Origin of the sequence: Acinetobacter sp. YH12144 (assembly GCF_013418345.1) — a bacterium.
GTDB classification, from domain to species: Bacteria; Pseudomonadota; Gammaproteobacteria; order Pseudomonadales; family Moraxellaceae; genus Acinetobacter; species Acinetobacter amyesii.
This window is the reverse complement of the sequence record NZ_VPCD01000003.1, coordinates 1-115,343: the sequence shown is the minus strand read 5'-3', so window position 1 is coordinate 115,343 and position 115,343 is coordinate 1. Positions and strand designations below refer to the sequence as shown.

The 115,343-nt window shown below is 39.9% G+C and carries 107 protein-coding genes, 1 tRNA gene, 1 other RNA gene and 4 pseudogenes (1 of these 113 running past the window's edge); 53 read left to right on the top strand and 60 right to left on the bottom strand.

The genetic code is table 11. The features are described 5' to 3' along the window. Positions 1-133, bottom strand: the beginning of a protein-coding gene (locus FTU79_RS03325; RefSeq protein WP_180048915.1) for a M66 family metalloprotease. Its footprint begins 2,462 nt before the window's first position; 133 of the gene's 2,595 nt are visible here — the first part of the coding sequence; it begins with the start codon at positions 131-133; the stop codon falls past the left edge of the window. Positions 134-578: 445 nt separating this feature from the next. Here FTU79_RS03325 and FTU79_RS03320 point away from each other — a divergent pair, with 445 nt between their 5' ends. After that, positions 579-1,022 (top strand): hypothetical protein, encoded by a 444-nt coding sequence (locus tag FTU79_RS03320; protein ID WP_180007777.1) that lies wholly within the window; start codon positions 579-581, stop codon positions 1,020-1,022. Positions 1,023-1,111: 89 nt separating this feature from the next. Here the strand turns inward: FTU79_RS03320 and FTU79_RS03315 are convergent, their stop codons facing one another. Together FTU79_RS03315 and FTU79_RS03310 are read right to left on the bottom strand one after the other, a co-directional pair. Next, complete coding sequence (locus FTU79_RS03315; protein ID WP_078188709.1) at positions 1,112-1,855, bottom strand: histidine phosphatase family protein; 744 nt, start codon at positions 1,853-1,855, stop codon at positions 1,112-1,114. Between the two features lie 69 nt (positions 1,856-1,924). Next, positions 1,925-2,776, bottom strand: a complete 852-nt coding sequence (locus tag FTU79_RS03310) for a 3'(2'),5'-bisphosphate nucleotidase CysQ (protein ID WP_180007775.1) — start codon at positions 2,774-2,776, stop codon at positions 1,925-1,927. 13 nt (positions 2,777-2,789) lie between these two features. On the opposite strand from FTU79_RS03310, the gene FTU79_RS03305 reads away from it, so the two are divergent. The 4 genes from FTU79_RS03305 (at position 2,790) to FTU79_RS03290 (ending at position 5,839) form a co-directional block, all read left to right on the top strand. Further along, positions 2,790-3,491: an HAD-IA family hydrolase gene (locus FTU79_RS03305; protein WP_180048914.1), complete on the top strand. Its 702-nt coding sequence runs from the start codon at positions 2,790-2,792 to the stop codon at positions 3,489-3,491. After that, positions 3,484-3,924: an RNA-binding S4 domain-containing protein gene (locus FTU79_RS03300; RefSeq protein WP_180007773.1), complete on the top strand. Its 441-nt coding sequence runs from the start codon at positions 3,484-3,486 to the stop codon at positions 3,922-3,924. The genes FTU79_RS03305 and FTU79_RS03300 overlap by 8 nt, the downstream gene beginning before the upstream one ends. A gap of 146 nt (positions 3,925-4,070) precedes the next feature. Continuing rightward, entirely contained in the window at positions 4,071-5,114 is a 1,044-nt protein-coding gene (gene recA, locus FTU79_RS03295) for a recombinase RecA (RefSeq protein ID WP_078193524.1), read from the top strand. 80 nt (positions 5,115-5,194) lie between these two features. Beyond that, positions 5,195-5,839 carry a regulatory protein RecX gene (locus FTU79_RS03290; RefSeq protein ID WP_180048913.1) on the top strand — a complete coding sequence of 215 codons (645 nt, stop codon included), beginning with the start codon at positions 5,195-5,197 and terminating at the stop codon, positions 5,837-5,839. Positions 5,840-5,947: 108 nt separating this feature from the next. On the opposite strand, the gene ffs is transcribed toward FTU79_RS03290, so the two are convergent. Next, positions 5,948-6,044: signal recognition particle sRNA small type (gene ffs / locus FTU79_RS03285), an RNA gene on the bottom strand. A gap of 291 nt (positions 6,045-6,335) precedes the next feature. Here ffs and FTU79_RS03280 point away from each other — a divergent pair. Beyond that, positions 6,336-7,197 (top strand): annotated as a pseudogene (locus tag FTU79_RS03280) (YbgF trimerization domain-containing protein). A gap of 59 nt (positions 7,198-7,256) precedes the next feature. Here the strand turns inward: FTU79_RS03280 and lpxA are convergent. From lpxA to rimO, 12 genes are all read right to left on the bottom strand, one after another. Beyond that, complete coding sequence (gene lpxA, locus FTU79_RS03275) at positions 7,257-8,045, bottom strand: acyl-ACP--UDP-N-acetylglucosamine O-acyltransferase (protein ID WP_168377606.1); 789 nt, start codon at positions 8,043-8,045, stop codon at positions 7,257-7,259. After that, complete coding sequence (gene fabZ / locus FTU79_RS03270) at positions 8,042-8,527, bottom strand: 3-hydroxyacyl-ACP dehydratase FabZ (RefSeq protein ID WP_171263789.1); 486 nt, start codon at positions 8,525-8,527, stop codon at positions 8,042-8,044. The genes lpxA and fabZ overlap by 4 nt, the downstream gene beginning before the upstream one ends. 5 nt (positions 8,528-8,532) lie before the next feature. Continuing rightward, positions 8,533-9,603: a UDP-3-O-(3-hydroxymyristoyl)glucosamine N-acyltransferase gene (lpxD, locus tag FTU79_RS03265; protein ID WP_180048912.1), complete on the bottom strand. Its 1,071-nt coding sequence runs from the start codon at positions 9,601-9,603 to the stop codon at positions 8,533-8,535. Positions 9,604-9,606: 3 nt separating this feature from the next. Further along, a complete protein-coding gene (locus FTU79_RS03260) occupies positions 9,607-10,107 on the bottom strand; it encodes an OmpH family outer membrane protein (protein ID WP_180048911.1) in 501 nt (166 codons plus the stop codon). Positions 10,108-10,148: 41 nt separating this feature from the next. Then, positions 10,149-12,692, bottom strand: a complete 2,544-nt coding sequence (gene bamA / locus FTU79_RS03255; RefSeq protein ID WP_180048910.1) for an outer membrane protein assembly factor BamA — start codon at positions 12,690-12,692, stop codon at positions 10,149-10,151. A gap of 40 nt (positions 12,693-12,732) precedes the next feature. Then, a complete protein-coding gene (gene rseP / locus FTU79_RS03250; RefSeq protein WP_180007769.1) occupies positions 12,733-14,088 on the bottom strand; it encodes an RIP metalloprotease RseP in 1,356 nt (451 codons plus the stop codon). A gap of 3 nt (positions 14,089-14,091) precedes the next feature. Then, on the bottom strand, positions 14,092-15,288 hold the full coding sequence (gene ispC, locus FTU79_RS03245) for a 1-deoxy-D-xylulose-5-phosphate reductoisomerase (RefSeq protein WP_180027017.1): 1,197 nt from the start codon (positions 15,286-15,288) through the stop codon (positions 14,092-14,094). Next, positions 15,289-16,113: a CDP-archaeol synthase gene (locus FTU79_RS03240; protein WP_078193533.1), complete on the bottom strand. Its 825-nt coding sequence runs from the start codon at positions 16,111-16,113 to the stop codon at positions 15,289-15,291. Continuing rightward, positions 16,114-16,869, bottom strand: a complete 756-nt coding sequence (gene uppS / locus FTU79_RS03235; protein WP_078188723.1) for a polyprenyl diphosphate synthase — start codon at positions 16,867-16,869, stop codon at positions 16,114-16,116. Positions 16,870-16,875: 6 nt separating this feature from the next. Then, positions 16,876-17,430, bottom strand: a complete 555-nt coding sequence (frr, locus tag FTU79_RS03230) for a ribosome recycling factor (protein ID WP_078188724.1) — start codon at positions 17,428-17,430, stop codon at positions 16,876-16,878. A 79-nt stretch (positions 17,431-17,509) separates the two neighbouring features. Continuing rightward, entirely contained in the window at positions 17,510-18,238 is a 729-nt protein-coding gene (gene pyrH / locus FTU79_RS03225; RefSeq protein WP_078193535.1) for a UMP kinase, read from the bottom strand. 45 nt (positions 18,239-18,283) lie between these two features. Next, positions 18,284-19,627 carry a 30S ribosomal protein S12 methylthiotransferase RimO gene (gene rimO, locus FTU79_RS03220; RefSeq protein ID WP_180007767.1) on the bottom strand — a complete coding sequence of 448 codons (1,344 nt, stop codon included), beginning with the start codon at positions 19,625-19,627 and terminating at the stop codon, positions 18,284-18,286. Positions 19,628-19,979: 352 nt separating this feature from the next. On the opposite strand from rimO, the gene glnL reads away from it, so the two are divergent. Continuing rightward, positions 19,980-21,086, top strand: a complete 1,107-nt coding sequence (gene glnL, locus FTU79_RS03215) for a nitrogen regulation protein NR(II) (RefSeq protein ID WP_078188727.1) — start codon at positions 19,980-19,982, stop codon at positions 21,084-21,086. Continuing rightward, positions 21,076-22,551, top strand: coding sequence for a nitrogen regulation protein NR(I) (gene glnG, locus FTU79_RS03210; protein WP_180007766.1), 1,476 nt, complete (start codon positions 21,076-21,078; stop codon positions 22,549-22,551). Before glnL ends, glnG begins: the two co-directional genes overlap by 11 nt. A gap of 70 nt (positions 22,552-22,621) precedes the next feature. On the opposite strand, the gene FTU79_RS03205 is transcribed toward glnG, so the two are convergent. From FTU79_RS03205 to mnmG, 3 genes are all read right to left on the bottom strand, one after another. Beyond that, positions 22,622-22,948 (bottom strand): hypothetical protein, encoded by a 327-nt coding sequence (locus tag FTU79_RS03205; protein ID WP_078193710.1) that lies wholly within the window; start codon positions 22,946-22,948, stop codon positions 22,622-22,624. A 114-nt stretch (positions 22,949-23,062) separates the two neighbouring features. After that, complete coding sequence (gene mhpT / locus FTU79_RS03200) at positions 23,063-24,268, bottom strand: 3-(3-hydroxy-phenyl)propionate transporter MhpT (RefSeq protein WP_180007765.1); 1,206 nt, start codon at positions 24,266-24,268, stop codon at positions 23,063-23,065. 343 nt (positions 24,269-24,611) lie between these two features. After that, the gene (mnmG, locus tag FTU79_RS03195; RefSeq protein ID WP_180003879.1) at positions 24,612-26,492 is read right to left on the bottom strand and encodes a tRNA uridine-5-carboxymethylaminomethyl(34) synthesis enzyme MnmG; all 1,881 of its coding nucleotides are present in this window, start codon (positions 26,490-26,492) and stop codon (positions 24,612-24,614) included. Between the two features lie 252 nt (positions 26,493-26,744). On the opposite strand from mnmG, the gene FTU79_RS03190 reads away from it, so the two are divergent. The 8 genes from FTU79_RS03190 (at position 26,745) to purD (ending at position 34,761) form a co-directional block, all read left to right on the top strand. Then, positions 26,745-27,095 carry a hypothetical protein gene (locus FTU79_RS03190; RefSeq protein ID WP_078188731.1) on the top strand — a complete coding sequence of 117 codons (351 nt, stop codon included), beginning with the start codon at positions 26,745-26,747 and terminating at the stop codon, positions 27,093-27,095. Between the two features lie 147 nt (positions 27,096-27,242). Continuing rightward, positions 27,243-28,121: a bile acid:sodium symporter family protein gene (locus FTU79_RS03185; protein ID WP_180048909.1), complete on the top strand. Its 879-nt coding sequence runs from the start codon at positions 27,243-27,245 to the stop codon at positions 28,119-28,121. A gap of 74 nt (positions 28,122-28,195) precedes the next feature. After that, the gene (locus tag FTU79_RS03180) at positions 28,196-29,083 is read left to right on the top strand and encodes a bile acid:sodium symporter family protein (protein ID WP_180003877.1); all 888 of its coding nucleotides are present in this window, start codon (positions 28,196-28,198) and stop codon (positions 29,081-29,083) included. Between the two features lie 126 nt (positions 29,084-29,209). After that, complete coding sequence (prmA, locus tag FTU79_RS03175) at positions 29,210-30,112, top strand: 50S ribosomal protein L11 methyltransferase (RefSeq protein ID WP_180048908.1); 903 nt, start codon at positions 29,210-29,212, stop codon at positions 30,110-30,112. 18 nt (positions 30,113-30,130) lie between these two features. Further along, complete coding sequence (locus FTU79_RS03170; RefSeq protein WP_180048907.1) at positions 30,131-31,015, top strand: DUF3426 domain-containing protein; 885 nt, start codon at positions 30,131-30,133, stop codon at positions 31,013-31,015. Between the two features lie 392 nt (positions 31,016-31,407). Beyond that, positions 31,408-31,677 carry a DNA-binding transcriptional regulator Fis gene (gene fis / locus FTU79_RS03165; RefSeq protein WP_001086304.1) on the top strand — a complete coding sequence of 90 codons (270 nt, stop codon included), beginning with the start codon at positions 31,408-31,410 and terminating at the stop codon, positions 31,675-31,677. A gap of 95 nt (positions 31,678-31,772) precedes the next feature. Further along, complete coding sequence (purH, locus tag FTU79_RS03160; protein ID WP_180003874.1) at positions 31,773-33,347, top strand: bifunctional phosphoribosylaminoimidazolecarboxamide formyltransferase/IMP cyclohydrolase; 1,575 nt, start codon at positions 31,773-31,775, stop codon at positions 33,345-33,347. Positions 33,348-33,477: 130 nt separating this feature from the next. Then, the gene (gene purD, locus FTU79_RS03155; RefSeq protein WP_120365368.1) at positions 33,478-34,761 is read left to right on the top strand and encodes a phosphoribosylamine--glycine ligase; all 1,284 of its coding nucleotides are present in this window, start codon (positions 33,478-33,480) and stop codon (positions 34,759-34,761) included. Between the two features lie 56 nt (positions 34,762-34,817). On the opposite strand, the gene FTU79_RS03150 is transcribed toward purD, so the two are convergent. After that, positions 34,818-35,858 (bottom strand): hypothetical protein, encoded by a 1,041-nt coding sequence (locus FTU79_RS03150; RefSeq protein ID WP_180003869.1) that lies wholly within the window; start codon positions 35,856-35,858, stop codon positions 34,818-34,820. A gap of 67 nt (positions 35,859-35,925) precedes the next feature. On the opposite strand from FTU79_RS03150, the gene FTU79_RS03145 reads away from it, so the two are divergent. After that, positions 35,926-36,486, top strand: coding sequence for a GNAT family N-acetyltransferase (locus tag FTU79_RS03145; RefSeq protein WP_180048906.1), 561 nt, complete (start codon positions 35,926-35,928; stop codon positions 36,484-36,486). A 247-nt stretch (positions 36,487-36,733) separates the two neighbouring features. On the opposite strand, the pseudogene FTU79_RS03140 reads toward FTU79_RS03145, so the two are convergent. Then, positions 36,734-37,054: pseudogene (locus FTU79_RS03140) on the bottom strand (pyrimidine/purine nucleoside phosphorylase). Between the two features lie 656 nt (positions 37,055-37,710). On the opposite strand from FTU79_RS03140, the gene FTU79_RS03135 reads away from it, so the two are divergent. The 15 genes from FTU79_RS03135 to FTU79_RS03070 all read left to right on the top strand — a co-directional run bounded on the left by FTU79_RS03135 (position 37,711) and on the right by FTU79_RS03070 (position 56,335). Further along, positions 37,711-38,583, top strand: coding sequence for a MetQ/NlpA family ABC transporter substrate-binding protein (locus FTU79_RS03135; protein ID WP_180007758.1), 873 nt, complete (start codon positions 37,711-37,713; stop codon positions 38,581-38,583). A gap of 75 nt (positions 38,584-38,658) precedes the next feature. Further along, a complete protein-coding gene (locus FTU79_RS03130; protein ID WP_180048905.1) occupies positions 38,659-39,684 on the top strand; it encodes a methionine ABC transporter ATP-binding protein in 1,026 nt (341 codons plus the stop codon). Beyond that, complete coding sequence (locus FTU79_RS03125; RefSeq protein ID WP_180048904.1) at positions 39,681-40,376, top strand: methionine ABC transporter permease; 696 nt, start codon at positions 39,681-39,683, stop codon at positions 40,374-40,376. The genes FTU79_RS03130 and FTU79_RS03125 overlap by 4 nt, the downstream gene beginning before the upstream one ends. Before the next feature lie 219 nt (positions 40,377-40,595). After that, positions 40,596-41,222 carry a hypothetical protein gene (locus FTU79_RS03120; RefSeq protein WP_257224243.1) on the top strand — a complete coding sequence of 209 codons (627 nt, stop codon included), beginning with the start codon at positions 40,596-40,598 and terminating at the stop codon, positions 41,220-41,222. Positions 41,223-41,374: 152 nt separating this feature from the next. After that, positions 41,375-44,947 carry a DNA polymerase III subunit alpha gene (dnaE, locus tag FTU79_RS03115; RefSeq protein ID WP_180048903.1) on the top strand — a complete coding sequence of 1,191 codons (3,573 nt, stop codon included), beginning with the start codon at positions 41,375-41,377 and terminating at the stop codon, positions 44,945-44,947. Positions 44,948-44,998: 51 nt separating this feature from the next. Then, positions 44,999-45,841, top strand: a complete 843-nt coding sequence (locus FTU79_RS03110) for an RNA methyltransferase (RefSeq protein ID WP_078193553.1) — start codon at positions 44,999-45,001, stop codon at positions 45,839-45,841. After that, entirely contained in the window at positions 45,834-46,643 is an 810-nt protein-coding gene (gene cysE, locus FTU79_RS03105; protein ID WP_078188746.1) for a serine O-acetyltransferase, read from the top strand. The genes FTU79_RS03110 and cysE overlap by 8 nt, the downstream gene beginning before the upstream one ends. A gap of 105 nt (positions 46,644-46,748) precedes the next feature. Next, a complete protein-coding gene (locus FTU79_RS03100) occupies positions 46,749-47,663 on the top strand; it encodes an ABUW_2363 family tetratricopeptide repeat lipoprotein (RefSeq protein ID WP_180048902.1) in 915 nt (304 codons plus the stop codon). 167 nt (positions 47,664-47,830) lie between these two features. Next, positions 47,831-49,798 (top strand): esterase/lipase family protein, encoded by a 1,968-nt coding sequence (locus FTU79_RS03095; protein ID WP_373685643.1) that lies wholly within the window; start codon positions 47,831-47,833, stop codon positions 49,796-49,798. A 922-nt stretch (positions 49,799-50,720) separates the two neighbouring features. Further along, entirely contained in the window at positions 50,721-50,819 is a 99-nt protein-coding gene (locus FTU79_RS16515; RefSeq protein WP_257222568.1) for a hypothetical protein, read from the top strand. Between the two features lie 64 nt (positions 50,820-50,883). Next, positions 50,884-51,051 (top strand): diguanylate cyclase domain-containing protein, encoded by a 168-nt coding sequence (locus FTU79_RS16510; RefSeq protein WP_257224242.1) that lies wholly within the window; start codon positions 50,884-50,886, stop codon positions 51,049-51,051. Between the two features lie 286 nt (positions 51,052-51,337). Beyond that, the gene (gene mutS, locus FTU79_RS03085; protein WP_180048900.1) at positions 51,338-53,968 is read left to right on the top strand and encodes a DNA mismatch repair protein MutS; all 2,631 of its coding nucleotides are present in this window, start codon (positions 51,338-51,340) and stop codon (positions 53,966-53,968) included. 386 nt (positions 53,969-54,354) lie between these two features. Further along, positions 54,355-54,678 carry a ferredoxin FdxA gene (fdxA, locus tag FTU79_RS03080; RefSeq protein WP_004651686.1) on the top strand — a complete coding sequence of 108 codons (324 nt, stop codon included), beginning with the start codon at positions 54,355-54,357 and terminating at the stop codon, positions 54,676-54,678. A 137-nt stretch (positions 54,679-54,815) separates the two neighbouring features. Continuing rightward, a complete protein-coding gene (locus FTU79_RS03075) occupies positions 54,816-55,538 on the top strand; it encodes a D-Ala-D-Ala carboxypeptidase family metallohydrolase (protein WP_078188751.1) in 723 nt (240 codons plus the stop codon). Between the two features lie 131 nt (positions 55,539-55,669). After that, a complete protein-coding gene (locus FTU79_RS03070; protein ID WP_168377631.1) occupies positions 55,670-56,335 on the top strand; it encodes an O-methyltransferase in 666 nt (221 codons plus the stop codon). A gap of 166 nt (positions 56,336-56,501) precedes the next feature. Here the strand turns inward: FTU79_RS03070 and FTU79_RS03065 are convergent, their stop codons facing one another. The 8 genes from FTU79_RS03065 to FTU79_RS03030 all read right to left on the bottom strand — a co-directional run bounded on the left by FTU79_RS03065 (position 56,502) and on the right by FTU79_RS03030 (position 62,352). Next, positions 56,502-57,344 (bottom strand): universal stress protein, encoded by an 843-nt coding sequence (locus FTU79_RS03065; RefSeq protein ID WP_078188753.1) that lies wholly within the window; start codon positions 57,342-57,344, stop codon positions 56,502-56,504. A 130-nt stretch (positions 57,345-57,474) separates the two neighbouring features. After that, a complete protein-coding gene (locus tag FTU79_RS03060) occupies positions 57,475-58,092 on the bottom strand; it encodes a DapH/DapD/GlmU-related protein (RefSeq protein WP_180048899.1) in 618 nt (205 codons plus the stop codon). Beyond that, entirely contained in the window at positions 58,085-58,684 is a 600-nt protein-coding gene (locus FTU79_RS03055; RefSeq protein ID WP_180048898.1) for a YigZ family protein, read from the bottom strand. Before FTU79_RS03055 ends, FTU79_RS03060 begins: the two co-directional genes overlap by 8 nt. Before the next feature lie 269 nt (positions 58,685-58,953). Beyond that, the gene (gene lptB, locus FTU79_RS03050; protein WP_180040050.1) at positions 58,954-59,697 is read right to left on the bottom strand and encodes an LPS export ABC transporter ATP-binding protein; all 744 of its coding nucleotides are present in this window, start codon (positions 59,695-59,697) and stop codon (positions 58,954-58,956) included. Next, positions 59,697-60,263 (bottom strand): lipopolysaccharide transport periplasmic protein LptA, encoded by a 567-nt coding sequence (gene lptA / locus FTU79_RS03045; RefSeq protein ID WP_180048897.1) that lies wholly within the window; start codon positions 60,261-60,263, stop codon positions 59,697-59,699. Before lptA ends, lptB begins: the two co-directional genes overlap by 1 nt. Then, on the bottom strand, positions 60,253-60,795 hold the full coding sequence (gene lptC / locus FTU79_RS03040; protein ID WP_078188761.1) for an LPS export ABC transporter periplasmic protein LptC: 543 nt from the start codon (positions 60,793-60,795) through the stop codon (positions 60,253-60,255). The genes lptA and lptC overlap by 11 nt, the downstream gene beginning before the upstream one ends. Positions 60,796-60,830: 35 nt before the next feature. Further along, positions 60,831-61,370, bottom strand: a complete 540-nt coding sequence (locus tag FTU79_RS03035) for an HAD family hydrolase (protein ID WP_078188762.1) — start codon at positions 61,368-61,370, stop codon at positions 60,831-60,833. Positions 61,371-61,374: 4 nt separating this feature from the next. Beyond that, on the bottom strand, positions 61,375-62,352 hold the full coding sequence (locus FTU79_RS03030) for an SIS domain-containing protein (RefSeq protein ID WP_168377848.1): 978 nt from the start codon (positions 62,350-62,352) through the stop codon (positions 61,375-61,377). A gap of 355 nt (positions 62,353-62,707) precedes the next feature. Between FTU79_RS03030 and cysS the strand changes: the two genes are divergently transcribed. The 3 genes from cysS (at position 62,708) to FTU79_RS03015 (ending at position 66,993) form a co-directional block, all read left to right on the top strand. Then, positions 62,708-64,129, top strand: a complete 1,422-nt coding sequence (cysS, locus tag FTU79_RS03025; RefSeq protein ID WP_180048896.1) for a cysteine--tRNA ligase — start codon at positions 62,708-62,710, stop codon at positions 64,127-64,129. A 62-nt stretch (positions 64,130-64,191) separates the two neighbouring features. After that, a tRNA-Gly gene (locus FTU79_RS03020) sits at positions 64,192-64,267 on the top strand. A gap of 626 nt (positions 64,268-64,893) precedes the next feature. After that, the gene (locus FTU79_RS03015) at positions 64,894-66,993 is read left to right on the top strand and encodes a TonB-dependent siderophore receptor (protein WP_180048895.1); all 2,100 of its coding nucleotides are present in this window, start codon (positions 64,894-64,896) and stop codon (positions 66,991-66,993) included. Between the two features lie 87 nt (positions 66,994-67,080). Here the strand turns inward: FTU79_RS03015 and FTU79_RS03010 are convergent, their stop codons facing one another. Further along, positions 67,081-67,356 (bottom strand): hypothetical protein, encoded by a 276-nt coding sequence (locus FTU79_RS03010; protein ID WP_168377639.1) that lies wholly within the window; start codon positions 67,354-67,356, stop codon positions 67,081-67,083. 419 nt (positions 67,357-67,775) lie between these two features. On the opposite strand from FTU79_RS03010, the gene FTU79_RS03005 reads away from it, so the two are divergent. Beyond that, positions 67,776-68,483, top strand: coding sequence for a glutamine amidotransferase (locus FTU79_RS03005; protein WP_180048894.1), 708 nt, complete (start codon positions 67,776-67,778; stop codon positions 68,481-68,483). A 66-nt stretch (positions 68,484-68,549) separates the two neighbouring features. Next, positions 68,550-69,179 (top strand): LysE family transporter, encoded by a 630-nt coding sequence (locus tag FTU79_RS03000; RefSeq protein WP_111883787.1) that lies wholly within the window; start codon positions 68,550-68,552, stop codon positions 69,177-69,179. 81 nt (positions 69,180-69,260) lie between these two features. Here the strand turns inward: FTU79_RS03000 and FTU79_RS02995 are convergent, their stop codons facing one another. Next, positions 69,261-69,857, bottom strand: a complete 597-nt coding sequence (locus tag FTU79_RS02995) for a YceI family protein (protein WP_078188771.1) — start codon at positions 69,855-69,857, stop codon at positions 69,261-69,263. 294 nt (positions 69,858-70,151) lie between these two features. Here FTU79_RS02995 and FTU79_RS16505 point away from each other — a divergent pair, with 294 nt between their 5' ends. Next, complete coding sequence (locus FTU79_RS16505) at positions 70,152-70,667, top strand: nuclear transport factor 2 family protein (RefSeq protein WP_257224241.1); 516 nt, start codon at positions 70,152-70,154, stop codon at positions 70,665-70,667. A gap of 52 nt (positions 70,668-70,719) precedes the next feature. Here FTU79_RS16505 and FTU79_RS02985 read toward each other — a convergent pair whose 3' ends face one another. The 5 genes and pseudogenes from FTU79_RS02985 to FTU79_RS16715 form a co-directional block, all read right to left on the bottom strand. Then, positions 70,720-71,163 (bottom strand): GNAT family N-acetyltransferase, encoded by a 444-nt coding sequence (locus tag FTU79_RS02985; RefSeq protein ID WP_373685642.1) that lies wholly within the window; start codon positions 71,161-71,163, stop codon positions 70,720-70,722. A 205-nt stretch (positions 71,164-71,368) separates the two neighbouring features. Further along, positions 71,369-71,584, bottom strand: a complete 216-nt coding sequence (locus FTU79_RS02980) for a hypothetical protein (RefSeq protein WP_078188774.1) — start codon at positions 71,582-71,584, stop codon at positions 71,369-71,371. A 182-nt stretch (positions 71,585-71,766) separates the two neighbouring features. Beyond that, the gene (gene tkt / locus FTU79_RS02975) at positions 71,767-73,755 is read right to left on the bottom strand and encodes a transketolase (RefSeq protein ID WP_180048892.1); all 1,989 of its coding nucleotides are present in this window, start codon (positions 73,753-73,755) and stop codon (positions 71,767-71,769) included. Between the two features lie 463 nt (positions 73,756-74,218). Further along, positions 74,219-74,533: a pilin gene (locus FTU79_RS02970; protein WP_257235079.1), complete on the bottom strand. Its 315-nt coding sequence runs from the start codon at positions 74,531-74,533 to the stop codon at positions 74,219-74,221. A 14-nt stretch (positions 74,534-74,547) separates the two neighbouring features. Beyond that, positions 74,548-74,644 (bottom strand): annotated as a pseudogene (locus tag FTU79_RS16715) (prepilin-type N-terminal cleavage/methylation domain-containing protein); the annotation flags it as partial. A gap of 445 nt (positions 74,645-75,089) precedes the next feature. On the opposite strand from FTU79_RS16715, the gene metK reads away from it, so the two are divergent. The 5 genes from metK to FTU79_RS02945 all read left to right on the top strand — a co-directional run bounded on the left by metK (position 75,090) and on the right by FTU79_RS02945 (position 79,557). After that, positions 75,090-76,256 (top strand): methionine adenosyltransferase, encoded by a 1,167-nt coding sequence (gene metK / locus FTU79_RS02965; RefSeq protein ID WP_078188779.1) that lies wholly within the window; start codon positions 75,090-75,092, stop codon positions 76,254-76,256. A 169-nt stretch (positions 76,257-76,425) separates the two neighbouring features. Then, a complete protein-coding gene (locus FTU79_RS02960; RefSeq protein WP_180048891.1) occupies positions 76,426-76,866 on the top strand; it encodes an SMI1/KNR4 family protein in 441 nt (146 codons plus the stop codon). Between the two features lie 151 nt (positions 76,867-77,017). After that, the gene (locus FTU79_RS02955) at positions 77,018-77,362 is read left to right on the top strand and encodes a hypothetical protein (protein WP_078188782.1); all 345 of its coding nucleotides are present in this window, start codon (positions 77,018-77,020) and stop codon (positions 77,360-77,362) included. Positions 77,363-77,508: 146 nt separating this feature from the next. Continuing rightward, on the top strand, positions 77,509-78,210 hold the full coding sequence (locus FTU79_RS02950) for a VIT family protein (protein WP_180027050.1): 702 nt from the start codon (positions 77,509-77,511) through the stop codon (positions 78,208-78,210). 135 nt (positions 78,211-78,345) lie between these two features. Further along, positions 78,346-79,557, top strand: coding sequence for a YeeE/YedE family protein (locus tag FTU79_RS02945; protein WP_180048890.1), 1,212 nt, complete (start codon positions 78,346-78,348; stop codon positions 79,555-79,557). Between the two features lie 38 nt (positions 79,558-79,595). On the opposite strand, the gene FTU79_RS02940 is transcribed toward FTU79_RS02945, so the two are convergent. From FTU79_RS02940 to FTU79_RS02930, 3 genes are all read right to left on the bottom strand, one after another. Continuing rightward, positions 79,596-80,117, bottom strand: coding sequence for a hypothetical protein (locus FTU79_RS02940; RefSeq protein WP_180048889.1), 522 nt, complete (start codon positions 80,115-80,117; stop codon positions 79,596-79,598). A 65-nt stretch (positions 80,118-80,182) separates the two neighbouring features. Next, on the bottom strand, positions 80,183-80,962 hold the full coding sequence (locus FTU79_RS02935) for a TIGR03915 family putative DNA repair protein (protein WP_168377650.1): 780 nt from the start codon (positions 80,960-80,962) through the stop codon (positions 80,183-80,185). A gap of 9 nt (positions 80,963-80,971) precedes the next feature. Further along, complete coding sequence (locus tag FTU79_RS02930; protein WP_180048888.1) at positions 80,972-82,231, bottom strand: putative DNA modification/repair radical SAM protein; 1,260 nt, start codon at positions 82,229-82,231, stop codon at positions 80,972-80,974. Positions 82,232-82,446: 215 nt separating this feature from the next. Here FTU79_RS02930 and FTU79_RS02925 point away from each other — a divergent pair, with 215 nt between their 5' ends. Next, the gene (locus FTU79_RS02925) at positions 82,447-83,490 is read left to right on the top strand and encodes a nitronate monooxygenase family protein (RefSeq protein ID WP_180048887.1); all 1,044 of its coding nucleotides are present in this window, start codon (positions 82,447-82,449) and stop codon (positions 83,488-83,490) included. A 219-nt stretch (positions 83,491-83,709) separates the two neighbouring features. On the opposite strand, the gene dusB is transcribed toward FTU79_RS02925, so the two are convergent. After that, the gene (dusB, locus tag FTU79_RS02920; protein WP_257224246.1) at positions 83,710-84,729 is read right to left on the bottom strand and encodes a tRNA dihydrouridine synthase DusB; all 1,020 of its coding nucleotides are present in this window, start codon (positions 84,727-84,729) and stop codon (positions 83,710-83,712) included. 536 nt (positions 84,730-85,265) lie between these two features. Here dusB and FTU79_RS02915 point away from each other — a divergent pair. After that, entirely contained in the window at positions 85,266-85,565 is a 300-nt protein-coding gene (locus FTU79_RS02915) for a hypothetical protein (protein ID WP_257224240.1), read from the top strand. A gap of 315 nt (positions 85,566-85,880) precedes the next feature. Further along, on the top strand, positions 85,881-86,051 hold the full coding sequence (locus FTU79_RS02910) for a hypothetical protein (protein ID WP_171262568.1): 171 nt from the start codon (positions 85,881-85,883) through the stop codon (positions 86,049-86,051). Positions 86,052-86,142: 91 nt separating this feature from the next. On the opposite strand, the gene FTU79_RS02905 is transcribed toward FTU79_RS02910, so the two are convergent. Both FTU79_RS02905 and FTU79_RS02900 read right to left on the bottom strand, forming a co-directional pair. Then, positions 86,143-86,310, bottom strand: coding sequence for an acyl-CoA thioesterase (locus tag FTU79_RS02905; protein ID WP_373683444.1), 168 nt, complete (start codon positions 86,308-86,310; stop codon positions 86,143-86,145). A 161-nt stretch (positions 86,311-86,471) separates the two neighbouring features. Continuing rightward, positions 86,472-86,654 (bottom strand): hypothetical protein, encoded by a 183-nt coding sequence (locus FTU79_RS02900; protein WP_168377709.1) that lies wholly within the window; start codon positions 86,652-86,654, stop codon positions 86,472-86,474. A 277-nt stretch (positions 86,655-86,931) separates the two neighbouring features. Here FTU79_RS02900 and FTU79_RS02895 point away from each other — a divergent pair, with 277 nt between their 5' ends. The 3 genes from FTU79_RS02895 (at position 86,932) to FTU79_RS02885 (ending at position 89,113) form a co-directional block, all read left to right on the top strand. Next, a complete protein-coding gene (locus FTU79_RS02895; RefSeq protein ID WP_180048884.1) occupies positions 86,932-88,137 on the top strand; it encodes a DUF1615 family protein in 1,206 nt (401 codons plus the stop codon). Then, positions 88,104-88,733 (top strand): HAD-IB family hydrolase, encoded by a 630-nt coding sequence (locus FTU79_RS02890; RefSeq protein WP_180048883.1) that lies wholly within the window; start codon positions 88,104-88,106, stop codon positions 88,731-88,733. The genes FTU79_RS02895 and FTU79_RS02890 overlap by 34 nt, the downstream gene beginning before the upstream one ends. A 176-nt stretch (positions 88,734-88,909) precedes the next feature. After that, positions 88,910-89,113 carry a hypothetical protein gene (locus FTU79_RS02885; protein ID WP_078188800.1) on the top strand — a complete coding sequence of 68 codons (204 nt, stop codon included), beginning with the start codon at positions 88,910-88,912 and terminating at the stop codon, positions 89,111-89,113. 85 nt (positions 89,114-89,198) lie between these two features. Here FTU79_RS02885 and FTU79_RS02880 read toward each other — a convergent pair whose 3' ends face one another. Then, entirely contained in the window at positions 89,199-90,293 is a 1,095-nt protein-coding gene (locus tag FTU79_RS02880; RefSeq protein ID WP_180040084.1) for an acyl-CoA desaturase, read from the bottom strand. A gap of 12 nt (positions 90,294-90,305) precedes the next feature. Beyond that, a complete protein-coding gene (locus FTU79_RS02875) occupies positions 90,306-91,373 on the bottom strand; it encodes a ferredoxin reductase (RefSeq protein ID WP_180048882.1) in 1,068 nt (355 codons plus the stop codon). 168 nt (positions 91,374-91,541) lie between these two features. On the opposite strand from FTU79_RS02875, the gene fabR reads away from it, so the two are divergent. Next, positions 91,542-92,216 (top strand): HTH-type transcriptional repressor FabR, encoded by a 675-nt coding sequence (fabR, locus tag FTU79_RS02870; RefSeq protein WP_373684140.1) that lies wholly within the window; start codon positions 91,542-91,544, stop codon positions 92,214-92,216. Positions 92,217-92,278: 62 nt separating this feature from the next. Here the strand turns inward: fabR and FTU79_RS02865 are convergent, their stop codons facing one another. Together FTU79_RS02865 and FTU79_RS02860 are read right to left on the bottom strand one after the other, a co-directional pair. Then, positions 92,279-93,076 (bottom strand): alpha/beta fold hydrolase, encoded by a 798-nt coding sequence (locus tag FTU79_RS02865; RefSeq protein ID WP_180048880.1) that lies wholly within the window; start codon positions 93,074-93,076, stop codon positions 92,279-92,281. A gap of 106 nt (positions 93,077-93,182) precedes the next feature. After that, positions 93,183-93,446: a PAAR domain-containing protein gene (locus FTU79_RS02860; protein ID WP_078193592.1), complete on the bottom strand. Its 264-nt coding sequence runs from the start codon at positions 93,444-93,446 to the stop codon at positions 93,183-93,185. Positions 93,447-93,958: 512 nt separating this feature from the next. On the opposite strand from FTU79_RS02860, the gene FTU79_RS02855 reads away from it, so the two are divergent. Then, positions 93,959-94,396: a hypothetical protein gene (locus tag FTU79_RS02855; protein WP_180048879.1), complete on the top strand. Its 438-nt coding sequence runs from the start codon at positions 93,959-93,961 to the stop codon at positions 94,394-94,396. Between the two features lie 110 nt (positions 94,397-94,506). Here FTU79_RS02855 and rapA read toward each other — a convergent pair whose 3' ends face one another. The 6 genes and pseudogenes from rapA to FTU79_RS02830 form a co-directional block, all read right to left on the bottom strand. Next, complete coding sequence (rapA, locus tag FTU79_RS02850) at positions 94,507-97,344, bottom strand: RNA polymerase-associated protein RapA (RefSeq protein ID WP_180023849.1); 2,838 nt, start codon at positions 97,342-97,344, stop codon at positions 94,507-94,509. A 141-nt stretch (positions 97,345-97,485) separates the two neighbouring features. Beyond that, entirely contained in the window at positions 97,486-98,130 is a 645-nt protein-coding gene (locus tag FTU79_RS02845; RefSeq protein WP_180007926.1) for an RluA family pseudouridine synthase, read from the bottom strand. Between the two features lie 133 nt (positions 98,131-98,263). Further along, on the bottom strand, positions 98,264-98,968 hold the full coding sequence (locus tag FTU79_RS02840; RefSeq protein ID WP_180007925.1) for a phosphopantetheine-binding protein: 705 nt from the start codon (positions 98,966-98,968) through the stop codon (positions 98,264-98,266). 120 nt (positions 98,969-99,088) lie between these two features. After that, positions 99,089-99,419: pseudogene (locus tag FTU79_RS16495) on the bottom strand (IS3 family transposase); the annotation flags it as partial. Between the two features lie 338 nt (positions 99,420-99,757). Beyond that, positions 99,758-104,278, bottom strand: coding sequence for a translocation/assembly module TamB domain-containing protein (locus FTU79_RS02835; RefSeq protein ID WP_180048878.1), 4,521 nt, complete (start codon positions 104,276-104,278; stop codon positions 99,758-99,760). Between the two features lie 21 nt (positions 104,279-104,299). Then, positions 104,300-107,041 carry an autotransporter assembly complex family protein gene (locus FTU79_RS02830; protein ID WP_180048877.1) on the bottom strand — a complete coding sequence of 914 codons (2,742 nt, stop codon included), beginning with the start codon at positions 107,039-107,041 and terminating at the stop codon, positions 104,300-104,302. A 177-nt stretch (positions 107,042-107,218) separates the two neighbouring features. Here FTU79_RS02830 and FTU79_RS02825 point away from each other — a divergent pair, with 177 nt between their 5' ends. After that, positions 107,219-108,538 carry an MFS transporter gene (locus FTU79_RS02825; RefSeq protein WP_180040384.1) on the top strand — a complete coding sequence of 440 codons (1,320 nt, stop codon included), beginning with the start codon at positions 107,219-107,221 and terminating at the stop codon, positions 108,536-108,538. A gap of 3 nt (positions 108,539-108,541) precedes the next feature. Continuing rightward, positions 108,542-109,177, top strand: a complete 636-nt coding sequence (coq7, locus tag FTU79_RS02820) for a 2-polyprenyl-3-methyl-6-methoxy-1,4-benzoquinone monooxygenase (RefSeq protein WP_168377720.1) — start codon at positions 108,542-108,544, stop codon at positions 109,175-109,177. Between the two features lie 69 nt (positions 109,178-109,246). On the opposite strand, the gene FTU79_RS02815 is transcribed toward coq7, so the two are convergent. The 8 genes from FTU79_RS02815 to FTU79_RS02785 form a co-directional block, all read right to left on the bottom strand. After that, a complete protein-coding gene (locus FTU79_RS02815; protein ID WP_180048876.1) occupies positions 109,247-109,927 on the bottom strand; it encodes a hypothetical protein in 681 nt (226 codons plus the stop codon). A gap of 101 nt (positions 109,928-110,028) precedes the next feature. Beyond that, a complete protein-coding gene (locus FTU79_RS16490) occupies positions 110,029-110,277 on the bottom strand; it encodes a hypothetical protein (RefSeq protein ID WP_257224239.1) in 249 nt (82 codons plus the stop codon). A gap of 101 nt (positions 110,278-110,378) precedes the next feature. Continuing rightward, positions 110,379-110,582, bottom strand: coding sequence for a DedA family protein (locus FTU79_RS16485; protein WP_257224238.1), 204 nt, complete (start codon positions 110,580-110,582; stop codon positions 110,379-110,381). Positions 110,583-110,743: 161 nt separating this feature from the next. Next, complete coding sequence (locus FTU79_RS02805) at positions 110,744-111,193, bottom strand: 2-amino-4-hydroxy-6-hydroxymethyldihydropteridine diphosphokinase (protein ID WP_078193947.1); 450 nt, start codon at positions 111,191-111,193, stop codon at positions 110,744-110,746. Beyond that, on the bottom strand, positions 111,150-111,530 hold the full coding sequence (gene folB, locus FTU79_RS02800; protein ID WP_180004951.1) for a dihydroneopterin aldolase: 381 nt from the start codon (positions 111,528-111,530) through the stop codon (positions 111,150-111,152). The genes FTU79_RS02805 and folB overlap by 44 nt, the downstream gene beginning before the upstream one ends. 83 nt (positions 111,531-111,613) lie before the next feature. Continuing rightward, on the bottom strand, positions 111,614-112,912 hold the full coding sequence (locus FTU79_RS02795; protein ID WP_180027033.1) for an AarF/ABC1/UbiB kinase family protein: 1,299 nt from the start codon (positions 112,910-112,912) through the stop codon (positions 111,614-111,616). A 58-nt stretch (positions 112,913-112,970) separates the two neighbouring features. Further along, a complete protein-coding gene (locus FTU79_RS02790; RefSeq protein WP_180027057.1) occupies positions 112,971-113,699 on the bottom strand; it encodes a HesA/MoeB/ThiF family protein in 729 nt (242 codons plus the stop codon). A gap of 271 nt (positions 113,700-113,970) precedes the next feature. Beyond that, entirely contained in the window at positions 113,971-114,840 is an 870-nt protein-coding gene (locus tag FTU79_RS02785) for an IS982 family transposase (RefSeq protein ID WP_180048875.1), read from the bottom strand. Positions 114,841-115,343 lie beyond the last annotated feature (503 nt).

The window sequence follows — 115,343 nt, the reverse complement described above, 5'->3', positions numbered from 1 at the left end:
CATTGGCATCGTAGTCATAAAAACCAATGCTTGTTTCATCTACAATATCTTGGGGCGGTTCTGGATAATTTGCAGTTGATGCAGAGCCACCTGAACTATCACCACCGCCTCCGCCACCACAAGCAACTAGCATTAACGACACAATACAAATTGATAATTTGTTATATGAAAAACCTATCACACTTTGCACTACTATTCCCCAATTAGCCACAAAAAAATCCAATTAAGAGACCTACATAAAATATATAAATCAATTGGTTATAATAAATTCAATACTATTTCTTTTGTATAAATCATTCAATTGCCGCGTTTTGTCACTTATTAACAATTCAAATAGAATCTAAATACTTTGTATTGGCTGAATCACTATTGCTGTGACAGGTACTTCACTTTTCAACTAAATTTAAGGTGTAAGCCTTTAAATACAATCGTATATTCCCGACAAAAATTGTCAGGATATTTTTAGAAACTTTGTAAATAAAAATTTTTAGAAATGGTTTAATCCCATATATTTTTTATGGTATTTTAATTTTCATCCTAAGGCAGCCATTGCTGTACAAATGAAAAGAGGGATAAAAATGTCGATTAACCAATTTTTGCCATCATTAGAAAAATTTGCAGAAGCAGAACATCAATATATTGAATATTTTACATCGAAAGGTGAAAAAGACATTTTAGGTAAAGTCATTTCAAATATGAAATCGACCGCTGAGATTCAAGCCTCTCAAGGCGTAGACTCATGGTTAGCATATGGCGTGTATTTACCTGCTGTAGAACGCATCTTTGCGCTACATCAAGGGGAAACAGAAGCTGAATTTTTTGAACGCACACAATATCCAGTTGAAATCGTACAAGCGTATAGCATTAAGGATCATGACATTGCGACATTGATTGCTGCAGACAAATACAGTCGAATCCACCAACAGCACCTCCCAGTTAATACTAGCCGCTGGCCTTATAGTGACGACGGTTCAAGTATTGATTTAAATCAATACCCTGCACGAATTAAAGCCAATATTTAATCTTTTATTTAATGAAATACTGAAAACAGATATAAAAGGCATCCGCACATGGATGCCTTTTATAAATTTTTTATTATTAGCAAAATTTCTTAAAGTTGCTGCTCAGCCTGCTGAAATTCACGAATATTTAATTCATTTAGTTCACCACGCCAAATCCATTTCAGTTTTGACTCAAGGAATACATCTCCTTCAAACCAAACAAATAAACCCTCCATCATTTTCGGCCAGTCTTCGCGTGTCACGATATTTTTACCTGAAATAATGGCAAGAATTGCAGCCAAAATCGTATCATGACTCACCGCTAGACTCAGACCATAATCATTGGTTGGATGAGTGTTGTAAATCAACTCCAAAACATCTACCACCCCATGAATGGGCTGTTTCATACCCGGCAAAGCATTATTCACAAAACTATTGATAAAGCCCAAGGCACCTTGCTTTTGAAAATATGGTCCTGCTTTTTTAATATCCAGCACAAAACTTCCCGGCTCGACCAATAATCCTTGTTCAATGATCTCGATATGGTGGGTATTTGGCTCAATCGTGACGTTATCTGCACCTTGAATCATCAATGCTGCCGTATCCACACAGCGCTGAATTGGACTAGAAATACAGTGTTGAATAACACGATCGGTATTTTCAACCAAATAGCTGCCCCACGCTTCGGCTAAATCACGTCCTTGATGCGTAAGTTGTAAGTCATAACCGGCCAAACCCTGTCCTTGTACAACTTCACGAATGGAATGACGTGTAAACAATGTTACAGGCGTCTTTTCATCCGGCAATAAGTCTATTGCTTTCAGCATACTAGGAGGGAGCAAATCTAGGGCCATAATTGACAGTTCTTATATGCAGGAGATTTAACGGAGTGTGCAGACACTATAGCATGAACCCGATTTAGCTCAAGTTTTGTCAGGCATGTTTGCCAAAGCATTTAAGGCCAATTCTTTCATTTCGGCATTTTTAAATGCAATAAATCCACCATTTAATAAAGTCTTGCGCTGGTTATATAAAAAAGCGCGACCTTTAAAATCAACCAAACCACCACCAATACGCTCGATTAAACATTGTCCAGCGCTCGTATCCCATTCACAGGTAGGATGAAAACGCGGGTAAATATCCACTCGATCTTCTAACATCATACAAAACTTATATGCACTACCAGCATGGTATGCCTGATAAGGACTAAGTTTTTCTAAAGCGTCTAGATAGTGCTTATAAATCGGCTTATTTTTAGCACTTTGACTCAAGCCAACGTGTACGACATTCTCTACAGAGGTTTGAACATATTCATACCATGTGGTTGACTGGCTATCATATTTCAGCGGCAGTCCCTCAAAGGGACAAATATATACGCTGTATTCCCCAGGGATCGCCAATATGGCAAAGGTAGTATTAGCACCCTCAACCAGACTCAGATTAATGGTAAATTCAGGTCTTTTATGTAAAAACTCTTTGGTACCATCCAAAGGATCAAGCAGCCAAAATTTTTGCCATTGCATACGTTCAGACTTGTCACCTTCCTCTGACAATAAAGGCAAGCTAGAAACTTTAGATAATGCTTGGGTAATATAGCTATTTGCACGAAAGTCAGCTTGCGTTACAGGTGAATCATCACTTTTACGTTCCACATCAAAATCTGCACCTGAGCAATAACGCTGATATTCTTCTCGCAAAATTTCGCAAGCTTGTGTCACAATGGGAACCAACTGCAAAATCAGTGGGTCTTGCGGTGCTGTTGTTGTTTTAAACATAGAATACCTTTATATGCCAAATTACTCAGAAAAGCCGACGATCATTTTCGATATGGACGGTACTTTACTCGATCTTGCTTATGATGATTTCATTTGGAATGAGCTGCTGCCAATTCGTTATGCTGAACAGCATCAATGCTCACTCGAACAAAGCAAGCAAACGCTATTTAGTTTTTATCAACAGCATAATCATACCCTAAAATGGTACTCCTCTCGCTTTTGGACGTCACAAGTTGGCGTTGATGTTTTGGCAATGCAAATAGAACAAAAAGCCAAAGTGGCTAAACGCGAAGGCTGCATTAAGCTGCTTACCTATCTAAAAGAAAATGGCTATCCTATTTGGCTTGCGACCAATGCCGACTTTGCAGGCTTACAATTCAAACTCGAAGAAACCGGTCTTCGTGATTATTTTGATGTTATCGTCAGTTCAGAAACTCTCGGTCATGCCAAAGAGTTTATTGAGTTTTGGCAAATATTAGCAAGCAAACACCCCTTCGATGCAAAAAACTGTTACTTCATTGATGACACAGAAAAAGTGCTCAATGGTGCAAAACTTTTTGGGATTGAACAGCTCTATTCGATTCAGCAACCTTCATCTGCCAAAGCGCCTCGCGAGACTTGCAATTACCCAATGCTGTCCGCATTAACAGATTTAATCCCTATTTTAGAAGCTCAAACGACTGAGCAAGCCGAGGAACAGAAAAAATATGCGTAAATCAAATCTATCCGAAGATGCGGTTGGTATGCGTATAGACAAATGGTTGTGGGCTGCACGTTTTTTTAAAACACGCTCTATTGCCAAAAATGCTATTGAAGGCGGTAAAGTTCATCATAATGGCGAACGCGTTAAAGTCTCTCGTGAAGTTCGTGTAGGCATGGAATTAACCATTGCACAAGGCCTTGAGAAAAAAACCGTGGTGGTGAAAGCACTGTCGGATGTTCGTGGGCCTGCCCCAACCGCTCAGCTGCTTTATGATGAAACTGAGGTCAGTATTGCAAAACGGGAATTGCTCGCATCACAAAGAAAGTTGCATAATCTAGCTCGGCCAGATCATCGACCAAGTAAAAAAGATCGTCGAGATATTGGTAAATTTAAAAGAGAAAATGATCAACAGTTTGACCAGCAATGGTCTTATAATGATGATTAAGTTAAAAGCGTCACAACATGTCGCACCTGTTGTGATTTTCATAGAACAAAAGGATGATTTCTGTCACTATACCCTCGTGGAACAGATTTAAACTGAATACATCCACTTGAGTATATTGTTTCGTGACATCGTATTGAGGTTGTAAGATGGATGATAATAAAAGCAAGGCGTTAAATGCGGCCTTAAGCCAAATTGAAAAGCAGTTTGGTAAAAACACCGTTATGCGTCTTGGTGATAACACCGTACAGGCAGTTGAAGCTGTCTCTACAGGTTCTTTAACATTAGATATCGCACTAGGTATTGGTGGTTTGCCTAAAGGTCGTATCGTAGAAATCTACGGTCCTGAATCTTCTGGTAAAACGACTATGACATTACAAGCTATTGCACAATGTCAGAAAGCTGGCGGTACTTGTGCATTCATCGATGCTGAACATGCATTAGACCCTCAATACGCACGTAAACTTGGCGTAGATATTGATAACTTACTTGTTTCACAGCCAGACAATGGTGAACAAGCACTTGAAATTGCAGACATGCTGGTACGTTCAGGTGCCATTGACCTGATCGTTGTCGACTCGGTCGCTGCACTGACCCCTCGCGCCGAAATTGAAGGCGAAATGGGTGACTCACACATGGGCTTACAAGCTCGTCTGATGAGCCAAGCACTGCGTAAAATTACCGGTAATGCGAAACGTTCTAACTGTATGGTGATCTTCATTAACCAAATTCGTATGAAGATTGGTGTAATGTTTGGTAGCCCAGAAACCACAACTGGTGGTAATGCACTTAAATTCTATGCATCTGTACGTTTAGATATCCGCCGTATTGGTCAAGTGAAAGAAGGCGACGAAATCATTGGTTCAGAAACCAAAGTGAAAGTTGTGAAAAACAAAATGGCTCCTCCATTCCGTGAAGCGATTTTCCAAATTCTTTATGGTAAAGGCGTGAACCATTTAGGTGAGCTTGTTGACCTCGCAGTACAACAAGAAATTGTTCAAAAAGCAGGTGCTTGGTATTCATACCAAGGTGACAAGATTGGGCAAGGTAAAAACAATACCATTCGCCACTTAGAAGAACACCCTGAACTTGTGCAAACTATCGAAAAACTGATTCGTGAACAACTTCTGACTACGGGTACAGCACCTGTAGAAGACAAAGACGAAGAAGAACCAGACTTTTTAGATGCTTAATTACAGCATACTTTAATAGCAGACGAAACGCCCTACGGGGCGTTTTGTTTTGCACTCAAAATTTGTATTAAAATGACCCCATGACTAAAGACCATTTTCCACTCTTGCTTGATTATGAAGCACTGAAACAACAGTTTGCAGAAGCTGAAGAAACTACCTGCGTAAATCATGCTGCACAAACTGACATTTCACATGACAATACTTCGGTGATCGATCACACTGCGTTGCATTTTGACACCAATGGTAAAGATGTTCATGCTGAAAAAAAATCGGGACTGCGCGGCTCTCGTCTACGCTCGTACGCTTTTGCAGTACTCACACGTAAAGAATACTCAAAAGCGGATTTAATCGAAAAATTAGCACTGTATGCGGATAGTCGTGAAGAAGTCATACACTTGGTGGAAGAACTCGCACGTGAGAACTATCAAAGCGATCAACGTGTAGCAGAAATGCTGTTGTCGAGTCAAAAGCGTAAAGGTAAAGGTCCCAACCGTATAAAGCTCGCTTTAAAAAATAAAAAAGTAGACAGTGAATTAATTCAGGATGAATTAAAAGAAACAGATTGGGTCGCCGAAGCCTACCAGCTCAAGATCAAAAAATTTGGCAAAGCTGTTGAACGTGATCCAAAACAAAAAGCCAAACAAATACGTTTTTTACAATATCGAGGATTCGATCTCGATACGATTTTTAAAGTGATTGCACGTAAAGAATTTGATGCCGAATAACAAAGATATAGATCTAAATAAAGAATTAATAAAACTAAAATAAAGAAGAATCTAGGATTAAAAAAAATGAGAGGACGTTTAATTTATTATGATTGAAACTGGTGGCAACCCTACCAGCAAGACTTCGGCACATCATATTTCTACTACCGTTGCTACCTTCCGGTCCTGGCGGGGTTTGTAGAGTACAATTGCGAAGTAACCGGCAGGGCTACCATTGCAAGAACAGAGTATAGAGATTTTTGATAAACATGCAAGACTAAAACCAAGAATTCCTGAGTAGAAAACACTGTTTGATTATTTATAAATCAATATGATGGTCGATGATGTAGAAAACGTGAAACATCATCACTATATTTTTACTTTAATACACAACAAGATTGTAAAAGCTTATTGCAATTCAGAACTTTGGCGTTTTTAATGTGCTTATCGTTTTATCTAAAGCAGTCTGTAATAAAACTATTCAATACGGACATGCTTGCAACTACATGGAATTTTTATGATGTTTAAACAGCATGTATTGTGTGCCCTTACATTGACTTGCTCAGGTACGCTATTTGCCAATATTCCAATTGAATCTCGCGGTTTGAGTGGCGCAGATAATGGCACTGTGTATACAGCAAATAATACAGCCATTCAAACAGGTGCTGGCTCTACCCCTACGCCAACAAATTTAAATTGGCAGCTCATGCAGAAGAACCAACAGCTCGAAAATGAATTGCGTAGCTTACGCGGTAAAATGGAAGAGCAAGACAATATTATCGAACAATTAAAAAGTGAACTTACAAACCGCTATGCAGATTTAGATCAACGTTTAGAGCTACTCCAACAAAAAGTAGATCCGAGTGAAGACACAGAGGCTGCTGAGGATAACCAACAAGGTACTGCACCCAGTAGCAGCTAATATAGCCCCTACACCAGCTAAACAACCTACGACCCAAGCAACATTAAGCTCATCTGCAAAACAACCTGTAAATGCAGGTGGTGACTCACTTGAGCTTGAGAAAGCAGCTTATACCGTTGCTTTAGATGCATATAAACAAGGTGGTGCGAAAAAAGCCATTGCACCAATGAAAAACTTTATTAAGAATAATCCTAATAGCGTCTACATTAGCAATGCATATTTTTGGTTAGCTGAGTTCAACCTTGCTGTTGAACCGACCAACTACGCAGAAGCGAAAAAGAACTATAGTATCGTGGTAGATCAATACCCTGAGTCGACCCGCGCGCCTAGAGCGTTATATCAACTGTATAGCATTGCAAAAGACGTCGATCGAAATAGCAGTTTAGCAACGCAGCTCAAAACCAAGCTTACCCAAAAATATCCAAAATCTGAAGAAGCAGGCTTTGTTAAAAAATAGTCCTATTTTTAACGCAAAAAAAAGACACCTTATAAGGTGTCTTTTTTTATTCGCAGCATTTAGCGTACGATACCACGCTTAGACTGCTCAAGTGAGTCAATCAACAATTGCGCTTCTGCCACTTCAGGCAAAATTTCAGTACGAATACGCTCAATCGCTTCATTCGTCGTTAAACCATCTTTATAGATCAATTTAAAGGATTCACGTAAACCTTGAATCACATTTTTAGACCAACCTTTACGACGCATGCCTTCAATGTTCATGGCAAAAGCATGGGCTGGATTACCAGATACCATGACATAAGCAGGTACATCTTTCAAAATAAGCGATGCACCACCGATCATACTGTATGAATCGATTTTACAGAATTGATGAATACCAGAGTTACCACCTACGATGACATAATCACCAATGTGGACATGACCTGCAACGCCGACGTTATTAGCAAAGATATTATGATCACCTACCACACAGTCATGTGCAATATGTGTATTCACCATCAATAAATTATGACTACCAACTTTAGTTAGACCCTGATCTTGAACAGTACCACGGTGTAAACTACAGTGTTCACGAATCGAGTTATGATCCCCGATTTCTAACCAAGTTTCTTCACCAGCATATTTCAAGTCTTGGCAGACTTCACCAACACTGGCAAATTGAAAAATTTCGTTATGTTGACCAATACGGGTATAACCACCCACCACAACATGTGAATGCAGTTTAGTACCCGCTCCAATTGTGACTTGAGGACCAATAATACAATATGGTCCAATTTGCACATCCGGAGCAATTACTGCTGATGAGTCAATAATGGCGGTAGGATGAATTAATTCGTTATTGCTCATGCTGTCTCTGTTTTCTGATGCGAAACCATAATTTCCGCGGTTGCTGCGACTACGCCATCTACAGTGGCAACACAATTATATTTGTAAATGCCACGCTTTTGCATCACTAATTCTGATTTTAATACAAGTTGATCGCCTGCAACGACTTGTTTTTTAAATCGGACCTTTTCTGCACCAGCAAATAAGAACAACGAACCAGCTGAAGGTTTCTCATTATTCATAATGAAACCTAAGATACCCGATACTTGCGCCAATGCCTCAACAATCAGCACGCCCGGCATAATTGGGTATTCAGGGAAATGGCCTTGTAAAAATTCTTCGTTAATCGTTACATTTTTATAGCCTACAATCCCGTTGTCAGTCACTTCAACAACACGATCAACCAATAAAAACGGATAACGATGTGGCAAATATTCACGAATAGTCTGAATAGTCATTGGTAATTCAGGTTTTGTGAAAGCTGGGGTATTCGACTCTGTCATCATAATTATTTACGCAATTTAAATGTTGATTCAAGGGACTCAATTTGAGACTGCATATGATCAAGTCGTTTGACCAATTGGGTCAATGGCACATCTGCTAATTGTTTAAAGCGGATTGCTGCCTTTTTCCAAGAACCACTTTCAAGCATTGGCGTACCTGAAGAATAACTTCCAGCAACGGAAATACTTTTTGTGACCATTGACATACCGGTAATTGTCACATTATCTGCAATATTAATGTGACCTACGATACCAACAGCCCCTGCAAGCACACAATTTTTGCCAATAGTTGTACTACCCGCAATGCCACATTTCGCAGCCATTGCCGTATTTGCACCTACTTTGACGTTATGCGCGATTTGCACAAGGTTATCAATAATGACACCATCTTCCAAAATTGTGTCATCTAAAGCACCACGGTCGATACTACAATTTGAGCCAATACGCACATCATTCCCGATGCGTACAGAACCTAATTGAGCAATACGATGCCATTTCCCTTGATAAGGTGCAAAACCAAACCCTTCACCACCGATCACCGTATTTGCATGGATACGTACGCGATCACCTAACTTGGCTTCACCAGTAATTGTCACATGCGAATCGATAAAACAATCTTTACCAATTTCAACGCCATGATCAATCTTCACTTGTGATTCAATGCGCGTCCCTTCACCCACCACACTATTCGCACCAATTACCACATAATGCCCAATATAAGCAGTATCAGAAATGATTGCGGAAGGATGAATTTGGGCAGTACTTTCAATACCTGTTTCTACAGATTTCTTTTCAAAAACATGCGTCAGAATAGCGAAAGCCAGATACGGATTGGGTACAACAATGAAGTTTTGCTGTGAAGGGATTTGTGACTGCATGTCTGCAGTCACAATCAGCGCACCAGCCTGAGACTGTTGAGCTTCATTCAGATATTTATCTGCGCTTAAAAATGCAAGCTGATGCGGTTGAGCACTCTCTAGACTTGCCATTCCACTGAATTGCAAGTCTAGCTGACCAATACATTGACCTTGAACAAGTTGAGCAAGCTTTTCTAAACTGAATTTTTGAGAATTCATTGATTATTTAATTGCATTAACCTTTTGAATCATTTTATCAGTTAAATCAAACTTAGGGTCATACGCAAGTGCTGAATTTTTATTCAAAACAACATCTAACTTATTTTCTGTGCGCAATTGTTCTGCAACTTGCTTGATTCGAGTATCCATCGTGCGATTTAAGGACTGAATATTCCCTTGAACCGAAGCTTGAACTTTTTGCTGTAAATCAGTCAGCTCTTTGAGTTTAGTTTGATACTGTTGACCCATTTGCTGCTTTTGCGCAGCAGTCAACTTATCACCACCTTGCTGAGCTTTTTGTTGCATTGCTTCCAGCTCTTTAGCAAGTGATTCAATTTTAGTGGTTTGTGGTTTCAATTGCTGTTGAATTTGAGCATTTTGTTGTTTTATATAAGTGCTTTGATCCACCACCTTTTCTAAATCAACCACACCGTAACCTGCTGCATGTACCACAGCAGAACATGACATACCCAATACCGCCAAACCAGCAAATAATTTATTCATCTTATCAACCTGTAATTTTGTTATTCCCAGAAGGGTCGTACTTAGAACGTACGACCAATCTCGAATTGGATTTCTTTTGTTTCATCGCCAGCTTTGTCATTTAGTGGGAATGCATAACTCAGTGAAATTGGACCAATCATCGTGATCCAAGTAAAACCTGCACCAACGCTATAACGCATGTTATTCATATCAAAACCGTAGTTATCTTTACAGTATTGACGGTCTTCACTAGATTTAGGAACGTCACATTGGGTGTCAAATACTTGTGCGCCTTCAGCAAACAATACTGGACGAACTTGACGCGCCCAATCGCCTTTAAATGGCACAGGTAAAGCCAATTCAGTACCAAATTGAATTAAAGCATTACCACCGACTTCTTCTGGATCGTAGTCAACCTGATTTTGCGCATCATAATACACACCAGGATATTTCGGCCCTAGAGTACTGTTGTCATAGCCACGTACCGAACCAAAACCACCTGCATAGAAATTTTTGTAGAACGGTAAATCATTACCATAGCCTAACTTACCGTAACCACGTAACACAAAGTCTTTACCGAGTGGGAAATAAGCTTGTGCGTCGTAAGTGATTTTTTGGTATTCAACATCACTGCCCGGTAATGCAATTTCGGCATTGACGCGGTGTGACATACCCGATGTAGGGAATACCGGGCGATTCAAGGTGTTATATGACCAACCCAAGTTAAGGTTATAAGTTAAGAAATCACCTTTAAACGCACTATCGTATGATTCTTCAGGTACTGCGCAAGTGTTGTGAGTAACAATTTTATTACCTTCACTATCTAGTACAAAATCTCCATTCGCATCAGTTTTGTATACAGGCACAGTTAATTGTGAGTTACCAGACGCATCAGTAGGACAGAATGATGTGGTATCCGTCGCCTTCCCACCATTTGCTAGTAAATAATCACGCACATAAGTAGAAACATATGGGCCTGTAGTTACTTCGGTATTATCAATATTCAAGCCCATACTGATACTTTGGTTTTCATCGATCGGATAACCAAAGTTGATACCACCACCAAAACTGTCAGTGACGTAGTTGTTAACGTTATAGTCGTCATCTAACTTGGTTTTACGGTAGTACATATTATAACCACGACGTACACCATCAATAGTGAAATACGGGTCAGTTACACTGAGGTTGTAATAATCTTGAGTCTCTGAACGAGACAAATCGATAGAAACTGCATTACCTGTACCCAAGAAGTTGGTTTGACTCAAACCTGCTTGGAAAGTTACACCGCCACTTTGTGAGAAACCAACAGCTAAAGTACTTGTCCCCGAATGCTGCTCTTCAACATTTACATTTAAATCAATTTGATCTGGCGTACCCGGAATACGTGCAGGCTTAACATCAACGGTTTTAAAGAAACCAGTACGTTCTAAACGCACTTTAGACAAATCAATTTTTTCGTTACTTGCTAATGCGCCTTCCATTTGACGCATTTCACGACGTAGAACTTCATCAGCTGTTTTCGAGTTACCTGTGAAATTAATACGGCGAACAGTGACTTGCTGACCCGGATTCACATAGTAATTTAAATCAACCAATTTGGTGTCTTTATTGATTTCAGGAACAATGTTCACTTCTGCAAAGTAGTAACCTGCGTTACCATATTTACGAAGTAAAAGTTGTTTAACACCATTCACTTTTTCTTGTGAATATAAATCGCCATCTTTATAGAGTTTTAAAGCGTTTAAATCAGTTTGCGTATAAAGCGTATCACCTAAGAAATGGGTTTCACCAAACTTAAATTGTTCTCCTTCATCCACCGAAACTTCGATAAAGACATGCTTTTTATCTTCACTCAAATTCAGACTTGAATTAGTAATGTTGAAGTTGATGTAACCTTTGTTGAGATACATCGCACGTAAAGCTTCTAAACTCGCAGCCATCTTTTCACGTGCATAGCGGTCATTACGAGAAATGATCGAGTTCCAACCACTTTCTTTTAATGCAAAAATTTGTTTAATTTCACTTTCTTTAAAAACCGTATTACCAATGATATTGATATCAAATACTTTGGCAGATTGACCTTCTTCAAACTCGATTAAGACATTGACACGGTTATTCGGTTGAGCGGTTGTAATAACTTTAACATCAGCATCATAACGACCTTGCTGCATGTACTGTTGTTCTAATTCAGTCTCAACCGTTTGCAAAGATGATTTCTTTAAAACTTCACCTTCAGACAGACCCATTTTCTTTAAGCCTTCTTCCAAGGCTTCTTTAGGAATAAGTTTATTGCCTTTTAGCTCAACTTTAGAAATTACTGGGCGTTCAACCACTGTATATACAAGGGTATTACCGACTTGTGAAGACTTCACATCATCAAACAAACCCGATGCAAACATGCTACGAATTGAGTTTGAAATGATTTGATCATTGACACGATCACCAGCGGAGAATGGGATCATTCCGGCTACATTGTCAGGAGTTAAACGCACTAAGCCATCAACACGAATATCTTGTACTACAAAATCATCTGCTGCATATACTTGTTGTGCTACGGCCATAGCACTAACCAGTGCCAATGGCATAAATAAATGTTTGTGCTGCATGCCAGTCTTTTCCGCTGTTAATTTATTTCGTATAACGTTCTTATAAACGCATAATGTCATTGAATAGAGCCAGTAGCATCATGCTACCCAGCAATACCATACCAATTTTTAATCCAACCAATTGTATTTGTTCAGAAACAGGTTTACCACGAATTAATTCAATAAAATAGTAAATTAAATGACCGCCATCGAGCATAGGAATCGGTAGTAAATTTAAAATACCTAAACTCACACTCATCAGTGCCATAAATGAAATGAAGGTTTGCCACCCCATTTCGGCACTTTGTCCAGCCACTTTCGCAATGGTAATCGGACCAGATAAATTATCCAAACCCACCAAACCACGCACCATTTTTACAATAGAATTCAGGATCATACTAGATATCTGACCTGTTTTTTCTACCGCTTTTCCCATCGCCTCTACAGGCGTGTATTGAATGGTTTGTTTGTATTCGGCTGGAATATTGACTTTACCCGGATCGCTTTGTACACCTAAAAGCCCTGTGACTTTACCCATTTGGTCATGCTTACCTTGCGGCATCACGTTTAAATGCACAATTTTATTTTGTCGTAAAACATCAATTTTAAGTAACTTTTCTGGAGAAGCTTGTACAACTTGTACAACATCAAACCAGTCTTTCATTTTTACGCCATCAATCGAAACAATTCGATCACCCACTTGCATCCCTTGGCGAATCGCTGCGCCATCTTCACTGAGTTTTGAAACCACTGCAGGAATTTCAGGACGATATGGCGTAAAACCAAGAACATCGAGTGGTGACTGAGTTTGATCGCGTAAAAAACTCTGAATTGGTAAACTGAAGTTTTGAATTTGCCCTGCACGTTCAGCTTGAATTTGAATGTTGCCAGTTTCACCCACACGATCAACCAAGGCATAATTCAAGCGCTCCCAAGTGGATACTTGAGTACCATCTACGGCAGTAATTTTATCACCAGACTGCATTTGCGCAGCTGCTGCAGGCGTATTCGGTAAAATTTTACCTACGCGCGTATTCAGCTGTTCCTGTGCAGGTAAAAATAAAATCCAAAACAACACCACAGCAAAAGCCAAGTTGATGAGTGGCCCTGCAGCAACAATTGCAATACGTTTCCAAGGGTGTTGTCTGTTAAATGCTTTCGGTAAGTCTTCTGCTGCGACATCACCTTCACGTTCATCCAACATTTTGACATAACCACCCAGTGGCAATGCAGACAGTTGATATTGAATACCTGATTTCTTCGACGTCCACTTGAGCAGTGTTGGGCCAAAACCAATCGAATACACCAAAACCTTTACGCCCAGTTTACGTGCAACAAAATAATGCCCAAATTCATGAATCGCTATTAGCGGTCCAAGTAGCAATATTGCTGCAATAATCATAAACAAGGCATTCATGTCTTAACTTCCTGAATTCAATACTGCTTTTTCAGCAACCATACGTGCCGATTTATCTGCATGCAAAATAACATCAATATTATTTGCAGCTGAGTTTTCAACTTGCCCCAACACATGTTCCACAATTTGAGGGATTTGAGTAAAGCCAATTTTCTCATGCAAAAATGCTGCCACGGCGATTTCATTTGCTGCATTTAAAATCGTAGGAGCTAAGCCTCCAGCCTTCATGGCTTGACGTGCTAATTTTAGCGCTGGGAATCGCTGTATATCAGGCTGTTCAAAATTTAACTGAGAATGAATAAATAAATCTAATGGAGGCACATGTGTTTGAATACGCTTCGGCCATGCTAATGCATGAGCAATAGGCGTACACATATCAGGATTACCCATTTGCGCCAAAGTCGAACCATCTACATATTGAACCATTGAATGAATGATACTCTGTGGATGGACAACAACTGTTACAAATTGTTCTTCAACTGCAAAAAGATGACAGGCTTCGATCAATTCCAAGCCTTTATTCATCAGCGTTGCAGAATCAACAGAAATTTTTTGCCCCATCGACCAGTTTGGATGCTTACAGGCTTGAGCAGGCGTTACACTTTGTAATTGTTCTAAACTATGATGTAAAAATGGACCACCAGATGCGGTGAGTAAAATCTGTTTGACACCCAATTTTGGCTGACCATGACGCTCACCTTGTAGATAAGTTTCAGGCAAGCACTGGAAGATTGCATTATGTTCAGAATCGACCGGCAGTAACAAAGCATTATTTTCACGTGCGGTCTGAATCATGATGTCACCCGACATCACCAGCGCTTCTTTATTTGCAAGTAAGACACGTTTACCCGCTTTCGCAGCAGCCAATGTCGGTAGCAACCCTGCTGCACCCACAATAGCGGCCATGACCACATTAACTTGTGGATGTTCTGCTACTGCGATTAATCCGGCTTCATCATGCAAGATTTCAATATCAGTTAATTTTTCAGCTACGAGTAATTGGCGCAGTTCATCCACTTTATTGAATGGAACAACTGCGATTTTCGGTCGATATTGTTTGCATATTTCGACAAGTTCTACAATTCGGCTATGTGCAGTGACTGCAAAAACTGAATACTCTTCGGGGTGCTGTTGCAGAATCTTTAAAGTACTTTGACCAATGGATCCTGTTACACCCAATATACAAACAGATTGTGACATCTATAAATCTACGCCAATTAATTTTAAAACATACATACCTGCTGCAAAGATAGGTGCTGCAGCAAGCAACGAGTCGATACGGTCCAGCACACCACCATGTCCGGGAAGAATACGACCAGAATCTTTGATCCCTGCACGACGCTTGATCATCGATTCAAATAAATCACCAAGTACTGAACTAAATACTGTTATTACTGAAAGTATTAAAAATAAAATATGTTCAGCGATGCTTAAATCAAGATAAATAATTTCAACAACAATAACAATTAGCATTGCAGTGAATAGACCGCCATATAAACCTTCGATCGATTTATTTGGGCTCACATCTGGTGCAAGTTTTTTCTTACCAAATTTACGTCCCACGAAGTATGCACCACTGTCTGCACCCCATACCAACAGGAACAGATACATGAGCCACCACGGTGAGTTCATCCACACAGAAAAAATAGCAGTTACCGCAGCAGGAACTAAGACTAAACCAATACCACTCAGACTCGGGTTATACCAGTTATCGTAATCAGGATAAGACTTCACCCAATAGACACTTAAGATCCAAGTAAAGATCGAAGCCGCCCAAAGCAGTAATGCAACATCTGTAAAATGCAATGCTAGTGCTGAAAGAATAGCAGTGACTAGACCATAGCCCCAAGCGAAAGGTTTAATCACATTTTGTGTATTCCGCGGCATGAGTTTGAACCACTCATAACCCGCGACAGCTGATGCAATAATCATCAGCACAAGCATTGGGTATTTAGACTCGGTTGCAAACATGCAACTCAGTACAACTGAAACCAGTACCAATGCGGTTATTATCCGCTCTAACATTTATTTATTCTCAAACTGCTCTTGTTGAATCTGCTCTGAGGTCTTACCAAAACGACGTTCACGACCACCAAATACTGCTAGTGCGTCGTCAAATTCTTCAATGGTAAATTCAGGCCATAATGTCTGGGTAAAATAAAGTTCTGCATACGCAGCTTGCCAAAGCAAGAAGTTCGAGAGACGGAAATCACCACCTGTACGAATTAACAAATCTACCGGAGGTAGATCACTTAAACTGACATATTGACCAAAGACTTCAGCATCCACTGCTTCAAGATCTATTTTGTTAGTTAAAACATCTGCTGCGATTTGTTTTGCAGCCTGTGCCATATCCCACATACCACCGTAACTAATTGCAATAGTTAAAGTCATGCTGTCGAAATTAGCAGTCCTTTGTTCGGCTTGCAACATTAAGTCACGTAAGTTAGGAGATAAACGAGAACGATCACCAATAAAACGTAGGGAAATGTTAAATTTTTCCATGCGTGGCAACTGCTCATGAATGGTTTCTTCGAGAAGAGCCATTAACAAATCAACCTCAAACTGAGGACGATTCCAATTTTCACTCGAAAAAGCAAAAACGGTCAGTGCTTGGATATTTCTTTTACGACAATGTTCAACGATGGGATCTAGGATGTCCTTTCCAGAACGATGCCCTTCACCTTTTTGCATTTGATTCTTTTTGGCAAAACGATTGTTGCCATCCATAATGATGGCAACATGTTTTGGAAGACGGGAAGTTTCTTCAGATGAGGTCATTAAAACTTAGACCTTCATCAATTCAGCTTCTTTTGCAGCCAGACGTTTTTCAACTTCAGCAACGAATTTGTCTGTGATTTTTTGAATGTCATCACCCGCACGACGCTCATCATCTTCAGAAATTTCTTTTTCTTTCAACAATGCTTTGATATCACCTAAAACATCACGACGGATGTTACGGATCGCAACTTTTGCATTTTCAGCTTCGTTACGTGCAACTTTCTGCATGTCTTTACGTGTTTCTTCTGTTAATGCAGCCATTGGAACACGGATCGCATCAGCAGTAATCGGGTTTAAGCCCAAGTCAGATTCACGGATTGCTTTATCAATTGCAGCAACCATTGAACGTTCAAAAGGCTGAACAAGTAAAGTACGAGAGTCTTCTACACCCACGTTAGCTACTTGGTTTAATGGCACATCAGAGCCATAGTAAGGAACCATAACACCGTTTAAAATTGATGGGTGCGCGCGGCCTGTACGAACTTTGGCAAAACCATGCTCTAGAGAATCTAGAGATTTGTTCATACGGTCTTCTGCGTCTTTTTTAAGATCGTTAATCATGTGATCTTCCTTACTTAATTCGAAAAGATGTAAATTCTAAAATAGCTTGTAGTATAAAGAGCTTTAGGGCCCACGTACATTAGTTCGTAACGTGAGTACCCTCTTTTTCACCCATTACCACTGAAAGTAATGAACCTGATTTGTTCATATCAAATACTTGAAGTGGAACGTTGTGGTCACGGCACAAGCAAATCGCTGTCAAATCCATCACACCCAGTTTTTCATCTAAAACTTGGTCAAATGTTAATGCATCGTATTTCACTGCATCTTCATACTTGCTTGGATCTTTGTTGTATACGCCATCAACCTTCGTCGCTTTAAGGATAAGATTGGCTTCAATCTCGATACCGCGTAAGCAAGCTGCTGTATCTGTTGTAAAGAATGGGTTACCCGTACCTGCAACAAATACACAAACTTCGCCACGAGTTAAATGACGAATAGCATCACGGCTAGAATATGATTCAACTACAGCACCAATAGGTAAAGCTGACATTAGACGAGTTTTGATATTACGACGCACCAAAGCATCACGAAGTGCCAAACCGTTCATTACAGTGGCCAACATACCCATTTGATCACCTGTTACACGGCCAACCAAACCATCTTTTTGTAATTGGCTACCACGGTAAAGGTTACCACCGCCGACAACGATCCCCACTTGAACACCTAAACCAACAAGGTGCGCAATTGCGAGTGACATTTGATCGAGCACTTGTGCATCGATACCCATCTCTTTATTGCCCGCTAAAGCTTCACCTGAAAGCTTAAGCAGGATGCGACCAAAACGTGGTTTTTTAGAATCAAGCATCATCAACTCCGAATTATTTAATTTCAATTATTTTTAATGAATCGTTTAAGCAGACTTAACCGAGATTAGTTTTGCAAATAAGTCATATTCATCTGCATCTGTGATTTCTACTTCAAGTAAATCACCTGCTTTAATCACTGACTTATCGATATCTTCAACAAAAACATTACCGTCAATTTCAGGTGCATCTGCATAAGAACGCGCAACAGCAACTGGGAACTCTTCCTCAAGATCATCCACAAGTACTGTCATTTTTTGACCGATACGACTTTGCAATTTCGCAGCAGAGATTTCTTGCTGAACTTGCATGAAACGTTCATAACGCTCTTGTTTGATTTCTTCAGGCACATGATCTGGCAAATCATTTGCAGTCGCACCTTCAACTGGTGAGTAAGTAAAACAACCCACACGATCAAGCTGCGCTTCTTTTAACCAATCAAGCAACATTTGGAAGTCTTCTTCAGTTTCACCCGGGAAGCCCACAACAAATGTAGAACGAATCACAAGATCAGGACATTTCTCACGCCAAACTTTTAAACGCTCCAGTGTATTTTCACTGTGCGCAGGACGCTTCATGAGTTTTAGAATCTTAGGACTTGCGTGTTGGAATGGAATATCCAAATACGGCAAAATTTTGCCTTGTGCCATTAAGTCAATCACAGCGTCTACATGTGGATATGGATATACATAGTGCAGACGCACCCAGATACCCAATTGACCCAATGCTTCACACATGTCATAGAATTTGGTTTTAACGGGCTGACCGTTCCAGAAGTCCAATTTGTATTTGGTGTCTACGCCATAAGCCGATGTATCTTGAGAAATCACAAGGACTTCTTTTACGCCTGCTTTTTTCAGCGCTTGAGCTTCAGTCAATACTGAACCTACTGGACGAGAAACCAAATCACCACGCATGCTCGGAATAATGCAGAATGTGCAACGATGGTTACAACCTTCTGAAATCTTCAAATAAGCATAATGTTTTGGTGTTAATCGAATACCTTGTTCAGGTACTAGATCAATAAACGGATTGTGTTTCGGTGGCTCAGACACGTATTCGTGCACAGCTTCCATCACTTCTTGATATGCCGCAGCACCTGTCACTTTTAAGACATTTGGGTGCATTTGGCGAATTTTGTCTTCGTCTTTACCTAAACAACCAGTCACAATTACGCGACCGTTTGAACTCATCGCTTCACCAATGGCATCTAGCGACTCTTGTACTGCAGATTCAATAAAACCACAGGTATTTACAACTACTAAATCGGCACCATCATAATCTGATGCTACATCATAACCTTCAGTCTTTAACTGAGTTAAAATTCGTTCGGAATCTACCAATGCCTTAGGACAACCTAAAGAAACAAAACCGACTTTGGGGGATTTCATGAATCTGCGCTCCACTATAATCCGCGTATTGTATGTCTTTTCAAAACATAAAAACAGGTGAAAAGGTCACTCTTTATATCACGCACCAAAATAAAGCTATAAATTCATCCATATAATTTCATTTGCACCATTTTAATGCATTTTAGATTTACAGCCTGTTTTTAATCAGCTATACACTTTATTTAAAGTCTTAAATAAGCGCATTTATTCAAATAAGCATCAAAACTTAGCGTATTTCTGAAATAGTTGGCTTATATCTTGCATAACTTGCATCAATTCGAACCTTATTAGATTGAACGATTTGCTTTATGAAGATGCCATTGCGCCATTTTAAGACAGGAACCTCTCGCTAATGGATCAGACTATGACGATTGATTACCGGCTTTTAGTGGATAATTTAACCACTGCCATTTTATTGGTCGATAGCAACCTGAATATTTTTTATTTAAATTCATCTTGTGAAGCGCTTTTTGACATAAGCTTACTTCGTGCATCAGGTCAGCCTGTATTAAATTTACTTCATATGCCCGATGATGAATTCAATACGCATGATGCATTAATGAATACATTAACTTCTGGTCAACACTATACGCGCCGAGAAGCAACGATTAATGTCAACTTTAAAGACATTCATGTCGATTACACCGTGTCACAGCTCAACTCAGGTAAACCCTACCACCCTTTGCTATTGATTGAGCTCAATCAAATCGACCGGATGTTAAAAATCTCTAAAGAAGAAAACCTGATTCAACAACATCAAGTTGCACGACAACTGATTCGTGGCGTTGCCCATGAAATTAAAAATCCACTTGGTGGTATCCGTGGGGCGACACAACTTTTAGCGCGTAGCTTAAATGATCCGAAGTACAGTGAATTCACCGACATTATTATTAGTGAAGTGGATCGATTAAGAAATCTTGCTGACACCATGCTGGGTTCAAGACAATTGCCAAGTTACGAGCCAGTCAATGTGCATGAACCACTTGAACGTGTCCGTTCACTGATCGTCAACCAAACTAAAAAGAAAATTAAGATCACCCGTGATTACGACCTTTCTTTACCGGATGTTCTGGCAGATCGTGATCAATTGATTCAGGTCATGCTGAATATCAGCGTCAATGCCGTTCAGGCGATGACTGAAAATAAAGAGTTCTTTGTTGAGCATCAACCAGAACTGACCTTGCGCACACGTATTCAACGCTTAGTCACCATCAATGGTGTATTAAAACGTTCTGCGGTACGCATTGACATTGAGGACAATGGACCGGGTGTCCCACAAGAAATATTAGAATCCGTATTTTATCCTTTAGTGACAGGACGAGCGAAAGGCACAGGTCTCGGCCTGAGCATTGCACAAAATATTATGCATCAACATAACGGAATGATTGAATGCCAATCAGTTCCTGGAAAAACAGTATTTAGCCTATATTTACCTTGGGAGTCAGATCATGTCGCGTAATAAGATTTGGGTCATCGATGATGATCGCGCCATGCGTTGGGTGCTGGAAAAAACATTCAAAGAAGAAGGTTTTGATGTTACCAGTTTTGAAGAAGCACAATCCGCTTTAGATCAGTTAAGTGTCGATGCGCCAGATGTTATTTTGACAGACATCCGTATGCCGGGTATTGATGGACTGACCTTTTTAGGTAAAGTCAAAGGCAACTACCCTGACTTACCTGTGATCATTATGACTGCACATTCAGATTTAGAATCTGCTGTGTCGAGCTATCAAACGGGTGCTTTTGAATATCTACCAAAACCTTTTGATATTGATGAAGCCTTAGCACTTGTAAACCGTGCAATTTTGCATATTACCAAATTGCAACAACAAGAATCTGCTAAAACCGCTCAACCGATTCAATCTACAGAGATTATTGGTGAATCACCTGCTATGCAGGAAGTCTTCCGTGCTATTGGTCGTCTTTCTCAATCACACATTACTGTATTAATTAATGGTGAATCAGGCACGGGTAAAGAATTGGTTGCGCATGCGTTGCACAAACACTCACCACGTGGTAACAAACCTTTTATTGCGCTCAACATGGCGGCAATTCCAAAAGATTTGATCGAAACTGAATTATTTGGTCATGAAAAAGGCGCGTTCACCGGTGCCAATACGCAGCGTCAGGGTCGTTTCGAACAAGCCAATGGCGGGACTCTTTTCCTTGATGAAATTGGTGACATGCCATTTGAAACCCAAACACGTTTACTGCGTGTTTTAGCGGATGGCGAATTCTACCGCGTTGGTGGTCACATCCCAGTCAAGGTGGATGTCCGTATCGTTGCTGCAACACACCAAGACTTAGAAAAATTAGTACATGAAGGTCGCTTCCGTGAAGACTTGTACCACCGTCTAAACGTGATTCGTATTCATATTCCAAAACTTGCACATCGTAGTGAAGATATTCCGATGCTTGCACAGCACTTCCTAGCAAGTGCAGGCAAAGAGCTTGGGGTAAGCCCGAAAATTCTGCGTCCTGAAACGCAAGAATACATGCAAAAATTGCCGTGGCAAGGTAATGTGCGTCAGCTTGAAAATACCTGTCGCTGGCTCACCGTGATGATTACAGGACGTGAAGTTTATCCAGAAGATTTACCGTCTGAATTAAAACAGATTCCAATTCAAGGCACAGATGGCAACCCTGCTGCTCAAGGGATTGATCGTATTGGTGTGCATCATTGGGATGAATTACTTGGTCAATGGGCCGTACAAAAACTGAAAAACGGTGAGATGAAAATTCTCGACATTGCCACACCAATGTTTGAACGCACCCTCATCAATGCAGCACTACAGCAAACACGTGGCCGTAAGCGCCATGCAGCAGAACTTTTAGGTTGGGGTCGCAATACCTTAACCCGTAAACTTAAAGAACTCGGTATGGACAGTGCCGAAGATGATGTCGAAGAAGAATTAGAAAGTTAATTTTCTAATTTACATTAAAAAAGCCAGTCACTTGACTGGCTTTTTTATTTTGAGATTTTTTAGCAATATTTTATGCCGTAAAGCCGACATAACGTGAATAACCTTCCACCCCTAAATCAGACTTATAAATCAGAAACTCAGGGAAGCTCGAGGCGGTAATTTCAGTAAACATATGATATTGATCATCATTGGCATGCAAGTCATCGACTGTATGCTGCATAGTTTGCTCAAATTCATCGGTAATAAACTCAAAACCAATATCCATTGCAATAAACAGCACATGCTCACATGGCTGCACATACTGCTCTTCTGACCAATCAATCACTTGCTGCTGACAATGTGGACACTGAATGTTATCTGAAGGAGAAATATCAAGTTCGATCAATTGATAAGACATAGAAGTAAATTTATTCATGAATATTAGATTTATTCTAACAAAACTTAGTTTCAGCTAAAGATATTTATTCAATAAAAAAGGAGCCGTAGCTCCTTTAAATATAACTGATTTCGATTATTTCTTAAGAGATGACTTATAGGCCGACAATGCAGCCACTGCGATAGCCGACAAAGCAATACCCGGCGCACTTGCAATTAAAATACCTGTCGTTCCCAGTCCTAGTGCCAAAATCTTACCTGTGAGTAATGGACCCGTCATTGCACCCAAACGACCCCATGAAATCGCACTCCCCACACCTGTTACTTTCCCAGCTGGTGTATAGAAAATTGGAGAGATCCCGTACAAAATCGATTGACCGCCTGTAGAGAAAATTCCGCCCATGATGCCTGCTGCGATAAGTACAGGAATGGAATTTGTTGTAAACAGCACAAACAATGCCACAAACAAACCTGAATAGATAATCACTGCCATTTGCCATAATTTTAGCCGATCAAGCAAGTAGCCTAAACCCAGCGTACCAATCACTGCGCCCACTTGGAACATCAACATGATCATGAAAGCTTGTTGCTTTTCCAACCCTTGTTCCATAAGCAAGTTAGGCAACCAACTGATCAGAATATAGTTCACCATTAAGGTAAAGAAGAAGCTTAACCATAGCGGCAATGTATATTTATAACGCTGTTCAGCAAAAAGGATTTGCCCCATCGCTGGAACCGCTTCTTTGCTTTCTGCCTGAACTTTTTCAGTACGCTTATCTTTTAAGATAAGCGCCATGAATGGAATCAGGATTAAAGGCGTTAAACCACCAATTAAAAACAATGTATGCCAAGAGATATCTTTAAAAATAATACCCAAGCCAGCAACAAAGATTGCACCTACAGGTAAGCCGCAGTACATCAAACTATTTAAGCGCCCACGGTTAGCATCCGTCGCTTCATCACCCACCACCGAGATCATCGTTGGCATCGCAGCGCCCAAACCTAAACCTGTAAAGAATCGTGCGATATATAAAATTTCAATGCTTGGTGCAACTGCCGTGATAGACATAAATACACCGAAGATAAAAATCGACAGCATCAGGACTTTCTTCTGTCCCAAATAGTCAGCGACACGCCCCCCAAAGAACGCGCCAAATAACATACCAAACACACCTAAGCTAAATACATAGCCCATTTGCACTTGATCTAAGGAAAATGTCGCTGCGATTCCTTTTGCTGCGATACCGGGCGCTTGCAGGTCAAAACCTTCAAAAAATGCTACCCAGAAACACAAAAATACCGTTAGAAATTTTTGCATTTTTCCCGATTGTTGATTTGCCATAATCGAACTCCATTCATGTAGCGTAAACCCACTTGTACGCCATGCCCTGAAGTTTCGGCTTTATTGGGTAGAATAAATACCACTACAAAGGTCGGAATTCACACGACCAAAAGCCCACCATTAAGACCTAAAACTTTGTATATCAATAGTTTTTAGATCTTATTTTTTGTATTTATAATTCATTATCAATCACTTAAGTTTATGAAAGATTTTAATAATCAAACCATAGCTAAAACTAATGATGATCAAAATATTCATTTAATCCGATCAAATAGCAACAGCCAATAATTTATTGGCAATAAAAAACCCGCAACTGAGCGGGTTTTTTATTTAACTCAAAATCTTATGCAGATTTTTTCGCTTGGTTATTCTTACGAATCGTAATCATCACCAATTGAACAGCCGCAGGTGTTACACCTGGAATACGACTTGCTTGTGCCAATGTTTCAGGCAATACATTTTTCAGCTTCATGGTGATTTCACGTGAAAGACCAGAAACTACATCGTAATCAAAATCAGCAGGAATACGTGTATCTTCCAAACGTTTCATTTGCGCAACGTCTTCTTGCTGACGGTTAATATAACCCGCATATTTCACAGCAATTTCAATTTGCTCTCCAACAAATGCTGAAACTTCTGAACCAGTCAATTCAGCAATTTGCGCAAAGTTGATATTTGGACGTTTGAGCAAATCGATCGCATTGGTTTCTTTAGACAGGTCATCACCAGTCATTTCAACGAATTTTTTGCCTAGTGGATTGTTTGGCGCTGCCCAAAGGTGTTGTAAACGACCTTTCTCCGTTTCTACAGCTTCCATTTTTTGGCAGAACGAATCCCAACGCGCATCATCTACCAGACCCATTTCACGACCAATGGCAGTTAAACGCTGATCCGCATTGTCTTCACGCAACATCAAACGGTATTCCGCACGCGAAGTGAACATACGGTACGGTTCTTTAGTACCCAAAGTAATCAAGTCATCAACCAATACACCCATGTACGCTTCATCACGTTTTGGTGTCCATTGCTCTTGATCCCATGCACGACGTGCTGCGTTTAAGCCTGCAAGCAAACCTTGCGCACCCGCTTCTTCATAACCCGTTGTACCGTTAATTTGACCTGCAAAATACAAGTTATTAATCGATTTGGTTTCTAAAGAGAATTTCAATGATTGTGGGTTGAAATAGTCGTACTCAATCGCATAACCTGGACGCAAAATGTGCGCATTTTCCATACCACGAATCGAGCGAACCAATTCAAACTGAACATCGAATGGTAAAGAAGTTGAAATACCGTTTGGATAAAGCTCATGTGTGTCCAAACCTTCAGGTTCCAAGAACACTTGATGCGAATCTTTATCGGCAAATTTATGAATCTTATCTTCAATCGATGGGCAGTAACGTGGACCCACACCTTCAATCACACCGGTATACATTGGTGAACGGTCTAAGCCACCACGAATGATATCGTGAGTTTTCTCATTGGTATGTGTGATATAGCAATTGATTTGCTCAGGATGCATCGACGCATCACCCATGAACGACATAGTCGGAGATGGGAAATCACCCGGCTGTGGCGTCATCACAGAGAAATCAACTGATCGTGCATCGATACGTGGTGGTGTACCAGTTTTTAAACGACCTACAGGTAAGTTCAATTCACGAAGGCGCGCAGCCAATGAAATTGAAGGAGGATCGCCCGCACGACCACCTGAAGCATTATTTAGACCTACGTGGATCACACCACCTAGGAATGTACCTGTAGTCAATACAACAGTTTTCGCATCAAAACGAATACCCATCTGAGTAACCACACCTTTTACAGTGTCGCCCTCAACGATTAAGTCGTCAGCTGCTTGTTGGAAAATATCCAAGTTCGCTTGATTTTCTAAGGTTTCACGAATCGCAGCTTTATAACGAATACGGTCAGCCTGTGCGCGAGTCGCACGAACAGCCGCACCTTTACGTGAGTTTAAAATACGGAATTGAATACCGCCTTTGTCGGCAGCCAATGCCATTGCACCGCCTAGAGCATCAATTTCACGTACTAAATGTGATTTACCAATACCACCAATGGCTGGGTTACAGCTCATCTGCCCTAAAGTCTCAATATTATGAGTTAAGAGTAAAGTCTGTCGACCCATACGTGCCGCAGCAAGAGCTGCCTCAGTACCCGCGTGACCGCCGCCGATAACAATGACATCGTAAACTTTAGGATAATGCATAGTGGTAAGGAGATTAAAAAAGAATGACGGAAGATTATAGCAAAAATTCACCGATAAGTTGACTGATTAACTCGATTTTATTGTTATTGACTACCGTTTTATGCCTATATATTTCTTTATGAACATACATACTTTGCATATTCCATATAAAAATATACATTTCTCAAGCAAATGTTACTCGAAGATAGTTGTTTTATTCTGATGATTTTTTATTCTGTTATAGATCCCATGAGAATCATAAGGACTATAAGCATGAATAAGAATATTTTGCTATCCACGGTTTTATGCGGTTTATGTTTATCACCACTTGCTGCCTCAGCCAATGATAAAGTTGAGAAAGTGTATGATGCACAGCGATATCAACAAGTCTGTAAAGGTAAAAGCCAAGGCGCTCAAGTATCATTTGCCTATCGCGGTATTATCTGGAATGGTACCTGCGAACCACAATTTTTTAGCTCTTCCAAAAATGCAAATCTGCATGGCGAAGAAGCAGAATTATTAAGCACATGTAGTGCAGATGCAAAAGCCACTACTGCAACGATTAATGGACAAGAAATTAAAGGAAAATGTGCTTTAGGGTTCACTCCCCCTCGTCCTAAATAAACAGTTGTCAATGAAAATATCGACCAATTAACAGATCAAAAATAAAGCGGGTAAAACATCAGTTTTTACTCGCTTTTATTTATTGCTTATTTATTAAACTGAGATAAACTCAAAAATACTATAAGGATAAAAATATCAGGAAATTCCATGGATTCGGGATTATTTGCTTTTTTTCTACCCATTGCTTTAGCCATTATGATGATGGGTTTGGGGCTTGAACTTTCAGTCAAAGACTTTTTACGCGTTGGACGCTATCCAAAAGTTATTTTCATCGCTTTATTTACTCAGCTTATTCTACTGACCAGTATTGCTTTTTTCCTTTGTAAGTTACTTGAGTTACCCCCTTTGCTCGCGGTCGGGCTCATGTTGCTTGCGGCTTCACCCGGCGGCCCCACTGCTAACCTTTTTAGCTACCTATATAAAGGTGACGTTGCATTAAACATTAGCTTAACAGCCATCAACTCAGTTGTTTCGTGCTTTACACTGCCTTTTATCGTCAATCTATCCATTTTGCATTTTGTTGGTGAAAGTACCAGTATTGGTATGCCTATCGATAAGATCACCCATGTATTTCTGATTATTTTGATACCGGTATGTTTCGGTATGTTTATTCGTAACTCCTTTCCGACCATTGCATATCACATCAACAAACCGATGCGAATGTTATCTATTTTCTTATTAATTCTTATCTTTACACTCGCAGTTTTGCGCGAACAATCCAACATTATTACGTATTTTGCCAGCGTCGGCATTGCAACCTGTTTACTCTGTTTCAGTGGACTATTTTTGGGTTACTTAATTCCATTCCTCTCGGGTGTGCCTGAAAAACAGGCTCGTGCGTGTACCTTTGAGATTGGTATTCATAACACTAGTATCGCCCTAACCATCGCACTGAGTGTGCTTGAAAACACCACAGTGGCGATACCTGCCGGTGTTTATTCTATTTTTATGTATTTATTGGCGACCTTATTTGGTTTTATTTTGACACGCCGTGGCAGCCACCTAATTCAACAAGTGAAAACCTAAACTATTTTTCAAACGTAATCACCATAAGGACTTTGGTGAAAAACCATTAAATATGCTCAAGGAGAATAAGTACGATGGATTCTGGAATTATTACGGTTCTTTTGCCATTAGCACTGGCCTTTATTATGATCGGGCTTGGGCTAGAACTTACCCCCAAAGATTTCGCACGTGTCACCAAACATCCTAAAGCCGTGTTGATCGCATTATTTTGCCAACTCGTGTTGCTTGTCGGTATCGCCTTTCTACTATGTAAACTGTTAGCATTACCACCACTGCTTGCTGTCGGCTTGATGCTACTCGCAGCCTCACCTGGTGGTAGTACAGCGAACTTATTTAGCTATCTATTTAAAGGTGACTTGGCTTTAAATATTACCCTGACCGCCATCAACTCTGTCATTGCAGCATTAACCCTTCCATTGATCGTGAATTTTTCGATCATGCACTTCATGCAAGAAGGCCAACAAATCAGTCTGCAATTTGGAAAAATCCTCCAAGTTTTCGGCATCATTATCATCCCCGTCTGTATAGGTATGTTACTTCGTCACTATGCACCTAAACTAACTGAGAAACTGCATAAACCACTCCGTATCTTTGCTGTGGTCTTTCTCATCTTAATTATTATCGGTGCTATTTACTCTGAACGACATAATATTGCGGCTTATCTAACCCAAGTTGGCTTAGCTACGGTTCTATTCTGTATTTTCAGCTTATGTATCGGTTATTTTGTTCCGAGACTATTCGGCATCAATAGTGCTCAGGCACGTGCTTGTGCATTTGAAATCGGGATTCATAACAGTACTCTAGCCATGACCATCGCCTTAACAGTTATGGCCAGCTCTGCAGTAGCAATGCCTGCGGCGGTTTATTCAATCTTTATGTACATCTTTGCCGCTGTATTTGGCTTCCTAATTACACGTTTTGCACCGATCTCGACAACGACAACCGAAACGATTAAAAGTTAAGGCACTGAAAAGTTAAAAGGATGCCAAGTGCATCCTTTTATTTTTTGTCAATTTTGATAATCGCTAGCTGCAAGTTGCCGAGTTCCGTTACAATAGCTTTTTATAAAACTCATTTAGGTTATGTCCGTGAAGTGGTTACAAATTCATATTACTGTTGAAAAAGCTCAAGTTGATTACACTGAAACGCTGCTCAGTTCTTTAGGTGCAGTCAGTGTCACGCTAGATGATGCAGAGAATCAGGATTTACTTGAACCACTTCCAGGTGAAACACCACTTTGGAATAAAGTGATCGTTACTGGTATCTATGCACAAGAAGATGATGAAGAAATTGATGTTGCTGCATTAGAAACATTTATTAAAGCTCAACTTCCTGAAGCACCAATGCGTAGCGAATTCATTGAAGACCAAGAATGGGAACGCACATGGATGGATGCTTATGAGCCTATTCAAATTGGTGAAAAATACTGGATCGTACCAGAATGGATGGAAGCGCCAGAAGCAGATGCCGTTAACATCAAACTAGACCCAGGTCTTGCTTTTGGTACTGGTAACCATGCATCAACATTCTTATGCCTACAATGGTTAGGTAAAGTTGACCTTAAAGATAAAATCGTAATCGACTATGGTTGTGGTTCTGGTATTTTAGGTGTTGCAGCTTTACTTTTGGGTGCCAAAAAAGTTTATGCCACTGATATTGACCCACAAGCCGTTTTAGCAACACAACAAAATGCCGAATTGAATGGTGTGCTCAAAAATTTGTATGTTGGCCTACCTGAAGAGTTCAACCAAGAGCTTGCTGGACAAAAAGCCGATGTATTTGTTGCCAATATTCTTGCAGGCCCTCTAATGGCCTTGGCTGCAGAATTCTCAACTTTAATTAAATCTGAGGGAGAGTTCGCACTTGCAGGTGTAATTGAAGAGCAAGTTTCTGATGTTTCTAGTGTTTATTCTGAATTTTTTGATATATTAGACGTAGAAAAACGTGACGAAACATGGTGCCGAATTTCGGGTAAACGCCAACAGTATTAAAATTTAAAATGTGTACTTATGAGCGACAAATTAACTAACTGCCCAACTTGTTTTACAACATATAAAGTAACTGTTCCGCAGCTTACTGTCGCTCAGGGCATGGTTTGTTGCCCAAAGTGCTCTACATCTTTTAATGCACTGTCTCATTTGGTGGTAGATAAAGCGTTGTCTTTTTCTACCCCTGAGCCAGAAAATGCGCCGCAAAAAAATACCAATACTATTATTAATGTCAGCGAATTTAATAATACGCTTACGCCAGTGACTGTTGAAGAAACACCAACCCACCATTTATTAAAACTATTTGATCAAAAAGTCGAAAACTCTAATATCGATCTAAAAACTTATTTAAATAACTTAAATTATTTCAGCACCGAACCGATCGGCAACCTTCCTGCTGTAAATTGGGCAGAACAGGCTGAAAAAGATAAAAAACGTACACCACTGAATTATTTTATGTGGTTCTGTATTAATGCCTTCTTATTTGGTGCACTTATATTCCAGTTTTTCTGGTTCAATCCTCAATATTTAAAAAATAGTCCAGTGATGGGTGCTGCATTTACTGCGGTCTGTGATGTATTCAATTGTTCACGTCTAGAGGAACATTACAGTTTAATTAGTACCAAAAAAGTCAAAATTCGTAGCATTGGAAATAATGAAACACGTTTTACAGGTGAAATGATCAATTTTCATGACCGTAGCCTTGCCTTACCCAATATGAAAATTTCACTAAAAGAAAATGGTACTGAAATAGCAAACTATACGCTTTTACCTGAAGAATATTTGGACAAAAGTCTGCATGGCATCCAACGGATCCCAAAAAGTAGTCCTTTTAAATTCCAGTTTAGCTTACCGATTGCACGCAAAAGCTTCGATAATTATTCAATTGAGTTGATTCGCCCCTAATATTGGAAAAAACTATTAAAAAACTAAAAAAAACATAAAAAAAATGCAGTTTTCTTGCTCACTTTTTCCTAGACAATGGTATGATACGCGCCACGAAAGCTTTGTGCTGCAAACTCCTCGCTAATTTTTCACAACAAATACAATCCCAACCGTGCGCTTTAATATTTATTGCGTATTGAGTAGATTTTTTGTTTGTTTTTTAGGCTGTAACAATTATTAATCTATTGTTACGCTTATTTTTCGAACAATTTTGCGAGTTGTGTCAAGCTACAAGTAATGTACAAGTTTTAGAACTCCGCATTAGGAACTAAAACGGAGTTCATTCAAGTTTATAGACCACTTTTAACAAATCACTTTACCCAAGTGATATTTGATTTTTCGGATTAATTCGCATGAATAGCAAATCTCCTATTTTTACTGCACAATCTGATGTCGCTCTTCGTATTCACGTAGATCGCGCAGTTCGCCATTACTTTGCACAATTGCAAGGCGAGCAACCATCTCAGGTATACGATATGGTGCTGGCGGAAATGGAGAAGCCTCTTCTATCTGTAGTTCTTGAATATACACGTGGTAATCAAACCCGTGCTGCTGAGATTCTCGGCTTAAACCGTGGTACTTTACGTAAAAAGTTGAAAGCTCACGGTTTAATGAGTGAATAAATGATAAAATGCTTGCGGCTTCCGCAGGCATTTTTTTTAACCTGCATTTTGCTAATTTTGTTTTAATCTGTTCCTTGAAAACTGTGACGAAGATCATGACTATTAAACGCGCTTTAATCTCTGTGTCTGACAAGACTGGAATTGTTGAATTTGCACAAGAACTTGCTGCTCTAGGGGTAGAAATTTTATCTACTGGCGGAACATACAAATTGTTGAAAGACAATAATGTTGCCGTAGTTGAAGTTTCAGAGCACACAGGTTTCCCAGAGATGATGGACGGCCGTGTAAAAACGCTACATCCGAAAATTCATGGTGGTATCTTAGCTCGTCGCGGTCTAGACGAAGCTGTGATGGCTGAACACAACATCGATGCAATCGATCTTGTAGTTGTTAACCTTTATCCGTTTGCTGCAACTGTTGCAAAACCAAACTGTTCACTTGCTGATGCGATTGAAAACATCGATATCGGTGGTCCGACTATGGTTCGTGCTGCTGCGAAAAACCATGCTTCTGTTGGTATCGTGGTAAATGCTGCTGACTATGCAACTGTCGTTGCTGAGCTTAAAGCTGAAGGTTCACTTTCACATGCAACTCGTTTTGACCTTGCGGTTAAAGCATTTGAACATACTGCTCAATACGACGGTATGATCGCTTCTTACTTAGGCGCTCGCGTAGGTAAGGAAGAAGGTCAAGCAGATAAATTTGCGCGTACTTTCAATACTCAATTGAACAAAGTTCAAGACTTACGTTACGGTGAAAACCCGCATCAATCTGCTGCGTTCTATGTAGAAGACACAGCGACTGAAGCTTCAGTTTCAACTGCGAAACAGCTTCAAGGTAAAGAACTATCTTATAACAACATCGCAGACACTGACGCAGCACTTGAATGTGTTAAATCATTCGCTAAACCTGCTTGTGTAATCGTTAAACACGCAAACCCATGTGGCGTAGCAGTATCTTTAGACGGCATCCAAGCGGCTTATGACCTTGCTTATGCAACTGACCCTGAATCTGCATTCGGCGGCATCATTGCATTTAACCGCGAATTAGATGTTGCAACTGCGCAAGCCATTGTTGACCGTCAATTTGTTGAAGTGATCATTGCTCCAAGCGTTGCTGAAGGCGTGCTTGAAGTGACTGGCGCGAAGAAAAACGTACGTGTACTCGTATGCGGCGAGCTTCCTGCAATTACTGAACGTAAAGCTCAGTTAGATTACAAACGTGTGAATGGCGGTTTGTTGGTTCAAGACCAAGACTTAGGCATGATCACGAAAGATGACCTTAAAGTTGTGACTAAACGTGCGCCAACTGAAGCAGAAATTGATGACTTAATCTTTGCTTGGAAAGTTGCGAAATACGTTAAGTCTAACGCTATTGTTTATGCAAAAGGTCGTCAAACCATTGGTGTTGGCGCAGGTCAAATGAGCCGCGTTAACTCTGCTCGTATTGCTGCAATTAAAGCTGAACATGCTGGTTTAGTGGTTGAAGGTGCGGTAATGGCATCTGACGCATTCTTCCCATTCCGTGATGGCATTGATAACGCTGCGAAAGCGGGTATCAAATGCATTATCCAACCGGGTGGTTCTATGCGTGATGAAGAAACAATTGCTGCTGCTGATGAAGCGGGTATTGCAATGGTCTTCACTGGCATGCGTCATTTCCGCCACTAAGCACAGTGCTTAGAATGTAATGACAAAGTCATACATGTGGTTTAAAACAGATTTCTAATCTTGCATAAAGTCCTCTCCTATTTTTAGGCTGAGGACTTTATGTCATTTTCGATTCATGGAGTATGAACCGATGAATATTTTAGTTTTGGGTAATGGCGGTCGTGAACATGCATTAGCATGGAAAATCGCACAAGATGACAAAGTCGCAAAAGTATTTGTAGCACCGGGTAATGCGGGTTCTGCAACTGAAAATAAATGCGAAAATGTTGCACTTAACATTTTAGACAATGCTGCAATTATCGACTTTGCAAAAAACAATGCCGTTGATTTAATCGTGGTTGGCCCTGAAGCACCACTTGTAAATGGTGTGGTGGATGCTTGCCGTGAAGCAGGTGTAAAAATTTGGGGTCCAACTCAATTTGCAGCGCAGCTTGAAGGCTCTAAAGCATTTGCCAAACACTTCTTAAAACGCCACAACATTCCAACTGCTTTCTATGATGTATTCACAGAAGTAGATGCGGCTAAAGCATTTGTAGAAAAAAATGGTGCGCCGATTGTAATCAAGGCTGACGGTCTTGCAGCAGGTAAAGGCGTAATCGTTGCGATGACCAATCAAGAAGCATTTGATGCGATTGATGACATGCTGGCTGGCAACAAATTTGGTGATGCTGGCTCACGTGTAGTGATCGAAGAATTCCTTGCGGGTGAAGAAGCGTCTTTCATTTGTATGATTGATGGCGACAACATTTTGCCAATGGCAACGTCTCAAGATCACAAACGTATCTTTGAAGGTGACCAAGGTCCGAACACGGGCGGTATGGGTGCATACTCTCCCGCGCCTGTAGTGACTGCTGACGTATTTGAAAAAACCATGAATGAAGTGATGCGTCCTACCGTTGAAGGTATGAAAAAAGACGGTCACGTTTATACAGGTTTCTTATACGCAGGCTTAATGATTGATGAGCAAGGTCAACCTAAAGTGATCGAGTTCAACTGTCGTTTTGGCGACCCTGAAACTCAACCCATTATGATGCGTTTAAAATCATCTTTAGTTGACCTAGTTGAAGCAGGTATTGCGGGTAACTTACCTGCAGAAGCTGAATGGGATGAGCGTAAGACTGTAGGTATCGTACTTGCGTCTAAGGGCTACCCTGAAACTTCTAGCAATGGTGATGTAATTTCAGGTTTAGACACTGAAATGGCAGATGCAAAAGTATTCCATGCTGGTACTAAAGCACTTGAGAATGGTGATATTGTGACTGCTGGCGGTCGTGTGCTTTGTGTGACTGCGCTAGGCAACACCATTGGCGAAGCGCAAGCGAAAGCTTTAGAGCTGTGCCAAAAAGTAACGTTTGACGGCGTTCAATACCGTAAAGATATTGGTTACCGTGCAATTGCGCGTGAAAATGCTTAATCTATATTTAGATTAAATAAAAACCCCGATTCGTTCGGGGTTTTTATTTATAATTTTTATTTCATTTGAGCTACTAATTCTTTCCATTCATCAAAATTAGTATCTTGTGGATTACTCCAGTTTAATTCTTTCCCGACTTTTATTTTTCTAAGGCCTATATTTCTTCTACAAGTAGCTACCTCAAGCAACTCGGATAATATTTGCCACAATTCAAAAATTACTTCATATTCTGGACGCCTTCCAGTATGCACTAGTTTATTTCGAGATTTTCGGGCACTCTCTAATTTCTTATAATTTTGTCTTGAGATAATTTTGGCTAACCTTAAAAGTTTATGCTTAGTTGCTATATTTTTTAAAAACTTAGCTTCTTCCCATGTTGTATGTAAACATCTTACTTGTCTTGGATAGCTATCCTTACATTTAATATAAATTTTCTTCCATAAAATTTCTGTAATTTGCTCAACTACAATCCACAAATTATTAAGCGCATCATTATTGTTTTGATTAATTAAAGATGTATAACCATTTAATAGAAAGAATGGTGTAAAAGATGGAATTGACTTTATTATTTCCTGCCCAGCATTATAAGCGAGTCTTAGATCATTAAAATGTAAAACTCTAGGATGCATCAACGGTACATATCGTTCAGATATAGATGCCCAATTGCATCTTAATTGATTATGAAGCGATGGCAAATTAGAAAACAAACTTTGCTTTTCATATAATGTACCTACATCTAACTCATGAGGATGCAAGACCTCTGCATGGATCCCACCTAATAACAAGCAACACAAAATCTCATTTAATTTAGTAATACCATCAAAGCGTGTTGGAAAATTTTCGCTTTGAGGGATTGCAATTGCTCCGTCATAACTAATTAAAGCACCTAAACTATCATCACTTTCTAAAGAAAGAATTCCGATTACTTTTGATAGTTGCATTCCCTCATAATCATTGTTATTGATCTGATCTAATGAAAAATTAATCCTAGGTTGTTGTTCACTAATGATTGCTGAAAAAGGTTTTAGATGAACCATCCAAGCAGGATTACTACAAACTTGCGTTTCTTGATTCTGAATCTGTTGATCATCCAACATAATTTCATCCATGTTATATTAAATTTTAATGATTAATAGATAACATCTTATATCTTGGTCTAAGTATATGTCATCAGCTTCAATTACCACCCCTCGCCTCATCCTCCGCCAATGGCAAGACTCCGATACTGCTCCATTCATCCAAACGTGTGCAGACGACGACGTCATGCGCTATTTCCCTAACAAACTTGATGCGTCCGAAGCCACTGCATTTATGCAACGCCTACGCGATGCAATAGAAACACGTGGTTGGGGTTTATATGCCGTCGAGCTTAAAGCCACTGGCGAATTTATTGGCTTTATCGGCTTACACGTACACCCACCTGAGTTTGAAATAGCCGATGCACCAGAAATTGGTTGGCGCTTACTGCCGCAATATTGGCATCAAGGCTATGCCACCGAAGGGGCAAAAGCTGTACTTAAACATGCTTTTCGAAACTTAAGATTAGATAAAGTTATTTCCTTTACAGCAAGTTTGAACACACCATCAGAACATGTCATGCAACGCATTGGTATGCAAAAAATCCGTGAATTTAATCATCCACGTGTGGCTGCGGATCACCCATTAAACCGTCATGTACTCTATGAAATACAGCGTAGTGACTATTTACACATTCCATTTTGCTAATTGAATAATTATTCACAGCAAAACCAAAGCACATTAACTCTGCCAAACAGTGGTTATAGATGATGTTAAAAACCTTAATTTTAGTTACTACAGGATTTCGTATAAGACAGCAAAGTCATTCATTGAATCATATATAAAACCCCGCTAAGTACGGGGTTTAAGTAATAAAAATATCAATTGCTATAACTTCGAAATAAAAAATCATAAGGTGTAAAGCTAATACAACCGCAAATCTGTCTAAGCACGCTTAATCAAAATGGCATACATAATCAACGACATCAGTACATTGCACTTTAAAAATAGAATCTTGTGGAACAATAAAGCTTTCGCCATACGTATATTGAACAAACTCGCCCTGCTCCCCAATTTGCACGACGCACTGCCCCGATGTGATTTCAACACGTTCTTTCACATGCGCCTCAAACGTCATGGGTTGGTCTGATATCAAAAATACAGCGATAGTTTTTTGGCTATCATCTTCCATTTTTTAAACATGGCTCACCGATCTACCACCATAATGAACCGTAGGCTTTTTTACAAATGAGACGAAATCAAACTGATTTAACATAGCGTGCCGCACATAGCAATTTATTATGATCAATTATTAAGCAGTTTATCTTAAACGCTGTAGCGGATTCAATCTTCCTCAGATTTAGATCTAAGATTTTGAAAAACCATGAATCAGAGTTGAACTTCAAATATATCAATAAAGATTTCAATGCAAATTAGATTGAAGCACTTCGTTATTTTCACATATGAATGTTACAAATTTTGTGTATGACAGGACTTATTTCATTTTTATCATTTTTTCAGCAATACATTTTAAAATTTGTTATATAGACCTAAACTTATACAAATGACGTACTTAAATAGTTTAATTATAAATAATATATTGTTTTTACTTATTAAATTATTTAATTAAACATATTACATATACATTTTTGGTGCTAAGCATAACTTTTTAAATCACTATATTGAATAATAAAAAATTGATATGATGCCTAGCGAAATATAGAGATTTGCTTTATTAAATCTTTTGTTTACAGCAGCTTGCAATGGCTATCTTTTCCCATTTGGAAATAGACTCAGATCTAATTGTATAAGTCTGTGTAGCATTTTAAATTATTAAGCATCTATCAGCCTGTCTGATAAAAGACTTAAGTAAATCTCTCCATAATATGATTTGTGAATTTATTAATTTTATAAATTTACTCGGGTGAATATATGAAAAAGCTCCTAGGATTAGTTCTCGGTTTATCTGTGGGCCTTTCAGGCTGTGGTAAACAAGAAGCTCCTGCAACTGACGCCGCACAACAAAAAGACACTGCAGAAGTGCAAACTGTTACCATGGCTTCGACTGGTTCAGATGCTGATATTTGGCGCTATATTGCTACGCTTCCTGAAACCAAAGAAGCTGGCATTAAACTTGAAGTGAAAAACTTTACTGACTATGTGTCTATGAACACTGCTGTAGCGAACAAAGAAATTGATGTTAATGCATTCCAGTCATATGCCTATATGGTTGCGTTTAATGACAACAATAAAGATAAAATTGCACCGCTTTCGACAACTTATTTAGAACCAATGGGTATCTATTCAAGCAAAGTCAAAAAACTTGAAGAGTTCAAAACAGGTGCAACCATTGCGATTCCAAATGATGGCGCAAACGAATCACGTGCATTGTTACTACTTCAATCTGCTGGCTTAATCAAACTTAAAGCTGATTTTGACGATGTAAAAGGTACACCTGCTGACGTCACTGAAAATGCGAAGAAAATCGTAATCAAGCCAATCCAAATGGCGACTGCGGTTCGTGTTAAAGACGAAGTTGATGCGATTGTTTTGGGTAATACCCTTGCAATGGAAGGTGGTTTAAACGTACTGAAAGATGCGGTTTACTATGAGCCAATCGATCAAAGTACAAAAATGAACGTGAATATTCTTGCTGTTGCTGCTGACCGTCAAAATGACCCAGTTCTACAAAAAGTGGGCGCGCTTTATCACACTCCAGCTGTTAAAGCTTACATCGATGAACATTTTGGTGGTACTAAAATTGATGTAAACAAACCAACTAGCTACCTCACTGAAGCAAAATAGTAATATAATTTCTTCAAATAAACAGGCAAAGTTTACTTTGCCTGTTTTTTCATTTTTGAACCCTTTTTTGACGCTATGATCCAATTTAAAAATATCTCCAAGCATTTTGAGCTAAAAGGCCAAACCGTTACAGCACTGGATCAGATTAATCTGGACATTCCAGATGGCTGTATTTTCGGTCTAATTGGCTACAGTGGTGCAGGCAAAAGTACCTTAATCCGTTTAATTAATTTGCTAGAACGTCCTAGTGAAGGGCAAATTATTATTCATGATAAAGACTTTACTGCTTTAAATTCGGCAGAGCTGCGTCAAGAAAGAACCAATATTGGCATGATCTTCCAGCACTTCAATTTACTGCAAACCAAAACAGTTGCAGAAAATATTGAAATGCCGCTTAAACTTTTAGGTGTAGCTAAAGCTGAACGCCAAAAACGTTTAGAAGAGTTGCTCGAATTTATTGACCTAAAACATAAGAAAAATGCCTATCCAGATGAGCTCTCTGGTGGTCAAAAACAACGTGTCGGGATTGCCCGTGCGCTTGCCAATCATCCTAAAATTTTACTGTGTGATGAAGCAACATCTGCTCTCGATCCGCAAACCACCAAGTCGGTATTGGCGTTATTAAAGAAAATCAATCAAGAACAAGGCATTACCATTGTCATGGTTACCCATGAAATGGATGTGATTGAATCTGTTTGTGATTATGTTGCGGTGATGGAACAAGGGAAAATCATCGAACACGGCTCAACCTTAGAGATTTTTAGTCAGCCAAAACACAATACAACCAAAAACTTTATTCAAACTGTATTGCAGCAACAGCTTCCTGTTAATATTTTAAATAATCTAGAAAATCAAAACCATAACAGTATTTATTGTTTAAAATTTCTGGGCAGTTCGGCACAGGAAACCGTCATTCAAGCGGTAATTAAACAGTTTGATATTAGCCTGAATATTTTGTTTGCCAATATGACTGAAATTAATGGTGCGGTGATTGGACAAATGTTCGTTCAGCTATTAGGTGATGCAGCATTGATTCAACAAGCGGTGGCGTTCTTAGAACAACATGGCGTTGAAGTCACTCAAGCAGGAGTTCAGCAATGAGAGATTTAATTATTCAATGGCTGACTCAAATTACAGCACCCTTTTGGAAAAGTTCTTTGTCTATGGATCAGTTCGTCACTGCCCTACAAGAAACTTTTCACATGGTGTTCTTTGCCATGCTCTTCGGCTGTATTTGGGGTTTTATCCAGGCCGTGATTTTATATGTCTCACGTCCACAAGGCATTTTGCCTAACCGTGTCATCTACCATGGTTTGAACCCGATTGTGAATGCGCTGCGTTCATTGCCATTTATTATCCTCTTGATTGCGGTCATCCCTTTGACCAAAGTCATTGTGGGTACTTCAATTGGTACTTGGGCTGCAATTGTTCCTCTCACAATCTATGTTGGTCCTTACATTGGTCGTCTGATTGAAACTTCGTTGCTTGAAGTGAATGACGGCATCATTGAGTCTGCTCAAGCGATGGGCGCATCTCCGCTGCAAATCATTACTAAATTTGTCCTACCAGAGTCTCGTAGCTCTTTAATTTTAAACTTAACGACTGCAACCATTAGCTTAATTGGTGCAACAGCGATGGCAGGTGCAGTAGGTGCAGGCGGTATCGGTGACCTTGCTATTTCTTATGGTTATCAACGTTTTGATAGTAGCGTGGTGATCATGACCGTGATCGTCTTATTGATCTTGGTGCAAATTGTACAAAGTCTGGGGGACTGGTTATCAAAACTGCGCTAAGCCTGCATAATTCACATATTTAAGCTCTCTTCGGAGGGCTTTTTAATGTTTAAGATTTGGTTTTTTTAAAGCTGAAATTAAACCAAAATTTCTTTAATTTTAAATTATTTTGACGGCAAATTAGCAACACCATAAAATTTAAAATATGACCTTCAATATTACGTTTACAAAAACTTGAATGAGTACAAACTATCAAAAGAATAGAATTTTATATTCTCCATGCAAACAATACTGCTAACACAAATTTTCCGCTTAACTTTTTTCACAACAGGGATATTCATCACTTCAGCAGCATCTGCATCCATTGCTGATTATGACTATGTCACTAGTATTAAGGTAAATGATGTTGACTTAGCCTTACCCTTGCCTGCATCAAAAGCAAATGCATTAATCAGCAAAAATCCAGTAAAGCTTAAATATGAATATTCAGAATGTACCGGCAATACTGAATTTCATGTCACATCAAAAGGTAAATTTCTAAAATTTGAAATTTATGCAGAGGACAATCCTCAAGTTAAAAATGATTCATTCTATAAAAATAAAAACAGCTTCGCCCAACTTGGACAAACCAAAGGGGCTGTTTGGATGGAATGGGATAAATCCACTCAAATACGCGATAAAATTCAAATTGGGTCAAAACATCTGATAAGCCAATATGACTATCAACAATTTGTAAAAGACTTTACCAAAAGTGCAAAATTAGCCAATCCAAATGAAGTGGCTTATGTGATTTTACTCTCACCGACTCATGCAAAATGCGTGCTGAAAGAGCCGCATAACTATGATTTACCCTATATTGGCAATCTACTCTTCAACTTTAAAAATAGCAAATTGATAGCTTTTTAGTTAATCAAGGTATTGTTTGCTAAATGGTGATTATCATACAGCGTTTATTGATTAAACAGTGAATTTATAAATCTGTATAAAGCCATGCAATAAACGCAAGTTTGAACTCAGAGCATGCTAAAATCAGCAGCTGTTTTCGCAGGGACTCATCTATGCACTTTGTACATCTTGGTATTTTTACAGAATTTTCCATTACTGAATCTATTGTACGTATACCTGATCTTGTTAAAGCTGCAGCTGCAGATGAAATGCCCGCTCTGGCCATTACTGACCTTTCAAATCTACATGCTGCTGTAAAATTCTATAAAAAGTGCTTAGATAAAGGCATTAAACCGATTTTTGGTTCGACCCTTCGTTTGAATGATGCTGAGCACAAAGCTACTCTTCTAGCGATGACCAATAAAGGTTGGCGCAGTCTAACAGAGTTGGTTTCTGAAGGTTATATTTCAGGTCAACAGCTTGATATTCCTTGCGTAAAAAAAGATTGGATTTTAAATCAACATCAAGACTTGATTGTTTTACTGGGTATGCAAAGTGATGTCGGCAAAATGCTTTGCTCGTCCAACCCGCAAAAAGCTGAACCATTGTTAGCCGACTGGGTCGAAAAATTTGGCAATCGTGTTTACTTGGCTATTACCCGAACTGAACGCTCAGGTGAAGAAGACTTCATTCACGAAGCTGTAAAACTTGCGAAGAAATTTAACATAGGTGTTGTTGCACATAATGATGTGCACTTTGTGCGTAAAGAAGACTTCGAAGCGCATGAAGCACGTGTTTGTATTGCCGATGGATATGTCCTCGGTGATAGCCGTCGTCCTAAAAATTATAGCCCTGAACAGTATTTCAAAACTGCTGCGGAAATGACTGAGCTCTTTTCAGACATTCCAACAGCTATTGAAAACACCTATCACATTGCACGACGTTGTAATGTGTCATTACGCTTAGGCTTCCATGATCTTCCTGATTATCCAATCCCTGAAGGTCATACCATTGACACCTATTTTGAACATTTATCAAAAGAAGGTTTAGAAGAACGCTTAGCGCATTTATATCCTGTCGAACAGCGTGGTGACGACTGGCCAGAAATTCGTAAGCCTTATGATGAACGTTTGGCTTATGAAGTCGGGATCATCCTGACCATGCAATTCCCGGGTTACTTCCTGATTGTCATGGATTTCATTCAATGGTCTAAAGGTAATGGCGTGCCTGTTGGTCCAGGCCGTGGTTCGGGTGCAGGTTCCTTGGTTGCCTATAGTTTAAAAATTACTGACCTAGACCCACTACGTTATGACCTACTGTTCGAGCGTTTCTTAAACCCTGAACGTGTATCAATGCCCGACTTTGACGTCGATTTCTGTATTGCAGGTCGTGACCGTGTTATTGACTATGTTGCACGCACTTATGGTCGAGATGCGGTCTCTCAGATTGCAACTTTCGGTACCATGGCGGCAAAAGGTGCAATTCGTGACGTAGCCCGTGTCTTGGGTAAATCTTATGGTTTGGCTGACCGTATTTCTAAAATGATTCCGACCAAGCCTTTAGGTTTAAGTTTGGAAGAATCCATTGAGGCCGAACCACAACTCAAAGACATTGTCACCAATCCATCTAACCCAGATAACGACGATGCAGCCGAAATTTGGGAAATGGCACTCAAACTTGAAGGCATTACCCGTAACACAGGTAAACATGCCGGTGGTGTGGTTATTGCACCAACTAAGTTAACTGACTATTCGGCTGTCCTATGTGATGCAGATGGAACTAACCGTGTAGCCCAATTCGATAAAGACGATGTGGAAGCTGCAGGTCTAGTTAAATTCGACTTCTTGGGCTTACGCAACTTAACGGTAATTGAAGATGCCATTAAGCACATTAATGCCCGTCCAGATATCACTACACCTGTCGATATTTCCTTAATTCCTTTGGATGACAAACCTGCCTATGCTGTGTTCGCAGATGCAAATACCACAGCGGTCTTCCAGTTTGAATCCGTCGGCATGAAAAAAATGCTGAAAGAGGCACGTCCAAGTAAGTTCGAAGAAATTATTGCTTTCGTGTCTTTATATCGTCCTGGCCCGATGGATCTGATTCCTGACTTTATTTACCGTATGCATGGTGGCGAGTTTGAATACTTACATCCATTACTAGAAAGTGTCCTTGAACCGACATACGGCATTATGGTGTATCAGGAACAGGTAATGCAGGCAGCGCAGTTCTGTGCTGGCTATAGCTTGGGTGGTGCGGATTTACTTCGTCGTGCTATGGGTAAAAAGAAAGTCGAAGAAATGATTAAGCACCGTCAGATCTTTACTGAGGGTGCTGCAACCAAAGGTATTGATGCAGATACGGCCAACCATATCTTCGACTATATGGAAAAATTCGCAGGCTATGGTTTTAACAAATCCCATGCCGCTGCCTATGCCCTTGTTGCATATCAAACTGCTTGGTTAAAAGCACATTTCCCTGCTGAATTTATGTCAGCGGTAATGACTTCGGAAATGCAGAACACTGACAACGTAGTGTTCTTGATCGATGACTGTCGAATTAACGGTCTTGAAGTTTTACCTCCATCGGTCAATATGTCTTTGTACAACTTCCATGCCAGTGATCCAGAAACGATCGTATACGGTTTAGGTGCGATCAAAGGTGTCGGTGAAGCTGCCATGCAGTCTGTGATTGACTCACGTATCCAAGATGGTCCCTATAAAGACCTGTTCGACTTCTGTCATCGTATTGACCTGAAAAAAATCAATAAACGTACCCTTGAAGCATTGATTCGTGGTGGCGCACTGGATTGTTTAGGTTTAGAACGTGCTGACTTGATGGCACAGCTCCCTGAAGCCGTTCAAGCGGCGGATCAAGCACGCACTAACCGCGAAACAGGGATGATGGATTTATTTGGTGAAGTTGAAGAAGTTCAGCGTAAACCTTCTAAACCTGTTAAACCGTGGTCAGATGAAGTTCGTCTTAAAGGTGAAAAAGATACTCTTGGGCTTTATCTAACAGGTCATCCGATCGATGTGTATCGATCAGAGCTAAAAGCCTTTATTTCACAGCGCATTAATGAGCTTACGCCTACACGACGTGGTGTCACTACAGTATTTGCAGGCCTAGTCGTCGATGTTGCCAACTTCCCGAACCGTATGATGGTGACGCTCGATGATGGTACTGCACGTATTGAAGTGTCTGCGAATCACGAACGTTTTAACCGCTTCAAAGATGTGATTCAAAACGAAAAAGTGGTGGTCATTGAAGGTGAAATTTACGAACGTGAAGGTTTTGATCGGCCAATGGGTCGCTTAACTAAAGCCTTCAGTTTGAATGAAATCCGTCAAAAACGTGCCAATACCATTCAAATTAAATTAACACCTGAACATTTTAGTAAAACGCTATCACGCGACATCCAAAATATTTTACTGCCTTTTTGCAATGTCGATATGTGTACGCATATACCTGTGCAGTTATATATTGACTATCCATATGCGACGGCCGACATTCATTTGGGCTTAAACTGGAAAGTTGCTCCACTAGATGAATTACTGTCTAAGCTGCGTGACTACTTCGGCAAAGAATCTTTGCATGTCGAATATCATGTCAAATCCAAAGCTGCCAAAGCGGTAAGTTATGAACAAGCCTCTATTCCTGCGCAGGTTCCGCCACCGCCAGATGGGATGAGCATGGATGATGCCATGGATTTATATCAAGCAGAAGCCAATCAATTTTCTTAAAGTTTAAACGCTGTTTGAACTGCTTTTTTAAATAAACATATTGGAAATATCATGAATCAAACTGACAATGCTGCGGTTTCAGCACATCTCTCTCATGTGCGTATTGTCATGGTGAATACAACATTACCCGCAAATATTGGTAGTGCATTACGTGCCATGAAAACCATGGGACTTTCAAAGTTAGTCTTAGTTGCACCGAAGACTTACCCGCATCCGGACATTAATGCCTTAGCTGCCGGTGCTGTCGATTTAATTGATCAAATTGAAATCGTTGAATCACTAGAAGATGCCATTAAAGATTGTCATATTGTCTTTGGTACCAGTGCGCGTAGTCGTACCATCCCATGGCCATTACTTGATGCTCGCCCTGCTGCCGAAATGTCTCTCAAAGCGGTCTGTGAACAACAGCAAGAAATTGCCGTTGTGTTTGGCCGTGAAGACCGTGGTTTGACCAATGAAGAATTGGCAATGGCCAACTACCACGTCACTATTCCAGTAAATACTGAATATGGCGTATTGAACGTTGCCCAAGCGATTCAAGTCATTTGCTATGAAATGCGTATGGCTGCCCTTGCACATACTGAGTTAACGGCAAATCCTGATGCCAATATGCATGTGACAGATGACATTGATATGGAATGGGATGAGCCTTTGGTGACCCATGAAATGATGGAACAGTTCTACCCGCATATTGAAAAAATGCTGGCAGAGATTGAATTTATGGATCCAAAAAATCCAAGATTATTACCTTTACGCTTGCGTCGCTTATTTGGACGTATACAATTAGATCGTATGGAATACCACTTATTACGTGGCATCTTTAGCCGAGTACAGGCTTTAAATAACGGAACATGGAAAAAATCTACAGACAATGAGGATCAATCTAATGCTTAAGCAGCTCAAAGAAGATATACAAGCTGTATTCGCGCGCGATCCTGCTGCACGAAATACGCTCGAAGTCTTAACGACTTATCCAGGAATTCATGCCTTGATCATGCATCGTATGGCACATGAACTTTGGAAAAAAGAGTGTAAAGGCTCAGCTCGCTTATTGTCTTCTTTTAGCCGCTTTGCCACAGGCATTGAGATTCATCCGGGTGCGAAAATCGGTCGTCGTTTCTTCATTGACCACGGTATGGGTGTGGTGATTGGTGAAACAGCTGAAATTGGTGATGATGTCACCCTTTACCATGGTGTGACCTTAGGGGGCACAACTTGGAATAAAGGCAAACGTCACCCCACCTTGGAAGATGGCGTAGTGGTTGGCGCTGGTGCAAAGATCTTAGGCCCATTTACGGTAGGTAAAAATGCCAAAGTCGGCTCAAATGCCGTGGTGACCAAAGAAGTTCCTGCGGATACTACCGCTGTAGGTAATCCAGCACGCTTTATCACGAAAGATAAGCCAAAAGATGAAGCGGAAACACGTCGTCGCGATTATGCAGAAAGTATTGGTTTCCAACCGTATGCTGCAACACAAGACCAAACTGACCCAATGTTAGAAGGTATGCGTGTGTTGTTAGATCGTATTCAGCACAATGAAAAACGTATGAATAATTTGTGTCAGCGTTTGTCTCTCCTTGACCCAACGTTCAAAAAGCAACAGCTCAATGAACAACCTTTTAGTCAGGAAGAACTTAAAATCATTGAAGATGTGCGCCGCGAATGCGAAGCTCAAAGTAATCAATCTAAAGCTTAACCAAAAGCAATCATAATAAGTTGCCTTTAACTTGCATGTTGTTCAGAGTTTTTTTAGACTGACCAACATGCTTTTTTGTATAAAATAAATTAATGGATGAATCATATGACGCTTAAGCCCTTGGCAGTTGCTTGTATTGCTTTAACCCTTGCCGCTTGTGGAAGCGCCCCAACTAAAAATAATGCACCTAAAGATGCCATGATTTTTGTAGAGCCTGAACTGACTCCACCGTTCTACGCACTCAACCCATTCAACTACGATGCGCCACCTCCTTTTGAATTAAATTTACAAAAAGCTGCAGCTCAGCCTGTGACTAAGATGGTGGTAACTAGCCCGACCGACCCATCTAAGCAACTGACACTTGAAGAAAACCGTCTGATTATTCCAATTGTAGACAGCAAAGTACGTTCAATGAAATTTGCTGCTTTAGCGGGTGATAATGAGATCGACATTACTGAAATTGATGATTTCTTACAGCTCGTTGAAGGTAAAGCTCGTCACTATCCACCACGTTTTGTTCAACGCCAAGAACGTAAAGGGTTTGAACTTAAACTTAAAGAAGTGACGCAAAAATTAGATACCCTTGCATCTAAAGACAACGCTTCTTTTGATGTTTTAGTACGTGCATTTAAAGCCAGTGTGATGGCACGTAACCTCGACTTAGGTTCTGTATACACCACTAAATCTTTAACTTACGCACAACGTATTTTAAAAATCAACCAAAATGATGCAGAAGCAAACTTCTGGTTCGGTTTTGGTTTATCTGAAGGTGGTGGTCAACGTGAAGCGATTCCATACTTAGACAAAGCAATGAAAGCCGGTGTTCAAGAAGCGTATCTTTCTGCAGCAAATAACTACATTGCAATGGAACAAAAAAAGAACGCCATTCAGGTTTTAAAGAACTATAAAGTTAAATATCCACAAGAAGCAGAAGTTGCTGATCGTTTAATTCAAGAAATTGAAAAGCAAGGCCGTTGGAATGTTTGGCAAGTTCTAAATCCACCTAAAGCTACATCTTAATTGTAACGATTTAGAAAATTCTTTTGAAAAAAGACCGTTTTAACGGTCTTTTTTCATTTAAGGCGAATTGAAAATCCTGACAATTATCGTATGATTTGAAAATATTCAACCCAATGTGCGACCCCTTTATGCAGCTAAATACTAAAACAATACTGCTCCTTGGAATCATGAGTACCAGCGTACTGAGTGGATGTCAGGTCGTCAGTGTCAAAAACCAAAAACTCAACGTTTCTATTGCCAATGAACGTGAAAGTATTATTTCTCGAAACAAACTCAGCGAAGCCAGTTTAAATGTCTTGTCGATGACAGGTCGTGAAGCCAAAGCGTGTATAGAAGACCCGAAAGCCTGTGTTGATGAACTACAACAGATCCCTCAAATTCAAGATGAACAATTATTGTCTACGGCAAGTGAATTATATTTAGCAAAAGCCATTGAATATGAGTCTTCTTCTGCCTGTAAATTAGGTTTACTGAGTAGCCACAAATCAGAAGAAAAACAAAAAATTGAACAAGACACTTATAACAAATGTTTAGATCAACAGCTGACGCTACTGGATAAAAGTATTCGCTATAGCTATGCCTATATGTTTAAAACCAAACGTGCGCCTGCTGACCGTATTTTTGATAACCGCCAAGTTCAAATCCGAGATTTCTATAATCAAGGGATTGCTAAACTGGTTAGCAGCTATGCACTACGTTATAAACCGCAAGAAGTCACCCAACAGATCAAAGTCGGACAAACCACCTATCATATTGACTTCAGCCATTACCCAGAACTCAAAAATCGTAAAATTGAACAATTGATGTCAACCTATAACCTCAACTTCTCAGGTTTACGTTCAATTACCCGCCGAGATGGTTTTGGTTCCGAATTCCTTGTGGTTTTACCCGAAGAACATACAGTTGAAACAGGCAAAGCCAAATACATTATCAACCCAATAGATTTTAAATATCCGTCTGGTTCAAACCCTAATATCCATCAAGCGCGCTATTTAGCTGCAACCTTAACAGCGGAACCTGTAAGCACCACAACTTCAGTTGATCAAATTTTAAATCAGCATGAGTTTCAAATTAAGGCTTACGACCCGTACAAATATGAACAGGTCAATATTGCCAATAAAAACTATGCCCTTGCAGCCAATTTTTCTGCACCTTATGGTCTTTGGTTAGCACAAAACAACTTGGGCAAGGCAGCGTATTTATCCCTGATTGACCGTGATGAAAAACTCACGATGCCACATTTATACATGCTTGAACCATATAATCCTGACAAAAAAGTCATCGTTTTGGTACATGGTCTTGCTAGTAGCCCTGAAGCATGGATTCGTCTCACCAACGATATTATGGGCGATTCAGTGCTACGTGAGCACTATCAAGTGTGGCAAGTGTTCTACTCAACCAACATGCCGATTATTGAAAGCCGCTTCCAAATTTATTCCATATTGACTCAAACTTTTAATAAAGTCGACGCCAATGCTGCAGCTAAAAAAGATGCGGTTTTAGTTGGTCATAGTATGGGCGGAATTATTGCACGACTACTGGTTAGCCAAGCCGATACCACACAATCTGCTTTGAAAATGATGAACTCACGTCAATTAAATCAGTACCGCAATATTCCAGTCGTGAAGCAGCGTATGGTAATTGACGATATTCCAAATTTCAGCCGTGCGATTTTCTTGGCTGCACCGCATCGTGGTACTGAATACGCAGATCGTTGGTTTACCAAAGCTGCTCGAAAAATCATTAAACTTCCGGGCGCTTTCTTATCAGCCATGGGTGATGTGTTAACTCAGGAAGAAGACCTGAAAGATTTATTCCGTGAAATCGACCACGGCTTAATCCAAAATGGACCAAGTGACTTAAGCCACCAATCCAAATTTATTGCGCTCACTGAAGATATTCAGCCACGTATAGGTTTGAAGTTTCACTCAATTATGGGAAATAACACCAACAGCCAAGATAAAAATGTAATCTCAGATGATGTCGTGCCATACACCAGTGCGCATTTAGAGGGTGCTGTTTCAGAAAAGATCATTAAAGGTGGTCATTCAATTCAAGAAACCCCAGAAGCTGTACTCGAACTACGCCGTATATTACGTTTGCATTTGATTGAACTTGGCCTCTATAAACCATAATCCAATACAGCATTTAATTTGATCTACATATTTTAAAACCGATCTCAGGATCGGTTTTTTTCATTTCTGCATTTACTTGAATATGCCAATATTCACATAATTATTATATAAGCCTTTATTTTTTAATCATTTTAAAACTCAAAATCACTTGTTAAATTTTATACAAATCTTATATTAGAGATAAATACGGGTTAAATATAGACAAAAAAGTTGTGCACATATCCTAAATTTTTTATGAGCATATCGAATTATGAAATTAAAAGGCTCAAAGTTACTTCATCGGGATGAAATTGAGGGTTTAATCAAAACTCGATTAAATAAAGTTTATTTTACGCCAAATTTAGAATCCATTTATCAGCCGCTCTACCGCGATGAAGCGGCGAAAGAATTTCGTTTTCGCGGAATCATTATTTTTCTCCTGTATGCTCTGTCATGTACGTGGATTTATCAAGTGATCCCATAATGCAGTTTTTGTAGATTCCTCTGTATATTTGGGTAGTGTTTATCATTCCGATTGCATGGGATTTATCTTTTGTTCCGCATTAAACCCTTATTTTAGTGTTTATACTTGTCTAGGCTCGATGTGCGTTGTTGCGATCATATTTATCATCTTTACTATGATTTGTAATGATCACAATGATGCGCTATTACATGCAGCCATGAAGTATGCCGTGGTCATCATCTATGCCTTTGTAGGTATGCTTTTTTATATTGCCATGGTTGCGGGTTGGTAGAACATGACCCACTGACTGCTAGCAAACCGTCGTCCGTTATAAGGAGCTTTAGAACAGCTATGGCATTATGCCCTACGCCATCAACAGCCTTTAAGCATCATGGTGATCGATATCAATTTTTTTGAAATTAAAATGATCATTTAGGTCATCAGGCGGGTGACATCTGCCTCACACAAATTACTGAGGTTTTGTCTCAAATCACTAATCGAAATGGTGAGTTAGCTGCACACTATGGCAGCGAAGAGTTTTTACTCCTCTTTAGGGTGTTAACTGAAGCTGAAAATTGAACCTTTGGCAGCCGATTTATTATGCAGAATTTAATTACTCGAACTTCCACATCCAGCCAGCCATATGTCTAAATTTGTGAAGATTAGCATCGGTACGAAAACGATCATTCCATCTGAATCTGATCAAATTCAAAAATTTATATTGGCTGCCGATCAAGCGCTTTACCTTGCAAAAGGCAGCGGTCGCAACCAACATCGATTAGCTCAGGCTGAAGCGCAGCTAGATGTTTGAGTCAGTCTATCGCTTTGTGAATTTATCCATTGTTGAATTTACACACAGACTTTTTAGCGTTTATAAATAATATTTTGACTGCTTTTTTTACATGCAGACAAACCTTTTCTGGCATTTTCCTGTCACTTTTTTTGCTAGAATCAGCAACACGATTTGTTAACGTACACCTGTGGTTTTGAATGAAGAGACAATATAAATATAAGGACTTTTTCTAAATCCAATTTTCATCAAAACAGTGTTTTTCGTTTAGCAGCGCACAAATTTTTATTTTAAGGTATTTCGTTTCATGCAAGCTGATAATTCCAAAGTTGACCTTTCAACCCTGACCCCGATGATGCAACAGTACATGTCAGTCAAAATACAAAATCCGCATTCACTGATGTTTTATCGGATGGGTGATTTTTATGAGCTCTTTTTTGAAGATGCGCATAAAGCAGCAAAACTCTTAGGAATTACACTGACACATCGTGGTAAAGCCAATGGTGAGCCTATTCCAATGGCAGGTGTCCCATACCATGCTGCTGAAGGCTATTTAGCCCGCCTTGTAAAAAAAGGTGAAACGGTGGTGATCTGCGAGCAAATTGGTGAGGTGACAGGCAAAGGGCCGGTTGAGCGCGGTATTGTCCGTATCATTACCCCAGGGACATTAACGGATGATGCACTGATTGCCTCTCATCAAAGTTCCAATTTAGTCGCGATCTGCTTACAACAAAATCAAATCGGGATTGCTTTACTAGACCTCAGTGCAGGTATTTTCAAAGTTCAGCAAATGGACTATCAGCTGGAACAATTAGCAATCGAACTTTCACGTTTAATGCCGAGCGAAATTTTGATTGATGAAGATCTTATTGACCCGAATATTGTCGAACAAATTAAACGTCAATTAGACTGCCCTGTTACCAAGCGTCCAAACGTCGACTTTAATTTAAATAACGCGCAAAAAACCCTATGTGATCAATTTGCCGTAGCCACACTTTCAGGTTTTGGTATTGACCATTTGCCTTTGGCGAAAGCTGCCGCGGCGGCTTTGATTCACTATGCTAAAGTCACTCAAAAAACCGCTTTACCCCATATTCGCAGCATTCAACTCGAACAAAGTAGTGATTTCGTGGCGCTCGATCCCGTCACTCGTCGTAACTTAGAACTGATTGATCCTTTATTTGAACATGGCACTTCCCTGTTCCAACTGATCAATGATTGCCAAACTGCGATGGGTGGCCGTCTATTAAGTCGTACCTTAATGCAGCCTTTACGAGATACCGCTTTATTGGATGCACGTTTAGATGCATCACAAGCGATGCTGCAAGGCTATCATGAGTCTCCGATCCGCTTAGTTCTCAAAGAAATTGGCGATATTGAACGTGTGCTATCTCGTGTAGCTCTCGGCAGTGCTCGTCCACGAGACCTAGTTCAGTTACGTCAAACTTGTGCACAAATTCCCTATCTTCGACATGCACTTGAACCGATCATTCAGTCACACCAATCTAAGCTGATCGCTCAGTTAAATGATGAAATGGGTGATTTTCACGGCTTACATGAGCGTCTCATGTCTGCCATCGTAGAAAACCCGCCGGTGCTTTTACGTGATGGTAATGTGATTGCTGAGGGCTTCGACGCTGAACTCGATGAACTGCGTAAAATTCGTGACCATGCAGGACAATTCCTCATCGATCTCGAAATCAAAGAGCGTGAACAAACCGGCATTGCAACCTTAAAAATTGGCTATAACCGTGTCAGTGGCTACTATATTGAACTCACTCGAGCGCAGGCTGAGCAAGCACCTGATCATTATATTCGCCGCCAAACCCTAAAAAATGCGGAACGCTACATTACCCCTGAGCTGAAATCGTTTGAAGATAAGGTGCTTTCGAGTGAGTCACGGGCATTAGCGCGCGAAAAAATGCTCTTTGAGCTATTACTTGATGAGTTACGTGCAGATATTGGCAACTTACAAATGATGAGCGCCGCTATAGCGCAAATTGATTTACTGGCTAATTTTGCCCATCAAGCTCGATTACGCAATTGGTCACGTCCTGAATATAGCCCTGAAGTTGGGATCAAAATCAAAGCCGGACGTCACCCTGTTGTGGAATCTCTGAGCAAATCGGCATTTACCCCAAATGATACCAGTTTGGACTTTAATCACCGTATGGCGATTATCACAGGGCCAAATATGGGCGGTAAATCGACCTTTATGCGCCAAACTGCCTTAATCAGCTTATTAGCCTACTGTGGTAGCTTTGTCCCTGCCCAATCTGCCATTTTAGGGCCGATCGACCGGATATTTACCCGTATTGGATCTGCCGACGACTTATCTACAGGCAAATCAACCTTCATGGTGGAAATGACTGAAACCTCTCAGATTCTTCATCATGCAACCAATCAATCACTGGTACTGATGGATGAAGTTGGGCGTGGTACGAGTACCTATGACGGCTTATCTTTGGCGTGGGCATGTGTACTCGATCTCACGCGTCGTATTAAATGTTTATGCCTATTTGCAACGCATTATTTTGAACTCACCGAGTTAGGCAAAGACGCTAATATCGATAACTATCATGTAACTGCTCGTGAGCTAAATGGCAACTTGATCCTATTACATAAAGTCCAACAAGGCCCGGCGAGTCAAAGTCATGGTCTACAGGTGGCAAAGCTTGCGGGTATTCCCGCAGCAGTGATCAAAGAAGCGCAAAATCGACTTCGTATTTTAGAAACTCAGCAAAAACAGCAACTCAATACTGCTGTACAAACCGATCTATTCTCGGCACTCACAGAGCCCGAAGTCATTGAACGCGTGGTGGAAGTTGAAAAAACATCGCCCGTACTTGATGCCTTAGCAGATTTAGATGTAGATAACTTAAGTCCACGCGAAGCACTACAACAGCTTTACGCCTTAAAGGATTTACTTAAGATCTAAATTTAGCAGAAGCGATAGATGAGATATGCAAAGAACACCTATGAAGGTGTTCTTTGCATTGACTCCATTTAAATGTGTAAATTAGTAAATATTTGCTATCTACTACTGCGGCTATTCAGCAATAAATTGATAAAAAATTAATGTTGTTAAATGTTTCATGCTTAAAATACACATTAAAAATATTGTTCGATAAACAGATGTAATTTAATTAGTTTTTGAGTATGATTCTCATTCATTGTGAAATTTACATAAATTGTTCAGTTTTTAGTGATTTTAACAGCACTGCATATAATAATTATCAATAAAAGGAATTGTTAGTTACCCTATTTTTTGCCTAAAATACACCATTAGTTTATTAGAACCATATTTTTTAGGTAGCTGTCGCCATGACCTTTGTTGTCACTGAAAACTGTATTAAATGTAAATATCAAGACTGCGTAGAAGTTTGCCCTGTTGACTGTTTCTATGAAGGTCCAAACTTCCTTGTTATTAATCCAGATGAATGTATCGACTGTGCGCTATGTGAACCTGAGTGTCCAGCTAACGCGATTTTCTCTGAAGATGAGTTACCTGAAGGTCAAGAAGTATTTATCGAACTTAATACTGAACTTTCTCAAAAATGGCCGAACATCACTCAAATTGGTGATCAACCTGCCGACCGTGAAGAGTGGAACGGTAAAGCTGATAAATTACAATATCTTGAAAAGTAATTTTACGCTTTCATGAAAAGATCAGCACATGCTGATCTTTTTTATACTTAAAACACACATTTCATTGCAAATTATTCAAATTTTCTCAATCAAATTGGATTAAAATAGAACGAGTTTATAAATAATTGATTTCTATAATGAAGCATTTACTCAAGGGATTATTGTCCGTTGCAATATTCCCTCTTGTTTTCATTGGTTGTACAACTACACCACAAAAACAAGGTCACACTATTACAACTCCCGACGGTAAACGTATTTACATACCTCAAGAAAAAGTGACGACCATCAGACAAGCCCCGCCTAAAGTGGTGCCTTATGCATACAACTCATGGGTCGCGTCTGTCGATAATTTACGTCGTGTCCGAGACTATGAAGTCTTTTTAGAGAAAAATGGTGTAGGCAATATCATTCCATCATTTGAGCTGATGCGTACTGCACGTGACTGGCAAAAATGTGGTCGCTCAGAATATATGGTGCCTAACCGTGAATTATGGCAAAACCAAATTGCAACCTTACGTGTCTTTAAATATTTAGTTGCGGCCAATATCTTAACGGACTTTGAAGTGACTTCGGTTTATCGTGATTTGCCTTTGAACCAATGTGCCGGTGGTGCAAGTTCATCTCGTCACCTATATAACTCGGCGATTGATTTCCGTATTGGACCTGCGTATCCACAGCCCGAAGACTATAGTTATATTGAAAATACCAAGTTCCGTTTATGCCAATTTTGGTCACAACATGGGCAAAGCCTCAATATGGGCCTAGGTCTATATGCCAGCGGACAAATTCATATTGATACTCAAGGCTACCGTACTTGGGGGCCTGATCACTCAAGCCGCTCATCAATGTGTAATTACTAAAACATTACATCGTCATATCAAGACCTCTTCGGAGGTCTTTTTTGTGCATAAAATATGCAAATACAGAACAATAAATTGCGATGTTAGTGGAAAGGTTTAAAATGCTTGCATCAATCACGAGGTGCGACAACATGCAACAAATGTGGACAGACATTGATGCTTACATCGATTCACATTTAATTCCTGAAGATCCAATATTGACCCAAACACTTCAACATACGGATGAACGTGGCTTTCCTGATCATCTTGCTGTAGCGGCTAATCAAGGCATGCTGCTTCAAATGTTAATCCAAATGAACAAGTGTAAACGCGTTTTAGAACTTGGAACTTTTGCAGCCTATAGCACCATGTGGTTAGCACGTGCCTTACCTGAAGATGGTTACATTCTGACCATTGAAGGTCGTGATACACATGCTGCCCTCGGTCAAGAAAATATTGATAATGCAAAGCTTGCACAAACGATAGAACTAAAATGTGGTCGCGCGGCAGATATTTTACGTGCCCTTCCTGAAGATACTGAAGCTTTTGACTTTATTTTTGTCGATGCAGACAAACAGAGCTACCCTGAATATTTAGAATTAAGCCTAAATTTATCTCATTCAGGTACAGTGATTGTTTTAGACAATGTGATTCGTGCAGGTGAGATTCTGAATGCCGAAAACCACAAGCCAAGTATTGAAGGTATCCGAGATATGTTCAAAGCCATGCAAAATCATCCGAAAATTTTATCCTGCACGGCACTTCAAACTGTAGGTTGTAAAGGTCATGATGGTTTTGCAATTGCAATCGTTAAATAATCTAAATCGAGGTGTTTTTTAGACATCTTGAGTAAAGGTATAAAAAATAATCAATACAGTATTTTATTTTCAAAACAATTACTTATAAACACTGCACACAGAGTTATCCACAATTTATGAGGATAACTCTGATTGTTTTTAAATCAACTCTGTTCGTTTGCTCAACTTATTTTACAACCAACAATGGAACACTCGAATTTCTGAAAATACTGGTGGTAATACTGCCCAAGAAGAACTGATGGATTTTACTGTGACTAAACGCCCCCAGTACGATTAACTGAATGCCATGCTCTTGTTGATAGTCCAGAATATTTTCCGAAACATCGCCATAGCGGTATTCCGTCACCACATCGAGACCCGCATTGGTTAAATAATTTTTTGGATCATCCAAGATTTGTGGGTGATCTCCAACATAGACCAAATGACATTGTAAAAGTTTGAGTAGGTCACTTTGTGCCACACGCTTCATTAACTCAACACATTTAGGCGAATATTCATAGGCAAAAATAAAACGAGTCGGTGGTTTAAACGTTGGCCCTACAGTCATAACTGTACAACTTGCACCACGTATAAAGTTTTCAACATTACTACCAAGCGGCTTATTGCGCTCTGCTGAACGTTCACCCACGCGACCAATTAAAACAATATCGTCATCTTGCAACACATTAAAACTTTGCTCTAAGAAGTCGCCCTTTTCCTGAATATGGGTGGTTTGAATACCATGCTTATCTTGGATCATTTCAGAAATGTGTTTGAGCAAGTTATTACTATAATCTAACGCTAAATCACTTTGTTTTTGTTCTAACTCCGCGAGTTCTTTCAAGAGCATAGCATTACTTTCAAACCCAATCACTCCACTGATTTCACCTAAGTGATAACTTGCCGGATAGTAATCAAGTATTTGCAGTAAAACCAACTCACGGTGAGTTTGTTTAGCAACCCAAGCAGCAGCATCAGCTAGTGCATTAATGCATGGAGAAGAGTCGATACAGGCGATAACTCGTTTCATGATTAGCCCTCGTTTTATTATTGCTTGGCTATAAAATGTTGTTTGTTATTTTTAACTTATCACAACTCTGTTTCACTGTGCATGCATTTGTGTAAGCATAAAAACGATTTATGACCTATTTGGCGATTATTTATTCACGATATCGAATGAGTTTTGCAGGATTTCCCGCAATAATGGCACGTGCTTCGACATTTTTCGTCACCATACTGTTCATGCCGACCACAGCCTGCTCAGCAATGTGAATGCCATCCTTGATTCCAACATGCGCACCTAGCCAAACATCACGCTCTATCTCAATCCCTTGTGATCGTACAGCTTGCTGATAGATCGGTTGATTGACATCCATTCCATGATCAAAAGCGTATAAATGGCAATATGCCGCCATACGAACCTGATCGTGAATTTTGATACCCACTCGCCCACCATCTAAAATACAGTGATGATTGATCGCCACTTCATTGCCAATTTCAATTGGGCCATGCAGGGTGCAATCTGCAGCGATAAAGCTGTTATCTCCAATGACAATCTTACGTCCTGGTTCGGCAAAAATATGAGCCAATGGCGATATAAAACAGTTTTTACCAATTTCAACAGTTTCCATCGATTTGAGATAGTCTTGATATTCGTGTTGCCAAGCTTCAGCCCAACCACGATTTTTCGGTTTGAGTGACCAATACAACCAAGGCATATAATTCAGACGATGCTTATGTTGCTCTCGATATTTCAATAATGGATCTATTTCATTCACCTTCAGCAGCCTCGATGATATGCAATTGTTCACGTCCGCGAGTTATATCCTGAATTTTTAACTGTAGCGGTTGGATTTGATGAATTTGCAATGATGTAAGTACATTTACGCCCTGCGCTGTATAGTCTTCCTGAAATTCAATTTGCTGCTGATTGAGTTCATATTGGAAAATTGCCCATTCATTAAACTGACAACTAAATTGCACTTTTTTCTTCTCAATAAGTTCAATTTTTTCAGCCTGCAACAGGCATTGACCTGCACAGCCACCATAGGCACGTACCAATCCCCCTGTCCCGAGCTTAATTCCACCATACCAACGATTAACCAAGACCAACACGTTGGTTAGGTCATTCCCTTCTATGGTTGCTAGAATGGGCCGACCTGCTGTGCCTGAAGGCTCACCATCATCATTAAAACGTACGGTATGTCCAATTTTCCATGCCCAACACTGATGTGTTGTTGAGATATCTTTATTGGCTTCGAGAAATTCTTTAACGGCTTGTTCATTTTCCACAGGAACTGCGATGGCTTGAAAACGACTTTTTTTAATGTCTTCTTCATATTCAAACTGTGCGGCGAGTGTAAATGGCATAACGTCTTTAGATCCTGTATCAAAGGATATTATAGCGTTTTTTGAAAGACTTACATCCACAAAAAAGCCCCCAATGCTGGAGGCTTGATTGAAGACCATTCATCTTTCGTAATCGCATGATTTTTGCAGGTCGTATTTTTAGTTTAAAGTAGACTGAATTCTTGTTAATTTTTTAGATTAATCGCTCAGTTTTTGTCATTTCAGACAATAACATAAACCCGCTGAATGAAACTAGCGCCATTCAACGGGAAATTTCTTATATTATTCAATTAAACGATAAAATCATCACCAAGATAAACTTTACGTACCGTCTCATCTGCAAGCACTTCTTCTGGAGTACCTTCTGCAATCACTGAGCCTTCGCTCACGATATAGGCATGCTCACAAATCGCAAGGGTTTCTCGCACATTATGGTCGGTAATTAATACACCAATACCACGATCTTTCAATGTTCGGATAATGTCTTTGATATCACCCACTGAAATAGGATCGACCCCTGCAAAAGGTTCATCTAGCAACATAAATTTAGGGTCTGCAGCTAACGCACGTGCGATTTCCGCACGACGTCGCTCACCACCCGATACACTCATACCAAGAGAATCTTTGATGTGTGTGATTTTAAAGTCAGCAAGCAATTCTGTTAAACGTTGCTGACGTTGTTGCTTATTTAGATCTTTACGGGTTTCTAAAATCGACATGATATTTTCAGAAATGGTTAATTTTCTAAAAATAGATGCTTCCTGAGGTAGATAACCAATACCTTTACGTGCGCGCTCATGCATTGCCAAGTCAGACAAATCAAGATCATCTAAATGAATCTCACCTTTATCCATACGCACTAGGCCAACAACCATATAGAAACTTGTAGTTTTACCTGCACCATTTGGACCAAGTAAACCCACAATTTGACCACTTTGCATGCTAAAGGACACATCCTTTACCACCCAACGCTTACTGTAGTTTTTGGCTAAATGTTTAATACATAAAGTTTGAACTTGCGAGGTTTGCTCCATTAATCACGTGCTCCTGGGAAGGACTTAGTGCTTGACGGTGGAATCACGATTTGAACACGACCTGAAGAAGATCCAGATTTATTTGGTGTACCTTCAGCAACGATATCGCCTTTATTCATACTGTATTTCAGGCTATTACCACGAATACTTGCACCATCTTGTTGTAACAAAGCACCACCCGTCATGGTGATAATACCTGTTTCAGCATTGTAGACGATCTTTTGCGCTTGGCCTTTTGCATAGCCTTTGGCAGGGTCAGTTTTTTGTTGGAAATGTGCTGGCCCACCCGTTGCTGTAATCGTACTGATCTCTTTTTTGCTGTTTAAGTTCGCAACAATTGAGTTTGCCTGAAGCTTCATCGAACCCTGTTCAATGATGACATTACCGGTATACGTCGTAATCCCGGTTTTTTCATTAAACGTTGCACGATCGGCAACCAATGAAATCGGTTGATTACGATCTGAAGGCAAAGCAAAAGCTGCAACTGAACATAACGCCAGTGAACCGATTAGCGCTGTACGTTTTAGGAAAGTTTTTGCAGTTTTTCGATTAAAATTATGGTTCATACTTTCCTCGAATATTAAAAAATTCGTATTGACCGTCGTTTAAATTTGCTTTTAAACCTTGGCTGACAAATTCGGCTTGTGGTGAAATCACCGTTACAGTCTTGTCCGTTTCTATTTCACGCTGTTTTGGAAAAGCAGTTAGTTCCTCAGTACGAAACTCCATTTGCCCTTCACGCATCAATTTTGTTGCAACCACATTGTCACTCAGCACGACTTTTTGGTTATCGTCCATACCATTGGCTTGTTTGGCAAAAAACGTGGCATCGACAGCACCATCTTGATAGGTCGATGCTTTCAGATTGACCAAATGAGACGTTTGCTTTTGCAAATCCTGCTCAAGTCGATCGACTTGCGCACGAATATGCAATTTTCCCTGCTCATCAGTCTGTGTCAGGTTAATGTTTTCAGCTGAGTAAGTCATACTTTTCGAAGAGTCTGCCTGAAGCTTATTACCCTTTCCACCGAAATAGTAAAAACCACCGCTTACTGCAGCAATGACCACAGCTGTCACATATAAAACTTTAGTATCCATAAGCGGAGATTCAATCCAATGACTGTATCAATTTATTAATAAGGTGCACTTGCATATTTTTCAAGTAGTTCCTGGTATACACCTTTAGAAACCAAAAGCATATCGCAGATTTCACGAACAGCACCACGTCCACCCATCGCCTGAGTAACAAGATCTGCACGGCGACGTACTTCTAAATGTCCATTTGGTACGGTCACTTTCATCCCTGCAATAGCAAAGGCTGAAAGATCCGGCCAATCATCACCCATATATAGGCAATCTGAAGGATCAATACCAAACTGTGCACAGGCTTCAGTCAAGGCAACACCTTTGTCTTCACGTCCTTGAAAGACCAAATCGACACCTAAGTCAGACATGCGTTTTTCAACAATATTACTTTTACGGCCGGTAATAATGATGACTTTGATACCCGCTTTTTGCACTAACTTCATGCCCAAGCCATCACGAATATCAAAAGATTTGATTTCATCGCCACTATTGGTCAACGTTACAAATCCATCACTTAAAATTCCATCTACATCCAGTACCAGTGCTTCTATGTGACGCGCTTGTTCTAGCAATACATACGATGCCATTTTCTTAATTTACCCCAGCCTGAATCAGATCATGCATGCTGATAATCCCAATCACTTTATTGGCATCATCAACAACTACAAATTGTGTAATTTTCTTTTCGTTCATGCGTTCTAAAGCATGTACCGCACGTTCTTCTTGTGAAATCGTCAAAGGATTTTTAATCATCACTTCTGAGACTTTCATATTCACATCAAAGCCTTGCTGTTTATCAATCAAACGACGTAAGTCACCGTCGGTAAAGATACCCAATAAGGTATCGTTTTCATCGACAATCGTGGTGAGACCCAAACGTTTATTTGAAATTTCGTACAGAACTTTATTCATTGGTGTCTCTGGCGACACTTTGGGTAAGTCTTCACCTGTATGCATAAGATGTTTTACATGCAATAACAAACGCTTACCCAAAGCTCCAGCAGGATGAGAACGTGCGAAATCATCTGAGGTAAAGCCACGTGCATCCAATAATGCAACTGCAAGGGCATCACCTAAGGCTAATGTTGCAGTGGTACTTGAAGTCGGCGCTAGACCCAAAGGGCATGCTTCTTGAATATTACCCAAGGTCAATGCGACATCGGCATTTTGTGGCATTGGGCCTTTATTGTCGCCACTCATGGTAATTAGAGGAATGCCCAAATGTTTGATCAACGGCATGAGCATCATAATTTCATCACTCTTACCTGAGTTTGAAATTGCAATGAGCACATCACCTTTAACCAACATGCCCAAATCACCATGTCCAGCTTCACCCGGATGCATGAAAAAAGATGGCGTACCTGTCGAGGCAAACGTAGCGGCCATTTTACGACCGATATGACCCGATTTACCCATACCAGTAATCACTAAACGCCCTTTGCACTGTAAAATGATTTCGCAGGCTTGGCTAAAACGATCATCTATTTGCGTCGCTAATACTTGTAAAGCATGCTCTTCAATACGCAAAGTTTCTAATGCGACTTTCTGAAAATCGACTTGATTCGGCATATTTGGTGGATTCAAAGTTGTTATACCTTAAGCCGTGAGAGGTGCGCTCTCACTTTCAAAATAAAAAATTTTCACAATTTTATCATATCTATGCAAATAGCACGTTTCCAAATGTATAAGAATTCATGAATTATGCAGAAAAGATGCATTTCTTCATTTTTATCTTACGGACAGATAAAACAAATTCAGTATTCGAATTAGATTCAGCCCGAATCCAATTAACCTTCAACGCTATTTTTAGCAACGCAAAGACATCAAGCATTAAAAAATATCTGCTTTTTTGGGTTTTAACTTTATGAATAAAAATGCTTAGGTTAAGATGAGCCATCTTTTGGTAGAAACAATTTGAAGACCTATGCAACCTTTTGTTCTATATAACTCAGAGCAACGTAAAAAAGTAGAATTCGTACCTCGTAAAGAAGGACATATCGACATGTATGTCTGTGGAATGACCGTGTATGACTACTGTCATATTGGTCATGCTCGAGTTATGGTTGCATTCGACTACATTATCCGTTTCCTGCGCAGTCAGGGCTGGAACGTTAAATACGTTCGCAACATTACCGATATTGACGACAAAATCATTGCCCGTGCCAATGAAAATGGCGAAAGCATTACTGCTTTAACCGATCGCTTTATCAAGGCCATGAACGAAGATGCTGCCAATTTAGGTTGTACAGCACCTGATGAAGCACCACGTGCAACAGACTATATCGATCAAATGCAGAATATGATTGATAACTTGGTTAACAAAGGTACAGCATATCCATCTGCAAATGGCGATGTTTATTTTGAAGTTGAAAAGTTTGCCAAATATGGTCGTCTTTCGGGTCGTAAACTTGACGACATGCAGGCTGGTGCTTCTGAACGTGTTGATGTAGAAGTAGAAAAGAAACATCCTTTTGACTTCGTGCTTTGGAAACATGCCAAAGAAAATGAACCTTCTTGGGCTTCGCCTTGGGGCAATGGCCGTCCGGGCTGGCATATTGAATGTTCAGCGATGTCGACCTGCTGCTTAGGTAACCATTTTGATATTCATGGTGGTGGTTCAGACTTAACTTTCCCGCATCATGAAAATGAAATTGCGCAATCTGAGGCATCTACTGGCGAACAGTATGTTAATTACTGGATGCATGTCGGCTTTATTAATGTCGATGGCGAAAAAATGTCGAAGTCTTTAGGTAACTTCTTCACTATTCGTGATGTGATGGATAAATTCCACCCTGAAGTGATTCGCTTCTTTATTGTGTCATCACATTACCGTAGCCCAGTAAACTTCTCTGACACTGCTTTAAAAGAAGCGAAAAATACCCTTTCCCGTTTCTATCATTCATTTAAAGCTTATCAGCAAGTCTATGGTGAAAAAACCGTAGAAACTTTGGATGATGCTTTAGTTGAGCGCTTTAATGCCGCTATGCGTGATGATTTCAACACCGCAGAAGCAATTGCGATATTGTTTGAAGTCAACAAAGAATTGAACCGTGCCGTAAAAGATGAAAATGCTGAACAAGCGGCTGTGTATTATTCGACATTGCGTCACTTGACCAATATTTTAGGTTTGGTGCAACACAATGTGGATGATTTCCTGAAATCTGATATCGGTCAGGAAGCATTAGGCTTATCAGAAGAACAGATTGAAGATTTAATTCAAAAACGTAAAGATGCGAAAAAAGCCAAAGAATTTGCCAAAGCAGATGACATTCGCCAATCTTTGTTAGATCAAGGGGTTGTTCTTGAAGATACTCGTCAAGGCACTATTTGGCGCCGTGCTGATTAATTAAGCAAACAGAAGCATAGAGAGTTGACAGTTGTGTGAAATTCTCTATAATTCACCTCATTGCGGGAATAGCTCAGTTGGTAGAGCATAACCTTGCCAAGGTTGGGGTCGGGAGTTCGAGTCTCCTTTCCCGCTCCAGAATACGAAAAACCCTCATCGAAAGATGAGGGTTTTTTTATGTTTAAATTTTTCTTCAAAGGCTTATTTTTAGATTTATTTACTCATGTTATGCACATAAAAGTCATTTCGCATTTTTAAAATAATATTTACGTCTATTCGACGAAGTCTTACATTTAGGGATTAAATACAGGGATTAGCCTTCGGCTGGGGGTACTTTACGAAACGTTGTTTCTCATTCGGCAAAATGAGAAGCGTGCTTCGCAAGGAGACCATTTTGCGGTGCAATGCACCTCACCAACAAAACTCGTTCACTACCGTCAAATTATTCAACGTATCGCAAAAACATTTTGATTAGAAGTCGTCCTGTCTCAAACAATTGCGGATGACATTACCGCGTATCTTTATTATTTGAAGCAAAGTACGCTTCTGATGTTACTGCGTCACATCAGTGATTTATTATATTGTAGCGGCGTTAATAGGCCTTAATTTTCCCCCAACGAATAAGGCTTTCCTTATTGCAATATGACCTTTCGCCTACCTGTTAAAAAATAATCAGATGAAATGCTCATCTTGGTTATTCTCCTCAATTTTTCTCCATAATTTTCCGTTATTCTTTGCCAAAATTACATTTGGACAACCAAATAATGCACGGCGCGCACACCACACTCAAACTGACCAGCTTAAGTTACGCATTACTTACGATCTCAACATCAATTTGGGCCGCAGATACTGTTCAAAATCCCCAAGAATCTGCAGCAGTTCAGCAAATGGAAGCTTTAACATTTGAAGTTCCAACAGCAAGCACTAAGCCCAAAGACCCAGATATCAGTGCTGTCGCAAAAACCATCATAAGCCGTGATGAAATGTTGAAATTTGGCGATCAGTCCATCAATGATGCACTGCGTCGTGCTGCAGGATTTCAACTCCCTGGTGCTGGCGGTGGTCCACGTGGTGGTGCAGGTGCTCGCGGCATGCGTTTCCGTGGTGGTGGTGCACCCGTGTTCTTAATCAATGGTGAACCTGTACAAGGTGGTCCTCGTGGTGGCATGTCAGTTGTTGATAGCATTACGCCCGAAATGATCGAACGCCTTGAAATCACCAAACAACCGAGCGTCGCTCAAGGCTCTGTTGCTTCATCTGCAGTCATTAATATTATTTTAAAAGAACCATTGAATGGCACACGTTTAAGTGGCTCTGTACGTGCTGGTTATGGCCTGACGAAGTCAAATACACGTGAAGAAGAACGCACCAATTTAAACTTTCAAATGGATGGTCGATCAGACCCTTGGATCTATAGTTTATCTGGGAGCCAAATGTGGAATGATTCAGATACACTCACCCGTACACAAGATGCAACAGGAACGAAAACTCAAAAACGCATCACCAATCGTACGTCGCAAATGCTCACCCCACGTGTTGAATATCAACTTGATGATCAACAAAAATTGGTCGCTGAAATGTTTTATCGCAACAATGAAAGCGAAGGTTCAAGTGGCTCCCAAGTCCAAAAAGATAAAAATGACAGCATTCGTCTCAACACACGGTATGAGCGTAAAGACCAAGGAAATTCAGACAAAATTCGCTTATCTATCGAACAGCAAAATGAAACTGAATTGACAGAATTTAGTGATTCTCAATCGTATATTGACGAACAAATTAATGAATATGGCTTACGCTACGACGGTGTCCGAAAGTTCGACTCAAAACGGCAAATAAAATTTGGTACCGACCTACGTAGCAATGAACTTGAAAGCAATATTGCAGAGACCTTAGATGAACAATTATATGCTGCATATGTCGAAGGTAGTTGGAGATATACGCAGCGCCAAACATTAACTTTAGGTGTACGCCAAGAGTGGATTGATCGTTCCGGTTTAGAGGATTATCAAGATCAGCATTTGAGTCCTGTATTAGCACACCGTTTTGACTTTAATGAGCAATGGTCACTCCAAACCAACTTGAGTCAGGCTTTTAAAAACCCACGTAGCAATCAATTGATGCCGACTGTTTCAGTTTCTACAGATAGCGATGCAGGGACACTAAACAACCCTGACCGTGGGGGTAATCCTGACTTACGACCTGAAACCATCAATGCTTACGAAACAACCATAGGCTATAACACCCCTGCTGGCGGCGTAAATATCACTGCATATTATCGAGAAATTAATGACTATATCGAAAAATCGATCCTGTCAGAAAATGCTACAGGCGGTCGTTGCGAAACAGGAAATACCGATTGCCGTTTTGTCGAACGTCCATATAACCAAGATAGTGCAACTACTTATGGTGTGGAAATTGCTGGACGTTATGCACTGAAGCAAACGGAGAATGGTCATTCATTTATGTTGAATGCTCAGCTTTCAACTGTACGTGCAAAAATTGAAGAAACTGACGGCTCTGATCGTTTGGCAAGCGATGTTGCACCTTATACCGCAAGTGCTGGTTTATCTTATAACTATCAACCGTGGCGTATTGCAACAAGTGTGAACCTCAATTACACCCCTGAATATACACGTGCACTGAGCAACGAACCGTACAATCGCACCAGCAATGAACGTGTTAACATGGATGTGAGTTTTACTAAACGCTTTGATCAAAATTGGTCTGCATCGGTCAATGCACGTAATATTTTCAGCTCAGATTATAAAGAAGTGTTAAAAGAACAAAGTTCTGGCGCGCTATACCAATCTCGTATCAATGAAGCAATTCCAAGCTTTATGTTTACCTTAGAAAAGAAATTCTAAACCGTTCCTAAGAGACTTCTAAGAGATTTAAAATAAAAAACCGATACGGACAACGAATCGGTTTTTTTATGCGTACACGACCGCAAACTAGCGCTCAATTGCCTTCAACATTTTCGCAATTTTTAGGGTATGTTCCTTCCGCCCTTTTTTCTCTAAGACCTTTTGCTCAACCCACCATAAATATTCAAAAATTTCTGATTCACTAGAATCCTCTTGAATTAATTTAAAAATATTGGGCAAATAATCATCATATTCATCACGTAAAGCAGGAATACGGCGAATCCCTAACGGGTCCCATTCCTTCAATAAAATTTTATGTATCGCATGCAAGAGACTGGCATCTCGATTATGTTTTGACTGCATACAAGTTCCCTGGCTTATATTTTTTTACTTTTAAAATCAGTTATCTAATTATGTGATGATATTAAAAGAAAAATGAACTGTTGTTTGTCGAAGATTTCATCATACGCATCTCTAAACGCTTTTCCATTGGTTTTTCATCTTTTTTTTATACTAAACCAAAGCTTTATCAAAATATCATGCACTTTTTCTCATAAATTTTGCCAATAAAGCCTTTCGAGAATCCCTTACTTCACAGTACAAAGGTTTTAAATGCTAAGTTCAACGAACGAACCTAATCATTCAAAGAAAAAAACAATATGCTTCAGCCAACTTCTATATTTATCTCTTTTCGCAATTGTGAAAAATTTACAGTTTTCCTTTTTAATCTCCGACAATTCAAGCTACATTCTATTTTGAAATTTTAATCCTGAAAAATCCCTATGAGTACTGCATTAAACGAAACCATTTACGTCATTCAACACCTTGCATTTGAAGATTTGGGTTCATTGGAAGATGTATTTTACCAATTGGGTTATCGGGTGAGATACTTCGAAGCTGGTGTCGATGACCTGAGTAAAGCTATGCAACATACAGGGCTTACCATCATTTTGGGCGGCCCGATCGGAGTTTATGAAACTAATGACTACCCTTTCCTACAAAAAGAACTAGACTTACTTAAAGTACGTTTAGAGAGTAATTTACCGACTTTAGGCATTTGCTTAGGTGCTCAGCTAATTGCGCATGCATTGGGAGCGAAAGTTTATGCAGGTCATAGCAAAGAAATCGGTTGGAGTTCCCTAGCGCTTGAAGCCATTACTCACAATATTTTAGCGCCATTAGATCAAGTGCCTGTACTGCATTGGCATGGCGATACCTTTGATTTACCTGCAAATGCACAGCTACTCGCCAGCTCGGCAATTTATCCAAATCAAGCGTTTAGCTATGGGCCCAATATTTTAGCCCTACAGTTTCATATTGAAGCAGAAGCACAGGCCATGGAAAAATGGCTGATTGGGCATACATGTGAATTACATAAAGCACAAATTAACATTCCAAATTTGCGCATGCAAAGCCAACAACAAGCACCTCATTTAGAACGTGTTGCTCCCCTTATTTTGCAACAATTTTTACAACAGCTTGAGCTTTAAAACAGCTATTAATTTAATGCTAAATGGCTTATAACGGTTGCACTTCAAAACGTATAAGCCATTAGAATGACTCCCTTACTCAGCATTGCGCTCATCCACTTTTTTGCTCTCATCAGCCCAGGCCCAGACTTCTTTTTTGTCACTCAAAGTGCTATTCGACAATCCAGATCACATGCATTATTTGCCGCATTAGGTATATCACTTAGTATTTTAGTTTGGTCAATTTGTGCAATAAGTGGCTTACATTTTCTATTTCAAAAAATGGCTTGGTTACAACAATGCCTCATGATTTTGGGTGGCTTATATCTTTTATATTTAGGCTCTCAGTTATTAAAATCTGCATGGAGTAAAGACCTCGGCACAATAACGAAACCAACCGAGCAAGCTGTACAGAAAAAATCGCCTTTGACGCTGTTATTCCAAGGTTTCTTGACCAATATGGCCAATCCTAAAGCATTGGTTTATTTCACTAGTGTATTTTCCATTGGGATCAGTGCAAAGGTCAGCATTTTTGATCAAAGCTCTTTATTGGCTTTAGTCTTTATTGAAAGTTTGATTTGGTTTGCATTGGTTGCGGTCTTATTCTCAGCACCTAAAATGACCCATTACTATCAAAAATTTAGTAAAAAAATTGACGCCATTACCGGTGGAATTTTCATCAGTTTTGGCTGCCTATTGCTGCTCAATCGCGATTGACCACTCATCAAATACTCATCTACGAGACATAAAAAAGCACCCAAATGGGTGCTTTCCTAACTTAGCTGAGGAAGCTAAATCTTATTTCGCTGCTGCCTTTGCTGTAGACACAGCCGCTTCAGTCGTAATATTTACCGTAATTTTATCACCTACATTCGGTACATATGCACCGACACCAAATGCTGAACGATCAAAAGAAGTCGTTGCATTAAAACCAATCGTTTCCGCCTTAGTCATTGGGTGAACGGCTTGCTTGTTCAATACAGCATCCAATACCACTGGTTTAGTCACATTTTTAACTGTTAAATCACCCGTGATTTTGTATTTAGTTTTGCTGATCGCTTGAACTTTTGTACTTTTAAACGTGATATTTGGATATTTTTCAGCATCAAAGAAATCAGCTGTTTTTAAATGATCATCTAATGCTTTGACATTGGTATTTAAGCTCGATAATGGAATCGTCACATTCACAGACGAATTTGCAGGTTTTGCATTATCGACATTGATTGTCCCTTGAATGTCACTAAAGTTTGCAGAAGGCGTTGAGAAACCAAAATGATTCCAAGTAAATACTGTTGCGGTATGAGTAGGATCAATTTGATAGGCAACAGGTTTTGCCATAGAAATTGTTGTAACTGATGCTACCGCCAAACCGATTGTTAATGCTTTAAAGTTCATGTTTTTATCTCACTTTCGAATACCATTAAGTCTATAAATTTTTAGCCGTATTACAGCTTTAAAGATAAAACGTTTTGTTGCATGTTTAGAACGATAGTTTTGTAAAATCTGTAGCAGCATCTACAACCACTCTCAATTATTAAATTTTCCATATATTTCAAATAATTATTCTTTTCAAGCTACTCCCCGACGATTTATCCTAAATTTAGGAAACATCAACCTATCTGAGTCGTAGGTTTTCTAAACAAATCCACTTAAGATTTTTAGACATCATAAAAATCTGAGTACCCAAAAATGACAGAACAATCGCTGGCTATTGAAAAAGCCTTAAACACTAAAACTCCCAAAGATGTCGTTTTGGCATTTCTTATGAATACTTCAAAAGAACTCGTCGAAAATGCAACTCAGCTGCTGGTTGCAGAAGACGCGGCGTATGTTTCCTTAAACTTCAGCAACCCAGAACTTAAACAAATTGAGCCGTGGGCTGGGTCTGGAACAGGTAGAGCCATCTATATTTATACCTTTGCCAATGTCGGCACTTACTGGAATATCGATGAATTTCAAATCACGGATATGATCGCTGAAGATGAAACTGTAGCTGTATTTGGTCAATTCACCTACACCTCAGTCTATGCAAAAAATACTTTCACCTCGCCTTTTTCAATTAAAGCCAAAGTTCAAAACGGTTTAATCAGCTTTTTCCAATTTATGGAAGATACCTACGCCTCAGCATCATCATTCCGCGTAGGTGGAGAATGGATCATTCAGCAAGATGCTGACTCAGCTAAAAACTTTAAAGTTTCAGCTTAATACTGAGATGCGCAAAAGCTGCTGTTGATTTGAAATGGCCTTTTACATTGAGTTAATGACAGCGGTATTGGATAAATCCGGTTTTTCTCGCGATTTGATCATACAGCTTTTGCGCAGTTTCATTGTCCTGATGCGTCAGCCAATACACACGGTCACACTGCCGCTGATCACAATATTCTTTCACTTTCGCGATCAGCGCCTTGCCAATGCCCTGCCCGCGATAATCCTCAAGGGTATATAAGTCCTGCAAATAGGCATAAGGCTGCAATGTCCAGCAGCTCTCATGTTCAATGACATGCACGATCCCAACCACTTGATGATCAATCACAGCTGCAAAGCCATACATATGTTCGCAGTCAGCAGCATGTAACCTGTGCCATGTACGCTCAGTCACCTCATCTGCCACCTGACTTTTATAAAATTCTAAATACAGCTCCCAGAGCGGCTGCCATTGGTTTTTTGATATTTCTGTTAAATTTTTAATTTGTATTTGCACGTTCAATGTCTTTTTTAAATGATCACTGGATTTTTATAACTGAAATAAAGCTTCATGTGTTGAAAACACTTTATTTAATGCGCTCTTTTTTAAGAATAATGAGTCTTGAAAGGACGTTTTCTTATTTGTTTTATAAACTTATCTTTTTTATAAATACGATAGGCAAATAAAAAGCCCGAACAATCGGACTTTTTAACCATTTAGCTTATAGCTTCTCAACCAAAATGCGGTCAACTTGCTTCAAGCCTGTATGCTTTTCATGGTTCTTACGGCGAATCTTAATCACTTTGTCTTCTTGCAAATCTTGCAGCATCAATTCTACTGCAACCATGGCTTCAAGCTCTAAGTCCGTGCCTATCCATTTCTGTTCACCAGCATCCATCAGTACAATTTCATCATTTATCTGATCGTAAAGGCTCATCGTTTCCTCACTTGGGGCAACATTGCACCCGTGGCTGAATACTGCATGAATGAATTAATTTTAAACCAATGCTTTAATTCATTCGTTACAAATCGTTATTTCACAATTAAAAATAAATTTAATCTCTGCAATAAAAAACGCCCCTTCTCTGGGGCGTCTTTTTTACGGTTAATCTTTACAGATTAAGCGGTAATTTCTTTCACTGCAGCAACAACAGCATCAGCTGTGATACCGAAGTGTTTGTACAAGTCTTTTGCTGGAGCAGATTCACCGTAAGTCGTCATACCGATTACACGGCCGTCAAGACCTACAAATTTCCACCAGTAATCCACATGCGCAGCTTCAACCGCAACACGAGCGCGGATCGCAGCTGGAAGAACCGCTTCACGGTAAGCAGCGTCTTGTTTTACGAATTCTTCAGCACATGGCATAGAAACCACACGTACGCCTTCTAACTGTGCGTAAGCATCCATTGCCAATGAAACTTCTGAACCTGTTGCAATGATGATTGCTTTCAACTCACCTTTTTCTTTTGCAAGTACATAACCGCCTTTCGCTACGTCAGCAATTTGATCTGCTGTACGAGTTTGGAATGGCAAGTTTTGACGAGAGAAGATTAACGCTGTAGGGCCTTCGCTACGTAACAATGCAGATTTCCAAGAAATAGACGCTTCAACAGTGTCACATGGACGCCAAGTATTTAGATTTGGTGTACCACGTAAAGATGCAATTTGCTCTACAGGTTGGTGTGTAGGACCATCTTCACCTAGACCAATTGAGTCATGTGTATACACATGAATCACACGCTGTTTCATCAATGCAGACATGCGTACTGCATTACGTGCATATTCCATGAACATCAGGAATGTTGCTACATAAGGAACGAAACCGCCATGCAGCGCTACACCGTTCGCAATTGCAGTCATACCGAATTCACGTACACCGTAATGAACGTAGTTACCCGCTGGGTTAGATTCAACGCCTTCTGCGCCTTTCCATAAAGTCAGGTTAGAACCTGCAAGGTCAGCAGAACCACCTAGAATTTCTGGAAGCTGTGGTGCAAATGCTTGAATGGCATTTTGGCTCGCTTTACGAGTAGCGATTGTTTCAGCTTTTGCATTTACTTCTGCAATATAAGCATCCGCTTTTACAGCGAAGTCAGCAGGAAGGTCGCCGGAAAGACGACGTTTGAGTTCAGCCGCTTCTGTTGGATATTTAGCAGCATAAGCCGCAAATGTGTCGTTCCAAGCAGATTCAGAAGTAGTACCTTTCGCTTTTGCATCCCAAGCTGCATATACATCAGCAGGAATTTCGAATGGACCTTCTGTCCAGCCCAAAGCTTCACGAGTTAAAGCGATTTCATCATTACCAAGCGGCGCACCGTGGCAATCTTCTTTACCTTGTTTGTTTGGAGAACCTAAACCAATAATGGTTTTACAGATAATTAAAGTTGGTTTAGCTGTTTCAGCTTTCGCTTCAACAGTTGCTGCGCGGATTGCGTCTGCATCATGACCGTCAACTTTAAGCACTTGCCAGCCGTATGCCAAGAAACGCTGTTCTGTGTCGTCAGAGAACCAGCCTTCTACTTCACCATCAATTGAGATGCCGTTGTCATCGTAGTAAACAACCAATTTACCTAGACCCAAAGTACCTGCCAATGAACAAGCTTCGTGAGAAACACCTTCCATTAAACAACCGTCACCCAAGAAGCAGTATGTGTTGTGATCTACAACTGTGATGTCTTCTTTGTTGAATTGAGCCGCTAAAGTTTTTTCAGCAAGTGCAAAACCTACAGCGTTTGCAATACCTTGACCCAATGGACCCGTGGTTGTTTCGATACCCGGTGCATAGCCCAATTCTGGGTGGCCTGGAGTTTTAGAATGCAATTGACGGAAAGATTTCAAATCTTCAATAGACAGGTCATAACCTGTTAAGTGCAATAACGCATATTGCAACATAGAGCCATGGCCGTTTGACAATACGAAACGGTCACGGTTTGCCCATTGTGGGTTTGCAGGGTTGTGGTTGAGGAATTCACGCCATACCACATCAGCAATATCTGCCATCCCCATTGGAGCACCTGGATGTCCTGAATTTGCTTTTTGCACAGCATCCATTGCCAATACACGAATTGCGTTTGCAATACGACGTTCGTTAAGCGGGGTTGTCATAGGTCAGAGTCCAAACAAATGGTTTAAAAGAGTAAGATGAATAAGAATTCAAAGATGCGCATATTGTCTTAAAAAAAGCGGAATGGGTAAAGCCTCAGGGGCAAATTTTCGCTAATTATTCCTGCACCACCTGTATTTTGGGCGCTTATTGCTCAATTTCAAGCCTATGCATGTCGTTTATTTTGTATACAGTGACGCTTTTATATGGCGAATCAATGACAGCGCAATGCATATTTAGAGTTAAGTGGCGAAAGCAAACGCTTCGTAATTGATAAAAGTCCAATACATCGAATAGAAAATGTGAATATAAATAACAGCCAAAGCCGATCCAGATAAATGGCCATTAGAAATATGAAATATATTCAATAAAGAAACCTATGAATATTTATGAAACTCTAAGAGCATACTCATCCCTGAGAAATCAGCACTGATCCAATATCTTCGAGACCCTAGATACAGAACTTTAGATACCACGACATGTAGCAGGTAAATTTCGCTGCGAAATATCATCCGATTGACAATTCCAAGCACCATTTAAACCATCTGGAATACTAAAATAGATCTGCTTTGAGCGAAGAGCAAAATTGACATCTGTTGATTTAAACGTAAAAACCACTGAACACGTTCCTGCCACATCAGTAATTTCACTACTCGCAATATACTTGGTACTGATACTTTCATTTAGCGCTGTATTCAAATCTACACAGCTTTGTTCCGCTGAATAATTTTCAATCAGTTTTAATTTATAGGGTGAAATCATTGTTAATACTTCAGCCACTTGCGCCCGAGCAACATAGCCATTGTAAGATACAGTAGCAATTGCAGCCAAAATACCGATGATTGCCACAACGATCATAATTTCAATGAGTGTAAAACCAGACTGTTTCATTACGTTTCCCCCATTCAACGTAATGACAAATAGGCAATTTGCATACCAAGTCTCAAAAGCCCGTACTTATTGTGTTTGATTTTTTAAATTAAACGAATAATTGTCGTTTACAGTCATATTCTGACAGTTCATGACGTTCATCAATGATAAATCTCAGGATATGGATTTGATTTATTCTTATAATTGATTCACTTAAAAAAACAATTTAGGCAATTGAATGCCTAATCACATTGTTGCTTGTGCCAAAGCCCAATATCTCTGTTTTATCTCATCATAAAAAATTAAATTGAGAAATCCATAGCTCATATCAATTTTTTAGATGCATATATCAATTAAAAAGTCATTGAAATGAATTAATTTCATCCAATTTGGTCATGTTAAGCTAGTCCTAAACGCTTTCTCGATGTAACATATTGCGTCTTTAAATTTAACTGTGATAGGACTTATGCGCGAGTACGCTGTATTTACCTCGGAATCTGTAAGCGAAGGCCATCCGGATAAAATGGCTGACCAAATCAGTGATGCTATTTTGGATGCAATCTTAAAAGAAGACCCATATGCACGGGTTGCTTGTGAAACGCTTGTAAAAACGGGTGCGGTTGTACTTGCCGGTGAAATCACAACAACTGCAAATGTTGACTTTGAAGCGATTGTTCGTAATACCGTAAATGGTATCGGATACCATCATTCAGATCTTGGCTTTGATGGTTCAACTTGTGCCGTGATCAACATGATCGGTAAACAATCACCTGAAATTGCTCAGGGTGTTGACCGTCAAAAACCTGAAGATCAAGGTGCGGGCGACCAAGGTTTAATGTTTGGTTATGCAAGCCGTGAAACTGATGTGCTTATGCCAGCACCTATTTCATATGCGCATCGCTTAATGGAAAAACAAGCTGAACTACGTAAACAAGGCAAACTTGCTTGGTTACGTCCTGATGCAAAAAGCCAAGTAACATTTGCTTATGAAAATGGCATGCCAGTTCGCTTAGACGCAGTTGTACTTTCAACTCAGCACGATCCAAAAATTACCCAAGCTCAATTGAAAGAAGCGGTAATTGAAGAAATCGTGAAAAAAGTGATTCCTGCTGAAATGTTCCATGCAGACACTAAATTCCACATCAACCCAACAGGTATGTTCGTCATTGGCGGCCCTGTAGGTGACTGTGGTTTAACAGGCCGTAAAATTATTGTAGATACTTACGGTGGTATGGCTCGTCACGGTGGTGGTGCGTTCTCTGGTAAAGATCCATCAAAAGTTGACCGTTCTGCTGCTTATGCAGGCCGTTATGTTGCTAAAAACATTGTGGCTGCTGGTCTAGCTGACAAATGTGAAATTCAAGTGTCTTATGCGATTGGTGTTGCAGAACCAACATCTATCTCGATCAACACATTCAATACTGCAAAAGTATCTGAAGATTTGATTATTGCACTTGTACGTGAACACTTTGACTTACGTCCATACGGTATTACTCGTATGTTGAACTTAATCCAACCGATGTACCAACAAACTGCTGCGTATGGTCACTTTGGTCGTGAAGGTTCTGATACCGCATTTACATGGGAAAAAACTGACAAAGTGGAAGCGCTTAAAGCATCTGCTGGTCTTTAATCTTAATAGATTAATTTCTCAAAAAAGCCTGCATTGATTGCAGGCTTTTTTATGCCCCATATGTCCATAACTAAAACATCTAGGATAAAAATAACTAGTGTAAAAAATATTGACTAAAATTTACGCCTAGCCTATTCATATAACACCAAAATAATTTAAGAACAATATCATGCCCTTTCCATTAGACTTAAAATTTATTACTGCAACTGAAGAACAATTAGGATTTAAGTTTCCAGAAAAATATAAAGCCAAAATGCAAATTGAAAATGGTGGCGAATTCGGCATTAGCTTTTCAAGCGCGGATGAATTTGAAGATGGTGATGATATCGAAGCATGGTGGCTCTTCCCCTTCCAGGACACCAGCGATGTGAAAAGAATAAAACGTACAACGAATCATCTAGCCGCAGAACATCAATCCATAAGTGAAATTGAAGACTTCCCTGAAAACAGCATTGCTATTGCACATAACGGCGATGGCGATTATTTATTGATGCGTACGGTAGACGATACACAATTGGGGGAAGAAATATATTTATGGCGCCATGAAGACAGTGAATTTATCTATCTACTTGTGACTTCAATTGAAGAATTATTTAGTCAAAACCCTTAACGCTATAAGCAGATCTGAAGCCTTTCAAACTACAAAATAAGCTGGATAAAATTACACTAAATCAACAATTTTTGATCGATTTTTGAATATTTTTTCAGCTAATATAAATTCAGCCCATGCTACGGGCATAACAAAAAAAGGAAAGATCAAAATGAATAAATTACTTGTTGCTTTAGGTTTGGCTGCAACTGTTGCACTTGTTGGCTGTAATAAAGACAAAGCGCCAGAAACAGGTGCAACAACTGGTGAACACCTAGAAAACGCTGCTGACCAAGCAGGCCATGACATTGCTGATGCAACTTCAGAAGCAGCAACTGCGACAGCTACTGCTGTAGATAATGCTGCAACTGCAACTGCGACAGCAGCTGATAATGCAGCAGAAAATGCTGAAGCTGCTGCACACAATGCAAAAGAAGCAGCTAAAGACGCGACTGCTGCAACAGCAGGTGCTGTTGAGCAAGGTGCAGCAAACGTGAAAGAAAAAGCACAACAATAAGCATTCTTTAAAAAAAGCACCTTCGGGTGCTTTTTTTATATTTGTCTTTTGCTCAGCGTGTTGTTTCAATCCATTTTTAACTTGAAATTTAACTGACATCAGGTCAATCTTATGACGTCATATATATAACAAATTTAGAGAAAAGAATGTCTTATTCACATCATACCGAAAAACATTTTATGGAACGTACTGGTTGGCTACGTGCATCTGTACTCGGTGCAAATGATGGCATTATTTCCGTCACCAGTTTAATTATGGGCATGGCAGCAAGTGGTGCTTCTAGCCATACCTTACTCATTACCTGTATTGCAGGACTCATCTCTGGTGCAACCTCTATGGCGGCAGGTGAATATATCTCTGTGAAATCTCAAGAAGACGTTGAAAAAGCAGATCTTCACATGGAGCATAAAGAATTACAACGTAACCCAGATATGGAGCTTAAAGAGCTGACTCAAATTTATGTAAATCGTGGGTTAGAGCCGAACCTAGCACATGAAGTTGCAGTCCAATTAACTGCCCATGATGCACTAGAGGCCCATGCACGAGATGAAATTGGAATACATGACAATACCGCAGCAAAACCCGTTCAAGCAGCACTCTCATCGGCTTTAGCATTTTCAATTGGTGCACTATTTCCGATGGTTGCGATCTTGATCAGTGCTGACATGCATATTGAAAAAACTGTTATGGCCGTAGGCGTGATTTCCCTAGCACTCCTCGGTGCCTTAGCCAGTTATGCAGCAGGCACTTCTATGTTGAAAGGCAGTCTACGTGTTGCTCTGTGGGGCATTGCAGCCATGCTATTTTCTAGTTGGATTGGTTCTTTATTTAATGTAAATCCAGTTTAATGTTTCTTTTATCAGTTTTACAAATATTTAAAATCAATTATACACAGTAATGTTTGTGTGATTTTTCAACAATATTCATTTTTACAATATATAAAAACCGTAAAATAGAGATACATTTTTTAAGCTTTTTTCTCCATGTCTGTTATTGCTGCGCCAGCCAATCGATCCAATGTATCGATTTGGGTGGCTTTTGTTTTATTAATTTTAGGCACCATTGGTGCTTATCTGGTTGTAGGCGTTAACCAAGCATTGCTATTTTTAATTGGCGGTGCTTTGGGTATGACCCTTTATCACGCATCTTTTGGTTTTACCTCAAGTTGGCGTGTCTTTATTAAAGAGCGTCGTGGTCGTGGCTTACGTGCACAAATGATCATGTTGGCTTTGGCTGTACTGCTCTTCTTCCCTGCTTTAGGTGCGGGTGAATTATTTGGCAACCCAGTCAAAGGTAACGTTAATCCTGTTTCAATGTCCGTGATGATCGGTGCCTTTATTTTTGGTATTGGTATGCAACTTGGCGGCGGTTGTGCATCAGGCACCCTATACACTGTAGGCGCAGGTAGTGCACGCATGATTGTAACGCTGATCTTCTTCTGTACAGGTTCATTGATTGCAACTTCGCATATTCAATGGTGGTTTGACCTTCCCCACTTTGAGCCGATTTCTTTAGTCAAAAGCTTTGGTGTAGTCCCTGCACTGGTTTTAAACTTTGTGCTCTTTGCAATCATTGCCGCAGCAACAGTTTACTTTGAAAAGAAACGCCATGGTCAGCTTGAAGTTGAACCGCAAGCCAAGCAACACAGCTGGAAACGTTTTCTACGTGGTCCATGGCCATTGGTTTGGGGCGGAATTATCCTGACTTTACTGAACTTTGCCACACTCGCACTTGCAGGCCGTCCTTGGGGCGTGACCTCTGCCTTAGCCGTTTGGGCCGCAAAATCAGCAAGTGTCATGGGGATCGATGTTGCATCTTGGGCATATTGGCAGCAACCTGCAAATGCCAAAGCACTCACCGAATCATTATGGTTTGATATCACGTCAATGATGAATTTCGGCATCATGCTCGGTGCCTTACTCGCAGCAAGCCTAGCTGGTAAATTTGCACCAAACTTTAATATCCCAAAACGTTCACTGCTAGCGGCTGTGATCGGTGGTTTGATGTTGGGTTACGGCGCACGTTTAGCATACGGCTGTAACATTGGTGCGTATTTCAGCGGTATTGCTTCAGGTAGTTTACACGGTTGGTTATGGTTAGTATTTGCCTTCATTGGGAACGGTATCGGCGTCAAACTACGTCCAATCTTCTTCCCTGGTGAACGTCCACAACCGGAAAAACTAACAGGCTGCTAATTTCAGTAAATAAAAAGCCCCTCAAATGAGGGGCTTTTTTAATCTGTCAGAGCTGCTTTTAGATTACAACCATATTGCATAGTTTCTTGTGCCTGTTTGTATGTGGTATAGCGGTTGATAATAAAATCATAAAATTGGTCAGCATTTGCAAATACCTGACTCAAATCTTCATTTGCGGCATTTTGTAGTTTAACGTCTTTCACCAAGGCCAAGTTCACATGTCCGAGATGATACATTTCAGCAAAATAATGATTCATTACTTCGCAATAGGCAATTTTGGAGCTTTTTAAAGCGGTATTGGCAACAAAATGCTGATTTAAAGTTTTTAAGTTCTGAACATCTAAAGCGGATTGATCTGAAAAAGCCATACTTTCTACTTTTTTTAGTTGGCTAAAATCTGTAGCTAGAGTTTGATTTAATTGTTCAAAGCGTAGTTGTAATCCCGCAGTATCGGCAACTTGATAACTTTGCGGATTGAATGTTTTCTTTTCTTGTTCATTTGCAGAACACGCCGTTAATGCCATTGTCGTCAGAACGGTCGTAACAAGAAATAATTTCATCAAGGTCTCACTTAAACAATCAAAAGCGCAATCATTATGCCCGAAAATTACCAGATGATTCGCACCTAAATCGCTTTTTCATTCATATAACGCCAATAACGACGTGGCACATACTGCACATGTAATTTCATATTACGTCGGGCTTCAATATTGACACTTCTAAAATAATCTTTCCAAAGCTGATCATATAAAACTTCATCATCATCCAGTTCGATATTGAAAGATTGACTATGGCCGGACTGTATTTGCCCATCTATGGTTGTGGCATCCATATCCACTTGATGCACCTGTTTTAAGTCATAGTAAATGCCATAGTTGCGTTTTTCATCGTAAATCAGCCAACGTTGATCTTGATAGCGTGCCTTAAAATGCCGCTCAATCAAAGGCAACACATTAAAATCAGGTGAGACTAAACTAATAAACAAACCATCCTGACATTTTTTAAAACGTACAAAAGCTTCCATACGATGCTTTTCACGTCCCACTTGCTTCGCCCATTGACTCAGACCCAAGACGTCTGCATGACCATAATTCTTTGACACATCTCGCTGCTGCTGAAACACATACACTGCAAAATTAAAGCAATGCTGAAAAGCCTGCTGCTGCTCGGATAAAAATGCATAATAAAACTGTTTCAACGCACGATCAGATGCTTTGAGTTTTAAACCCTGCCATACCCGCTGTGCATGTTCATCATGACTTGCTACATCAATGACATCGGCGAAAAGACCCGCCTGTACTTGCCCATCCGTACAAATCTGTACATCAAATTGCTTAAATTGAAAGGCCCGAAAAATACAGCTTAGCAATCCTGTCATCGTGCCATCAAAGACATAAATACTCACGACAGTATCCTAAAATCCTAAGTTCAATTGAGGTGAAATCTGCTGAGTATATTTCGACTGACCACTTTGCAAGATCTGCTGACGTATTTGATGTGGCTGTTGATCTCGAATAAATTTGGGTGAATCTTCACAGCGTATAAAATGTTGTGCTCTATTGTAGGAAATACCCATACGTTTTAATTGGTCGATATGGATTTTCCCAAAACGTCGTGCTTGAACAATTTTTTTAGCAGAACGCACACCAATACCTGGCACTCGCAAGATCATCTGATATTCAGCACGGTTGATATCCACGGGAAAATGCTCTGGATGACGCAGTGCCCAAGCTAATTTAGGGTCTATATCCAATTCTAAATTTGGATGCTCTTCATCGACCAGCTCCGTCGCTTCAAAACCATAAAAACGCATCAACCAGTCACTTTGATACAACCGATTTTCTCGTAATAACGGTGGCGCAGAACCCACAGCTGGCAGCGCACGCACCTCTTCATTTATTGGAATATAACCCGAGTAATACACACGCTTTAGCTTAAACTCTTTGTAATGACGGTCTGCCATCAGTATCACATCACGGTCAGACTCTTGATGTGCGCCCACCACCATTTGCGTCGTTTGTCCTGCGGGTACAAATTTAGGTACAGTGCGTATTATTTTTCGTTCATCTTTGAATTGAATCAAACGATCTCGGACGATACCTAAGTCCTTTTGAACTTCGACATGGCTTTTTTCAGGTGCAAATTTTTTTAAACCATCTTCTGTCGGCATTTCCAAATTAATGCTCATACGGTCTACATATAAACCTGCTTCGGTAATGATTTCCTGAGATGCCCCCGGAATAGTCTTCAGATGAATATAACCATTAAAATTTTCTTCTAAACGCAGCTTTTTCACCACTTGCAACATGCGCTCCATGGTGTAATCTGCTGATTTAAAAATCCCCGAACTTAAAAATAGCCCCTCAATATAGTTCCGACGATAAAAGTTCATGGTCAAATCGACCACTTCCTGTACCGTAAATGCTGCGCGCTTTACATCGTTACTCCGACGGGATACACAATATGCACAGTCAAAAATACAGACATTGGAAAATAGAATTTTTAACAATGATACGCAGCGGCCATCTTCGGTATAGCTATGGCAAATACCGTTTCCAGTGTTACCCAGACCTTTGTCTTTATTTTGGCGCTTGCTACCACTCGAAGAACATGAGACATCATATTTGGCAGCATCGGCTAAAATTTGCAGTTTTTCACGGATACGTTCAGACATAGGAGAGTTTTAAAACTTAAAATGATCAGAGCATTAATTTTAATAGGATCAACCTCAAAAGTCGGGTCATACATCATCAATACGACATGAGGTGTCGCTTAATTTTAAGCACAGCATTGGTGCAGGCTCCAGGCCATTTCGATATGAAATAACGAATATTATTTGCTTAATTTCACTCGCTTGGGCAAAGTAATTAGAGTGATTGGAGTATGCACATGACTTTAGTAGAAAAACTTGGCATCAAACACCCTATATTTCTTGCCCCGATGGCAGGTGTTTCTACACCTGAGCTTGCTGCAGAGGTGTCAAATCAAGGTGGACTTGGTTCACTGGGTTTAGGTGCAAGCAGTGTTGAGAATGCACGTCAGCAAATATTACAAACTCAAGAACTTACTGACCAACCTTTTCAGGTGAATTTCTTTTGTCATGACACTGTAGAACTCGATGAACAAGTTGCTGCTAAATGGATCATGCAATTTAAGTCACGCTTTGCCCAATATAATGCAGAAGCTCCAGAAGCACTCAACTGTATTTATCCAAGCTTTAAAGACAATGACCAGTTTCTAAACCTCGTACTAGAAACGCGCCCTAAAGCGGTGAGTTTTCATTTTGGGATTCCGCACCCACATCAAATCCAAGCCTTAAAACAAGCGGGTATTTTGACCCTAGTTTCTGCAACCAATTTAGCAGAAGCCAAATTGATCGAAGCTGCAGGTATTGATATCGTGATCGCTCAAGGTATTGAAGCTGGTGGTCACCGCGGTATTTTTAATGAAAACTTCGATAGCAGCGTTAAGACTCGTGACTTGGTTCAGCTCTTGAAACGCCATATTCAATGTCCAGTCGTTGCGGCTGGTGGCATTATGAATGGACATCAAGCCTATCAAATCATGGAGTTGGGAGCAGATGCTGTTCAACTAGGAACTGCTTTTGTGCAATGCAAAACATCAAATGCCAATGAGGCATATCGCAAAGCACTATTTGATGCGCCCATCACGCAGATTACATCAAGTATTTCAGGCCGCCCTGCGCGTGGCATTATCAATAACTGGCACACCGATATTGACACACCGACTCGCCCGACCGTTCCGGCTTACCCATATAGCTATGATTTAGGCAAACAATTACATGCAGCAGCCAGCAAGCATGGCGTACATGAATATAGCGCATTTTGGGCGGGAACCAATGTCTCTCAAATACGTGAATTGGAAGCACCCGACTTGATCAATCAATTGGTTTTAGAAATGCGCTTTAACTAAGACCTCGCTCAACGTGACATTCAAGCAGAAATGCCTAATAAAAAGCCCTCAATATTGAGGGCTTTTTATGTGTAATTTAGGCTGTCATCGATGCACAATTTAATAATTGCTTCAGATCATTTGAATCAAGTTAGTTAAATCTATTTCAAATAAATACAGCTAATTTTAATCGACCTACTTTGCATCAAATTGCACAGATCTATTTCGTATGGCTTTAAGTTACTTGGTTTCAAGCAAATTGACATGATCAACTTGAACATCACTCATGATCTGACCATGATCGAGTAAGTGGTTAAAATAGTTCTCGACGACTTTATATTGATCTGCTGTAGATTCAACTTTATACATATTTTGTCGGAACTCATTACTAGAGCGTAAACCTTTGGTGTACCAAGCAATATGTTTACGTGAAATTCGACAACCTGAATATTCACCATAAAAACCATATAACTCAGACAAATGTCCGAGCAATACGTCACGAACTTCCATAATACTTGGTGCCGCCATATGCTCACCTGTCGTTAGGTAATGTCCAATTTCACGGAATATCCATGGGCGACCTTGAGCTGCACGGCCAATCATGACTGCATCGGCACCAGTATAATCCAGTACATATTTGGCTTTTTCAGGTGTATCAATATCACCATTGGCAATCACAGGAATATTGATCAACGATTTCACATCTTTAATTAAGCTATAACGCGCCGTATTCAAATACATATCTTCACGTGTACGACCATGAAGTGCCAATGCGGCAATGCCAGCTTCTTCAGCACGTTTCGCAACGCGCATAATGTTTTCATGACCATTGAGATAGCCCAAGCGGGTTTTTAAAGTCACGGGTACATCAACTGCATCAACCACAGCATCTAAAATGCGAGCCACCAAGTCTTCATCTTTGAGCAGTGCAGAACCTGCCAACTTATTACAAACTTTCTTCGCCGGACATCCCATATTAATGTCGACAATTTGCGCACCATTTGCCACTTGATAGCGAGCGGCTTCAGCCAGTTCAGCTGGATCTGACCCTGCAATTTGAGCAGAAATAGGCGCTATTTCACCATCAAAATTGGCACGATAAAGACTCTTTTTACTCATGCGTAGCGTTTTATCTGCCGTCATCATTTCACTGACAGCATGACCTGCGCCAAAATATTTGCAAAGTGTACGAAATGGGCGATCTGTAACCCCTGCCATAGGTGCCACCCACAGTTTTCTCTCGATGGGACGATCGAACAATTCTTGAATGACAGGATGTTGACTCAATGTTTTAACCTCTAGCTATATTTAGCAAATGATGCCCGAACCACATTCGAAATCTTCGAAGCCACTTTTAACAATGCTAAATTCAAATGTATGTTCGCAAAATCTGTTGAGCGTAAAAACGTTTCATGGCAATGATTATACAATTGAATGATGACAATGAATATCAACATTGCTCAACGATTGAATTGAGGAATTTGAAGCCTCGGAATTGGACGGCAAATTTGCAATGCGATAGTTTAGTAATTCCATACAAAAATTTCTACGCTTTTGCTTAAGAGTCGTTGAAACTTATGCATCAGCCATGTAGTTAACACACTATCGATTCAACATCAGACTTTCAGCAGATCTGCCTGTACAGGTGTTACTATAGAGGGATACTGCTAAAATCATTGAAAACTTAAACCCGATAAATTCACATCTGTGAGTTGAAATTTATGAAAAAATTGAAAATTCTCTCTTTTATATTTTTCGCTACTTTTTTGACTGCCTGCCAACAACCCAATGACGAGATGGCTGCAGCTGAAAGCCAAAACGCTGATTTAACAACGGAACAAGCGACTCAACAATTTGAGCAGTCAGATGCGCAAATCAGTCAATACCTTGATGTTTTAGATGCTCCAAGTACATCGATCAAGGAAAAAACCCAAGTCTTATGTCATGACTACCCTCATGAATATAAAACTAACTACATGCCTGCCATGCTCAAACTCGCAGCCCAAGACTATACTCAAGATAAAATGTTGAATGATTTAAAGATTGCACAGGACTATTACAAAGAAAAACTCAAAATTGAATGCCCTGCTCAATAATCTCCCTTTCATCATGGCGTCACAATTGTGCGATAAATTGTTATTAAGCGAAAAGTGTGTAAGTTTCGCTGTAATAACAATGTAAAATACACTTCCCGATTTATTCGGGTTTTTCTTTTTAAAGCCTTTCAAATATTAAACGACATTTGAATGACACATATTATTTTGTAATGGATTTCAAACTATTGATTTATTTTGATAAGTTTTTCGCAAATGTTCACAATCTAGACACATAACAACTCATTTTAATTACACTTTTATCATGATTAATACATTAAGTTGTTTTTTCCAAAAAAATAGACTTAAGATTGAATCATGAAAACTTTAAACAAAGTACTTTTCGCTACACTTATCTCTGCTGCTGCTGCAACTACATTTGCTGCTGAAGAACAAAAAGTTGAAGCTGCTGCATCTGAAGCTCAAACAACTGAAGTTGCTCAAGATGCAACTGAAGCGGCTCCTGCTTCTGAAGCTGTTGCAAAATAATTGAGCAAAAATTTAAAAGCCCACAGATTGTGGGTTTTTAAATTCACAGACATTTTAGATCTGTCGCAGCTTTCAATGAATTTGATTTCAATTATTTAAAATATAAACGTTGAATTTGACGTGCCCGCCGGTTTAAACCCAATACTTTTTTTCTTTGTAAAATGTCTTCTTCACTAAATCCCAAGTGCTGGATTAATTCAGACATAGCTAAATCTGCATGTTCGATCAACACGGCATCTTGTTCAGTTGACCAAATCACGTTTGATACCTTTAATTTGTGCTGGCGTTTTAAATTTCTCATTTGCACAGTATAAAATACTTTAGACACATCAACAAAAAGCCCACCCGATGTGAGCTTTTTGCACAGACTGAGTATTCATCATCTATTGGATTGAAATATAGATTTACTGAACGATGATGTTAAAGATTTTCATCCTTCGTGATCATCACTGAGGTTAAAATTGGAACGGCAAAACAAGGTAGTAAGAGTAAGATCCAATATTCCACCATCGGTTTAGCCACAACAAAGTTAATAATGATTGCCCCCAATACCATAACTAACGCAATCAAACCCAAGAAACGACTGAAAAATTTAGCTGGCATAATAATCCCCTTAAAAAATTTATGGATTTCAGCTAGTATATACCTGCATTTTTTATAATCTGTTGAAAATGATATTGGAATATTCATCTATTTAGCTCAAAAAGCATTCTTTTTCCAATCATCCTGACAGAACTGCTTGTTTTTACACGCGTAGATCTCCATAAATAGATTGACAGTCCCCTATGAGACATATACATATTTATTCATTACTTATGTATTTTGCATAGTATACTGCACCTGCTTTGTCGCCCCCATATGGCTGAGTTTATTGGAAAATATGAACAAAACTTTTTCGACCACATTATGCTTTAAATCCCTTTCTGTACTGGCTTTATCCATTGGCTTGGCTGCCTGTGGTAATGGTTCATGGTGGAGCAAAGATGAACCCACTATGGAAGCGGAACAGATCAAAAAAGCCATTCCACCTCGCGTGAATGAACGTCTGTCATGGGCCAATGATATCTACGACATTAGTGATCAGCTCGGTATTCCAACCACGAAAGAAAATGTTTGTACGATTGTTGCTGTAGTCGATCAAGAGTCCAATTTTGTTGCCGACCCGCATGTGCCGGGACTCGGTGAAAAAGCCGTCAAAGAAGTTCAAGATCGTCTTGAAGAAAAGTTTAAAGATAAATTGGGTGATGGCATCGGTGGTACAGTCGCTGGCTATTTCCAAGATGTGTTAAAAAATCAACCGAGTCCAGAAGATAACTATCTGAGCCAAATGCGCCGTGTACAAACTGAACGTGAACTAGACGAGTTATATCGTGAAATTTTTGACTATATGTCTAAACATTATCACGTGAGTGCTTTGACGGGCGCAGCGAAACTGGTTGGACAAGATATTGGTGAAAAGCTCAACCCCATTACCACTTTGGGTTCCATGCAAGTTCATATAGGCTATGCCAAAGACCACAAACGCCAAGGTGGAAATATTGCTGCTCTACGTACTGACATGTATAGCCAATATGGCGGTTTGTATTACGGCATCCACCGTTTAATGATGTATCCAGCTGAATATGACAAACCGATTTATCGTTTTGCAGATTATAACTCGGGTCGTTATTCGAGTCGTAATGCGGCATTCCAAAGCATGTTGAATGACTTAACCCCTGCTGAGCTCGGCTTAGATGGTGACCTCTTACTTTATAATAAAGATGGTTCTCCACGTTCAGCAAAAAGCCAGTCTGAAACTGCGCTGATTGCCGTTTTTGCAGAAAACAATGTAATTGCAACTCCACGTCAAATTCGTTCAGATCTTAAAAAAGAAAAAGATCAGGACTTCGAAGATACTTTGACGTATAAAGCGGTCAAAAAGTTGTACCAAGAAAAGACTGGTAAAGAACCGTTTTATGCCATGATGCCTGAAGTCGTAATTTCTGGGCCGAAATTAAGCCGTGATTACAATACAAATTGGTTTGCCACACGAGTCGATGGACGTTATCAAATATGCATGCGCCGCATCAAAAACCTAAAACTCTAGCCTTATTCGATTTTGACGGAACCCTGTGTAATAAAGACAGTTTTACAGGGTTCATCTTCTATTCCCTGCCTAAAAGGCATATCGTGCGCCAAGGGATTAAAATTCTCCCTTGGATTCAAGGCTATTATCTCAAGCTATATCCTGCACATGCAATGCGTCCTCGCCTATATGCCGCAATGTTTAGCCAAGCCAACCATGAGCAGGTTTTAAATCAAGCAGCGCAATATGCTGAACATTTGATGGCAGAACTCAATCCTTCACTGTATGAACAATTACAGCAACACCAAAAACGCGGTCATGAAGTCGTATTGGTTTCTGCATCCGTCGATTTATATCTTAAACCTGTGGCGGAAAAGCTCGGGGTCAAACTGATTTGTACCGAAACAGCAGCCAATGACCAAATACTGACTGGTTTGTATCAAACCTTAGACTGTAGTGGTGAGCAAAAGAAAATTCGAGTTTTGGAACAATTTAACCTTCAAGACTATGAGCATGTTTATGCCTATGGAAATAGTGATGAAGACCTCGCTATGTTTGAATTGGCCACCCACCATTTCATGAATGGGCAGGATAAGTGCCTACCTGAACTCGACTAAAGTTGAGTGATTTAGTTTGGTTTATTAATCAAAGTTAACAATCACAAACTTAAATTTAAGTCGCTCTAATATATGATTAAATTTTGAAAATTCTGCTTTTATTTTGACTTTATAGTGTGCTATTTTTCTCATTAATTAGAAATAATGCGGTCAAATATTAAAAGCGGGAAAAGAATATGAATCAATTCAATCCACCGAAATATGTCAAAGGCCTCCATATTAAATTTGGCGAAAATCCATTTGTTCTCCTTGCTCAATTTGCCTTCTCAGCCACTCGCCAGATGTGGACGAAAGAAGAAATTGAATTGGTCATTCGTATGGCTAAAAAAGGAAATTATATGAATTTGATTAAGATCCTCAAATTACATATCAAAAAGTAAAATAGATATTTCCCCCAAAGTTAATATGAAAAAAGCCATGTAAATGCATGGCTTTTTTGATCCAGTAACTCAAGCGTAGCTTTTATTACTTTTTAAATGGAAACGCATATTTCACAATACGTTTGATAACACTGCCGTACTGTTTCACCAAGCTTGCGTTATTATAGTTCAAACCATATTTTTCACATACCGCCTGTACTTTTGGCGCCATTTTACGATAACGACGCGCAGGAACATCTGGGTATAAATGGTGTTCGATCTGATGGCTTAAATGCCCTGTCAAAATGTGAAATGCTTCTGAACCAGTAAGGTTTGAAGAACCACGGATTTGACGCATGTACCAATGTCCACGGCTTTCATTTTCAAGTACTTTTTTCGGGAAAACTTCAACATCTTTGGTGAAGTGACCACAGAAAATAATACTAAACGTCCAAATATTACGAAGACCATTCGCAACGAGGTTCCCTGTGAGCACAGGTAATGCTGCAGGCCCTGCAATAAGCGGGAAGAACACATAGTCTTTAAATAATTGCTTGCCGATTTTGGCTTGCATTGGTTTCCATTCTTCTTTGGTTTGCTGTTTTGTTTTACGACCTTTGAAGTATTTACCCAATTCAAGGTTTTGAATGGCAACACCCCATTGGAACAATAAGCAAAATGGAATACTATAAATCGGTTGTAATAAATAGCCCGGCTTCCAACGCTGTTCTGGGAACAAACGAACGAGACCATAACCAATGTCATCATCCATGCCTTTAATATTGGTATAGGTATGATGTTTAAAATTATGTGTTTGGCGCCAGTTATCTGCTGTCCCCACGATATCCCATTCATAGGTCTGACCATTGAATTTAGGGTCATTCATCCAGTCATATTGACCGTGCATGACATTATGACCCAATTCCATGTTTTCCATGATTTTGGCAAAACCTAAAAGACCTGTACCCAAAATCCACGCTGGCGGAAACCAGCCTGCAAACAATAAAGCACGACCCGCCATAGATGAATAACGAACTGTCGAATACACTCGGCGAATGTATTTCGCGTCTTTTTCACCTAAGTCATCTAAAACTTCTTGCTTAATGGCATCAAGCTCACGCGCAAGTTCGTCTAATTGCGATTGGGTTAACTCACGGTTTTTTGGATTTTTAAAATATTCAATTTTTACAGGCATGTTCATATTTTTTCTACCTTATAAATCAATAACAAGATCTGACTGTGCTGAGTTCACACAAATTTTGAGTAAATTACCCGGCTCTGTATTTTGGCTACCATTGACCATATTTTTAGTCGAACCTTCAACTTTGTTGCAGGCACATTTATTACAAATGCCCATACGGCAACCGTGATTAGGTTTGATATTTTGCTGCTCAAGACTTGCTAGAATTGATTGGCCTTTTGGAATACTGACGGTTTTATTGGATTGCGTAAGCGTGACATTCACAAAGCCAATATCATCCGTTGCGATTGGACTCATGCTAAATGCTTCACTCATAAAGCACTGTGCATGATCAAATAACGCTTCGGCCTGAGTGACGAAACCCGATGGACCACATGCAAACACAGTACTGTGCTCAATGTTGTCAAATTGAGCAGCGTGAGAGGCATTTAATCGTGGATCAGCAACATCTTCTTGGGTAAAGAAAATTTGAAATTTAAAGTTTGGATATTGATTTGCCAAAGCTTCGAAGCGTAATTTGAATGCAGCATCATCGTGATACTTAACCCAATACATTAACTGAATTGGTTGCTCCGCAATTTGCTTAGTTTTGCTCATCCCTTTCAACAAACTCAACATTGGCGTAATACCACTACCCGCAGCCAATAGTAGCAAGGGTGTAGAATTTGACACCAAAGTCATATCACCAAAAGGCTGACCAAATTCTAAGATGTCACCAACTTGTGCTTGTTCTACCAGCCAAGTACTCACAATACCCGTATTCACTTTTTTTACGCTAAGCAATACGTGTTGATCATCTAACTGAGTCAAACTATAAGTACGTTCGTAACGGATCCCATTTACACGAGCAAAAACAGGATGATGCTGACCAGCTTCACCCATTTTAAACAAACGGTTCACCTGTATAGTTAGGCTGACCATCTCATTTGCTGCATTTTCTTTTTGTACAATTTTGCCGAGAGCCTGATTACCAGACCATAACGGATTAAATTTCTGCAACCAGAAATTTACCGCATTGACGTCTACAACACTGTCTTTGAGTGCGTTTAAAGGCTTTTTCGCTTTTTCGAGTACATGCATAATCAAATACAACTCATGGGAGGTTTTTAATTATTATACATATGTATATATATTTGTATATACGCTTGTGCATTTAATCGACATTTTCACAAAAGCTATTAGCAGACGCTATAATATGTTAATGTTTTTAATCTATTAAAAAATATGACTCAGTCTGCACAGACGAATATGGTTAACATGTACCAGGAAGAATTACATTCTGAAGCTGAAACTCCACTTACAGTTCGCACTGTAGGTCGTAAAGCAACGATTACCAAGGAAGAACTGTTTCAGGCAGCGCTTAATTTAATTGGTCCACAAAAAAGTATTTCATCACTGAGTTTGCGTGAAGTTGCACGTGAAGCTGGCATTGCTCCAAATAGTTTTTATCGTCATTTCAAAGATATTGATGAATTAGCCATTGAATTGATTGATCGAGCTGGCGGTGTGTTACGTCAAATTTTGCATGAAGCACGCCTTCAGGCATCACGCCAAAGCAGTATTATTCGTAGTTCAGTTGAAGTATTTATTCAGCAGCTAGATGCCGATGAAGGCAACTTAAGCCTTTTACTTCGTGAAGGCTATACTGGTTCGCATTCCTATAAAAATGCAGTTGAGCGTCAACTTAACTATTTCCAACAAGAATTAAGAGAAGATTTAATCGTCCTAGAACGTTTAAATCAGAGTAAGTTGGCTCATCCTGACATCGTGGCACGTGGTATTACCCAATTGGTGTTTAACATGGGTGCAAAAGTCATTGATCTACCGACAGAACAACGCAAAGAAGTTGCCGAACAAACCATGATTATGATTCGTATGATCCTGGAAGGCGCTCGCCATTTAGATGAAGCACAGATTCGCTAAAAATTAGCGGTCAAAAAAAGGAGACGTTCAGGTCTCCTTTTTTATGAGCAAAATTTATTTTTCTAATGCTGTAAGTACTGCATGACGTGTAGCGCTGTCTGTTTCGGCTGCTCAAGTGGAAACATGTGCCCACCTTCAACTACACTATAATCTATACCATAGGTTTTCTTCATTCCGTCAGGCAAACCTTGTTTATAAAAATGGCTGTTATCTGCCGTGATCAGGTGTACAGGCATTTGAGGGGCTTTTCGTGGAGTACGCCACCACCATGCAGGCACTGTACGGAAGATTTGCGCTTCCACGGCTTTTGGAATGCTGAGGGTCACGCCACCGCGTTTTTCATCAGCGCGAACACCTTGTGCAAAATAATCCTCAAAACATTGCGGATCAAAACTTTTAAATAAACGATTATTCCGTAGTGCCGTATAGGCTTCATCCAAATTTGGCCAATGGTCATTACGCTTCAATGTAATTGCCGCCGGGGTAAGTTTATCGACAGCTTTGAGCTTTAATTTTTGCATACCTTCAAAAATGGCAGACTTAGGACCGATTACGAAAGGTGGATCCATAATAATCAGTTGTGAAAACAAATCTGGACGTTTATAAGCCGCCATAAGGGTGACTAAAGAGCCAAAAGAATGCCCAAGCCCAATCACTTTTTGTTTTGGAAATTGGTGCTCGATATCTGCTATGACTTGATCGACCAAATATCGCCAATCTTTGGTGATCGGATAGCGCTCATCCATACCAATAAGCGGAATCACCTTCACATCAAATTGCGGTGCAAAGTAGGATAAAAACTTTCGATAACTTGCAGCAGGAATACCATTGGCATGGGTAAAATGGATCGCGCTTTTCATCTAAAACTCATCCAATCAACTGATGATGCCACATCATAAAGAGATCAATACGATTTAAACAGGACTCAATGAGTTTATCTAGATGACCTCAAAGTCAGTTTGCAGATTATTTTTGTGAACCGACCATTGATTGATTCGGTAAAAATGTTGCGCCACAAGTTGTTTTATCTCCAGCAACCACAACACCTCGCCCCTTTACCGTTGTACTTTGATCTGCCGCGATCGCAGCCACAGTCGAATTACATTTCGGGCAATAATGTTTCATGCCGTTTAAATGCACCGCAATACCATTAATCACAAATGAAGGTTCACATTCTGAAACCACACCACCGTGTGACGTTTTACTACCTAAAGTAATTAAGGATTTCATATTTTTATTTTCTTCTAACGAACCGCTGAAATTTGAAGCATTTTAACGGAACTGCCCTCAACTCGCCAGCATCGACGTATAAATTTAACCAAACCAAAACTTTACTTAACTAAATCATCAAAACACGACATTAAGACAGTTCGTGATCAATCATTTAAGTATGATGCTATCGCTATATGTCCGAATACATTTAATAATTTCACTTTCATAATTCAATCGACACCAACAACGACAGTTTATGTCGCGATGCCGATTCTTTTACTAATCAAAGCATGTATATTGGGTCTAGCAATGAGCATGAAGCATAGCGCCCTATTTTACAATTTCAGTATTTAACTGAGCTTCGAATCAGAACAAGGTGTGTTTCTACACCATGATTAACTTTAGATCGTTCATAGATTGAACACATTATTCAAAACCATTTTTAGAAAATTTTAGATTCGATAAATAGCACCATTTCATTTTATAGCGCCGATAAATAAAGCATAACCATTCTATTTTCAGGAGGTTTTATGATTTTAATAAATGACTTTGATTTAACTCAACCGCAAAAAGTCATCGTGTTAGACCATACACTGGATGAAACAACCCTGTTAACTGAAGTACTCGCTTTGTGTAAGACCGCAGACCCAGAGCTCATCGTGGCGGAAAGCAAAGAGGCTGATTTAGTCTTACGTTTATTACCTGAAATACATGCTTATTGTGGTGCCATTGCCTTAAAACAGCCGCTATGCATTGACATCAACTTTGATTTACTTACTGCTCATTATGCAACACGCAGCCAAGCAGACCGATGTACGATCCAAATTCAGTTAGCAAAAAATCATCCGGACTTTACCAAGCTCGAAGCCATATTTTATATGTTGGATGAACTAGAAGATTTTGATCAAGCTGTAGAATTACTGAAAAATAGTTACTTTTTTTATGCCGATGTCGACAATTTAGATTAAAAAAATAATACAAAACTAAGATTTAGCTTAAATCTGTCGTGATTAATTTTACAGTTATAATTTTAGCCATAAAAAAAAGCACCCGAAGGTGCTTTTTTAAGATTCTTAACTTATGGCTTAACCACTACCATAATTTGAATCGCTTCTGGTGTAACCGCTAGACCATCAAGCAGTGTTAAACCTTCTTTTTGCAGTTTTTGTAAACGTGCAATTTCGTCTTCACGAATACTTGGGTTGAACTGCTTCAAATAAGTCAAACGGTCAATTTCATACTGCCATTTGCTACCATAGATTTCTTTGGCTTGTTGTTTAAAGCCCGGTAATGCACCACGAGCAATTTCAAGCGCTTGCGTATAACGCTGTTCAATGACATCACGACGCGCCTTAACCACTTGGCGGCAACTGTTGCCATCAAGATGATGTAAATAAGGACGTAAAATTTCAGGTGCAATTTTTTGCGATAAATCCTGACCTTTTTCGCTCAGTAATACACGAACCAACTGTTGTGGCAAACTTGACGGCAAATTCAATGCTTTCGGTGCAACGACATCGACTTTAAACCACACTTCCATTAACACAGAACCTTGCGGTAAAGCGGCCGATTTCAATACAGCAACGTTGGTACTACCAAAGCCTTGCGTATTAATCATTTCCATCACACTTTCAGTGAATGGATGCTCAAGTGTTAAATATTGAGCATCTTCACGGATCTGTGCTTGGTCACGATAGAACGTCGCCGTCATACCTTCTTCGTCCAAAGTCAGACCTTGAACTTGCATTTGATCCGTTGGCTTGATGATCACGGTACCATTACTTTGCTCATCAAAATCAATGTTTGTAGACGCCATAAAGCGTTTCATAAACATTGGCAAAGTCGTGTTGTCATCATAATCTTCAAGTGCAGTCACAATTTCTTGTGCCACGATTGGACGGCAAGAGTTGTATTCAAGTAAACGGTCACGACCTTCTTGAAGTTCAGCTTCAAGCGCTTCACGTTGCACACTTACGGCTTCGAGCAGATCTTCAAACTCTTGGCCTTTATCTGCCAACAAACAATCTTTCAGATTGACGATGAAGTTTTCTTGTAAGGTTTGCGCAGTCGGCGAGATATTACAGAAAATATTTAATGCTTCGTTATACCAACGGAACATACGCTCTTGCGCAGTGCCAACCAGATAAGGCACATGAATTTGAATACGATTTTCTTGACCAATACGGTCTAAACGACCAATACGTTGTTCAAGTACGTCTGGGTTTGCAGGCAAGTCAAACAAAACTAAGTCCGATGCAAACTGGAAGTTACGACCTTCAGAACCAATTTCTGAACATAGTAAAATTTGCGCACCGTATGACTCTTCCGCAAAATAAGCTGCTGCTTGGTCACGCTCTAATAGGCTCATGCCTTCATGGAACATCGCTGTGCGAATACCCGCATGCAAACGAAGTACATTTTCTAAAGACTCAACCACTGGACCACTGCGTGCAATCAATAACACTTTTTTGTGTTTCAGGTCTGTACGCAGACGTTCCATCAACCACATCACACGTGGGTCAGTTTCCATCCATGAGCCATCAAGCTGCGCTTCTTCAGGCCACATTTGTTCACGTAGCTTGCCATCTTTAGACCAGTTTTCAGGTGCAGGTAATGGCGCAGGCTGACAGTCACGACCTGGGAAGCCTTGAATCGCTTCACGGGTATTACGGAATAAAATACGACCAGTACCATGACGGTCTAATAACTCATGAATAGCACGGAATCGTTGTTCTGGCTCGTCAGTAATTCGATGACCTAATAGGCTTTCAATCGCTGCCAAATGCCCTTCTTCGAGTGGCAGATCAGACATCAGCACTTCAGCAATTTTAGCTGTTTGGTGATACTGCTCCTCTTCATCCAAGAAACGATCAAGTGAACTAAAACGTTGTGGATCAAGTAAACGTAAACGTGCAAAGTGACTTTCCACACCTAATTGTTCAGGCGTTGCGGTTAGTAACAAGACACCCGGCGTTTTTTCAGCAAGTTCTTCAACAAGGTCATAACGGTCATTGCCGCCTTCTTCTTCTGACCACATTAAATGATGGGCTTCATCGACTACAAGCAAATCAAAACCAGCTTCAAGGGCTTGTTCACGCAAGTCATCATGGTCGATCATCAAATCGACACTGGCAATGATGCATTGTTCAGTTAAAAATGGGTTGAGGTCTGGATCGTGCTCTTTAATCGATGCTGTACGTGTCAGATCAAATAATGAGAACTCAAGATTGAAACGACGACGCATTTCAATCATCCATTGATATTGCAATGAATCAGGTACTAAGACCAAGATACGTTCTGAACGACCAGTTTTAAGCTGCTGATGAATAATCAGACCAGCTTCAATCGTTTTACCCAAACCCACTTCGTCAGCAAGTAATACACGTGGAGCAAAACGTTTACCCACTTCATGCGCAATATACAGTTGGTGTGGAATGAGACCCACACGTGAACCCACTAAGCCACGTAAAGGGCTAGACTTCATATTGGCTTGAAGAAGCAGTGCTTCGATACGCAGGTCATACCATTCTTTATAGTCCACTTGGCTTGCAAGTAAACGATCTAATGGTTTTGCTAACTGAATACTTGCACCAATACGTGTTTCATTCAGTGCTTTACGCTCTTCTGTGCCATCGGCAAGTTTACGTACCGCGTTATAACGAACCACGCCACCACGGTCTTCAAGCGATTCGACAATCCAAATTTGACCTTCTTGGTCTTGGACTTCGTCATTTACATTGAAAACAATACGAGATAAAGGCGCATTGTGACGGGCATAGACACGAGTTTCATCACTTTTTGGGAATAAAATGCTGACCGATCGCTCATCAACATCAATAAGAACACCTAAACCCAGTTCCGTTTCTGTATCTGATAACCAACGTTGACCAATAGCAAACTGCTGCAATTTTTCCACCTTTTTCTCAAGTTCGGTCTGAAAATATTATGCTCAAACTGTGAACGTTATTTGAGCAAAAATCTAGACCATAAAGCAATATATTTTGACATAAAGCCCACTAAATAGTGAGCAGAATTCTTAGGGATTTAAATGATTTTCCTAAAATGGTACAGGACAGTGAAATTCCACTGTTTGCTCTGTTTCAGGATGGTTAAAACTTAAACGCTCAGCATGTAAACATAAACGCGGCATCAGCTTCTGTTGCTCAGGTGTTGCATACAAAGTATCACCAACAATAGGATGACCTAAATATTGCATATGAACGCGAAGCTGATGTGATCGACCGGTAATAGGAGTTAAAACTACACGTGTTACGGCTTGCCCCTGAATCTCAAAATGTTCAGTGGCTTTCCAATGCGTAAGCGCAGGCTTATTGTGTGCAGGATCGGCAATATGCAGTGGCGGATGTTCTGGGTCATATATGACCGGTACATCGACAGTACCTTCACCTTCGAGCGTACCCGCAACCAATGCCTGATATGTTTTTGAAGTTTGACGTTCTTGGAACTGGCGTGAAATTCGATTTTGCCCTTGACGGGTTAATGCAAAAACCAAAATACCTGAGGTATCACGATCCAAACGATGGATGAGCAAGGTATTCGGTTCAATTTTTAATAATCGATTGATAACACAGTCTTGTAAATCTGCTGTTTTTCCCGGAACTGTGAGTAAACCTGCTGGTTTATGGATCACCATAAAGTCAGTATCACGATGTATCAGGTGTTCGGTTAGAAAATTACTCAAAGTTCAATCCAGTTCTGATCTCGAAAAACAAGGCGGCAATAATAAAAAGCTTAGCCAACAATTACAATGCACAAAGCTATATTTCCCGACGTATTTTCCGATTTAGAACAAAAATAATTCCAATTGGCTTTGTTTAATCTGTATTGAGCAATTTTTCTAGCAATGCTTTTAAACTTGCACCATCTAAAAAGTCTTCATAACGGATGTTTGCACCATTGGCACGCCACAACCCAATTAAGCTGACCATGGCAATGGAATCGAGCCCATAACTGCGTAAATCGATTAAGGGATCTATTTCCAATGCGTCCATATCTAACTGTTCTGCGATAGCCAATAATATGCCTTTGGCCGACAAGACGAATTCCGTTGGCGCTGACAGATTCCAAAGCCGCATCAAATTATAACTACTCATATGATGGATACCTTGGCCTGATATGGAGTCCACCCACAGAATATGCTGTTCCTGATTATTCAGCACAATTGCGTCATCAACAATACAGATTTGCTCTGTCACGCTGTATAGATGCGGCAAGATCTGTTTCAGCATAGGCGTGATTTGCCCTGCAAAGATGAGCTGCGGGTGTGTTGTTGCATATTCACCGAGCTGCTGCATGCCTTGAAGTAAATCATCACCATATAAATCGACAATTGGAATCTCTAAGGCTTTGGCTTTATTGGTCAGTTGGATCAAATTTTCCATCAGCTGCGTATCTTGTATGCCCTGCTGCATGCGTAAATTTTGTAAACCAACCAGCACCAATACCGACTGTGTTGATGACAGCTGCCATTTCGCTTGAGAAGGTGCAAATTGGATTTTTTTAGGCATTGGGTAAAGCATACGGGCTCGGTACAAAACTTATGTTAGAACAACTGTTATGTTACCGCAGAACCGAGTCTCAAAGTGGCTTTCATCTTATGATGATGTACTTGGAGGTGATTTCACTTGTTGGACAACTAAAACTGAAATTTGAAGTGAGCTGCAAATTAACTTTTGTGGTTGAAGCGCCCCATTTTCTTCAACACACCTTCTGAAAAATCACTTTTTCATGCCTGCTCGCCGATTTTTGCATGTAGTTTTTTTTAGATCAATTTGCAGTTCTATAAGAGCTTTTAATTGATCGAAAGCTTGCAATGAAGCTGCGATCAATTGATTTTCCCAGTCGATAATTTGGTTTTGATAAAATCAAATTCAGCACTTAATTCAACAAGTGTTTTTCCGCTTTAATCGCAGCAAATGCTCACTTAGCTTTAAAATCATTTGAATGATTTCTTCTTGGTCCATGTGCCATAAAATACTGATATATTGATGTTTACAACATCATTTAGGGAGACAAATATACTTATGTCAATTGTCCAAATTTCCTGATCCTTCTCTCAACAAATTTAATACTTTTTTGAGGCCAATTGTTTGAGCTACTGTTTGTGGAAACACACCTCTTTTATTTTTTAATAGCTCTACACCCGCTTTAAGCACTTCAAATATGTATGATTGTAGGATCTTTCTTAAAGGGTTGTGTTACACAAAACCGCTTTATAGACCTATTTTTGTCTAGTCTAAAAATTATTAGATCAGCCATAAACAAGAATTTTTATTAAAACCTTAGATTATCACTTATAATTCAACACCTTAGAAACGCCAATTATAAAACAAGTCAATTGCACGCTCTAAAGACTGACTCGCTTCCAAGTACAAACGTTGATTCATTTGATAACGTAAGGTCAGTTTATTCACTGGTGTAAATACCCCGACACCATAACGAATGAATAAGTCAGGTGTGATATAACCCGTCACAGAAACCTGAGTATCATCCCCTGTTCCTTGAGCATCTAGTGCCAAACCACTCAGACCAAATGTACGACCAATTTGGTTGGTCAATGCACGTGTACCACCCAAGCCCATACTAATACCGGCAGCAGCAATCGTGTTGTTCACATCAGAACGGAAACCTTCCGCCTGACTTAAACCTGAACTTCCTTCATTGATACGACCTGTAATTAAGGCATTTAAGGCTTCTTGTTCAGATAGACCTGCATCGTTATACACCTGAATTGCAGGACTTGATGCTGTACCCGTCACACGAACACCAACGGTACTGCCTTGAACGGCTTTATTGGCATCAATATCTAAAGTAGGGTTCGCCAATGGCCCATTAAAACGGGCAATCGCACGGTTCAAGTCCAGACTTTGACCATAAGCTTCGATTTTCACACGCTGAGAAACACCGATTGCACCATTGGCACGCATTGTTGTTTCTAACCCACGTTGTGTCAAATTCAAACGACCAATCAGTGGAATTCGACTATCAAAACCTTGGAAAATCACTTGATTACCAATGTTCACCTGTACGTCAGCGCGAATATCCCAAGGACGTGCCGATTTTAAGATCTCAAGTTGGTTATCACCTTCATGTACCACACGTACATCTGAAGATACCCCAACCACTGTTGCAGAAGATTCCGGCATCGAAATCAATGCGCGCGGCACATCAATTTTACCTTTTAATGTTAATTTCTTACTGAAAGGCAGCACATCTAATGATAAATCAGGCGTTACAACAGCGGTGATCAATGGTGCTTGACGGACCAACATTTCATTACCCGTTAAATTCAACTGGATACGTGGATCATTTTTCCAGTCAATATTTCCGGTTAATTTGCCCACACCACGACCACTATTAAATGCACCATCAATCGTCGCGTGGTTTTGACGTACAGCAGAATACAACTGAATATTGGTCAAGTTCACAGGTAATGAAATCATGCTAATCGAGCCATTTTTCACTCGAATCTCACCATCCATTAAAGGCTGTGACAATGTTCCGCTAATTTTTGCCGCATAAGACACCGTACCGCCCATTGAACGGACATCTTGTATAAATGGTTTTAAGATTTTCAATTGAACTTGGTTAAAGGCCACTTCACCGCGGATCGGTTTATTGGCTTTATACGGATCAATAATAATATTGGCATAACCTGTACCAATATCAGGAGCTTTGGTATCGAGTCGAATTTGTAGCCCTTCAGTGACACTTTTCGCAATCAAACCTACTTCATCATATTTTAAAGTGGATGCTAAATACTGTGGATCTTCAGCCGCTAAACCGAGTAAACCGTCACGAGTCACTAAACGTGCATCAATTTTAGGTTTTGCACCTTTCGCCCAAGACGCTTTCGCATAACCATTCACTTTACCCGTGATCGCCAGGCCTTCAGGCATAAATGCTGCAAAATCATTTAAGTCTAGGTTCTTTGTCACAAAGGATACATTGCCGCGGTTTTTATTCACACGAATCGGCTGATCAAAACATAATTCGCTTTGCTGACTCATCCAACAATGCGCACCGACAAATAAGTCAGACTGTGCCGTGTTATAAATAATAGACGCATTTTGACGCTGTACGAGACGTGTACGCAACGAGTCAAAATCGCCTTTTTGAATCTGACCGAGCCAATTATTTTGTGCGTTGAAACCACCGGCTAACTGCACATAAAATTTTGATAATTTATTTTCAGCACTGACTTTTAATAAATGCGCATTACGTGTACCGGCCAGTGAAATTTGACCTTTCACAATCTCACGGTTGTTACTACGTAAATTATCCATCGTTGCCGTTAATAAACTTGGTGAAGTCGCAGAAGTTGGCAACTCGCCTTGCACCCGTATTTTTTTCACACTGAATAAATTATTAAAAGCAAAATCATCTATTGCGATATTGGCAGATGCTTGCAGTCGTGGTTGTGCTTGAACATTTAAGTAGCCATAAGCACGTCCACGTAGGCCTGCATAAATTTCATATAATGCCGGTGCATTAATTTTCAATTGTAAATTTTGTGCATTACCTGTGGCTTGAATTTGGTTATTGGCATAAGCCAACAGTAAATTATTCGCTTCAAACTGTTTTGGCATAAAACCAGATTGATTTGAATTAATCACCATCGCCAAGTTACCTTGACCACGGACAGGTTTGTTATTGATCATACCTGCCAAATTCAGACGTTCAATTTGAATACGTTTTAGCGTATCTGACCACACACCACTGGTTTTTAAATTTCCAGATAATTCACCCCGTACATTTGAGGCAAAGTAATGCGGCTTAAAATGCACCAGTGATGCATTGATATCCCAACCAATGGCTTTTTGTAGTAAAACTTGTCCATTGGCAGAAATTTTACCTGCCACGCCATCATGACGTAGCTCGGTAATTTTAATGAGTTCTGGGGTACCAAATACTTTGAAAATCAAGCTGCCTTTACTTGCGGCAACTTGGCTTGCATTGAGACCACCATCATAATTCACAGCAAAAGCTTTAAAGCCTCCGCCTTGTTTCTCATCATGGAAAGTCAGCGCAGCAGTAGATTTACCTGTTAAATGTACGGTTTCATTTTGTTGTGCTAGTCGACCTAACAAATCAATATTATTCAGCTGAATAATCTGTTGATTTGGTTTTGCATAACCATTGGCTTTTAATGACCCTGTAATTTGATCGACAGGCGCAGCAGCTACGATGGTTTGCGGATTGAACTGCTGTACTTGTACATTGGCTTGCCATTTCAGCATGCGTTTTTCATCAGGCAATTCTACAACTGCGTTACCTTTGAGCTGACCTTTGTCGGCCACATAACTAAAGGCAGGGACATTGAGATTGTTATTTTTCAGATTCAGTTTGGCTTGATATTGTCCAGCAGGCAGAGCACCTTTTTCATGTCTTGACACGGTGGTCGCCACGTTAATGTTCTGCTGACCTTCTGTAAGCGCCAATTGCACATTGCCCGAATCACTACTCAACCATCCAACATATGGCACTGCACGGTCTATATTTTTCCAAGACACATCCATCAGCATCGGCTGAGCTTTATTATTTTTGGCAGGCGCTTGATCGAGTTTTAAATTCCAAGTTTCATATTGATCGAAATCCACCAACGCCGTCAGGTGCATACCTTTTTCAAGGGTCCCTTTGGACGCAATCTTACTATTTAAACTCACAGGTAGAAAATCTTGAACCACTTGCGGGATCAGCTTATGTTTTGGATTAATTTTATCTAAACGACCGCTTACATCCCAAGTGACCTGATCTTTCCAACTCACCACGCCACCCAAGTTGACAGCGCCGCCCATCACTTGACCATTTAGATTAGTAATATCGAGTTGGTTGACCAAGTCCGTACTCATGAGCGCAGTATATTTCCCCTCAGGAATATTGGCCCCGCTCAGGTCCGTGTCTAAATCTAAATTGAGACGCTGAATATCCCCTTTGAATTTTGCCAGACCATTTTTAGCAAAAAGCTTTTGCTCAGTCAGTAACGGTAAATGATAGTTTTTAAATTTGAGCGCACCAAACATCGGGACATGTGGACGTATCGGATGGACCACAGCCCATCCAGTTAAAAGATCTGGGGTATGAGTTGCCACACCGGCTTGTATCGTATCCAACGATCCTTTAGCCACCACTTGAATATCATGAATGTTCAAGCTTTCACGTAATGAAGGTAAGTTGACTATACCCACAGCATTTAGCGGATACTTGCCTTCAAACTTCATATTCCCAGACGCTTGGCGCACAGACAAATAGCCCATATCCATACGGGTATCTTCAAATTTTAATTCCGTCCCTGACCAAAGCGCTTCATTTAATTCAATGTCATAGAAATCCACACCTGAACTATGGGTTTTAATCAGCATATGATCTAAATCTGCATGATCGACACGAAGGACGAAAGGCAAACGGATTTCACTAAATGCAAAAGGTTTATCGCTAGGTGGGGTCTTGGTAATAATTTGCAGATTTTTAACATCTGCCTTATTTAAATGAATTTCTTTATTAATAATGGCGCGCCAACCGAGTGTAATATCGGCACGGTCAATTTTTACATCGACAGGTTTTAGCGTAACGAGGACATTTCGTAAAATAATGCCCCGCCACAGGTTACCACCTTCATATTCATAGTGAATGATTTGCTGACGTTCCAGAACACGGTCAAGTAAAAACTTACTGCCTTTGTCTGTAGAAAACATGACTGCTAATGCAGCCACCAAAAAGATAAGCACGAACACGAAGGTCAAAATGACACTTCGAAGAATACGACGCTTCTTCGGCAGTTGCTCTACCGGCGTTTCGTTTTCTGGTTCTTGCTGTTCTTGTTCAGTCATAAAAAACACATCACCTAAAAATTATAATTGTGAACCAATAAAGAAATGTAAACGAATTGGTTTGCTGTCGTCAGAAAGTCCGGTAGCCACATCTAAACGAATTGGGCCAATTGGAGAAGCCCAACGTATCCCCACACCTGCGCTATATGCAGTCGGTGTATTGAAGTCTTTATCGTACGCATTACCAAAGTCACTAAAGACCGCAGCACGCCAGCCTTCTTTAAATTGGTAGTTATATTCTAATGAACCCGTTGCCAAGACTTGACCACCAATTTTATAGCCATTTTCTTCGGCAGCTAAACTCTTATAGTCAAAGCCACGAATGGTTTGGTCACCACCGGTAAAGTAGCGTAAGTTATAAGGAACTTTATCAAAGTTCTCTGTCAGAATATAACCTAAATCACTGCGCCCCACGAACTGGTGATTATCATTTTCACCCAATGAATAAATAAAGCGCCAGCCCGCATTCAAGATCGCCATATCAGCATCTGAAAGTAAGCTTTCACTTCCGACTTCAACTTTATAGGTTTGCTTGATCCCTTTACTCGGATTCACACGTTTATCAGAGTCAGTTCGAGAAATTTCATAACCAAACATCAAGGACTGTTGTTCATTGTTGGTATTCACCAAGAATGCATCTGGAATGTCATCACTAGGACTTAGACCGTCATCGGTAATACGGTCCAAACGGTAACGTAAACCAAAAGTATGCTGCCAACTACCACGTGGGTTTTTAATAATCCGGTCAACCCCAGCTACAGCAGACTCAATCGAAAGATTAACACCCTGACCGACATCGTCACGTTCTTCACGCTCATAACCACCAACCAAACTGACATAGTCATTTAATGGATGGTTATATGGGATGTTATAGCGACCATCAATCGATTGACGGATTTTGGATACTTCCATGTTGGCGTCAAAAGAATGACCACGTTTGTTTACAATGGCACGACGATACTGGCCACGAACACGTGTACCAGTGTCGGTACCAAAACCAGCACCAATTTCTGCACTATTCAACTTATCTGCATTTAGTGTCACGATCACAGGGACTTTTTTATCTTCACGTGCTTGCGCTTTTAAACGTTCTTGTTCTGCTTGTTTAGCATCTTGCGTATCTTGCAAACTGCGTAATTTAGAGGATTGCTCTGCATCATTCACCCCCGCAAATTGGTCTTCATCAACCACTTTTTGCGTGACTTCCTTATTCGACATCACTTCCGTTTTGTCTTTCACTACTTGTGAACTTTCTGACAACTGATTTTGATCGACCAAGGTTTGAATATCCGGGGGCAGTTCAAGTGGCTTTTCAATCGGGTCTGGTCGAATTGCATCGACTAGCGTGTAGTTAAAATAGCGAGAGTTGGTCAGGTTATTGGCCAAACCATTCACACGCCAGAAAGTATAGTCAGCACCGTCTTTCCACGTCACCAAGCTTTCTAAAATATCGCGATCCAATGGAAACTCTGCATTCGGATCGCTCATTCTAAATTCAACTGCGCCAAGCTTATAACGCTCGCCCGTCTCAAAGCGCAAATTAATATCGGCAGTATTTTGCGGTTGCGCCACTTTTACATCATGTAAACGCCAATACGAGTCGAAGTAACCGTTATTGGTCGCTGCCTCATTGATTCGGCTTTTCGTGGTTTCGTATTTACCATGATTAAGAATGTCACCTTCTTCCTGATCTGGTAATACACCAATCACCTGAAACTGAGCTTGGTTCGCCCCAGCCCCAGAAAATTCAACATTCTGTTTTTCAATTTGCACAGGCGTATTTGGTGTAACCAATACACGAACTTTACTATCAGACACTTTTTCAAACTTGAATTCTGACTGATAGAAACCCACAGCTTGTGCGGCTTGATTGGACAAGCTACGTAATTGAGGTAAAGCCGATGGAAAATCGCTAAAGGATTCTTGGGTAAAACTTGAAAGCTTGCCTTTAATATTGGCTTTGAGATCTTCCAGTGCCGCACCGTAGGCTTTACTCGACGTTTGACTGGTATTATGTGCTGATGTAATTTCAACATCCGCACTAATTCGTGGCACTTTTGCCGTGTTCATCTGACGTGGCGGACGTACTTTATATAATAAGCGCTTGAAAATACCCGGCTCTGCATCATCCTCAACTGTTGGGTTATGCAGCTCTTGCAGAGTATTGGCATTTTCATTTCGTGTCGCGGTAATTTCATTATCCGAACGAATTTCACCCATGAGCTGATCAATATTGACTGGCGCTTGGTTAATTTCCGTTAACTCTTTTTGGGTAATATCTGCAACAGCAACTTCTGTTTGCTGTGTTGCACGGTACTCCTGCGCTTGACGTTTGGCTTCTTCAGCAACTTGGAAGATTTCATTCGCCATGTTTTGATCAACAGGTGTCACGGGTAAGTTTTCTAAATCTTCAAACTCAATGGGTTTAAATTCTTGTAGTTGAGTTCCTGCTTGCTGCTGTTCTTGCAGCATTTTCATGCTATCAACAGATTCTTCTGGTTCATTTATATTTTCAATTTTTTCAATTGCTTCAGGCGTCGATAGCCCTTGCTTTACAGCCTCATCCTTGATTTCAGCAACAATCTCTGCTTTTGTATCGGTAGATGTTGGAACCGTTTCTGCGGGAGTTTGGGCGAAACTATGCTGAGCACACAAGGTCAAAAAGATGCTCATATATAGACTTTTATTGCTATGATGCTGTCGTATGCAGTGAGCCATACTGTGATGAAGCATTGTTTTTTTAAACTTGATTTTTGCAGGCATAGCAAACTCTAACAAATTTCATTATGTAATGGACTTAGTCAATCAGATGTAGAGCTAAAGATCTTATATCTATTGGTTTTTCGCCATCCCCAAACTCAAAAACATATTACATGATTTTTTTAGAGATTTTACCAATCACTCACATTTCTTAATAAAACTTAATGTAGCAAGACGCTTATGAATAACAACGAACATCTGCTAGGTACACGCCGTTTCCTGCCTATGTTTTTGACCCAATTTTTTGGGGCGCTCAATGACAATGTCTATAAACAGGCTTTACTACTCGTTATCACTTATGGACTAATTCAACAGCAAGCATTTCAAGTAAGTACGCTTACAAATCTAGCTCAACTACTTTTTATTTTACCCTACTTTATATTTTCAGCGACAGCGGGACAGATCGCAGATCGGTTTGAACGTTCACAACTTATCCGTGGTATCAAAATTTTAGAAATTATCATCATGATGATTGGGAGTTTGGGCTTCATTACAGGACATATTTGGTTATTGTTATTGGCACTCTTTATGATGGGAATCCATTCCACCTTCTTTGGTCCAATCAAATATGCCATTTTGCCTGAAATTTTAAAGCCAAATGAACTCATGTCTGGAAATGCCTTATTCCAATCTGGTACATCCATGGCAATTTTGATCGGTATGATTTTAGGTGGAACTGTCATTGCATCTTCAAATGGCAATCTCACTTGGATCAGCCTGACAGTCTTAAGCATTGCTATTTTGGGTTATATCTCAAGTCGTTTTATCCTTAAGCAAAATGTGACTGCCCCAGATTTAAAGATCGACTGGAATTTTTTTCGAACAAGTTATCAAACCATCAAATACGCTAAAAGCTTGCCTTTAGTCTTCACAATTTTACTCGGTAATTCATGGTATTGGTTTTATGGTGCGGCTTATCTAACTCAAATTCCTCAAATGACCCAGCAATACCTGCATGCTTCAGAAAATGTTGTGAGTCTGTTACTCACTTTCTTTTCTGTGGGTGTTGGCGTCGGCTCATTGCTATGTCGCAGACTTGGTGGAAGTCAGGTCAATATTAAAATGGTGCCGATTGGTGCTGTGGGTTTAACTGTTTTTGCACTTTATTTGGCTGCAAGCTTAAGTTTTGTACCCGAACATACAGGTCCATTAATCACCCTTTCTGAAGTTTTCAGTCAAGGTTGGAGTTATTACCATGTCATGATTGCAGTGACGCTATTGGGAATCAGTGGTGGTTTTTATATCGTTCCGCTCTATGCGATGATGCAAGCTTATTCACCTCGCTCACATCGTGCACGAGTAGTTGCCGCTAATAACATCTTAAATGCGGTATTTATGGTATCTTCTGCTTTATTCTGTATTATTATTTTGAGCATATTACAGATTGATATTAAAATACTTTTTTGTATAACTGCAGTGCTCAGTGCAATTTTTTGTATTTGGCTGCTATTACGCATCAAACCTTTGCTTCAAACTACGCAAGTCTCTCTGGAGGATTAATCCATGCGTCAATTTACAGGTGTCGACAAACTTATTCACTCATTTGATCAGGCCTTACGTAGTTTAGTTCCCGGAGCAACGGCTGCACATCGTGAAAATCCGTCTGTCGCTGAAAAGACTCAACTTGCAGTCAGCGAAGCACGCCATGTGGCAGGCCTAATGCGGGTCAACCATAGTGGTGAAGTTTGTGCTCAAGCGCTTTATCATGGCCAAGCCCTCACCGCGAAACTTCCAAATGTACGCCGTGAAATGGAACAAGCTGCGATTGAAGAACAAGATCATTTGGCTTGGTGTGAAGACCGCTTAAAAGAATTAGACAGCCATACCAGTCTGCTCAACCCTGTTTGGTACGGCCTTTCTTTTGGGATGGGTGCATTGGCAGGTATTGCCGGTGATCAATACAGCCTAGGTTTTGTCGCTGAAACTGAGCGTCAAGTGAGCCTGCATTTAGAAGATCACATCCGCCAACTTCCTGAACAAGACGAACGTTCACGTAAAATCTTAGTGCAAATGAATGAAGATGAGCTGCATCACCGTGATACAGCACTCAATGCAGGTGGTGTAGACCTTCCTGTTCCAGTTCGTATTGCCATGACTGGTATTTCAAAGCTGATGACCAAAACCAGTTATTACATTTAATGATTTTCTAATGATTGTCGCTAAGTTTTATAAATAGTGAAAAAAAAGCCTGCAATGATGCAGGCTTTTTTATGAGAAATCTTTTGACTTTAATACAATAATTCCTTCACCATCAAAACAGTTTATAGGCTGCCATCGACTTGGTGTAAACCAATCAAAATTCAAACTATAACGTTGTGCAGTGGACGGATAACCTGATCCCCCTAATTCAAGCAGCCATCCTGCCGGACAAATTACTTTTTGGTTATTCATCATAACGGTTTGATCATGTGCCAACTCAAGCAATAAATGGCGATGCAGCTCAAATGCAATAACATCAAATCCAGCTATTTGAATCGGCTGTGGAAAACGAGCCGATGTCAAACCTTGACGAATATCAGTCATCTGTTCCAGAGTATAATCGGTTTCAAATGATCGGTTAATCCACGTGCCTTCAGGCAGTACAACCTCTCCAAAGTTTAAGGGTTCCTGCAACTGTATATGAATTTTCTTTTGATGCTGCCACTCTGCATAGTCAGAACTAAGATCTGAAATCACGAACAATCCCAGCGTTACTGCAACAAATAAAGGGAAAAACAATACGCCAGATAAACCAATTTTAAGTACCGCATTTACTTTATATGGTCGATTTTTTTGCTTTTTATACCAATTATTCCAACTCAACCAAATCGCAATGACAATAAATAGCACCAAAATCGCAAAGCAAATAATAAGGAAACCTCCCGCACCCGCACCATAACCTAAACCCATATTGCTCTCACTGAATATCCTTTTAAATCTTTTGATTATGTTTTGACGATTTTATCAGATCAGCCACGTTCACTTTATCAATGTTGATGATGCTTACGCCACTACTTCAACACCGTATAGAACACACGTAAAAATACGATACATAATACAACGGCAATAACGATGTAAATATCTTGATGATAAGACAACATTTTCGCCCAAAACAGATGTAAATAATGACTCATTTGAAAGCCAATCGTTGCGACCAACATCGCCCAAATAAAACAGGCAACCAGATTAATCAGCACATATTTCCAAATAGGATAAGCACGCACACCAACTGCAATAGGTAAAATAGTTCTAAAACCCAAGCAAAGCGCATAAATAAAATGGTCAAAATAGGATAACGTTCAATAAACTGGCTCGCACGATCGAATTTTTGTGCAAATACCGCATTTGATTGGATAAGTTTTTACCCATAGCGAGCGCCCATTTGATAATAAAATTGATCGCCAATAAAACTGCCCAACATCGCCACTGCAATCAACATTGGAAAATGAAGTATGTGTTGATGGACGGCATAGGCGCCAATCATCAGCACTGTTTCTCCTTCAAACAATGTGCCAATAAAAATCGCAATATAGCCATAGTGCTGAATCAGATCAGTCCAGTTCATATCATTATTTTGAAGCTAAAAAGATAATGTAATCCTGCGACAGCCTATACGCTAGCTCATACCATGACAGGATTTGAATATTTTTGTTATTGTTTATCTAGCGTATTTAGGTCAGTTTGAAATATCACTCATGTGCATTGAAAACATTTCGTTTCATTCGCTCAATCCACTAAAACTTTTTGGCAACTCACCATAGGAAATTGATGTGCTGGATGTTCAAACATCTCATTTTTCCAAATGTCGAACATTGGTATTTTAACATCGAGTGCTAAAGGCAGTTTTTTCGGATTAAATTGCATGTGCGCTAAGCTTTCGCCCCACGCGATCAGATCCAGATCCAAAGCGATATTATGAGACGGACGAACACGACCTGAGTCTGCTTCCATTTTTTTCAGTAAGGTGCTGATTTCATCTACAGATAAACTGCTTTTCACCAAACAAGCTGCATTCCAATAATCCGCCCCAATGCCATCACGACAAGGAATCACATAAATTTTGGAAAATTCAACATGACCCAAAGCCTGAATTTGACGTAAAGCCTGTTGAAAATGCGGCTTGGGATTGAAATTACTCGCCAGAGCTAGGGCGAAAATCGTTTCGGTGGCGTTCAAGACGAATTCCTACAGAATTGGCTTGCGCGATAATGGCAGGCTTCCGGATGCTAATCATAATAGATTCAATGCTGTCATAGGTAGCAAAAAGTGCATCAATCACCAGTTTTGCTGCATGTTCGATCAATTTAGGTTGAGCAGTTTGAATGACTTTGGCTGATATTTCGCAAATTTCAGCATAATTCAAGGTATCTTCAAGCTCATCTGACTGAGCCGCCTGCGCTAAACTGGTTTGAATATTGAGGTCGAGCATCAAAGGCTGAATAATCTGACGCTCCCAATTGAAACAGCCGACTACAGTTTCAACTTTCAAACCTTCAATGATAATTGCGTCCATTCTTACACTCAAAATAAAATCTTAAACATCGATAAAATCCTCCTGTTTAAGCAAGAGGATTTTATTTATATCTTGCGGCTAAATTATTGCTTCAACAATAAATTAGGATCCATAGTCTGCACCATCTGAATACGCTGGTCTGCATAAATATCGGTATATGGCGCAAGGATGCGCATAAAGCGATCGAAGTACAACATTTGTTTGAATAATAAAGCGAAGTCACGTGGGAAGCGAATACCATGACGCTCTCCGACTTGTACCATATCCATCATGATGTCATTCAAATCGGCAGGATTCGAGGTTAATAACTCTTGCGGATCGGCCAAAAGCACACCGCTAAATAAGCGCTCTAAGTCGGCAGCTAAGACTTGTGTGTCAATTTTGACAGCCGTCATGCCCATTTTCAGCATATTTTCAGCCATCAAGTTGTAGTCAGTTTTTTGTAGGGCATCCATAAACGCAATACATGCTGTCCACACTTCAGGTTTCAACTGGCCCACGATACCAAAATCGATGAATCCAACTCGACCATCTTCAAGCAACATCAGGTTGCCTGCATGTAAGTCTGCATGGAAACTATTACATAACATCAAGCTGCCAAACCATGTATTCATCGCTGTCACCAAAACTTGCGATGGATCTTTAGCGACTTTCTTGACCACATCAAAATCGGTCAATGGTACGCCGTATAAACGCTCCATGGTTAAGACGCGACGTGTTGAATATTGGTGATAAACTTTTGGTGCTGTTGCGGCTTTGTTTTGAGTTACATTCAGATAGTTCACAAAGTCATCAAGATTTTGAGCTTCTTCAATAAAGTCCACCTCACGTACCATGCGAACTTTAATTTCTTCAACGATATCTGCAAGTGAAGCAAATTTGACTTTGGGTACAGCTTTTTCGACCAGTTTAGTAGCCCAATGTAAGACGTTTAAATCTGTATAGAGAATCGTCTCGACACCCGGTTTTTGCACCTTAATAACAACATTTTCACCACTGACCAATTTAGCGGCATGCACCTGTGCAATCGATGCAGAAGCCAAAGGCTTTTCATCAATTGAAGCAAATATTTCATCTAAATTACGGCCAGCAAATTCTGAAGCCAATACCTGCTGCACATAACTAAACGGCAATGAAGGTGTCTGATCTAAACAACCTTGAAACTCTTCGACATATTCACGTGGAAATAAAGAAGGTGTACTGGCAATAAATTGACCCAATTTAATATAGGTTGAACCCAGTGATTCAAAAGTTTCACGCATGAGTTTTGCGTTACTTGGTTTTTCAGTTGCAAATTTAAAGCCGGCTTTTGCCGCAACGACTGCGGTCTCACCCATTCGGGCAACCGAGCGAATTCCATCTAACCAGATATTGTTTTTCATAATGTCTTAGAAAAAAATAATTAACGTGAGTGTAGCAAAAAAATAAGGGCTTGCTGCTTTATCTTGCCTGACAGATTGGACAATCGGGATCTATTTCAAAAGCGAGAATTTTTTGTTTCATTGACAGACCATCCCACAACAAAAGTTTTTGTTTCAATACTGTCTTTCCTAAACCCAAATAAAGCAAAGCATGATGAGCTTGCAAACTTGCCATAACATTTGGTGTAGTTGCAAGTACACCTGAGTCTGCACAGCGCAAACTTTCATTGGCATGCTGTTCTTTTGGAAATAAACATTCATAACAGGCAGCATCGGCTTCAACCATAAATAACTGCCCTTGAAAGCCGATCGCTGAAGCACTAATCAGCGCCACATTATTTTCCACACAGCTTGTGTTAACCAAATACCGTGTACTGAAATTATCACAACCGTCGAGAACCAAATCTTGTTGTGAAATCAACGCCTTTGCGTTGCTTTCATCTAATTTTGTGGTATAGCTTTGCACTCGGATATGCGGGTTAATCGCTTGTAAGCGTTTAGCCAAAATTTCCGATTTATAAAAACCTACGTCATTTTTGGTATACGCGATTTGTCGTTGTAAATTACTGATTTCAATTCGATCTGCATCGATTAAAGTAATTTGTCCGACGCCTGCACGTGCCAATAATTCGGCTGTGGTACACCCAATTCCACCACACCCTACGATGAGTACATTGGCAAGTTTTAGCTTCTCTTGTGCATCGATGTCCCATCCATCAAGTAATATTTGACGGCTGTATAAATGCATTTCATCATCACTTAATTCAAATTCAGATGTTGATTCATTCGATTTAAACGTAGACAAAGTATTTCCTTATTAAAATTCGTCAAGCATAAAAAATGGGCGAGTTTATATCGCACGCAAAAGATTAAAACACCGATATCCATCAAATGTTGTTCGAGTACAAACCCGAAACAGTGTAAAAACACCCTGCTATTTGAGCAAGACAATATACAGCTTAAAGTTAAAATAAATGCTCTGTAGACATGGTATTTTTCTTAGTTAACCCGAATCCTTTTTAAGCCAATGACTGCATAATTTGAATTGTGGGCTTATGCTGCTGAGTTAATTGGTATGCACATAGTGATGCGTAAATACCACTTAAAAAGCCTGAGATACTTCTAGCTCTACTCGTCACCAAATTGTATTGACCTTTCAATAAGCTGAATAACGTTTCTATTTTATTACGTTGTTTTAAGTGATATGCATCTGATGTACAGAGTTGAACAGACCGCATGTTCTTTCGATGATAAGTAATTAAATCAATACCTTGTTCTTTTAATCTGTTTTTTAAATCCTGACTGATATAACCACGATCCGCGTAAAGCTTTGCTTCCAAGCCTTCAACCAAATGCTCAACCATTCTTATGTCAGCCACATGTCCATTGGATAATGCTGAACAAACGACTTCTCCAAGTTGATTCATCATAATATGTAATTTACAGCCGTAGAACCAACCCATCGAGCTTTTACCACGAGATGCAATTTCTGCTAGAGATTTATGGCGTTGAATTCGTTGATTTTTACAGACAGGTAAAGTGGTTGAGTCAATCCATAAATATTGGCTCCGTTGACCTTTCATTAAGGCTACATGTAAAGCATGTAGTGCCAACTGGTGCGTATTAATGAGGTGAATCAGCCGTTGGTAACAGGGTAAGCTCTTAAATAAAGAGCTTTTATCCTGCCTTAGCCATGTGAAAAATGCTTTGAAATTAGTGAAATGAGAGCATTTATACCAAATAGCAATAAAGGTGATTTCTGAAAGACTCAAGTGAGCCGCTCGAATTCTTGAGAAACGATGGCTTTGCTTAAGGAATTGCCAATAAGTTGCTTCAAATTTAAGAAAGAAATCATCAATTACGCAAAATAATTCGGTACTATTAAACATGAGGATAGAGTTGTGAGTTTTGTGTGGTAACTCAACTGATGGCTCTAGTCCTCATATTTTTCAAGTCAATTTCTTATCCGCGATTCGGGTTAGTTAGCGTATCTTCAATTACACAATTTAAAATACAGTATCTCAAACACCTTAGTATGTAGAAACATCATAGAGGTATAGCGTATACATGTTTTAAAAATAATAAATATAGTTATATTTTTAACCATATTTAGTTGCACTAGAGCTGCTTACATTAGATTCATTTTAATGATTCTTTTCTACCTTAGCCTCAAAAAATAAAACTTAATTCAAGACATTTTAAGCGTTTATGTATGCAAAGAGATTTAATCCGTAGGTATATGTATGAATTCAGTGAGAATTAAATTAGATCTCTTTCATAAATCAAAAAACGATCTTCTTTTTGGTTAATATTTGCACTCCGGATTTCTTAGCATTCGTGCATAATCTGCGGATGAAATACATCGATTCAAACAAGCTTTCTGATCCTCAGT

What these genes read in the sequence shown, in the direction of transcription:
- FTU79_RS02940 (WP_180048889.1), bottom strand. Translation starts at nt 80,117, where the DNA reads ATGAAATTATTTCTTGTTACGACCGTTCTGACGACAATGGCATTAACG.
- FTU79_RS03075 (WP_078188751.1), top strand. Translation starts at nt 54,816, where the DNA reads ATGAAGCATTTACTCAAGGGATTATTGTCCGTTGCAATATTCCCTCTT.
- FTU79_RS03120 (WP_257224243.1), top strand. Translation starts at nt 40,596, where the DNA reads ATGCAAACAATACTGCTAACACAAATTTTCCGCTTAACTTTTTTCACA.
- folB (WP_180004951.1), bottom strand. Translation starts at nt 111,530, where the DNA reads ATGGACGCAATTATCATTGAAGGTTTGAAAGTTGAAACTGTAGTCGGC.
- FTU79_RS02880 (WP_180040084.1), bottom strand. Translation starts at nt 90,293, where the DNA reads ATGAACATGCCTGTAAAAATTGAATATTTTAAAAATCCAAAAAACCGT.
- FTU79_RS03180 (WP_180003877.1), top strand. Translation starts at nt 28,196, where the DNA reads ATGGATTCTGGAATTATTACGGTTCTTTTGCCATTAGCACTGGCCTTT.
- FTU79_RS02980 (WP_078188774.1), bottom strand. Translation starts at nt 71,584, where the DNA reads ATGAGCCTTTACGATCAGATAAATGATGAAATTGTACTGATGGATGCT.
- FTU79_RS03065 (WP_078188753.1), bottom strand. Translation starts at nt 57,344, where the DNA reads ATGAAACGAGTTATCGCCTGTATCGACTCTTCTCCATGCATTAATGCA.
- FTU79_RS03010 (WP_168377639.1), bottom strand. Translation starts at nt 67,356, where the DNA reads ATGCAGTCAAAACATAATCGAGATGCCAGTCTCTTGCATGCGATACAT.
- FTU79_RS02830 (WP_180048877.1), bottom strand. Translation starts at nt 107,041, where the DNA reads ATGCCTGCAAAAATCAAGTTTAAAAAAACAATGCTTCATCACAGTATG.
- FTU79_RS02895 (WP_180048884.1), top strand. Translation starts at nt 86,932, where the DNA reads ATGAACAAAACTTTTTCGACCACATTATGCTTTAAATCCCTTTCTGTA.
- FTU79_RS03185 (WP_180048909.1), top strand. Translation starts at nt 27,243, where the DNA reads ATGGATTCGGGATTATTTGCTTTTTTTCTACCCATTGCTTTAGCCATT.
- FTU79_RS02945 (WP_180048890.1), top strand. Translation starts at nt 78,346, where the DNA reads ATGTCTGTTATTGCTGCGCCAGCCAATCGATCCAATGTATCGATTTGG.
- uppS (WP_078188723.1), bottom strand. Translation starts at nt 16,869, where the DNA reads ATGACCTCATCTGAAGAAACTTCCCGTCTTCCAAAACATGTTGCCATC.
- FTU79_RS02885 (WP_078188800.1), top strand. Translation starts at nt 88,910, where the DNA reads ATGAATCAATTCAATCCACCGAAATATGTCAAAGGCCTCCATATTAAA.
- FTU79_RS02960 (WP_180048891.1), top strand. Translation starts at nt 76,426, where the DNA reads ATGCCCTTTCCATTAGACTTAAAATTTATTACTGCAACTGAAGAACAA.
- FTU79_RS02790 (WP_180027057.1), bottom strand. Translation starts at nt 113,699, where the DNA reads ATGCATTTATACAGCCGTCAAATATTACTTGATGGATGGGACATCGAT.
- FTU79_RS03035 (WP_078188762.1), bottom strand. Translation starts at nt 61,370, where the DNA reads ATGGCATCGTATGTATTGCTAGAACAAGCGCGTCACATAGAAGCACTG.
- FTU79_RS02835 (WP_180048878.1), bottom strand. Translation starts at nt 104,278, where the DNA reads ATGACTGAACAAGAACAGCAAGAACCAGAAAACGAAACGCCGGTAGAG.
- FTU79_RS02900 (WP_168377709.1), bottom strand. Translation starts at nt 86,654, where the DNA reads ATGCCAGCTAAATTTTTCAGTCGTTTCTTGGGTTTGATTGCGTTAGTT.
- FTU79_RS16505 (WP_257224241.1), top strand. Translation starts at nt 70,152, where the DNA reads ATGACAGAACAATCGCTGGCTATTGAAAAAGCCTTAAACACTAAAACT.
- bamA (WP_180048910.1), bottom strand. Translation starts at nt 12,692, where the DNA reads ATGCAGCACAAACATTTATTTATGCCATTGGCACTGGTTAGTGCTATG.
- glnG (WP_180007766.1), top strand. Translation starts at nt 21,076, where the DNA reads ATGTCGCGTAATAAGATTTGGGTCATCGATGATGATCGCGCCATGCGT.
- dnaE (WP_180048903.1), top strand. Translation starts at nt 41,375, where the DNA reads ATGCACTTTGTACATCTTGGTATTTTTACAGAATTTTCCATTACTGAA.
- rseP (WP_180007769.1), bottom strand. Translation starts at nt 14,088, where the DNA reads ATGAATGCCTTGTTTATGATTATTGCAGCAATATTGCTACTTGGACCG.
- FTU79_RS03000 (WP_111883787.1), top strand. Translation starts at nt 68,550, where the DNA reads ATGACTCCCTTACTCAGCATTGCGCTCATCCACTTTTTTGCTCTCATC.
- FTU79_RS03100 (WP_180048902.1), top strand. Translation starts at nt 46,749, where the DNA reads ATGACGCTTAAGCCCTTGGCAGTTGCTTGTATTGCTTTAACCCTTGCC.
- FTU79_RS03015 (WP_180048895.1), top strand. Translation starts at nt 64,894, where the DNA reads ATGCACGGCGCGCACACCACACTCAAACTGACCAGCTTAAGTTACGCA.
- FTU79_RS03095 (WP_373685643.1), top strand. Translation starts at nt 47,831, where the DNA reads ATGAGTACCAGCGTACTGAGTGGATGTCAGGTCGTCAGTGTCAAAAAC.
- FTU79_RS02955 (WP_078188782.1), top strand. Translation starts at nt 77,018, where the DNA reads ATGAATAAATTACTTGTTGCTTTAGGTTTGGCTGCAACTGTTGCACTT.
- FTU79_RS03320 (WP_180007777.1), top strand. Translation starts at nt 579, where the DNA reads ATGTCGATTAACCAATTTTTGCCATCATTAGAAAAATTTGCAGAAGCA.
- FTU79_RS02815 (WP_180048876.1), bottom strand. Translation starts at nt 109,927, where the DNA reads ATGGGTTTAGGTTATGGTGCGGGTGCGGGAGGTTTCCTTATTATTTGC.
- mnmG (WP_180003879.1), bottom strand. Translation starts at nt 26,492, where the DNA reads ATGCATTATCCTAAAGTTTACGATGTCATTGTTATCGGCGGCGGTCAC.
- FTU79_RS02930 (WP_180048888.1), bottom strand. Translation starts at nt 82,231, where the DNA reads ATGTCTGAACGTATCCGTGAAAAACTGCAAATTTTAGCCGATGCTGCC.
- rimO (WP_180007767.1), bottom strand. Translation starts at nt 19,627, where the DNA reads ATGAAATCCCCCAAAGTCGGTTTTGTTTCTTTAGGTTGTCCTAAGGCA.
- fdxA (WP_004651686.1), top strand. Translation starts at nt 54,355, where the DNA reads ATGACCTTTGTTGTCACTGAAAACTGTATTAAATGTAAATATCAAGAC.
- FTU79_RS02860 (WP_078193592.1), bottom strand. Translation starts at nt 93,446, where the DNA reads ATGAAATCCTTAATTACTTTAGGTAGTAAAACGTCACACGGTGGTGTG.
- FTU79_RS02925 (WP_180048887.1), top strand. Translation starts at nt 82,447, where the DNA reads ATGACTTTAGTAGAAAAACTTGGCATCAAACACCCTATATTTCTTGCC.
- FTU79_RS03240 (WP_078193533.1), bottom strand. Translation starts at nt 16,113, where the DNA reads ATGTTAGAGCGGATAATAACCGCATTGGTACTGGTTTCAGTTGTACTG.
- FTU79_RS03290 (WP_180048913.1), top strand. Translation starts at nt 5,195, where the DNA reads ATGACTAAAGACCATTTTCCACTCTTGCTTGATTATGAAGCACTGAAA.
- lptA (WP_180048897.1), bottom strand. Translation starts at nt 60,263, where the DNA reads ATGAACCATAATTTTAATCGAAAAACTGCAAAAACTTTCCTAAAACGT.
- ispC (WP_180027017.1), bottom strand. Translation starts at nt 15,288, where the DNA reads ATGTCACAATCTGTTTGTATATTGGGTGTAACAGGATCCATTGGTCAA.
- FTU79_RS03070 (WP_168377631.1), top strand. Translation starts at nt 55,670, where the DNA reads ATGCAACAAATGTGGACAGACATTGATGCTTACATCGATTCACATTTA.
- FTU79_RS03315 (WP_078188709.1), bottom strand. Translation starts at nt 1,855, where the DNA reads ATGGCCCTAGATTTGCTCCCTCCTAGTATGCTGAAAGCAATAGACTTA.
- FTU79_RS03310 (WP_180007775.1), bottom strand. Translation starts at nt 2,776, where the DNA reads ATGTTTAAAACAACAACAGCACCGCAAGACCCACTGATTTTGCAGTTG.
- glnL (WP_078188727.1), top strand. Translation starts at nt 19,980, where the DNA reads ATGGATCAGACTATGACGATTGATTACCGGCTTTTAGTGGATAATTTA.
- FTU79_RS03150 (WP_180003869.1), bottom strand. Translation starts at nt 35,858, where the DNA reads ATGTTGGATGATCAACAGATTCAGAATCAAGAAACGCAAGTTTGTAGT.
- coq7 (WP_168377720.1), top strand. Translation starts at nt 108,542, where the DNA reads ATGCGTCAATTTACAGGTGTCGACAAACTTATTCACTCATTTGATCAG.
- FTU79_RS02840 (WP_180007925.1), bottom strand. Translation starts at nt 98,968, where the DNA reads ATGCTTTACCCAATGCCTAAAAAAATCCAATTTGCACCTTCTCAAGCG.
- FTU79_RS03170 (WP_180048907.1), top strand. Translation starts at nt 30,131, where the DNA reads ATGAGCGACAAATTAACTAACTGCCCAACTTGTTTTACAACATATAAA.
- FTU79_RS03130 (WP_180048905.1), top strand. Translation starts at nt 38,659, where the DNA reads ATGATCCAATTTAAAAATATCTCCAAGCATTTTGAGCTAAAAGGCCAA.
- FTU79_RS03135 (WP_180007758.1), top strand. Translation starts at nt 37,711, where the DNA reads ATGAAAAAGCTCCTAGGATTAGTTCTCGGTTTATCTGTGGGCCTTTCA.
- FTU79_RS02915 (WP_257224240.1), top strand. Translation starts at nt 85,266, where the DNA reads ATGGCTGCAGCTGAAAGCCAAAACGCTGATTTAACAACGGAACAAGCG.
- recA (WP_078193524.1), top strand. Translation starts at nt 4,071, where the DNA reads ATGGATGATAATAAAAGCAAGGCGTTAAATGCGGCCTTAAGCCAAATT.
- mutS (WP_180048900.1), top strand. Translation starts at nt 51,338, where the DNA reads ATGCAAGCTGATAATTCCAAAGTTGACCTTTCAACCCTGACCCCGATG.
- FTU79_RS03260 (WP_180048911.1), bottom strand. Translation starts at nt 10,107, where the DNA reads ATGAATAAATTATTTGCTGGTTTGGCGGTATTGGGTATGTCATGTTCT.
- cysS (WP_180048896.1), top strand. Translation starts at nt 62,708, where the DNA reads ATGCAACCTTTTGTTCTATATAACTCAGAGCAACGTAAAAAAGTAGAA.
- FTU79_RS16485 (WP_257224238.1), bottom strand. Translation starts at nt 110,582, where the DNA reads ATGAACTGGACTGATCTGATTCAGCACTATGGCTATATTGCGATTTTT.
- FTU79_RS03205 (WP_078193710.1), bottom strand. Translation starts at nt 22,948, where the DNA reads ATGTCTTATCAATTGATCGAACTTGATATTTCTCCTTCAGATAACATT.
- FTU79_RS02950 (WP_180027050.1), top strand. Translation starts at nt 77,509, where the DNA reads ATGTCTTATTCACATCATACCGAAAAACATTTTATGGAACGTACTGGT.
- FTU79_RS03055 (WP_180048898.1), bottom strand. Translation starts at nt 58,684, where the DNA reads ATGCCATTTACACTCGCCGCACAGTTTGAATATGAAGAAGACATTAAA.
- FTU79_RS02995 (WP_078188771.1), bottom strand. Translation starts at nt 69,857, where the DNA reads ATGAACTTTAAAGCATTAACAATCGGTTTGGCGGTAGCATCAGTTACA.
- FTU79_RS03110 (WP_078193553.1), top strand. Translation starts at nt 44,999, where the DNA reads ATGAATCAAACTGACAATGCTGCGGTTTCAGCACATCTCTCTCATGTG.
- pyrH (WP_078193535.1), bottom strand. Translation starts at nt 18,238, where the DNA reads ATGCTTGATTCTAAAAAACCACGTTTTGGTCGCATCCTGCTTAAGCTT.
- FTU79_RS03005 (WP_180048894.1), top strand. Translation starts at nt 67,776, where the DNA reads ATGAGTACTGCATTAAACGAAACCATTTACGTCATTCAACACCTTGCA.
- metK (WP_078188779.1), top strand. Translation starts at nt 75,090, where the DNA reads ATGCGCGAGTACGCTGTATTTACCTCGGAATCTGTAAGCGAAGGCCAT.
- FTU79_RS02890 (WP_180048883.1), top strand. Translation starts at nt 88,104, where the DNA reads ATGCATGCGCCGCATCAAAAACCTAAAACTCTAGCCTTATTCGATTTT.
- fabZ (WP_171263789.1), bottom strand. Translation starts at nt 8,527, where the DNA reads ATGACAGAGTCGAATACCCCAGCTTTCACAAAACCTGAATTACCAATG.
- FTU79_RS03030 (WP_168377848.1), bottom strand. Translation starts at nt 62,352, where the DNA reads ATGCCGAATCAAGTCGATTTTCAGAAAGTCGCATTAGAAACTTTGCGT.
- FTU79_RS16510 (WP_257224242.1), top strand. Translation starts at nt 50,884, where the DNA reads ATGTCTAAATTTGTGAAGATTAGCATCGGTACGAAAACGATCATTCCA.
- fis (WP_001086304.1), top strand. Translation starts at nt 31,408, where the DNA reads ATGAATAGCAAATCTCCTATTTTTACTGCACAATCTGATGTCGCTCTT.
- mhpT (WP_180007765.1), bottom strand. Translation starts at nt 24,268, where the DNA reads ATGGCAAATCAACAATCGGGAAAAATGCAAAAATTTCTAACGGTATTT.
- FTU79_RS02910 (WP_171262568.1), top strand. Translation starts at nt 85,881, where the DNA reads ATGAAAACTTTAAACAAAGTACTTTTCGCTACACTTATCTCTGCTGCT.
- lptB (WP_180040050.1), bottom strand. Translation starts at nt 59,697, where the DNA reads ATGGAGCAAACCTCGCAAGTTCAAACTTTATGTATTAAACATTTAGCC.
- FTU79_RS02785 (WP_180048875.1), bottom strand. Translation starts at nt 114,840, where the DNA reads ATGTTTAATAGTACCGAATTATTTTGCGTAATTGATGATTTCTTTCTT.
- FTU79_RS02865 (WP_180048880.1), bottom strand. Translation starts at nt 93,076, where the DNA reads ATGAAAAGCGCGATCCATTTTACCCATGCCAATGGTATTCCTGCTGCA.
- FTU79_RS03125 (WP_180048904.1), top strand. Translation starts at nt 39,681, where the DNA reads ATGAGAGATTTAATTATTCAATGGCTGACTCAAATTACAGCACCCTTT.
- FTU79_RS03305 (WP_180048914.1), top strand. Translation starts at nt 2,790, where the DNA reads ATGCCAAATTACTCAGAAAAGCCGACGATCATTTTCGATATGGACGGT.
- purD (WP_120365368.1), top strand. Translation starts at nt 33,478, where the DNA reads ATGAATATTTTAGTTTTGGGTAATGGCGGTCGTGAACATGCATTAGCA.
- FTU79_RS03145 (WP_180048906.1), top strand. Translation starts at nt 35,926, where the DNA reads ATGTCATCAGCTTCAATTACCACCCCTCGCCTCATCCTCCGCCAATGG.
- FTU79_RS02795 (WP_180027033.1), bottom strand. Translation starts at nt 112,912, where the DNA reads ATGAAAAACAATATCTGGTTAGATGGAATTCGCTCGGTTGCCCGAATG.
- FTU79_RS02855 (WP_180048879.1), top strand. Translation starts at nt 93,959, where the DNA reads ATGATTTTAATAAATGACTTTGATTTAACTCAACCGCAAAAAGTCATC.
- FTU79_RS02875 (WP_180048882.1), bottom strand. Translation starts at nt 91,373, where the DNA reads ATGCATGTACTCGAAAAAGCGAAAAAGCCTTTAAACGCACTCAAAGAC.
- lptC (WP_078188761.1), bottom strand. Translation starts at nt 60,795, where the DNA reads ATGGATACTAAAGTTTTATATGTGACAGCTGTGGTCATTGCTGCAGTA.
- FTU79_RS03300 (WP_180007773.1), top strand. Translation starts at nt 3,484, where the DNA reads ATGCGTAAATCAAATCTATCCGAAGATGCGGTTGGTATGCGTATAGAC.
- lpxD (WP_180048912.1), bottom strand. Translation starts at nt 9,603, where the DNA reads ATGAATTCTCAAAAATTCAGTTTAGAAAAGCTTGCTCAACTTGTTCAA.
- fabR (WP_373684140.1), top strand. Translation starts at nt 91,542, where the DNA reads ATGGTTAACATGTACCAGGAAGAATTACATTCTGAAGCTGAAACTCCA.
- lpxA (WP_168377606.1), bottom strand. Translation starts at nt 8,045, where the DNA reads ATGAGCAATAACGAATTAATTCATCCTACCGCCATTATTGACTCATCA.
- purH (WP_180003874.1), top strand. Translation starts at nt 31,773, where the DNA reads ATGACTATTAAACGCGCTTTAATCTCTGTGTCTGACAAGACTGGAATT.
- cysE (WP_078188746.1), top strand. Translation starts at nt 45,834, where the DNA reads ATGCTTAAGCAGCTCAAAGAAGATATACAAGCTGTATTCGCGCGCGAT.
- tkt (WP_180048892.1), bottom strand. Translation starts at nt 73,755, where the DNA reads ATGACAACCCCGCTTAACGAACGTCGTATTGCAAACGCAATTCGTGTA.
- frr (WP_078188724.1), bottom strand. Translation starts at nt 17,430, where the DNA reads ATGATTAACGATCTTAAAAAAGACGCAGAAGACCGTATGAACAAATCT.
- FTU79_RS03190 (WP_078188731.1), top strand. Translation starts at nt 26,745, where the DNA reads ATGAATAAGAATATTTTGCTATCCACGGTTTTATGCGGTTTATGTTTA.
- FTU79_RS02825 (WP_180040384.1), top strand. Translation starts at nt 107,219, where the DNA reads ATGAATAACAACGAACATCTGCTAGGTACACGCCGTTTCCTGCCTATG.